65 protein-coding genes are annotated in these 108,787 nt (G+C 34.1%); 32 read left to right on the forward strand and 33 right to left on the reverse strand.

The annotated features are described in order from the left end of the window. Positions 1 to 428: 428 nt before the first annotated feature. The 5 genes from RB618_RS18910 to RB618_RS18930 all read right to left on the reverse strand — a co-directional run bounded on the left by RB618_RS18910 (position 429) and on the right by RB618_RS18930 (position 9,083). Entirely contained in the window at positions 429 to 2,246 is a 1,818-nt protein-coding gene (locus tag RB618_RS18910; protein WP_308070188.1) for an alkaline phosphatase, read from the reverse strand. Positions 2,247 to 2,497: 251 nt separating this feature from the next. After that, positions 2,498 to 4,033, reverse strand: coding sequence for a RagB/SusD family nutrient uptake outer membrane protein (locus RB618_RS18915; RefSeq protein ID WP_308070189.1), 1,536 nt, complete (start codon positions 4,031 to 4,033; stop codon positions 2,498 to 2,500). 19 nt (positions 4,034 to 4,052) lie between these two features. Continuing rightward, entirely contained in the window at positions 4,053 to 7,421 is a 3,369-nt protein-coding gene (locus RB618_RS18920) for a SusC/RagA family TonB-linked outer membrane protein (protein ID WP_308070190.1), read from the reverse strand. A gap of 70 nt (positions 7,422 to 7,491) precedes the next feature. Beyond that, positions 7,492 to 8,412 carry a FecR domain-containing protein gene (locus RB618_RS18925; RefSeq protein WP_308070191.1) on the reverse strand — a complete coding sequence of 307 codons (921 nt, stop codon included), beginning with the start codon at positions 8,410 to 8,412 and terminating at the stop codon, positions 7,492 to 7,494. 113 nt (positions 8,413 to 8,525) lie between these two features. After that, positions 8,526 to 9,083 carry an RNA polymerase sigma-70 factor gene (locus RB618_RS18930; protein ID WP_308070192.1) on the reverse strand — a complete coding sequence of 186 codons (558 nt, stop codon included), beginning with the start codon at positions 9,081 to 9,083 and terminating at the stop codon, positions 8,526 to 8,528. A 460-nt stretch (positions 9,084 to 9,543) separates the two neighbouring features. Between RB618_RS18930 and RB618_RS18935 the strand changes: the two genes are divergently transcribed. Then, positions 9,544 to 10,467: a bifunctional helix-turn-helix transcriptional regulator/GNAT family N-acetyltransferase gene (locus tag RB618_RS18935; protein ID WP_308070193.1), complete on the forward strand. Its 924-nt coding sequence runs from the start codon at positions 9,544 to 9,546 to the stop codon at positions 10,465 to 10,467. Positions 10,468 to 10,609: 142 nt separating this feature from the next. Here RB618_RS18935 and RB618_RS18940 read toward each other — a convergent pair whose 3' ends face one another. Beyond that, entirely contained in the window at positions 10,610 to 11,293 is a 684-nt protein-coding gene (locus tag RB618_RS18940; protein ID WP_308070194.1) for a S24 family peptidase, read from the reverse strand. Positions 11,294 to 11,602: 309 nt separating this feature from the next. Between RB618_RS18940 and RB618_RS18945 the strand changes: the two genes are divergently transcribed. The 27 genes from RB618_RS18945 to RB618_RS19075 all read left to right on the forward strand — a co-directional run bounded on the left by RB618_RS18945 (position 11,603) and on the right by RB618_RS19075 (position 57,007). Then, entirely contained in the window at positions 11,603 to 11,740 is a 138-nt protein-coding gene (locus RB618_RS18945; protein WP_308070195.1) for a hypothetical protein, read from the forward strand. Further along, positions 11,733 to 12,011, forward strand: a complete 279-nt coding sequence (locus tag RB618_RS18950) for a hypothetical protein (RefSeq protein WP_308070196.1) — start codon at positions 11,733 to 11,735, stop codon at positions 12,009 to 12,011. The genes RB618_RS18945 and RB618_RS18950 overlap by 8 nt, the downstream gene beginning before the upstream one ends. 21 nt (positions 12,012 to 12,032) lie before the next feature. Then, positions 12,033 to 12,743, forward strand: coding sequence for a DUF3164 family protein (locus RB618_RS18955; RefSeq protein ID WP_308070197.1), 711 nt, complete (start codon positions 12,033 to 12,035; stop codon positions 12,741 to 12,743). A gap of 239 nt (positions 12,744 to 12,982) precedes the next feature. Then, on the forward strand, positions 12,983 to 13,222 hold the full coding sequence (locus RB618_RS18960) for a hypothetical protein (protein ID WP_308070198.1): 240 nt from the start codon (positions 12,983 to 12,985) through the stop codon (positions 13,220 to 13,222). Between the two features lie 656 nt (positions 13,223 to 13,878). Beyond that, entirely contained in the window at positions 13,879 to 14,151 is a 273-nt protein-coding gene (locus RB618_RS18965) for a hypothetical protein (RefSeq protein ID WP_308070199.1), read from the forward strand. 690 nt (positions 14,152 to 14,841) lie between these two features. After that, positions 14,842 to 15,087, forward strand: coding sequence for a hypothetical protein (locus RB618_RS18970; protein WP_308070248.1), 246 nt, complete (start codon positions 14,842 to 14,844; stop codon positions 15,085 to 15,087). Positions 15,088 to 15,396: 309 nt separating this feature from the next. After that, positions 15,397 to 15,684 (forward strand): methyl-accepting chemotaxis protein, encoded by a 288-nt coding sequence (locus RB618_RS18975; RefSeq protein WP_083219804.1) that lies wholly within the window; start codon positions 15,397 to 15,399, stop codon positions 15,682 to 15,684. Continuing rightward, on the forward strand, positions 15,681 to 16,133 hold the full coding sequence (locus RB618_RS18980) for a CHAP domain-containing protein (protein WP_308070200.1): 453 nt from the start codon (positions 15,681 to 15,683) through the stop codon (positions 16,131 to 16,133). The genes RB618_RS18975 and RB618_RS18980 overlap by 4 nt, the downstream gene beginning before the upstream one ends. Before the next feature lie 33 nt (positions 16,134 to 16,166). Then, positions 16,167 to 16,655, forward strand: coding sequence for a hypothetical protein (locus RB618_RS18985; protein WP_308070201.1), 489 nt, complete (start codon positions 16,167 to 16,169; stop codon positions 16,653 to 16,655). Between the two features lie 131 nt (positions 16,656 to 16,786). Further along, positions 16,787 to 17,932, forward strand: coding sequence for a hypothetical protein (locus tag RB618_RS18990; RefSeq protein WP_308070202.1), 1,146 nt, complete (start codon positions 16,787 to 16,789; stop codon positions 17,930 to 17,932). Beyond that, entirely contained in the window at positions 17,929 to 20,856 is a 2,928-nt protein-coding gene (locus RB618_RS18995; RefSeq protein WP_308070203.1) for a S8 family serine peptidase, read from the forward strand. The genes RB618_RS18990 and RB618_RS18995 overlap by 4 nt, the downstream gene beginning before the upstream one ends. Before the next feature lie 4 nt (positions 20,857 to 20,860). Then, a complete protein-coding gene (locus RB618_RS19000) occupies positions 20,861 to 24,316 on the forward strand; it encodes a hypothetical protein (protein ID WP_308070204.1) in 3,456 nt (1,151 codons plus the stop codon). Further along, positions 24,313 to 24,972, forward strand: coding sequence for a hypothetical protein (locus RB618_RS19005; RefSeq protein WP_308070205.1), 660 nt, complete (start codon positions 24,313 to 24,315; stop codon positions 24,970 to 24,972). Before RB618_RS19000 ends, RB618_RS19005 begins: the two co-directional genes overlap by 4 nt. Positions 24,973 to 25,481: 509 nt before the next feature. Then, positions 25,482 to 26,021: a hypothetical protein gene (locus tag RB618_RS19010; RefSeq protein ID WP_308070206.1), complete on the forward strand. Its 540-nt coding sequence runs from the start codon at positions 25,482 to 25,484 to the stop codon at positions 26,019 to 26,021. A 710-nt stretch (positions 26,022 to 26,731) separates the two neighbouring features. Further along, positions 26,732 to 34,039, forward strand: a complete 7,308-nt coding sequence (locus RB618_RS19015; RefSeq protein WP_308070207.1) for a hypothetical protein — start codon at positions 26,732 to 26,734, stop codon at positions 34,037 to 34,039. A gap of 12 nt (positions 34,040 to 34,051) precedes the next feature. Further along, positions 34,052 to 39,904, forward strand: coding sequence for a VWA domain-containing protein (locus RB618_RS19020; RefSeq protein WP_308070208.1), 5,853 nt, complete (start codon positions 34,052 to 34,054; stop codon positions 39,902 to 39,904). Between the two features lie 96 nt (positions 39,905 to 40,000). Then, complete coding sequence (locus RB618_RS19025; protein WP_308070209.1) at positions 40,001 to 42,991, forward strand: hypothetical protein; 2,991 nt, start codon at positions 40,001 to 40,003, stop codon at positions 42,989 to 42,991. Positions 42,992 to 42,994: 3 nt separating this feature from the next. After that, the gene (locus RB618_RS19030) at positions 42,995 to 44,650 is read left to right on the forward strand and encodes a BspA family leucine-rich repeat surface protein (RefSeq protein WP_308070210.1); all 1,656 of its coding nucleotides are present in this window, start codon (positions 42,995 to 42,997) and stop codon (positions 44,648 to 44,650) included. A 50-nt stretch (positions 44,651 to 44,700) separates the two neighbouring features. Continuing rightward, positions 44,701 to 44,973, forward strand: a complete 273-nt coding sequence (locus RB618_RS19035) for a hypothetical protein (RefSeq protein ID WP_308070211.1) — start codon at positions 44,701 to 44,703, stop codon at positions 44,971 to 44,973. A gap of 307 nt (positions 44,974 to 45,280) precedes the next feature. Then, complete coding sequence (locus RB618_RS19040; protein ID WP_308070212.1) at positions 45,281 to 46,078, forward strand: DUF5977 domain-containing protein; 798 nt, start codon at positions 45,281 to 45,283, stop codon at positions 46,076 to 46,078. A 12-nt stretch (positions 46,079 to 46,090) separates the two neighbouring features. After that, positions 46,091 to 46,966 (forward strand): DUF5977 domain-containing protein, encoded by an 876-nt coding sequence (locus RB618_RS19045; protein WP_308070213.1) that lies wholly within the window; start codon positions 46,091 to 46,093, stop codon positions 46,964 to 46,966. 205 nt (positions 46,967 to 47,171) lie between these two features. Then, entirely contained in the window at positions 47,172 to 50,273 is a 3,102-nt protein-coding gene (locus RB618_RS19050; RefSeq protein WP_308070214.1) for a tail fiber domain-containing protein, read from the forward strand. A gap of 144 nt (positions 50,274 to 50,417) precedes the next feature. Then, positions 50,418 to 53,957 (forward strand): tail fiber domain-containing protein, encoded by a 3,540-nt coding sequence (locus tag RB618_RS19055; protein ID WP_308070215.1) that lies wholly within the window; start codon positions 50,418 to 50,420, stop codon positions 53,955 to 53,957. Then, the gene (locus RB618_RS19060; RefSeq protein ID WP_308070216.1) at positions 53,957 to 55,189 is read left to right on the forward strand and encodes a hypothetical protein; all 1,233 of its coding nucleotides are present in this window, start codon (positions 53,957 to 53,959) and stop codon (positions 55,187 to 55,189) included. Before RB618_RS19055 ends, RB618_RS19060 begins: the two co-directional genes overlap by 1 nt. Then, the gene (locus tag RB618_RS19065) at positions 55,190 to 55,528 is read left to right on the forward strand and encodes an SET domain-containing protein (protein WP_308070217.1); all 339 of its coding nucleotides are present in this window, start codon (positions 55,190 to 55,192) and stop codon (positions 55,526 to 55,528) included. Positions 55,529 to 55,547: 19 nt separating this feature from the next. Beyond that, on the forward strand, positions 55,548 to 56,120 hold the full coding sequence (locus RB618_RS19070) for a hypothetical protein (protein WP_308070218.1): 573 nt from the start codon (positions 55,548 to 55,550) through the stop codon (positions 56,118 to 56,120). Continuing rightward, entirely contained in the window at positions 56,120 to 57,007 is an 888-nt protein-coding gene (locus tag RB618_RS19075) for a DUF6734 family protein (protein ID WP_308070219.1), read from the forward strand. Before RB618_RS19070 ends, RB618_RS19075 begins: the two co-directional genes overlap by 1 nt. 52 nt (positions 57,008 to 57,059) lie before the next feature. On the opposite strand, the gene RB618_RS19080 is transcribed toward RB618_RS19075, so the two are convergent. The 7 genes from RB618_RS19080 to RB618_RS19110 all read right to left on the reverse strand — a co-directional run bounded on the left by RB618_RS19080 (position 57,060) and on the right by RB618_RS19110 (position 71,172). Next, the gene (locus RB618_RS19080; RefSeq protein ID WP_308070220.1) at positions 57,060 to 59,072 is read right to left on the reverse strand and encodes a cytochrome c biogenesis protein CcdA; all 2,013 of its coding nucleotides are present in this window, start codon (positions 59,070 to 59,072) and stop codon (positions 57,060 to 57,062) included. A 323-nt stretch (positions 59,073 to 59,395) separates the two neighbouring features. Then, complete coding sequence (locus tag RB618_RS19085; RefSeq protein WP_308070221.1) at positions 59,396 to 62,167, reverse strand: pitrilysin family protein; 2,772 nt, start codon at positions 62,165 to 62,167, stop codon at positions 59,396 to 59,398. A 103-nt stretch (positions 62,168 to 62,270) separates the two neighbouring features. After that, a complete protein-coding gene (locus RB618_RS19090) occupies positions 62,271 to 63,410 on the reverse strand; it encodes a TlpA disulfide reductase family protein (protein WP_308070222.1) in 1,140 nt (379 codons plus the stop codon). Positions 63,411 to 63,510: 100 nt separating this feature from the next. Continuing rightward, positions 63,511 to 64,716, reverse strand: coding sequence for a TlpA disulfide reductase family protein (locus RB618_RS19095; protein WP_308070223.1), 1,206 nt, complete (start codon positions 64,714 to 64,716; stop codon positions 63,511 to 63,513). A gap of 64 nt (positions 64,717 to 64,780) precedes the next feature. Next, a complete protein-coding gene (locus tag RB618_RS19100) occupies positions 64,781 to 66,187 on the reverse strand; it encodes a RagB/SusD family nutrient uptake outer membrane protein (RefSeq protein WP_308070224.1) in 1,407 nt (468 codons plus the stop codon). Positions 66,188 to 66,205: 18 nt separating this feature from the next. Further along, positions 66,206 to 69,778 (reverse strand): SusC/RagA family TonB-linked outer membrane protein, encoded by a 3,573-nt coding sequence (locus RB618_RS19105; protein ID WP_308070225.1) that lies wholly within the window; start codon positions 69,776 to 69,778, stop codon positions 66,206 to 66,208. 245 nt (positions 69,779 to 70,023) lie between these two features. After that, positions 70,024 to 71,172: a FecR family protein gene (locus tag RB618_RS19110; protein ID WP_308070226.1), complete on the reverse strand. Its 1,149-nt coding sequence runs from the start codon at positions 71,170 to 71,172 to the stop codon at positions 70,024 to 70,026. 279 nt (positions 71,173 to 71,451) lie between these two features. Between RB618_RS19110 and RB618_RS19115 the strand changes: the two genes are divergently transcribed. Then, positions 71,452 to 72,063, forward strand: a complete 612-nt coding sequence (locus RB618_RS19115; RefSeq protein WP_274255678.1) for an RNA polymerase sigma factor — start codon at positions 71,452 to 71,454, stop codon at positions 72,061 to 72,063. A 48-nt stretch (positions 72,064 to 72,111) separates the two neighbouring features. Here the strand turns inward: RB618_RS19115 and RB618_RS19120 are convergent, their stop codons facing one another. Continuing rightward, positions 72,112 to 72,861, reverse strand: a complete 750-nt coding sequence (locus RB618_RS19120; protein WP_308070227.1) for an MBL fold metallo-hydrolase — start codon at positions 72,859 to 72,861, stop codon at positions 72,112 to 72,114. Positions 72,862 to 72,964: 103 nt separating this feature from the next. Here RB618_RS19120 and RB618_RS19125 point away from each other — a divergent pair, with 103 nt between their 5' ends. After that, complete coding sequence (locus RB618_RS19125; RefSeq protein WP_308070228.1) at positions 72,965 to 73,840, forward strand: LysR substrate-binding domain-containing protein; 876 nt, start codon at positions 72,965 to 72,967, stop codon at positions 73,838 to 73,840. 253 nt (positions 73,841 to 74,093) lie between these two features. On the opposite strand, the gene RB618_RS19130 is transcribed toward RB618_RS19125, so the two are convergent. The 19 genes from RB618_RS19130 to RB618_RS19220 all read right to left on the reverse strand — a co-directional run bounded on the left by RB618_RS19130 (position 74,094) and on the right by RB618_RS19220 (position 105,257). Next, positions 74,094 to 76,007, reverse strand: coding sequence for a sialate O-acetylesterase (locus RB618_RS19130; RefSeq protein ID WP_308070229.1), 1,914 nt, complete (start codon positions 76,005 to 76,007; stop codon positions 74,094 to 74,096). Positions 76,008 to 76,225: 218 nt separating this feature from the next. After that, positions 76,226 to 77,875 (reverse strand): DUF5597 domain-containing protein, encoded by a 1,650-nt coding sequence (locus tag RB618_RS19135; protein ID WP_308070230.1) that lies wholly within the window; start codon positions 77,873 to 77,875, stop codon positions 76,226 to 76,228. 114 nt (positions 77,876 to 77,989) lie between these two features. Then, positions 77,990 to 80,203 (reverse strand): endo-1,4-beta-xylanase, encoded by a 2,214-nt coding sequence (locus RB618_RS19140; protein WP_308070231.1) that lies wholly within the window; start codon positions 80,201 to 80,203, stop codon positions 77,990 to 77,992. Positions 80,204 to 80,215: 12 nt separating this feature from the next. Then, on the reverse strand, positions 80,216 to 81,589 hold the full coding sequence (locus tag RB618_RS19145) for a glycan-binding surface protein (protein WP_308070232.1): 1,374 nt from the start codon (positions 81,587 to 81,589) through the stop codon (positions 80,216 to 80,218). Positions 81,590 to 81,620: 31 nt separating this feature from the next. Then, positions 81,621 to 83,252 carry a RagB/SusD family nutrient uptake outer membrane protein gene (locus RB618_RS19150; protein WP_308070233.1) on the reverse strand — a complete coding sequence of 544 codons (1,632 nt, stop codon included), beginning with the start codon at positions 83,250 to 83,252 and terminating at the stop codon, positions 81,621 to 81,623. Between the two features lie 10 nt (positions 83,253 to 83,262). Beyond that, entirely contained in the window at positions 83,263 to 86,430 is a 3,168-nt protein-coding gene (locus tag RB618_RS19155) for a TonB-dependent receptor (RefSeq protein WP_308070234.1), read from the reverse strand. Between the two features lie 576 nt (positions 86,431 to 87,006). Further along, positions 87,007 to 87,663: a fructose-6-phosphate aldolase gene (fsa, locus tag RB618_RS19160; protein WP_308070235.1), complete on the reverse strand. Its 657-nt coding sequence runs from the start codon at positions 87,661 to 87,663 to the stop codon at positions 87,007 to 87,009. Positions 87,664 to 88,195: 532 nt separating this feature from the next. Then, positions 88,196 to 89,521, reverse strand: coding sequence for a xylose isomerase (gene xylA, locus RB618_RS19165; protein ID WP_308070236.1), 1,326 nt, complete (start codon positions 89,519 to 89,521; stop codon positions 88,196 to 88,198). A gap of 9 nt (positions 89,522 to 89,530) precedes the next feature. Then, positions 89,531 to 91,012, reverse strand: a complete 1,482-nt coding sequence (locus RB618_RS19170) for an FGGY family carbohydrate kinase (protein WP_308070237.1) — start codon at positions 91,010 to 91,012, stop codon at positions 89,531 to 89,533. Position 91,013: 1 nt separating this feature from the next. Beyond that, entirely contained in the window at positions 91,014 to 92,021 is a 1,008-nt protein-coding gene (locus RB618_RS19175; RefSeq protein WP_308070238.1) for a GntR family transcriptional regulator, read from the reverse strand. 363 nt (positions 92,022 to 92,384) lie between these two features. Next, a complete protein-coding gene (locus RB618_RS19180; protein ID WP_308070239.1) occupies positions 92,385 to 93,419 on the reverse strand; it encodes a glycoside hydrolase family 43 protein in 1,035 nt (344 codons plus the stop codon). Positions 93,420 to 93,440: 21 nt separating this feature from the next. After that, positions 93,441 to 94,874: an MFS transporter gene (locus RB618_RS19185; RefSeq protein WP_308070249.1), complete on the reverse strand. Its 1,434-nt coding sequence runs from the start codon at positions 94,872 to 94,874 to the stop codon at positions 93,441 to 93,443. Between the two features lie 268 nt (positions 94,875 to 95,142). Beyond that, complete coding sequence (locus tag RB618_RS19190; RefSeq protein WP_308070240.1) at positions 95,143 to 96,252, reverse strand: endo-1,4-beta-xylanase; 1,110 nt, start codon at positions 96,250 to 96,252, stop codon at positions 95,143 to 95,145. A 90-nt stretch (positions 96,253 to 96,342) separates the two neighbouring features. After that, on the reverse strand, positions 96,343 to 98,943 hold the full coding sequence (locus tag RB618_RS19195; protein WP_308070241.1) for a glycosyl hydrolase 115 family protein: 2,601 nt from the start codon (positions 98,941 to 98,943) through the stop codon (positions 96,343 to 96,345). 139 nt (positions 98,944 to 99,082) lie between these two features. After that, complete coding sequence (uxuA, locus tag RB618_RS19200; protein WP_308070250.1) at positions 99,083 to 100,246, reverse strand: mannonate dehydratase; 1,164 nt, start codon at positions 100,244 to 100,246, stop codon at positions 99,083 to 99,085. A 119-nt stretch (positions 100,247 to 100,365) separates the two neighbouring features. Next, on the reverse strand, positions 100,366 to 101,103 hold the full coding sequence (locus tag RB618_RS19205) for an SDR family oxidoreductase (protein WP_308070242.1): 738 nt from the start codon (positions 101,101 to 101,103) through the stop codon (positions 100,366 to 100,368). A 165-nt stretch (positions 101,104 to 101,268) separates the two neighbouring features. Beyond that, positions 101,269 to 103,422, reverse strand: coding sequence for an alpha-glucuronidase family glycosyl hydrolase (locus RB618_RS19210; protein ID WP_308070243.1), 2,154 nt, complete (start codon positions 103,420 to 103,422; stop codon positions 101,269 to 101,271). Positions 103,423 to 103,706: 284 nt separating this feature from the next. Beyond that, positions 103,707 to 104,738 (reverse strand): LacI family DNA-binding transcriptional regulator, encoded by a 1,032-nt coding sequence (locus RB618_RS19215; RefSeq protein ID WP_308070244.1) that lies wholly within the window; start codon positions 104,736 to 104,738, stop codon positions 103,707 to 103,709. A gap of 81 nt (positions 104,739 to 104,819) precedes the next feature. Further along, positions 104,820 to 105,257, reverse strand: a complete 438-nt coding sequence (locus RB618_RS19220) for a PepSY-like domain-containing protein (protein ID WP_308070245.1) — start codon at positions 105,255 to 105,257, stop codon at positions 104,820 to 104,822. A gap of 294 nt (positions 105,258 to 105,551) precedes the next feature. Here RB618_RS19220 and RB618_RS19225 point away from each other — a divergent pair, with 294 nt between their 5' ends. Then, complete coding sequence (locus tag RB618_RS19225; RefSeq protein ID WP_308070246.1) at positions 105,552 to 107,741, forward strand: sensor histidine kinase; 2,190 nt, start codon at positions 105,552 to 105,554, stop codon at positions 107,739 to 107,741. A 12-nt stretch (positions 107,742 to 107,753) separates the two neighbouring features. Beyond that, positions 107,754 to 108,395: a response regulator transcription factor gene (locus RB618_RS19230; RefSeq protein WP_308070247.1), complete on the forward strand. Its 642-nt coding sequence runs from the start codon at positions 107,754 to 107,756 to the stop codon at positions 108,393 to 108,395. Positions 108,396 to 108,787 lie beyond the last annotated feature (392 nt).

The following is a 108,787-nucleotide window of genomic DNA, read 5'->3' on the forward strand; positions in this document are numbered from 1 at the left end:
TAAATATTTCGTCCCTCTGGGACTTTTTTAAGACACAATTTAAAACTAATATATTGTTTCATTGGGATTTGAAAAACGTTTTCAAGCTCTGGAAGAGCGAAATATTTATAGAAAAAATTCAAAGACAACGATTAAAAAGCTCCAGCGGAGCGATATATTTCACCCCGCTGGGGCTCTTTCTTAAACCGCAATTCTATTTCTATAAATATTTCGTCCCTCTGGGACTTTTTTAAGACACAATTTAAAACTAATATATTGTTTCATTGGGATTTGAAAAACGTTTTCAAGCTCTGGAAGAGCAAAATATTTATAGCTAAAATTTTAACACACAAAGTAAAAAGCTCCAGCGGAGCGATATATTTCTGAAATCAAAAAGGAGCTGTCTTTTCAGACGCTCCTTTTTGATTTTTATATCAATTGAAAACAAATCATTTTCCTCCAATCAACTCCATAATCTTGTCATAAATTGCTGTATTCTGGTAAACTCCCATGAATTTTTCAGATCCTGGACCGTAAGCAAAAACAGGAACAGGAATCGCCGTATGATCGTTAGTGCTGAAACTTCCGTGAACATATCCTTTTTCAATACTTCCGTCAATTAGAGATAATCCTCCAGTTTCGTGATCTGCTGTTACGATTAACAAAGTTTCTGGATTTTTATCTACAAATTCCATTGCCTGACCAACCAATTTGTCAAAATCCAACATTTCTCTCACCACATATTCTACATTATTCTGGTGTCCGCCGTAATCAATTTGAGCGCCTTCAGCCATAATAAAAAACGGATTTTTTGTTTTTGCAAAAGTGTTTGTTGCTTTCGCTAAAGATTTTGTTAGAAAATCTCCTCTTCCATTTTTGATAGAAACCACGGCTGCATCTTCTAAAACTACAAATTTGCTATTTTTGATCGTATCCAGACTCGAGAATTTATCCGAGAATGTATATCCTTTTTCAGTTAAAGTTTTAGACAAATCTTTGCCATCTTTTCTAGAAATAAATTCTTTCTGTCCTCCCCCAATTAAAATATCTGACGGATTCGAAAGAAAATCATTTGCAATTGGCTGGCTTAAACTTCTTTCTGGCTGATGCGCATAAAATGCAGCCGGAGTTGCATCCGTAATATTTCCAGCAGAAATAATGGCTGTTTTATAGTTTTTCTTTGCCAATTGTTCTGCAATGGTCTGAAGCGGTTTCCCCTGTTCATCAACACTTATAAAACGATTATTAGTTTTATGTCCCGTAGCCATTGCCGTCGCTCCTGCTGCAGAATCTGTAATATAACTATCGGAAGCTTTTGTGATTGAAAATCCTTGAGTCGGAATATTAAATAAACTCAATTGCCCTTTGTTTGCTGTATAACCAGAATAGATTTGCGTTAATCCCATTCCGTCTCCAATTAAGAGAATAACATTTTTTGGGCGTTTATTCTTGAAACCATTTTTAGGAATATAAGCTTGGTGAAATTCTGTATTCTGGTAAAATGTCGTTTTAATATTATTTATGAATTGAGTCAGTTCGGATACTTTATCCGTTCCGATAAAATCAACTTTTAAATTCATTAAAGTCATATACGTATTCACGTTGTCTTGCGTAGCCCAGAATCTTATTTTTTTGTTTTGATCGTGGACTTTTTTAATAATTGCCTGAATTTTTTCAGCATCTGGCTGCGTCAAAACACCTTTTCCGTTCCAAACCGTAATTTCATGCAAATCTTCACTGATCATCTCAACTCTTGCCAATTGATCTGAAGTATAATTTTCATTTAGCCTTCCATCAAAATAAATAAAATCTGGATATTCCTTCCATAATGATGGTAAAGGTCTGTTTCCAGAAATAACCACTTTTATGTTTTTATTAGAAATAATATCTGGAAAAGTCTTTAACTGTTGTGTAATTGCTTTTAGAGTCGAATCGGCATCAGACTTAATATCAATCATCAAAATCAATGGTTTATTGCTCGGATACGCTTTCCCCTCCAACGTTTTTAATTTATTAGAAAGTGGCTCCAAATACAGACTTTTTAGTGTATTGTGAGAAGCAATTTCCTTAGAAGCGTGAGCCACAAACAACTCATTATTTACTAAAAAAACATCGGCTTCAATAACTCCTGTTTCGTTAGAATAGGCACCATAAAATGGTAGTTTGCTTTCGTAATCGTTATGCGAATGAATATTAGAAGAAGTGTACTCTTGCGCTTGAGCAAACAAGCAAAATTGAAGGCAAAAAAGGGTGATTATTTTTTTCATCGAAAATGATTTTTATTCTTTTAAAGCTGTAGGTAACTTTATTAGAAATGGGTTTCTGCAATTTATTTTTAACACATAGAAACATAGCTTTTCTTTATGCATAAAGGCGTTTCACTTGTTTAAATACACATAGTAAAAAGTAATCTTGTCATTTCTTGGAATGACAAACTTTACTCTGTTTTTTTTACAACTGCAGTCTCCTGACCAAGACTGCAGCGTAAAAAACTAAAAAAACACAACGAATTTTTTTATTACCAGCCTTGGTTTTGAGTCAAAGCGCCTTTACTCACTGCAATTTCGTCTGGCGGTATTGGCCAAACATGATGAATTGCAGGATTGAAATTACGAGCAGGATAAATGACACTTCCATTATAATGGTGCAATGGTTTTGCATAAGTTTCTTTTGCATCTCCCCAACGCACTAAATCGAAATGACGGTCTGTCCACTCTCCTGCCAACTCGCATCTTCTCTCTCTTTTCAAATCGACCATTGTAGCGCCAGAAATATCGGCAAGACCTGCACGGTGACGAATCATATTAATTTCTGTGTCTGCATTTTGGCCTTTCATTAATTTCGCTTCCGCTAACATCAAAATCACATCAGCATAACGCAAAAGAGGAACATTCAAAGCTGTTGAAGGTTTGTCTCCATTCGCATTTACATAACGAATGTCTACTCCGCCCGACGTTGTTTTTGGATAACTGAACGGCTCCATATATTTTTTAAACTGATAACCTGTTCTGTTACTAGAACTTACTACATGATTTCCTTCATTAAAAGTTACGGTTTCCCCGAAATAAACAAATTTGTCTCCTTTTTGTAAAATTGTCGCACTACGTCTTTTATCGTTTGCAGCGTAAGTATCGAATAATTCTTTTGTCGGATAAAAATTTCCCCATCCGTTGTAAACTCCCCAACCTTTATCTTCTAAACAAACTCCAGGAAAAATAGAGCCTAAAGAAGTATTTTCAGCACTTGAAGTTACAGACCAAATATATTCTGAAGACCAGTTGTTACTGATTTTAAATACATCTTCAAAGTTGTCTAATAATTTGTGTTTTCCGCTAGCCACGATCATGTTTGCATATTTGATGGCATTGTCCCAATCTTTTGCATATAAATAAGTACGAACCAAATATGCCCAAGCCGCAGTTTTATGAGCACGTCCGCGATTGTCTGGTGTAAGCTGATCAAAATATGGCAATAAATCGGCTGCTTTGATTAAATCTGCTGCAATGTAAGCGTAATTTTCGGCTACATTTTTTGCTCGAGGCACATAAACATTTGTCGGGTTTTCTCTGTCTTGAATCGGAATTCCAGCACGATCGTCTCCATAATGATAAGCTAATTCTAAATGCATTACAGCATGGTTAAAATAAGCTTCTCCCAACATTCCGTTTTTTGCATTTTCGTCTAATGCAATCTTTGGAATATTGCGAATCACGTCGTTACAACGCTTCATAATTTCGTAGTGAATTCTCCAAATATCTTTAGTATCCGATTCTGATCCGTCTACGATAAAGTTTTTGATTCTTTCTGCATTTTGCCTTGGTTTTGTTCCGATATCATCGCTGGCATTATTTAGCCAAAAGAAACCGCGCCCGTACATATTATCATCAGAATACAAAGCATAGATTGCATTTACTCCCGCTTTTGCATCTGCTGGCGTTTTCCAGAAATTCCCGCTTGACGGCGCTCCTTGCGGCACAACATCAAGTTCGCTTTCACAAGCCGAAGTGCTTACCAAAAGCACGAAACTCAATAATAAAAGACTTATTTTTTTCATTTTAATTGTTTTTTATTTTTTAAAAAGTTGCGTTAACACCAGTCATGTAAATACGAGAAAGCGGATAACGTCCTAAATCCATTCCGAAGTTTTTAAGACCAACTTCAGGATCCATTCCAGAATAATTAGTAATCGTAAATAAGTTTTGTCCAGAGATAAAGAATCTCAATTTTGCTTTTCCTTTCAGCCAGCTTTCTTTAATTGTATAACCAATAGAAACGTTTTTCAATCTTAAGAAAGAAGCATCTTCAATGTACAAATCAGAAATACGTCCGAAGTTGTTATTGTTATCTGTAGACGAAAGAACTGGAACATTTGTATTGGTATTCGTTGGCGACCAAGCATCTTTTGAATCCGCCAATAAGTTGTAACCTGGAAAAGAAGCATTTAAACCTGTGTGTTTTACGGCATTGAAAACACTATTTCCTGCAGCACCTGTGAAGAAAATATTCATATCAAATCCTTTGTATCTGAAATTGGCATTCAAACTATACGTTGTTTTTGGGAACGGACTTCCTAAAACTACTCTGTCGCTGTTATTGATTACGCCGTCACCATTTTCATCTTTGAATTTAATATCTCCAGCAACCGCATTTGGCTGATACATTACACCATTTTTGTTTACATAAGCTTTCACCTCATCATTGCTTTGGAATAATCCGTCAGTAGCATATCCGTAGAAAGCTCCAACTGGGCTTCCAACTTGGTAAATATTCGCTAATGGCAAACTACGAACTCTGCTTAAACCAAGAGGTTCTAATGAATTTAAATCGTCTTTAATAGATACAATTCTATTGCTTAAGAAACCTGCGTTTGCCGTAACATCAAATTTAAATTCTCCACGAGTTTTTTGGTACGTTAAACTCACCTCGATTCCTTTATTTTCAACATCTCCTGAGTTTACAATTCTTCCTTGTGGAGTTCCAGAAACTCCTGGCAATTGGTCACGAACCAACATGTCCTTATTTTTCTTTACATAAGCATCAACAGATCCTACTAAAGTATTATTTAGCATGGTAAAGTCTAAACCAATATTGGTCTGCTCAGAACTTTCCCATTTTAAATTCGGATTTGATAATTCGCTTTCAGCGTAACCATAATTAATTGATGGCACTGCTCCAATTAAGGCCTGAGTCTGAACCAAAGGCACACTAAATTGATATGGCCCTAGATTTCCTAAATTTCCAATTTGTCCCCAGCTTGCACGAAGTTTTAAATTGCTGATGATTGGCTCGATGCCTTTCATGAAATTTTCTTCAGAAATTAACCAACCTGCAGAGACAGAAGGATACACTTTCCAACGGTTATTTTCTAATAATTTTGAAGTTCCGTCACGACGAACAATTCCTGAGATTAAATATTTCTGATTGAAATCGTAATTGATTCTTCCCACATAAGAAGAAATAATTTCATCTGATCTTCCTGCTGCTGTCTGCTGAATCAATTTTGCATTCAACAAATAACGCTGTGATGGATCTTCATTGTCAAAACCAGTTCCTTCAACTGTGTAGAAATCTCTTTTTGTCTCTTGATACGTATATCCAGCCAAAGCTTTCAAATTATGTTTCCCAAATGATTTCTCATAAGAAATAGTCTGCTCGCTTAATAAATCGGTAACTGTTAAGTTTTTCAACGTCAACCTATTGAAGTCGAATATTTTTCCTGGCTCAGTAACTTTTACAGTAAAATCAGTTGCGTTGTCCTGAATTCTGGTGTAACCCCAGTTCGATTTTACTTTTAACCCTTTTACAATTTCCCATTCTGCATACGGATTGATCAAAATGGTAGAAATAGGATTTTTATTGTCTAATCTTTTCAAATACGCTACCGGATTAATCACGTCTCCGTAAGAACCAATATATTTTTCTGGAACACCGCCAAATTGTCCTGAACCATCTTCTCTATAAATTGTTGCATTTGGCGGATACAAAATCGCTGCTTGAATTGCTCCTGTATATGAACTTGAAGTATTGGCTGTTTGTCCATTAGTCAACGAGTACGAGATATTTTCTCCAATTGTAAAATTATCTGCCAATTTAAAAGAAGAATTTGCTCTTACTGTATAACGTTCTCCGTAAGTATTTAGCAAAATACCCTCATTTTTTCTATAGCTTCCAGAAAGAAAGAAATTAGATTTTTCTGTTTTTCCGTTTACAGAAAGAGAAAGATCTTGAATTTCTCCTGTACGGAAAATTTCATCCATCCAGTTTGTTTTTGTTGTTCTTGCAGTTGGTTCAAACGCAGGATCGAAAGCAGGAATTCTAGGCAAACCTGCATTATCTCTCGCAAGATTCATTGCATCAGCATATTCTGCAGCGTTTAAAACCTCTAATTTTTTCGCTACATTCTGAAAACCTCCTTGGTAGTTTACATTCACATTAATTTTATCTGAAACTCCTTTTTTAGACGTAATTAAAATTACCCCACCAGAAGCTCTCGCACCGTAAATTGCCGCCGAAGCCGCATCTTTTAGAACGTTTATCGAAGCAATATCATTTGGATTTATAGTATTTAAAGATCCACTATAAATTATTCCGTCTAAAACGATTAAAGGCGTTTCGGCATTCAAAGATCCAATACCACGAATGTTAATTGTTGGCGATGCAGTAGGATCTCCACCATCGTTAATTACCGTAACTCCGGCAACTGTTCCTTGCAATAATTCGGCTGCATTGTTGTAAGTTCTGCTTGAAGTTTCTTTCATAGAAACAGAACCAACCGCTCCTAAAACTTCATTCTTTTTTACACTACCGTAACCCATAACTACAACTTCTTGAAGCTGTTTTACGTCAGCTGCCAATTTTACAGTAATATTTTGTGAGCTCGTTACTTTTACCTCTTGCGTTACATAACCCACATAAGAAAAAATAAGAGTCGCTTCAGAAGCGTTTACTTCTAATTTAAATGTTCCGTCAAAATCTGTTGCTGTTGCTGCGTCTGATCCTTTATCTTTAATTCCAACTCCTGGCAAAGGCATATTATCGTCTCCTCCGAAAACAGTTCCCGAAACAATAATTTTATTTTGATCGGCAGAAGCAACTTTCTGATTTTTCTTGATTACAATATTGTTGCTCACAATCTCATATCTAAGCACATTGCCGCAAATTTTATCCAACGCTTGTTCAAGCGTTACATTATTCAGTTTTAAACTTAATCTCTGATTGGCATTTACTTGGCTGCTTTCGTACATAAAATGTACATCAACCTGATTTTCAATTTTTTGAAATATATTTTTTATACTTTCATTGTCAACTTTTAAAGTCACTCTTTTGTTAATGTCAACATTCCCGGCTTGTACTGTAAGTGCTGCAAAAAACAAAGTCACAAACAAGAATAATTTTGTTCCTATTGTCCTTATGCTGGCATACCGCATTTGTTTTTCATTCATAGTTTTTAGATTTAGTGTAATTGTTTTGTTTATAGTTTGCTACGTAGTTTTATTTTTATTGTTTAATGAATTACTCGATTTTGTAAACCCCAGAATCCATTTTGTATTGAGCATTGATGATGTTGCACACCAATCCAATTACCTGATCAGCAGGCAGTTCTTTAAAATAGGCGCTAATCTTTAAAGCATTTAGATTTTTATTTTTGACTTCAATTGAAACATTGTAATTGCGATTAATTGTCGCCACAACTTCTGGTAGAGGCGTCTCTTCAAAAACCATAATATTTTTTCGCCAAAGTGAAATGGTATTTACTGGAACATCTTTAAAAGCTTGAAGTTTGTTATCCTGAGATTTAAAAACCACTTTCTGTCCTGGAGTTACATACACATTTTCTTCTGTAACAGTCGATTTCACGTTTACTCTTCCTGTTGCAACCGAAACTTCTTGTGTCGTTTGATCCGGATACGCTTGAACATTAAAACTGGTTCCGAGAACTTTGGTATCCATTTTATTGGTATGAATGATAAAAGGATGCCTTTTGTCTTTGGCTACATCAAAAAAAGCTTCTCCACTTAAATACACTTCTCTCGTATCTCCTTTAAATGCTGTAGGATATTTAAGAACACTTCCTGCATTTAGCCAGATTTTTGTTCCATCACTTAGTTTTATCTGAGCATGTTCGCCTAATTTCACTGCAAATTGCTTGTTTTCAATAGTATTGGATGTTGCATAAAAAAACACTGATAATCCGACAAGGAAAACCAAAGAAGCCGCAACAGCCCAGTTTTTATATGGAAGAGAAATAACTTTATTAGCATTCTTTATTTGTCTTAATTCCTTTCTAAGTTTTGAGCGGTCTGATTGAACCACTTCCATATTATCAAAAAAATCATCTGTACGATCGTACCATTTATTCCACATTTCTTGTCCTTTTGGGGAATACTTTCCTTCTAAAAAATTTTTGATTTCGTTATTTGAATTTTCAGGCATTATAATTTCTTTATGTCTTTAATAGTATGTCTTGGGAATTGTAATTTTAGGTAGGCGCAAAAGGTTACGCTTCTGTTAAGAAAAAAGCTGAGTTCTTAATCTGAAGTTTACTTTTAATTGAATTCGCCCAAATAAGTACGCATGAATTTCAGCGCATACGTAATATGGTATTTTACGGTTTCGATAGAAACATTCAATTCTTCGGCGATTTCTTTATTGGTGTAATGTTTTACACGACTAAGAATAAAAACCTCTTTTGATTTTTTAGGAAGTAATGATGCCGCTTCGTCAACTGCTTTTTGCAATTCATCATAATAAATAGAATCCTCTATTGCATTATAACTGGTTTGTGAAACGGTATTCTTTTCTAAGACTTCTTGAATATACTGATCGGTAACTTCGTGCGATTTTATATAATCTAAAGTCATGTAGCGAACCGAAGTATAGATATAGGCCGCAAAACTTTTCTGAATGACAATTGTTTTGCGTCTTTCCCATATAGAGGTAAAAACTTCCTGCACAATTTCTTCTGAAATGGCGATCGATTTCATTCGGAGATAGACGAATCGAACTAACAGATCTCGATATCTAAAATAAAGTTCATCAAAAGCTTTGTCCTTGCCCGATTTTAATAATTCGACAAGTTCTTCGTCTGTAAACTTCTTATACATGATTCATTATTTTATGATTAATCAAATCAAAAGTGTGAGTCAAAACACTTTTTCTGATTTTGTCTTGATAATGATCCTGTTGTTTTAAAATTGGCATATACAAAGTATTGGTTTCTTCTTATATGTCTCCAAAATTAAAGCTGAGGGTAGGTCGATTAGGTTACGTTTACATTAATAAAACCACTCTAAAGCGAAACATATTATTAACATTTGAAGTCGAAAGCCAAGTGAAAAATAAGGGTTTGTAGTATTTGGCGTAAAAAATGAAAAACTTTGTTTGGTATAACAATCTTTCTCTTATAAAAAGCAGAAAAAGTGCTTAACAAATAATTAATGGGAATGTATTAAAATGAGTTTATTCTTCTTCAAATTCCTTTCTCAAAAAAATAAAAAACTCAATTTAGTTGACAAAAGCAACTAAATTTATATATTTGTACCTCAACAATACAATATTTTAATCATGACTACTACAACTTCAAAAATTAGAAGTTTCAATAGATTTTATACAGCGCATTTAGATATTTTAAGTCAACATTATTTAGACAGCGAATATTCTTTGACAGAAATACGAATCCTTTACGAAATCAGCGAAAGCAAAACTATAACTGCTCAGAAAATTACCGAAATTTTAAATCTCGACAAAGGATATTTAAGCCGAATTTTGAAGCGTTTTTTAAAGGAAAATTTAATTGTGAAAGTCGCTTCCGCAGAAGATAAACGCGCTTTTAACATTAAACTAACCGATTCTGGAAATGAATTATTAAGTGTTTTAAATACTAAATCTGAAAATAAGATTGAAGGTAAAATCGAAAAACTAAATTCTTCAGAAAAAGAAATTTTAGTAGATTCGATGAATACAGTCAAAAATCTGCTGACAGAAAATAAAATAACTCGAGAAGATATTACCTATCGCCATAATATTACTCCTGGCGATATTGGCTACATCATTTATTTACACGGATTTATCTATGGAAACGAATCGGATTTTTCAACTGATTTTGAGAAATACGTGATCAAAACTTTTTACGATTTCTTAGAAAAATATTCTCCAGAAAAAGACCGAATCTGGATGGCAGAATACAATAACAAAATTGTGGGATGCGTTGCAATTGTACACCAGCCTAACGAAGAAGCGCAACTGAGATGGTTTCTTCTAGATCCCGCTTTTAGAGGTCTAGGAATTGGCAAAAAACTTTTAACCGATGCCGTTGATTTTTGCAGAGAAAAGAAATTTAAAAATATTTTTCTGCTTACCACAAGTTTACAAGACAAAGCGCTTAAAATGTATAAAATGATGGGATTTGAACTTACAAAATCTGAAGAAGTTCACGAATGGGGAAAAACGTTTTATGAGGAGCGATATGATTTGAATCTTTCCAAATAGAATTTCTTAGATGCAGTTTAGCGCATTCATACCGAATTTATAAAACATGAAAATGCTTTAGCCAAAACTTCAAAAGTTTAGCTAAAGCATTTTTATTTTCCTCTTTTTATTTAAAAATAAGTCTGAGATTTATTAAAACAATTTACATCATAGTATTAATACGAATACTAGCTTTTATAAGAGCCAATGCCGATATTTTTGACACGTGAATATCTTTTGGCTGATGATGCGAATTCTGACTTACCAATTTTACATATTCTTGCCCTTGATCAGATTTCTGAACGTATTTTACAGTGATGTATTCCTCCCAGTCATTCAGTTTAACACTTAGAAGATACATTTCTCCAAAAAAGATATTTTCAAATTCCGTTTCCTTATAAAGAATAATGTCTCCCGATTTCAATAAAGGATACATACTATCTCCTGTTACAGAAATTGCTCCATCGCATTTTGGAAGATTTGGAATTTTTATGGTATCCAAAATTCTTTGCGGTTCTCCACTGCTAAAGAGCTCTCTTAAACCCGCAACCGCCTCCAAATCATATAGAGGTATTTCTTGATTTGCATGAACCGAATCGACTGTTTTTCTATCACTATTCATAACCATAACGCTAGTATTTTCTTCTTTAATCATAGGTCCGTTTCCTGTTAACAGCCACTCTGAACTTAGGTCCGGATAATAGTGTAATATTTTACACGCCTTATCTGTTCCCATATTGCTACTATTATCTAAAAACTTATTAGAAAATCCTAAATCGTTACAAAACTTATACTTAGTAATCCCTTTATAATCAAGATATTCTCGCACTCTTTCCGTTGACCCCATAAAAAGATGTATTATTTTACGTTAAAAATTTTGTTTCATGTATTATTTTACATTATATTTGCAAAGTAAAGAAAAATAAAATTGAAAAACAAGGGGTTAAGGCAGAAAATATTGAGCAACCAAAAATTTATCGCTTCAAATATTCAATATAACAAATTGATTTACAACAACAAAAACAACTAAAAGCTAAAAAAGAAAAATATTACCCTAAAACCACAAAAAGATGTAAAATACTACTAGTTAAAAAATAAATATTTCTAGAAAATCTAAAAACAACAAATACCATCAAAACTTTAATCCGAATTAAAAATGGGAACAATTCAAATCAAAGAGAAAATTCAGGAACTGGAAAATTGGCTGATTGAAAATCCAAATAGTCCTGAAAGAAGTTTAATCGAATCTGACATTAAAAAATTAAAAAATCAATTAAAAGAAAATCATGAGTAACACACAAATTCAACAACGCATTGCACTACTTTATTTAGCACTACAATTTTGTTCTGAAAAAATAAAAACATTTACAGCTGGAGAAAGAATCTGCATTAATCAGGAACGTTTTCAGTGGATGCACATCTTAGAGAACGAAAACGCAACCCCAAGACCTGTTTCATCAGTTATAGAAAACAAAATTATAGAAGTTTCGAAACTGGCTCTGAAATACAATTTTAAGCCTTATCATGAAGATCCGCTTAAAGAAGAGATTAGTGCCACTTTTTAAAAACCTAAAAACCAACAAACTATGAACACTACAATTATTAACAACCAAACAATCGACTTATCTCAATTTTCAGCCAAACAGCTTAAAGAAGCCTTAATTAGAGTTGAAAGCAAAAAAAATCAAGAAAGAGATACGTACAAAAAATTAGTTGCAGAAACAATTCCGAAAGCTCTTTTAAAATTAAAAAAGACTTCTGAAATGATTCAAAATGTAAAAACAGAAACATTTCAGCTTTTTGAAACGATTTTAGATTTAAAAAACCAGGTTTACGGTTTTAAAGAAAAACAAATGTCGCATACCTTTTCTAATGAAAAAGAAGAAATTACAATTGGATACCGAATTAACGAAGGCTGGGACGACACTGTAACGATCGGAATTGAAAAAGTGCAAAATTACATTGCATCACTTTCTACAAGTAAAGAAACGGCATCTTTAGTGAAAATTGTTTTCAATCTTTTGAAAAAAGATGCCAAAGGAAATCTAAAAGGCTCTAGAGTTCTTGAACTGCAAAAGCTTACAAAAGAATTTAATGATGAAGAATTTACAGATGGCGTAGAAATTATAGCTTCAGCATTTAAGCCAATTCGTTCCAGCTGGTTTATTGAGGCAAGTACAATTAACGAAAACGGAACAAGAACAAATATTCCGCTTTCTATGTCTTCAGTTGATTTTATTCACGGATATGTTTTCAATTTTTTTAACCAACAAAACAGACACATAAATGCAGCCTAATAACGATATCTACGCATCAGCTCTTTTAGCGTTTTTATTAATTATAACCAATCTGAAACCTATTCTTAGGTTTCATGAATGGCTAAATTTTAAAATAAGCACAGCATACAAACAGTATAGAAACGAACTTAAAAACAAGGCTAAAAACAGATCGCAAAACTCTTTTTTAAGCAATTAATTTCAACCAAATACCACAAATTACTACACTTCATTATTTCATCACTTTAATCTTTTTTACCATGTCAATCTCAAGCCAAAGAAGCCTCGGAATTCAAAAAAACAAATTACTTAGATATAAACTTATCAAAGATTTATATCAAAAACATAAAACGGAAGATATCCCAACTACAGTTGTTTGGCGTAAATATATCTATCCTGTTTATCCTATTTCAAGAACTACACTTTACGAAATTCTGTGTACACCGATTACAAACGAATTAAAAAAAATCGAGGAATTGAGCCAAAAAATGGCTTCCTAATTACATCTCATAAATTGGCTATCAAAATTGCTTTCTGTACAAGTCTGTAAAAGCTTCGAACATTGGTGTTCACACACCTTGCATTGACTTTTTTTTAGCATTTAAAGCTCGCATCTTTGCTCTCTCAACTAGATTCATTTATAAAAAACTGAATCAAAAATCATCTAAATTGATTTAAAAATCATAGTATTGAAAATACGTTCTTTTGACATTTTAATCAAAGAAAAAGCCTGTAACAATTTATTTTACAGGCTTTTTCTTCTATACAAAACTCGATTATGATCTTAAAAAACGTTTTCTAAGCGTACTGCTTCCTTTTAGCTTTATTTATAAAAAAAGCTTCTAATTAACATCTTCCTGCGTGAATCAAAAAAGTCTCATTTTGTCTGATTTCACTTTTTTAAAAAATCTTCTCCATTTGTAAAAATTAAGACAATTCATTTACAAAAAAGCAAATTCCAATATGCTAAATCATAAACTCATTTATGCAAAAAAGTTTCTCCATCTTAAATCCTAAATTAAAATGACTATTTCTCAAATCATCGAAAAAATACAGGAATTAGAATCTTGGCTGATTAAAAATCCTAACAGTGCTGAAAGAAGCCTAATTGAATACGATCTGAAAAAATTACGAACTATTTTACAACTGCGAAAACATGAATAAAAACCAAATCAAAGAGCGTATTGCGCAGCTTTATATTGCGCTGCAGTTTTGCTCGGAGAAAATTAAAACGTTTACTGCTGGAGAACGAATTTGCATTAATCAAGAGCGTTTTCAATGGATGCACATTTTAGATAATCCAGAAGCTGAACCTCGCCCTGTTTCACCAGATCTCGAAAATAAAGTACAAAACGTTACAAGACTTGCCCAAAAATTTGATTTTACGCCTTACTACGAAGATCCTTTTATGGAAGAAAAGAAATCATAATCAAAAAAAAGACCAAATAAAACTTTCCAAAATAACCCAAAAAACACTATAAATCAATGTTACCAAACCATGACATTTACGCTTCTCTCCTTTTAGGAGCTCTTTTAATTGCAACAAATTTAAAACCGATATTGGATTTTCGTGAATGGATCAATTTTAAAATAAATTCAACTTTTAAGCAATACCAAAATGAGCTTAAGAAAAAGAACGATCACAAATTGTAAATTGAATTTCAGATAATCTACTATCAAATATTAAAAACTCATATCAAACCGAAACAATTTGATATGAGTCTTTTTCTTCTTAAAACCCGACTGTTTTTAAAACTGCCGCAAATAAAAAAGGTTCCTGTTTTCTTAACTTATTTTAAGAAAGTCAGGAACCGAAAAGCGGGCGCTTTCTGCCCTAATCAAATAACTCAAAACCATTCTTTTTCCCAGGATGTTCCAAGTTTATAACTCCGGAACAAAATTGTCGTGTGGACTCTGCTGACTTAAATTATTAAGTGCTTTTGCAAGAATGACTTCAGGACGAAGCTCCAGACGATTTTCGGCATTAGAAGAGCGGCCATTGATATATAAGGATCAAATGGTTTTGGTTATCTGTAATGCATTTATGTATTCATTTAAGCCACAAATGGCTCTATTTCTTTCTAAAACAATTCTTTTTAAATCATTTTATTCTTTCAATATGGCAATATCTACTAACAGAAGTCTGGGCATCCAAAAAAATAAACTCTTACGCTATAAGCTTATCAAAGAATTGTATCAAAAACATAAAACTGAAGATATTCCTACTACTGTAGTTTGGCGTAAATACATCTATCCGGTCTACCCTATTTCTCGTACTACTTTGTATGAGATTCTTTGTACTCCGATAACTTCTGAACTTAAAAAAATAGAAGAACTGATTTCGAATCAGACCAAAAATTTATAAAGCAGGAAAACTAAATTGGATACTGCTAATTTATCTGAATCGCTTTGCAAAGATGTGGTGTTTTTCTCAGTAAAAACAGCGCCTGTTCATTGACTGAACAACTTTGTAAAGCACCAGAATACAAGTGTTTAAGCGCCTTTCACTTGTTTTTTTTATCGCTTTTTTAGACCAATCTTTGTACCCACAAAAGGAAACAGCTACAGCAATTACTACAGAAAATTAAGGCCAGATTTCTTCCAAAAAAAAATACCACAAGCTGTTTCTCAAAAAACAAAATTTTAATCCTAACACCTATTTTTCAAAACATTAATGGAACAGTTTCTATACCCCACTCTTACTGCATTTTTTGCTGCATTTATTACTTGGTTTTTCTCGATGAGAAAATCATTAGCCGAAGACCGAGCAGCCGAACTTGACAATGCCGTGAGCGCCGTAAAATATTATCGTGACTTACTAGATGATCTTACCGCTCGATTGACCTCTGCAACCGAAACCATAAAAAAGATGGAAATACAGCACAAAGAGCTCATGCTCATAAACCAACAATTAGTAGATGAACTACAAAAATTTAAACAACTAAACGGAAAACAACAATGACATTATCCCTGAAAACCTTAGAAACTGCAATTGCTCAGGTTGGCGTTGAAGAGATGCCACGAAACAGCAATGCCGGACCTGAAGTCGAGATTTATTTAAGAAGTGTCGGACTCGCAAAAGGATATCCATGGTGCATGGCTTTTGTTTACTGGTGTACTCAAAAAGCGGCATTACAATTAGGAGTCAAAAATCCTTTAAAGAAAACCGGCAGCGTGTTAGACCAATACAACTCAAGTAAATCTCTAGTCAAAAAAGAACCTCAGCCTGGTGATGTCTTTATTCTAGATTTTAAAAACGGAACTGGCCATGCCGGAATTGTCGATAAAGTAGCCGGAACACTTATCTACACCATTGAAGGCAATACAAACGACATGGGAGGTCGCGAAGGCTATAAAGTAGCCAGAAGAAAAAGAGAAATTAAAAGCGTTAAAGGCTTTCTAAGGCTCTAAAACCCACAATTAACAAACAAATTATAATTTATCATGAATAATTTAAAACGTCTTGTTTTTTTGTTTTTTTCAGCCTTAGTTCTGGTTTCGTGCAAAAGCCCGAAACCGGTTCTAAGCGAAGAAAAGACCAAAACTATCACAATCAAAGAAACAGTGCATGATACTGTTTTTAAAATTCAGAAAGACAGCAGTTCTTTCAAAGCATTACTCGAATGCCAAAACGGAAAAGTAGTTGTTAAGAATGTTACTCAAGCCGAACCAGGGCGTACATTAAAAAGCCCAAAGGTTCGTCTTGATAACAATAAACTCAACGTAGACTGCCAACTCAAAGAGCAGGAGCTCTATGCCCGCTGGAAATCTCAACAGGTAAAAGAAACCGAAGTAAAAACAATCAACACTACAAAATTTGTAAACTATTTGACTTTTTGGCAAAAGGTTCAGATTTGGCTGGGGAGGATTTTTCTATTGGTGTTGGTTTATTACCTAGTAAGATTTGTTAGAAGATTTTATCACTTATTTTAACAAGCGTATAATGATATAAATTGGTTAGATTTTTGATTATTGTTTATAAATTAGCTTTGATAAGCTTCTATACTAAACTAGAAGGCTTTAACAGAATTCGCCTCAAATCAATTTAACAATATCGCACTACTATGAAACAGCTCTTTACACTCGTTTTCTCTTTCCTATCATTGTTCATCTATGCTCAGCAAAAAGAGACGCACCAAATAAAAATCTATCTTGAAGATGCTGAAACAGAAAAGAACATTGATGACGCAAAAGTAACTCTTGAAGGTTTTGAAATTCCTCCAATCATTGGTCTGTACGACAAGAAAAACAAGTTCTATTATTTTGATGAAATACCTGATGGGTATAATACAATAATGGCTTATCACAAAAAATATAATGAAAAAGGGTATCAAAACTTAGAGGGATTGCCTGGAGAGTTGAAGTTGAGGCTTTATAATCCTTTGAATGTTTCTTATAGCTTCGAATCATATATCTACAAAAATACTTATGTAGAAGATCCTTATAAGATCAGTATCTTGAAAGAAGGTATGTTAGACTATAACACCCAAAAAGATTTTATAAATCAAACAATCAAAGATTTACAACTAGCTGTAGAATTAGTAAATCCTTATTGGGAAATGAACAAAATTGAAAACAATCCATATGGCATTTCTCAAAAAGAAGGATATCCAGCTCTCAATCTTAAAGAAAATCAAAAAGTAGAAGGAGGCTATTTGTTTCCATTAGCGGGAGGAGTAAGCTCTTTTTTTTCTGACAGATCTTATTCAAATACATCCAGAGATATATGTTTCATTTTAAGAAAAACAGATGGTTCAAAATTTAAAAGATTTAACGATCCCATTATAAATAAGCTAAAGCAACAAAAAATTAAAATTTGTGCCATCTTATTAAATAAAAAAAATGGAAGTGACTTTACGAGTAAGTTCAAAATCAGAGACAAACAAAATAAAAAATTTAATCTAAAAAATAAAATAGATTCGTCTAAAGTCTTTTTTTATGATAATAATTTTCGAAATGAAAAGAAATCATTTGGGTTGTTTCGCTTATTTAAAAAACAGCATTATCTTTTTTTTGATGAACCAAATAAATACCTCCAATTACCATCTTTTATTTTAATATCAAATGAAAAGGATGAAACTTATAATCTTTTCCGCGAGATCGGAAAAGAAAACCCAGAAACGTATAGAATACCTACTCCAGACAACGCTCTGGGACTCGGTATATTAGACATATACGAATATTATTCAAAAGCACAACAAAAAACATGAGAAATTGGCACCACAAAGTAATTAAATTAGATCGAGCGAGAGATCTATTATTAAGTAAATACATAAATAAATATGGCTATTCTAATGTTTATATAGGAGTCATAGAAGGGCAAATTGAATTTCAAGCAACAAATAGCTCTAACCCATTAACAATTAACGATTACACACCTGCACATGGCAGTTTTTCCGATATTTCTGGAAATCGAAAAGTTTTTACCCGAAGTTCTGTTATCTCGACAGATCCAAAGTATAACAAGCAATTTACTCAAAATATTAGCACGCTTTCCCCTAGTATGCATACAACATGCGTGACAGGAATAATTTCAGGAAATGAGGATTCATCAACTCTAATTGATGGTATTTCTCCAAACATTCGAGTTATTAATTCTAATAATTTTGAAGATGGATTATTTTTAGCTTTAATAAACCCGTTCTCAAATAATAACATTCTATCACCTTTTTTTGCATCGGCTAAAGATAATGACTTTATAAATGGAGGAGCTAGCAATACGAGCGATTCTTATTCTAATAATTTTACAAGTGTAATTAATTGCAGTTTTAATATTCCATTGACATCCACAAAAGTCGACTTTATACTTAAAGAATTATTCGCATATGGACGAAATGGAAGAGGAACTTTAGTTGTTGTATCTGCAGGAAATGGAGACGATTCTACAGGTCGAGGGCTTGAAATTAGTGAAACTGTGACAGATTCTGGATATAGGACAACGGCTTTTAGTAACAAATCATTAATTGTTGCCGCTTCTAAAGTGATTCTAGACTCTAATGATTTACCATCATATATAAACAATCCTGTTTTTGATGAGAGCAAAGCTGATTATTCTAATTATGGGAAAAGAGTAGATCTTTGTGCTCCAAGTGGGCCAGATAGTAATCCTTCTAAAGATGATATAAATATCTATAGTCCTACGATGTTAAATTGTGGAAATATTGGAACGGATAAACAATCATTTTTTACTAAAATAAATCAAGTAGTCAGTAACACTAAACTAATTTTAGAAAATGTAAAAGGAATCTTTAAAGGTCAATCAATTGAATTAGGAGATTCAAACAGCTATTTCCATGAATTAAGATATATTAATAAAGTAGATAAAATTACGGGCACAAACAATGTTGAAGTTACTCTTGATACTCCAATTAAATTTACTAAAGATTTTAACAAAAATGGGGTGCAATTTAGCTTAGTTGGAACTAATGCAAGAATAGTAGCTTTAAAAAAAAATGCAACAAAACATACAGGTTCAAATTATCAGCTTACACTAAAAGATCTAAGAGGAATCAACCTTAGAACAGGATCCCAAAAGGTTTACATCTACCCTAAAAACTCAGAATTAACTGGAATTGATACTGAAATCACTACTATTGTTGATGAAAACACCTATAGAATAGAAGTTCGAGATAATTTAAGTGCCCTCCCTAACGATCCGATAAATAATCCATTGATTTTAGTTCCGGATCAAATTAAAGCTTCAATAAAATGTATAAATTATTACAAAAACACTAAACCAACATCTCCATATTATTCCGTAACAAGTGTAAATGATATAGCTGGTTTTTTCGTAGGTCAAGAAGTTTTACTTTCAGGAGGCACAAACAGGATTGCATTTATTACAAAAATTGACGGTACTACTATAACAATGTCTCATTCTCCAAGTCCGATAGACGATAAACTTACTATGACATCATTAGCCTATGGAGACTTTACTTCTAGATTTACAGGAACATCTGCTGCAACTCCAATTGTTTCAGGTTTAGCAGGGCTTATTCTCTCAGCAAATAATGATTTAAATGCTGCAGAAATAAAACACATCTTAAAAGAAACAACAGACAAAATCACTGGTGCTTCTAACTACAGTTTGGTCAATAATGATACCAAATACAACTACAGTTATACAACTAATGATCGTTTCGGTACAGGCAGAATAAATGCTGAAGCTGCTGTTCAATTGGCAATAGATTGGCACACAAGCACAACTGTCCAGAAACCCAAAATGGAAATAGCTGACCGATTAAATGGCCTTATTTTAGAAAGTGTTTTAGAAACTGAGCCAGTAGATAGTCCCGATATATGGATAAAATCATTAGCAGACAATACCACTCAAGAACCTTCACCAACACAACTTTTCAACAACCCTAATACTTCTGTGGATCAAAAGATTTACATAAAAGTACGTAATAGTGGTAACAAAGCTAGTTTTAAGGAATGTGATTTAAGAGTTTATATTGCATTTACTGATGATGAAAATCCTGCTTTCCCATTTCCTTCTAAATGGTATGATCAAGCAGACGTAAAGTTGTTAGCCGTAAAAGAAATACCAATTATTCAAGGTGGAAGTTCTACAACTATAGGCATTGAATGGAAAGATATAGCATCAAAATGGAATATGTGGAATAATTTGGATACAGCTACCACTAAAAGAAAAAATGCATATCTACTAGCACATATTGCTCCTTTTGATGGTAATTCTAATGAAGTAAGAAATACTAATATTCGATTCAATAAACAACTTAGTTGCAAACCAATTATAGTCAGTCATAATAGTGTTACTGACGGATCTGCATTTCTACCTGGTAAAAAACTTGATCTAACAGTTGGCGCACAATCAGTTCAGAAGAAATTTCATCTGTTAATGGAAAATGTATTAACTACCAATTTAAGTAGTTTTAAAATAAGAGCTCGTACAACAAAAAATAATAGTAATAAAACTGTTGAAGAAGTTTTTTACGAAAAAACAGGAAATACATGGTCTCTACAACCTTCTCCAACTGATAATTGGATCGCTTTTGACCAGCCTATTGAAACTCCAGGAAATCATCCTGAATATACAAATATCAAATTTCCACACACTATTAATGTGGACAATACAAAACTAGAAGTCAAATTAGAAATCGTAAATATTTAATACCATGCCAATCGAACCATTTGATTTTACATATACCCTAACTTCTCAATCAGAAGAAAATGAAGTTTTGAACACTTTAGGAAAAGGCCGAATAAAAGAATTTGAACCCAAATCTTACTTTTTTACAGAATCTACTATCACGGCACAATCTATAGCTGAAGGTGCATACGGACCAGATTTTGTAGACACAAACACTAAATTCAACATTACAACCCAATTTGAACTTACTAATAAAAAAGCATATGCCGTTACAAGCGGGCAAGTATTAATTGTACCTCAATCTGGTGATGGAAACGAATCAAAAGTAAACGTTTTCATAAAGCCTCTAAAAAATGTTGATGTTGGAGTTCAAATTAAATATTACGTTTATAGAGGGTTAAAAAAAGAATTATTTATTAATTCTAGCAATAACATTTTACCAAAAAGCAGTGACAATACACCTTTTATGGCAAAAGTTTGGACTGATCTTATTACTTTCAACAAACTAACAGAGCAGCCACTACCTGAAATTCCTGCAAGCCTATTTGGATATACTACAACTGAAACAGGTACAAATAGTTTAGATGCCAAATTTTTCAATACTTATGATGTCACAAGTACAGATGAAAATAAAGCATACAATCTTCCAATAATTGAAGCAGGACAATATTTTGGTGAGTTCCAGGATAACAAAGGCGGATTCGAAATTGTTTTAAATGACGGATTCTATTATCAGGAAAAGTCAGATACTGGTTTTCAATTTGACCTCAACTATGCTAAAGCTGAAAAAGCAGTTTTAGATCTTGCTGATATTGCAAACAATCCAAATATTTCTGAAAAAATTTATAGAGAAAATGTTCAAAAATTTTTGGATCCTGCTGCTTTTTATGGAGCTCATATTACTGAAAAAGAAAAAGGCGAAATAAAAATTGTAGATAATAATGCCAAATACAATACCAAAACTGATATCTACAATAATATCATAAGTAAATTCATTAATAAGAATAAATGTTACATTTATCTCAAAGACAATAGAGGTAGATCATTTAATTTTGATGAAACTTTAGGAGCAGATCCTTTAAAAATTGGCACGTCTGAAACTTTAACGGCCAGCCCATATAAAACGAATGACTGGCCAATTATTATAAGTGAATTTGAGCAAACACATACGGAAGAGGAAAATAGCAAAAGAAAAAGTGTTAATGACTTAGCTTTTCAGCTAAAATTTAAGACAATAAATAAAAATGCAACCTTATACAATGCGCATGGTAATTGTGCAAATGAAAAAATTGAAGGAAACTTTTTAATTAATACAGCACTCTACGATGAAAATAACATTGCTACTCAAGATTATACAAATAAAGTAAATTATAGCTTAATAAATAACTATAATTTAAATGGAGGTTCTTTAATAACCAAAAGTATAACAACTTTTATTTATATCAACTATGACGAAAAAGAAGTTGAATATTTTAATAACTTTTTCGGTCCTATAAACATTCAACCAATCATTAGATCACATTACCCAATATCAAATTCTATAATTCAAAAAGCAGATAACAAAAATTTAAAATTGAAATTTAGAGATGGATATGCTTCTATTTATACTCAAGGAATAGTAACTGTTGGAAATTATACGATTATTCCTCCAACTCTACCTGACGATAATAGAACCAGGTTGTATGTATTAAAAAAACTAGATTCAACAGAGAATGAAAATAGAAATTTCAAACAATACTTATCCTCAGATTCAGGGTATGGCTTTGCTTCTAATAAATCTGAATACAGTGCATACATCTATGGTGACAAAAGTTATGAAATTTGGAAAGGCAAAATTATAGATGGTACAGATACAATTGACACACTACAATTGATTAATTTTGAAGAAGATACTAATCCAACCAATTTTATGCAATTAGGATTAACAGAAGTTGATTTTAATAAATTAATATATAATAGCGAGGAAATTGAAAATTCTAATCATATTCCTGTAGATGCTACTAATCTGTTTTTTCATTTAGATGATTCAGGAATTACCCAAAATTCAGTTTTTAAAAAGTACAAATTAGGGATAAAATATCAAGTAAGTAATTTAATTGGCTACATTGAAAGTGTAAAATACCCAACGATAAATGATGTGTTTATATATACCATTGATGGATACTATTTTTTCACTAAAAATTTCTCTGAAAAATTTGAATTTGCGGAAGAATTCGAAAATGCTACTATTAACTTTAGAACAAAAAGCAATTATGATGGAGAATTTGGTTTTGATTGGCTTAGAATTGGAGATACTAGTGAACCTAGCTATGAAACCTCCATTGTAAGTGGGTACGAAGAAAGAAATTGGACCGGATTTGATTTTGATACTGAATTTGATACCCCTACTGAGGCATTCCAAGCTTTAAAAAAAGAATATATTGCTATCAAAACTCAAAAACCAGATGAATTATATTATGTTCCTTACTTAAATATCTATCCTCAGAATGCAATTGGCACACCTTTACCCCCTTCTACAATAAATTTAAGAGGATTAGTTAATATAAGCAAAAATTTACAGCAAATTAGTTTTAAATATGACTCTAGTTTATTCTCAATTGCTTCTACTCCAGACCCTACGATTATGCCCTTAACGTCTGGTCCTGTTTATGATGTTGATATTCTAATAACTTGCTTAAAAGAATTTGATAAAGATAAAGTTATTAAAGTTGTGGCAACAAACACGAGTGTTAATGAGAAAGAAAAAGTAATTGGCATTATCAAAGTATGCAAAAATAGTAGACAATCAAATAGACAAAACTTAAAAATAGTATTAGTTAAAGCCACAACTAACATCGCAAATATACCTGGAGCCAGCATTACTGGCTCATATACTGCTGATGAAAAAAGATATCTTAGTAATGGATTATATCAATCATTTGTTTATGGTGACATTGAAGAAGTAATATTACCTTTAGATAATGATCCGAAATTCATTACTGGAGGGACATATATTAATAATAATGGAATAAAATGGGATGAAGATGGCATTCACCAATATTTAAGAGACTCATTACTTAACTCTAGTTTTGGTTCCAAATTTAAAAACTATTTTATGTGCTTTTCATTTGATGTAAATTCAGCTCCAAACTCAAGTGGAAGCTCTGTCAATGGCCACGCCCAAGATATTGGTAAACAGGTTGTAATTGTTTATAAAAGTAAAGGAAAGACAACTGTGCCCCATGAAATATTACATGGTCTGGGATTAAATCATACCCACCGCGAAGAAGACTCTTCAGGACAACCAACAAGTTCAGTTACCTCTCCTAATGCTAAATTTGTTTATCGTCATGCCGACCATTTACTGAACTTAACACCGCCTGAAAATATACTTAAGGCCACTGATAATTTTATGAGTTATAACCGAAATAATCGAAAAATCACATGGCATTGGCAATGGAAAATTATTAGAGATAATATTAAAAAATATACTTATTTATGAAGATTCAGTTTTGCAAAAAATTACATATTCTTGCTTTTCTTCTTTTTTTAATTATGAATAGTTGTGGACAAGCAAATGAAAAGGGCAACAATAAACCTATTAACAATGTAATGGAAAAGAATAAGATTTCAAATACAAAAAAAAACATGAAAAAATTAGATCAAAAAATATTAGAAAAATATAAAAAAAATAATCAGCTTACGTTTACAGAAAATGATTCAATATTTAAACTAGACGATCAGTTTAAAACCTATCGAGAAACTAAATCTAAAAAAGGTGAACATTTAAAAACTGTTAGCTTTTATGATAAAAATAAAAGACATCTACTTGCTGAGGGCAACTATTTATTTGATTTTCCAATTGGAATTCATACCTCATATGATTTAGAGGGAAGTATTATCAAAGAACAAAATTTTGACAAGGATTTCCCTTTTAGTTTTCAGGAGCTAAAACAAAAACTCTTACATGATTTTAATATTAACACTGAAAATATCAACCTAGATTTAAGAATTGACAGAGGATTGGATACATCTGATATGAAATTTAAATATACTATTTTTTTATATAGTAATGATAGATTAACTTATAGATTTATTGTAATTGATGGAACTACTGGAGACACAATTAAAGACTTGAATGTGAAATCATTAGACTAATTCCATCCTAAACATTAGCAACTAAAAGAAAATAATTATCTTTTAGTTGTGTATCTTAATAAGATGATCTAAAAAATAATATTTTTTAGATCATCTACATAAATTATCTAGATCACATCATTTTCTGAAATATGATTAGATATTAATAACATCCTATAGAAAAATCCTTTAAACAAATCGAAAGATAAATTTCATTCATTTCATTTTTTTATTATTTCTACATATGGACAGTTTTCTTTTATAGCAATTGCTTTTCCTAATATAACAAATTACGCAGCCCCTCCTGGTATAGTTGCAAATAAGATTAAGGCAAGACAAGGTTCTGGAGGAGATTATCTTTCGAATGAAATATTCTATAGAGTATCCTTTTTAAGAGAAACACTCAAGCCAAATAAATTAACTGGACATATTCACGTTGGATTTTTACAAGATGATGCTAGTCCAGATAGAAATTTAATGCTTGATACTATAAAAAATGCAATTAAAAATGCGCTAACTAACTTCTAATTATGAAAAATTATATCTATTTACTTCTATTTATCCCATCCTTTTTTTGTTTTGCGCAAGAACCACCAGCCATTTTCAAACTAAAATATAGCTTATTAGAAACAGATTCGATAAATGTGTCAAACCAATATAAAATACATTCTCCATCTTTAAAATATTATAAAAATTCAAAAAATACTTACTTAACAGATGAATACTGGAATAACTATAAAAATTACATGAGGACAGATGAAGAATTTATCTATGTATTTATGGGTAATCCATATCCCAGAAAAAATGATATTATTATATTAAATATTTTCAAGGCAGAACAATCCATGACACTTTTTTTTAAAATAGACTTCGATTTGGATTATGGTGAGAAATTGTACTTAAAGGAATTGAAGTTTGTTGATGGGTACTATTTTATTGATTTAACTGATTTAAAAACAAAAGATCACATATATTCTGATACTTTCAGAAAAAAAGAAGTTGATTTGAGTAATATTAAAATGCATAAAATTAGTTCCAAAAAATTGAATCAAAAAATTCAATTCCTATGATATGTTTAGACTATAATATTAGATATTTTCGTATTCATAATCTTCTTATAACCCCATTGTAAAAATGGGGTTATAAATCCAAATCATAGTTCGTGAAACTTAATTTACCACTAGTAAAAACATCAAGTTTAAAACTATGCTAGTTTTTTAATTGTACATTCTATTTTATACTTCTTTATTTTATACTTCTTTATTTTTTACATCCCAATACAATTAAAGATTTGAAAAAAGAATTAATCGTAAAATAAAAGACGTTTTCAGATTCAAAACAATCTAAAATTTCAAAATTTTCTTCTTTTTATTTCAAACTCTTAAAAAGCTTTAAATTCTTACAAAAAAAATACCAAGATTCTCTAAGGCTGAATAAAGAATAATTGCAATCCGATTTTCCAATTCCCTCCGAACGCTTTACACACCTGTAAAGCAAACGAACACCTATTTTTTTTCCGCTCAAAAATCACGCAAATTTGCTGAAACAAATCAATATTTCAGCAGATAAGTGAGCTTCTTTACAACTAAAAGTTCGGCTTTTTGAGGTTTTAAAAACCTTGTTTTTTTCACAATTACATAAAATAGTTCAGTTATAAAAACTGACAAATTCATTTCAAAATCAATACTGTTTATCAGTTTTTGATCAAGCATTTTTTTGCCTAATGCTTTCCAAATTACAAACAAGAATTAAATAAATAATTTAATTAAACAATAAAAAAATGCCAACACCGACCACGCAAAAGTATTACCCTTCCTTGTCGACTGTAGTAAGTCTGGATGATTTTCCAGATGCTTTAGGCTTCATTAAAGATGGGATTCAACAAATATTTGACAAAGTATATATTAAAGATTTCCAGGCTAGCATTAGCCCAAGAGGAGAATCTGGTTTCTACGGCTTGTCTATTGTTTCAAAAGAACGATTACAGTTTCAAATACCAGGAACAGAAATGTTCTTAATTCTTAATCCGGACAATACCGATTCATCTATTTCATCTTTTCCCGTTACTGTAGAATATCAGTGGCTAATTTTATCTTATTTGAGAAGTTTCAATCTTCAAAATTTCTCTTATTCTCCGAGAGAATTCTTCGAACTTGGATTGCAAATTTTAAACACGTCTGAAGAAGAAGTTGTAACCTTAATCATTAACAATTTTGTTTCTCCAAAAAGTGACAATCTAACAAAAGTTGAACAGTTTGTAAATGATATGAATTCCAAATTTGGATTAAATATTCCTGTTCCTACTTCAGATAACAAACCTAGAGAATTGGTTTTAGCTATTAAAAATCAATTCACTGATGAGGCTTCAATTGCAGCATTTTTGCTGTATCTTTTAGATGAATCAAGTGTTTCAAATTCTATTTCGAATGTAAAAAACTTCTTTAAGAGTTTGATTCCTGATGATATTGACAGCTATATCAAAAATATCATTACTCCAAAAGCCCGAGTAACATTAGAATTAAGTGCCGCTATCGAGTTTCCAAATTCTTATTTGAAACCTGTAACCAAAGAAGGCAATCCTTACACTGACCCTTCAAATCCTAATCCTAAATCACAATTTAGATTTGCACAAGCTTTATTACAAGCTGATACTCAAGAAGGAATTGGCTATCAGTTTGAACTAGGAGGATCTCTAGGCCCTTCTAAATATGCAATGATTGGTAACACCGGAATGATTCTGGAGTTAGACACTTTAAAACTCGATTTAAGCAAAAAAACAAATATTCCGGAAGCTACTGCAGATGGCAGACCCAATGACTTTGTGGGAGTTTATGCCCGTGCTGTATCTGTAACTTTACCTTCAAAATGGTTTCATGATTACACGAAAGAAGGACAAGGAAGCACAAGCACAACATTAAGAATTGGCGCATCTGATCTATTGATTGGAACAGGGGGAATTTCTGGAGATATTTACTTGGAAACAGTTCCTGTATCTACTGGTATTTTTAGTTATTTCGGTGATAAATTCGATTTTCAGTACCCTCTTTCCATGTTACAAAGAAACGAAGAAACGGATGTTGTTGAAATCACACAAATTGCCGATTACAATGAATTGCTTGATTATTTGCAAGAATTTAGTGCTACGAGCAGCCTGCCATATCCTTTCAGTTATCCTTTAACATTAACCACTAAGTCTACATTAGTATCTTCAGAAGTTAGCCCTTCTACTATTTATACTTTTAAGAATGCTAAAGAATATCAAGCATTTTTATCAAAACTTGTAACAGATAATACACTTTGGAAGAGAATTGGTAATCCTAATCGTGGGTTTGAAATTGGTTTCAACAAATTTGATATTTCTTTCAAACAAAACAAGGTTATTGGGTCTAACATCAAAGGACAATTAATTATCAATAAATTAAAAAATCCTGACGGAAGTTCTTTTCATGCAACATTGGAAGGACACTTATATGACGACGGTGACTTCAATCTAACTGCATCTTTTGACAAAGCAAGTGAACCTAAGGCCAATCTATTTGGTTTGGTAAACTTTGATTTTCACAGTTTTGAACTTGGAAAACAAGATGACGATTATTATGTAGGAACGTCTTGTTATGTGTCTTTCCCACAAGGAACATTAATGAACAAATTGGCTAAAGGCCAAGGTTTTGATGTTGAAAAACTTCGTATTTACAGTGATGGAAACATTGAAGTTGAAGGTGGTTCTATTCCAATTCCGATTAATTTATCAGTGAATCTTGGACCGGTTCAAATGGCGGTAAGCAACATCAACTTTGGTTCAACTCAAATTAATGGACATAAATACAACTTCTGGGGATTTGATGGTGCCATCAGTGTCAATCCGCTTGGATTAGATGCTCGTGGTGAGGGTATTAAATACTATTACAGCACCGAAGAAGGATTCAAAGATTCTTTCATCAGAATCCAGACTATCGAAGTCGATTTGATGATTCCCGGAACAGCTTCAGAAGAGTCTGCTATGGCTATCATTCATGGTATGATTTCGTTACCTCAGCCAGGAGAATCACAAGAATTCATGGGAGAGGTTTCATTAAAGTTACCAAAAGCAAAAATTACAGGAAGCGTAGGAATGCGTTTTGCGCCTAAATACCCTGCATTCTTAGTTGATGCAGGCATTGAATTGCCTACAGGTATTCCGCTTGGGTTTCTTTCAATCACAGGTTTCAGAGGTTTATTAGGATTTAGATATGTGGCTACCAAAAAAGCGGCTGGATTAACAACCGAAAATTCTTGGTACGAATTCTATAAACATCCAAAAGCCGGAATCAATATTAGAAAATTCAGCGGACCACCAGATTCTATGCAATATGACTCGCCTTTTTCTATTGGAGCTGGTGCAACGTTTGAATCAACAGGCGGAACTATTTTAAACATGCGAGCCATGTTATTGCTTTCTCTACCTACTCTATTTTATATTGAGGCAGGATTAAATGTTCTTGGCGATAAATTAGGTCCTATTGAAAAAGATCAAAGTACTCCCCCATTCTTTGCAATGGTTGCCTTTGGAGATAATTCGTTGGAACTAGCTGCCGGAGCAGATTTTCAAATGCCAAAAGATGGCGGACAGATTATTCAGTTGCATGCTTTATTAGAAGCTGGATTTTTCTTTAAAAATCAGAAGCCTTGGTACATTAATCTTGGTTCTAAAAAAGATCCTATTACAGCTAGAATCCTGACTTTATTTACAGCTAAAGCATTTCTGATGCTTTCGGCTCAAGGAATTGAAGCCGGAGCACGATTAGACTTTAAACTCGAGAAAAGCTTTGGACCGGCAAAAGTCAAATTATGGGCTTACTTAGAAATGGGCGGTAAAATTTCGTTCAAACGTCCACAAATGGGTGGTTACATTAGTGCTGGTGGAGGAATTCAGATTAAAATCTGGATCATTAATGTTGAAATTGTTTTAGACACCATATTCTCTGTAGAATCGTTTAAACCATTCTTGATTTATGCAAAATTAGAATTAAGTGTACGTGTTAAGCTTGGCTTCGTTAGAGTGCGTAAAAATTTCAAAATAGAACTGCAATGGGATATCAACAGAATTGTAGATCGTACGCCTTACAGTCCGCTCCCTAAAGGTACATACGGAGATGCTAATGACAACAGAACTGCCGATTCTGTCAAAGGAGTCCACATGCTTACAAATGAAGCTTTCTTGCTTGATTATTTTGATCAAATGCCTAGTACAACTGCCATTAATAAAGTGATTCCGCTAGATACTTTTATCGATATTAAGATGACTAAAGGAGTTTTACCAAACAATAGTCTTTCTAAAATAATTGGTGGATACACAGCTGATGCAAAAAATTACACTGATTTAATGCCTCCTGAAGCAACATCAAAAGCAGGTAGAAAACTTCGTCAAGTGAAACATCAATATTCAATTGAATCGATTGAATTACTTTCTGCGAATGGAGATTCTTGGGAGACTTATCATCCTTTTAAAGCAGTTGTAAATTTAGCATCCAGAGATCTTGTAAAAGATTTGCCTTGGGCACAATGGCAAAAAGTAATTGATCAATACGATAGCATTCGTGTATTGGCAACTAATCCATTTTCATACTTAAGTGCGGGAGAACCTGGCTGGCATGTTCCGGAACAATTCGGAATCACACCTTCTAAGTTATTCTGTGTCTCTGATAGCATTGAAGCAGAATATGTCAACTTTAAAAATAAAAAAATAGGAAAACGTTATTATGTACCTACTCAATATGAAGCAGATAGAATCAATGGTCTCTTCTTTAAACTCGTTGGTGAAACTCCTGAAATCGTGGATGGCAAGCTTTCTGGCGGAGATTTTATGAGCATTTCTGGAGAAAGCAACCCTTTTGGTTTTAGAAGATCACTATCCTTCAAAAATTATGATAAACTGGAAATTATTTTCCCTGAATCTGCTATCGAACCAACTTTAAAACTTACAACTCAAGCAAAAACAGTAAACATTACTGCCTTTACTTCAGTTTTAGATGAGGGTGCTAAATTACCTCGATATGAAAAAGTTAAAATCTGCAAAGCTAAAAATTCGCCAGCTTTATATGAGATCCCTTATACTAAAGCTGAGCTGAGATCACCAATAACTTTATTTGACGAAAATGGCGATGTTTTATTGAAAAAGAAAATTGATAAGATTGTTATCAGCCCTGTGGCTGCAAATGCTGACGCTATTTTAGATGTTAGAAATCAAATTGCGGCATTATTTAATGATATGTACGCTTCTGCTGATGGAGAATTTATTGTATCAGAACCAAGCAATATAACTGAATACAATCGTTTAATGACGTTATTGGCTGAATTAAAAGCTGAAGCAGGTAACGATAATCCAACTGGAACTTCTGAGCCATTGACATTTACTCGTTTTTATGGATATAACGGAAGATCTCTTTTTGCCTTTGATAAAGTTTTCAAATACAATGACACTTATTTGGTTTCATTTCATCCAACGCCAAAAACTACTGTAATCGCACAAATTGATGCGAAAGGAAATCTATTGAGAGAGCGTTTATTGAATGGTTTGGTAACGTCGATGCAAGTCGTAAATAATAATTTATTACTTACTCAAGCTCTAGATGCAACGCAATGCAAAGGAATTGGAGAAGCTGTTGTTGATGACACTTTTATAGTAGGCTGCGTAGCTCCTGCTGCGACAACTGCCATTATCGAACTAGATTCTGAATTAAACAGAAACTCCGGAATGCAGTATATGAATACGTATTCTGAAGGTTTCAACAAGCTTATTTCATTGCCAAATAATGAATTACTTTGGATTAATGCTTTAGAAGACGGAACTCAAATTAACTGGGTTAACGGCACAGATCGTTCTCTTTTACGCCGAATAAAAATAGACGAAGTGGCCATCAAAGTTCTTCAGCACAATAGTACTGATTTCAGTTTGATTGTTAAAAACAAAAAAGTCATTCGTTTCAGCATCAATGCAAGTACAAGAACAATTACAATAACAGATACAAAACTAGTTTCAGAATCCTCAATTTCTGAAATCACAGATGCAGTAATTGCAAACGACAAAGTCTTGCTTACGGTTAAATTGACAAACGGAAAATTCGGATTGGCTCAAATTAATGGAACTGCTATTACAGTTGTCAAAAACGATGTCATTTTTGATTCTGTGGTTTATTTATCTAATAATACTTTGACTGACAATTCTGTTATTGCCTACAATGAGAAATATTTGTTTGTATTTAATACTTCTTTAAACCTTACAAGATTAATTGAAAGAGGAAGTGCAAATGATAAGGCCTCTATTATTAATATTCAAAATGAGCCTTCGACGAATGAGATTCTAATGCTTTCTTCGAAACAAAATGAAAAAGGAATTTATTTCTCTTTATTTAATGATCAATTTGACAACTGTTCTTTATATCCAAAAGAAACTGTTTCTGTTGTTTCGTCTGCAGCTGCTTTAACAGATTCGACTGCAACTCACACAGACTTAGGCAGCACTGATAAAGCGGTTTATATAAGAGGAACAAAATCTTCAAATTTATTGACGATCAATGCTCTTATCTGTTCTGCTGGAGGAGATTCGGATGATGATAATGAAGTAAACTACTCTACTTCTATTCAAGAAATTGGATGGCTAACTAGGGAAAGCGCAATGCACAATCTAACTATTCCAGGTTCTGATGCTGTAATTGCAGATAATAAAGCAATGGAAGCTGCGATTCAAAATACCGTTCAACCAATTTGGAGACCGAATTCAACTTATTGCTTAAAATTTACTCTTGCTGATAGAGTGGATGATAAAGACACAACTAAGTTCGATTACTATTATGGTTTCAAAACATTAGGACCTGTAGGACACTACCCTGTTCCAGATCCTGTAGTTCCTCCGGGACAAACAGTTGTAAAAAATGAATTAACCGATTTATCTAAATCGCCATTGACTTCATTGAGACAGTATTTAGATTACAACCGTTCTTATCCAAATGCCGATGGAAGTTTATTATTATCAAAACCTTCATTCTACGGAAATGAGCAATGTAAGATAACAATGTTCTTCAAGAATCCTTATGTGTATCATATGCTTAAAGAATGGAATGCTTACGACAGCAGAGCAAAAATTGATGGCGCTTTAAACCTTATTATTAAAGATCCTTTAAACGATGTTCTTATTAAGTACCCATTGCCAACAGAAACAACGCCATATCCTAAACCGGAGGTTAATATTGATCCATGGGTTAATGACAACGATCCTAGAATTCCTTTAAATATTCAAATGTTACAAAACATGATTAAAGGAAGTACTGACAAAATAAAATGTAAAATTACAATTGGAGATGCTTTAAAACCGAAATCGTACGGATATGAGGTCAAATTAACCGACTTAAAACCTTCTAAATTATATACTGTTTTAGCGAAAAACTATTTCGATAAAAGTCAAAACAATCAAATCGAAGATTCAGAAAATATATTGGTGCATCAATTTGGTTTCCAAACCTCTCGATACAGAGATTTTGCTGAGCAAGTAAACAGTTATGAACTTGACCAAACCGAATCAAGAAAAGCTTTATTTAATGTCCCATTAAGTTTAAACCAAGATCAGATTATATCTTTAAACAATGTTGTTTTTGGACTTAACGATACTCTAAGTAATTCTTTAGCATTAAAATATCAGCATTTATTTGATCGTGCTATCGAAGGAATTTTAAAAATGTCTCCTCTGGATCCAGCTCAATCTACAGAAGTTAATAAAATTATCAATACAAATACTGGTGACATTGTTGCGCTTTTGGTTCGTAATCCAGAGCCATTCAATATTCCTAAAATTCCATTAGAAGAAATTAAAAATACAATTTCAGTAGTTGATAATGCTGGTGTAGCGAAAGCAAACTATCAAGTATTGCATTCTAAAGATTATGCCCAGGTATTAATTATGAATGACAGTAAAAAAATTACTGATCAAAATTTAAATATCAAGTTCGAATACAGAATGTGGAATAATAACGGATCTGTTGAAGCGCATTCAACGCCATTAACCGTTCGCGCTGCTGAGCCGGTAACTTTAACTATTGAAAATATAAATCTTTAAAAAACAATAAAAATGAGTTCTATAAATCTTCAAGAAAGCCAATCCACAGGTTGCGAAACGTACATCGCTATCGTTGTCGATGAGTCGGGTTCGATAAATGGTAATGAAGCGCAGCAAATACGAGATGGGCTAACTTCATTTATCAATTCTCAAGCTCAAAGCAAAATTACGCTTTCATTAATCGGAATGTCTAATAGCGACAGCAACTCAAGATCAGAACATGTTATTCAAAAAAGAATTTCGGGAAATACTTCCAGTTTTTTAAGTTGGATTAATGGTTTTGGTTCAAGATCGGCCGATCCTCAATCTGATCACTGGGCTTCTGGTTTAGAAGTTGTAAACAGTTTGACTGTAATTCCAGATGTTGTCGTTGTTGTTACAGATGGTTTACAGGTCAATGATACCAATTTGCTGAAAAATTTATATCAAAATCTGGATGATAAGTCACATATTTTTGTTTACGGTGTTACAAGCACCGTAAACAATGCTGCTGAATTGGTTACTCCTATTACTACCTTTTTAGGAAAAACTCCTGTACTAAAAAACAGTGGTCTTTCTATTCTAAATACAGACTATATCAGAGTTCCTGATTTTAGCACTTTAGGAGCTGAATTAAATCAGTTAAGCAGTGATCTATCTGGTGCACAAATTGGATGTTTACCTAATGTGAGTATTATTCAAAATAAATTAGTTTATCCTGTTTTAAAGAAAGGTCTAGCTGTACACGAAAGCGCCGGAACTTTCGTTCTAAGAAATAAAAGCCGTGTTCCTCTTACTCTGCCTGCAGGAATAAGAATCCACAATGCAAGCAGTCTTGGTGGATTGATTTTCAGACTTCAAGAAAATGTCGTTATACCTGGTTTAGCGAGCGTAGAAGCAAAAATCCGAATTGACGGAACACCTTCTGCAATGGAAAGCCACAATGCTTTAATTGTTCTACCGGGCGTTTACAATCCAAGCAATTTTAAAATCAGTTTTACTGTAACCAAAGAGGTTTATATTGTTGATATTAATTCAGGCAAAACTGCTTTGCAATCTACAAGTTTGCAGATCGCGGCAGCAGGTTCTAAAGGTATCGATAGCACAAAAGGAATCCATCTTCGTTGGCTTTTGGCTGGAGAATTGGGAGCAAACCACCTTCCGAAAGGGGATTTATATACTGGCGCTACTAATAATTTTAATAAACCTAATGATTTCGTAAAATTATACCGAGCACCTTACGCTAAAGTTGTCCATAAATTGGATTTAACGAAAAAACCTCAAACTGTTGATCGCAATAAAGCATTATGGGTTTATAAAACTCCTGCTCTGCAAAGATCAATCTATGTTTATTTCAAAAACAAAGCAAAGTATCTTTTAACATATGCTAGCATTAATCCGATGACAGATCCATCTGGTTTTATTGAAGCTTATGGAAATGAGATTATTGAGATTGAAAATAAAAGCGAATTATTTTTTGCAGCCGAACTTAAATTTAGTTCTGCGGATAGCTCTAGTACTGTTAAATTAGAAACGTTATCTGTAGCTGAAAATAGCATTGTTGCACCTAAAAGAGTTACAAATCGTAAAACTTATCCTTCAGCACAGGTTAATGCAATTCGCGTGATTACCGAAAATGGAAAAAGCATTCGTTTTAAAGCGAATAAATGTCTGTTAAGAGAAATCAATTTTGAATTTTATGGAGATTTTATCCAAAATGCAAATACAAATGGCAATTGGGATTTAAAAGGAAAATATGCTTTAACGACTACTGACAGTAAGGCATTTGAACAATTAGAACCAAAACTAAATGCTGTTCACGGAAAATGGTTAAAATTTAATGACGGAGAATATGTAAACGTAAAAAACTATAAAGACAAATGGAATCTTCCTAAAGGTGAAGATGATAAAAACATTAAACAGGTTGTTGAAAGTTACATCGATCTAAGTCTTGACGGTACAAATCCTACTGCAGTAGAAACGGTTAAATTTCAAAACAATATTCCTGCCAACGAACCTGCACCGGGCGAAGAAGCAAAATTTGAAGAAAATACAACTGAAATATCTAATCTGGATTTATTGAACATTGCTGCAAATGATTTTCATATTGCCAGAATGTTAGGTTTAGGATGCATCGATATTGATGAAACAGTTCTTTCTGGTGAATATATCTATCTAACAGAGTATGTTACTTTTAAGAATTTAGAAGGTGGTACAACTCCAAAAGAAGTACAGCATCTTTCTATGAGTATTCCAACTTCTGTAAACACAGAACGTTTGCCTCTTCCTGTACAATTAAGCAAATATTTGCCAGGCCTTAATGCAGGTTCTGATGAAGATGATCAATCGGCAAAAATTACAGATCCTAATGGATATAGTTTTGATGGAAAGAAAAGATATGTGAGTTTGTTTATGAATGACATCGCTGATTACAGTGTAAATACAGCTTTCTTTGATTCTACTGACGAATTTGACGGAAGTTCTTTTACATTCCCAATCTATGCAGGAGTCGATTATAAGTTTAAAGGTGAGTTGAATTGGCAAAAACCCGAATTAGCTTGTGACACAGCCTATTCTAACGTCACTAAAGACTTAGGAACTGGTTCTTTTGAGCCTTCTCCTATCATTATTCCTGAATCTGGAAAATCATTTTTGAATGTTCGCCAAGAAAAAACAGGCTTACAAACGTATGTATATCAAGGTTATGGCATTAATATTTTCTCGAGAGCAACATCTGGAAGACAATTAGAAATTACTTCTGAAATTAAGCCAAACAATACGCTATTGCCTCCATCTGGAATTAATTCTTTACTGATTACAGAAGAAAATCCGTTGATGTTTACTTCGATGAGTGAGCAGATTAAACTGAAAGCACTTTTAGATAATGAGTCAATAACTGATAAGACTTACATCCGACTTCTTTTTGAATATTACTCTGCTCAGGAATTATTAAGTTACAGCATTCCAGATGGAATGACTAAAGAAGACGCTTTACTTTCTGATAAAATTTATCCAGATAATGAAGAGCTGTTTGCTGATTATTTTAAACTTTATTTTAGAGATAGTCTTCCTCAAATTGAACATGCAAAAATTGCAAACATTACCGATAGTTCGTCAAATGAACTTACATCAATTATTAGAATTACCGAATACAAAATTCTAAGTAGCGGCGAAGACATTAAAATTAACTTAACCGATGCCAATAAGGATAGATTTATTGGTGGTGTTTTAACCGTTGGCGATCAAAACTATATCATTCAGAATATTAATGTTGTCATTACAGCAGGAAAATTTGAATATGCAGATGTCGAAGTACTTAAAAAAGAAGTAAGCGAAAGCCTGCTTTCAGACGGAGACGCAACAATCGATTCTGAACAGATTAAGCAAATCAAAAAACCAGTTAACGAATTATGTTCATTGGTTGAGAATATGCTAACACCTGAAAACTGGCGTCAGCCAAGTCCAATTGGTCTGCAAGTTCAATTGCCACAAGTTTTAAAAACGGTACATAGAGAGATTGTTTTACAAAAAGACAGCCAAGGAAATGATACTTTACAGGTCGAAAAAACGCGTGGAATTTGGAATGATAAAGTAGAAATTAAAAAAGTTCTGGAGAAAGCTTTTCAAGTCGACGAAAAAGGAGAATATATACTAGATGATGATGAAAATCCAATTCCGCTTCCAGAAGAAGAGAAAAAACATTTTGGTTTATATGAACTTACTTTCAAAGGATTAAAATTAGCGCAACACCCGCAATACAACGCCAACAATGAACATTCAGTTGAATGGGCAAATGGAACTGTGCGCTTGTTTACTAAAAGCTGTTTTGATGGCTCCAATCCTATTCCTGTAAAATCTAGAAAAGAATTTAAAGTTGTACGTGCAGACAATATCGGAACAGACCAGGATTTAGTGTTAATTATCAATGATCCTAATTTTAAAATTAAAAAAGACGGAACCCAAGAAATGGATCCGACTTATGATCATATTATTCTTGAAGCGGATGAGCACAACAGCCCAAAAGAGCAAAAAGTAAATTATTACCCAAGTTACAAAGTATATCTTTTTGCTGATCCTTCAAACGGAATTACAGCAGCAAACATTCAGCCACGAGAAGGAGAAAGTACACACTATTCAATTTTCGGAATTAGAAGCTATTCTAATGCTTATGATTATGATTCTAAAATTAGTGTTCCAACTCCAATGTATGCAGTTAGAATTGAAAAACCTGTAAAACCTGAGGATGTAAAAGGAGCTTTATATGCCACAAGACCCGATTTTTTCAACAGATCAACATATACATTTACAACTAGATATACGCACAAACCTTACGGAATGTTGCATTACAGAGCAAATGATCAGGCTTTGTTAGATGCTTTGTATAAAACGGAAACAATTGCCAGAATTAGGGAAGAATTGAGTAAACTAGGTGGTAATAATGAAAAGTTTTTCGCTAATAGATGGGAAAATTTCTTAGATCTTGAAGGATTAATAAAAACGAATAATGTTCTGAATCCGACTGATTTACTTGGACCTGAAGATCAGCCAGATATACTGCCTCCAAGACAACCATTGCATTATACAGAATTTCCTCTTGATGGTGATCCACTGCTTAGATATCGTTTCCCTGCTCCAGATAGCGAACTTTTTATTGCTTCCATTAATGAATTTATTGAATGGCACAATACGTCACACCCTACAACAAAGGCTCCAAAAATTACTGTTCTTAATACTTTAAATGATATTATAATTTCTACAAAACATGGAATTGAAAGAAATCTATTAGCAATACATTTTATAGAACAAGTTATTCACGCCACTTTTGTGCCACTTACTGAAGTTCCTGTTATTTACGAATATATTAAGGATAACGATTATGTACCCGTTAATAAAAAGCAAACCATTAAGGATAAGAATGGAAATATTTTAAAATATCCGCATCCTGATTTAGATATTGCGCCAATGATGAAAATCACAGATGCAGCGCTATTCAAAACGCAGTTTACAGATTTTAATCTAGACGGAAATTCTCAAAACATTTATTTCTACGGTGTTCGCGAAATGGATATTAAAATGAATTTCAGCGAGTTCAGTACTTTCTTAGGGCCGGTAAAACTAGTTCCTTCCAGCCCACCGCAAACACCAGAGATTAAGAGAATTATGCCTGTTTTAGAAAATCAGGTTTTAGGAATCAAGCCTTCTATTCAAATCGAATTAAATACTTACAAACCGGAATACAACATCAGAAAAATAAATATCTATCGTGCAAAAAATATGTTGGATGCACAATCTATTAGAACGATGACTCCTGTCAAAGAAATCTTGATTGATGAAAATACTTTATCTACTGATTTTGATAGTGTTTGGACGGTTTATGATGAATTTGAAGATTTAGAAACCGTTCCTTTTGGAGATGGCCTTTTTTACAGAATTACGGTTTCAAGAGAAATTGAATATGCTGATCCGAGTTCGACTGATCTTAACCCTATTATTAATATTGATTATACGCCATCTCAACCATCAAAAATTACTGCCACAGTGATTGCCGACACTATCGCTCCAGAATCTCCTGTATTAACAGCTTCTGGGGAATTAACAGGAGCAAATGAATCAGTCTTGAAACCTATTGTTTTCAGTTGGGAGAAAACGGTTCATAATGGTAAGTATCATTTATATAAAATGAATAATCAAGGGAACTGGGATAAAATTCAAGAGAAAATTTCTAATGAAAACATCGTGACATTGGCTTTACTGGAAACCAAATTAGAAACCGACGAATTAACTATTAAAAATGGTGATGATGAAAGAATCTACCATCATTTCAAAGTACTTGCCGAAAACTCTTCGGGCATGTACAGTAGTGAAGAAAAAATTCTAACCCTATAAATTCAAAAAATGAATCCCAACGAAATTATTTGTTGGGATTCAAAATCAAGCTAATCAAAAATAATATTTACAGAAAGAAAATAAATTTCAAACAACATGGCAACAGACAGAACTAACATTGGGTACAAATTCGAAAAAGGGGATATTCCGTCGCAGGAAGACTTCCAAGAGGTATTTAAAAGTTTCGTTCATATTGACGAAGACAAAGCCGATTTTCAAATGGTCGAAGCAGGAACCGATAATCAGCATTATGTAACTCCTGCCCTTTTGTATACAGGTTTAAAGAATATTGGCATCATTACAGGAAATAACTATATGCCACGTAAAGAGCATTTTGACTCATTTGTTGGCGATACCATTACTTTGCAATATGCACCAGTTAATTACAGTGTTAAAGTATTTAAAAACGGACAATTATTACTAGAGAAAGAAAGTCAAGGAAATGATGGTGATTATATTATCAATTACGAGATGGCCAAAATCACTTTTTCAGGGAATATTGACAATAGGAACATTGAAGTCGATTATTGGTATAAAAATTTAGCTCCAAATTCAAATCCGGGAGGCGGTGCTGGTCAACAAATTGACTTTACAAGCTTTCTACATACTTCAGGAAATGAAACTAAAAACGGAATCTTAACTTTCAACAACACTACGCCTACCTCAACCAGCGGAATTGTACTAACAAACAGTGGTACTGACACCGGCGCAAAAGTACTGGACGTAACAGTTAGTGGTGCTGGAAGCGGTATTGCGGTTCAAAATACAGCAACAGGAACTGGTATTAAAGTATCTAACACTGGAGCAGGAGCAGGTTTACAAGTCAACTCTTCTTCAGCAACAACGGGAGATCCTTTTCAAGTGACAAAAGATAATGTTGTAAAAGCTAAAATTGATGCTGAGGGAATTGTAACAGCAAAAAGATTTGTTAGCGAAGGCGGAACAGAAGATAAATTTGTCAAAGGAGATGGTTCTTTTGATGATAAAATTTATGCTGAAGACACCAAAGTAATTCATACTTCTGGTAATGAAACTAAAGACGGAGCTTTAAAGTTAACACACAATACTTCAGCAGATGATGTTTTAACAATTGAGAAAAACAATAGTGCAAACTGTTTAAAATTAGTTCAAAACTCTAGTTCTAGCGCTACTACTTCAACTTTTGACACCAACACTGATAATGTTAACAGAAAAGCAATCAGCGTTCAAAAAATCCAAGTCGAAAAAGCCTTTATCACACACGATGGAAATGTATCAGGAACTTCATTTACAACCTTAAACGAAAAAGCAGATATTACCGATGGCTTTTTAACATTAGCAGCTTCAACTTCTGCAACTGCAATGGCTGGTCACGCAAAATTATACGCCAAAACTGACGGCACTACTGATTTGTATGTTATGGGTAGTGATGGGGTTGAGAAGAAGATTGGTGCAAGTGGGGGTGATTTAGATAATGTTTTACATAAAACAGGCTATGCTACCGAAACCAAAACTGGAGAGTTAATCATTGATAGTGGGACAGCTGACATAAGTGGATTAAAATTATTAAAATTATCTACTATACCTACAAAAATAGAAACTGTACACTCCTCACCTATTTACTCTAGTGTTAGGAATCTTACCAAAGATAATAATGGAAATATTTATATAACTACATTGGATAATGGTTTATACAAAATGCTTCCAGATGAATCTGTATCACTATTATCTTCTACAGCACGAGGAATGGCAAGTTGTGTCGATAGTTCAGGTAACATTTATACTATTCCTTACGCTTCAAAAGGATATGTCGATACTCCTTTGTTTAAAACAACTCCATCGGGAGTGACGAGTACTTTAACTACCAATGTTTTATTATCTGCTTCCTTTTCTATCTGTATTGGAAATGACGGAGCATTATACATTCCTTCTGGTTATGGATTAATTAGATTAACTACGGACGGATTAAATATTTCTATATATAATAGCATTATCACAAATAGAGGCATCACAAAAGACACCTCTGGAAACTTTTACTTACCTAAAGCAACTGATGGTAGTATAATTAAGCTAGCTCCAAATGGGGTTGCTACATTCTTTGCATCTGGAATAAGGGTTCCTGAAGGAATTAGTACAAGAATGGATGGCAGCTTTTTAGCAACTGATTACTTTAATACTGACAGTAAGCTATTTTCAATTACGACTTCAGGATCAGTATCAGAACTATTTTCAGGTTCACCTCTGTTGTATCCAAATGGAGTTGTAGAAACCCCTTCTGGAATCTATATAAGTCAGCTCAACGGACCAATACTTAAGATTTCTATCGGATCAAATAAAGTACTTAAAACCGATTCCTCTGGTTTATTAGTAAAAACAACTTATTTAGAAGACGTTCCATATTTAAGACCACATCATGTTACTAATTTTGTAGATAAGACAACTAATCAAACTATAACAAGCACTAAAACGTTTTATAGTAGCAATACAGATTTAGGCTTAATTTCAATGACAAGCACAAGAGCTAGCGTTGGATTATTTACATTATCTAATTCAGGAGTAGGAAGTACTTGTATTAATTCAACCCAAAATGATACGACAGGAAAAAATCTGGTGTTGAACGCAGGAACAGCCTCAAATGGATTTGCAATTGAATCTAATAATAATGGTGTTACAACATTTTCATTGAATAAAATAGGGAATGTTACCGCTAATTCATTTATCAAATCTGGAGGTACAAGTTCTCAATATTTAATGGCCGACGGATCTGTAACTACTTCTGCAAGTGCATCACTTGAACCTTCACAAATTACAATTACCACAACGACAAGTATTACAACTGATACACTAGATGCCAATGGCAAAAAACAAATTGGTAAAAACGTTATTATCAGTAACGGAACAAGCGCAATAAACATTATTGTAAATGGCGGTACAGACTTTAATGCATCATACTTAAAACATGGTACAGGAGCAATAACTTTTGTGCAAGGTACAGGTAGAACGTTAGTGCTAGTAGATGGCAATGCTTCTTTTAATGGGACTCCAGGCAGCACCGCTACTATTTCTAGCATCGGAACAATTGATTATTTAAGAATTTCAAATGCATAAATTATGAATCCTTTATTACATTATGAATACGGAAAGCAACGCAAAGCATTTGTTTCAACATGGAGAACTTCAAACATATCTAGTGGCTCAACTACTTCAAATCAGATAAAACTACCATTAACAAGTAATGGGAATTATAATTTTCGGGTTGATTGGGGGGATGGAAATGTCGATAAAATAACCAGTTGGAATCAATCTCAGGTGACACACACATATTCTGTAGAAGGAAATTATACCGTAAAAATTACAGGAATCTGTAACGGATGGTCTTTTACCAATACAGGAGATCGATTAAAAATTCTATCTATAGTTTCTTGGGGAGGATTAAAATTAGGTACTTATCAAGGGTCTTTCTTTGCTGGATGCGCCAATTTAAATTTATCAACTGTGTCTGATGCATTAGATTTAACAGGAATAGTAACTTTTAACAGTTTCTTTTATGGTTGCACTTCATTAACATCTGTTAGTAAAATAAATGAATGGAACACTTCGAACATTTATAATATGGGAGCAATGTTTTTGGGTGCAGAAAACTTCAATCAAAATATTGGAGCATGGAATGTCAACAATGTTAGAGATTTTTCAAACATGTTTGCAAATGCAAAATTATTCAACAATGGAGAAAGTCCTGATATAAATAATTGGAAACTAAAATCGGACGAAGAAGTATTGGTTTATGGAATGTTTAGTCAAGCTTTAAACTTTAATCAGCCTATTGGAAATTGGAATGTATCATCTGTAAAAAGCATGCAAACAATGTTTCAATCTGCTAAAAATTTTAATCAAAATATAGGTTCGTGGAATACTGCAAATGTTACCTCTATGAATTATATGTTTTCAGGTTCCGAAAGCTTTAATCAAAACATTGGCGCATGGAATACTGGAAAAGTTACTGATATGAATAACATGTTTACAGGAGCCTATAATTTTAATCAGAACATAGGCTCATGGAATGTTACAAATGTAATCAGTTTTAAACAAATGTTCGGTTCTGCAAATTCATTCAATAACGGAGGAAGTCCTGATATAAATAATTGGACGTTGAAACCAAGCGGGGCAATAGATATGAGTCAGATGTTTTCAGGTGCAACAGGTTTTAATCAACCCATTGGAAATTGGAACACGTCTGCAGTAACAAATATGGTTAATATGTTTGCATATGCCTCCAATTTTGATCAAAATATTAATACATGGGATATTTCTAAAATCTCTAGTTTAAATGGAATGTTTTTAGGAGCAGCGAAATTTAACCAAAATATAGGAGCATGGAATGTCAGTAATGTTACAGATTTTTCAATCATGTTTCAATATGCTTATGCATTCAATAATGGTGGAAGTCCTGATATAAATAATTGGACACTGAAGTCAAATGGAAATATAGATATGAGTAGAATGTTCTTTTTAACTACAAACTTTGATCAACCTATTGGAAATTGGAATATTTCAAATGTTACAAAAATTTCCGATTTCATGGCATCGAACTTATCGCCCTCAAATCTAGATGCCATTTACAACGGCTGGAGTTCAAGAGTCGTAAAACCATCTTTAAGTATTTCTTTTAACTCCTCAAAATATACATCAGCTAGTACAGTCGCCAGAGCAATTCTTACTGGAGCGCCAAATAATTGGACAATTTATGATGGTGGAGTAACAACCTAACAATCTTTATAAAAACTAAAATATAAAAACACATTAAAACAAATAAAAAAATGGAAAACGTAACAATCAACAAAGAAGAAGCAAAAACAATCAACGCAGAACAATTAAAGAAATTACAAGACTTTAATGTCTTTATGGATAAGGCTAGATTATCGTTAGGAGAATTGTCTATTCAGTATGAGTTTCAAAAAGCAGATATTTTAAGTCAGATTGCCGTTCAGCAGCAAAACTTCAATGAGTTGGAAAAAGCAATTAAGGATGAGCACGGAGATATTCGTGTGAACATTGAAACCGGCGAAATTGTAAAACAAGAACAAGAATAATTCTTGACCATAATCTTTAGATAGTTATTTAGGAACCACAAATTTACGAGCCTTCTGGCGTGGTTCCTATTGGCTATAATACTCTCCTATCGCATTTTTCGTCTACTTACTTCTAGACAACCTGCTTTTTTTAACTCATTGCTTTTTTAAAATTCAATTTTACAGCAATAAAAATAAATTAATAGCACTTAAAAAAAGGTGAAGTCAAAAAGCGTAAAAAATTGCTTTTCACCTCATCAAACTTAGTTTTTGCTTAACGCAATCCTTCTCTAAGTTGAGACAAATCATAATCAATTATAAACAAAGTATGGAATATTACAATATAGCCAAGTCATTGACTGTGGCAAAAAATGATTGCGCTGCCGGAGTCATGGGAACTTCCGTTACTCTAACTGCAAACGCAAACCAATTCGTGTCTACAGTAAGTGTTGAAGACGCCAATTCAAAAGCTGATGCATGGTTAGCTGCGAATGTTCAGGCCTATGCCAATAATGTAGGTTCGTGCAGAATTACAGCCTGGAGAGGAGTAAATCCGTCTTGTGTTGTTGAACCTGATGTAAACTTAGCACCTTTTAACTACATGGTTATTAGATATAAATGGGCATTAGGAGCAGGACAAGATTTCGACACATATACCGGAATTATTAATTCAGGAACCTCTTTAGATAATAAATGGATGGGATGGGGGCATGGATTTAATAACGAAATCCCAATAAATGCCCAAGCTGAAGATTCGTACATCATGTGGGCTGGCGATAATACACAAGCAAATGGTGTTGAAAGCTGTCTTGTGAATTTCAGTAAAATTACAAGAGACTACCCTACTTTAAATACCGTTCAGATAAGAATGGCCGGCTCATGGTATAGAACTGTCGAAACAGGAAATATAGATGTAGAAATAGTTACGTATCTCGGTGGAACAATGCAAAAATCAGGTTACGACATCATTAATGTTGGCGGAACTCTGATCGATAAAAAGAACTTTTCTAAAAAAGTACCAATTCAAGGAACCAATTTGGCTAAAAACATTGAAGCTGTCACAAACCTCGGATACGTTACCTACATTAAAGACTCGTCTACAGGAAAAATCGTAATTAAATATTAAAAAAACAAACGTATGGGAAATACAGGATACAAATCTTTTGGGGCGCTCGAATTATATTATATTGATGACGGAAGCCCAACAGGACAGCCAACGAAACCAAATGTAGTTACAGATCCTGATTATATTGCACCCGTTTTAGATACTACCACATGTGCTCCTAGCATAAGATACTATAGCGTAGAAAAAAAATTAAGCGCAAAAAAAAACAATTGCGGAACAGGATACAGCGGAAGCACCGTCACACTTACTGCTCTTCCAAATCAATTTGTCTCTACCGTAAGTCTTGCAGATGCCAATGCTCAAGCAGATGCGTGGTTAGCAGCAAACGTACAGGCTCATGCAAATATGGCAGGAACATGCGAAGTCACTCCAGCCTCTGGCGGTGGAGGTGGCGGAAGTGGATGTTTTGTTGAAGGCACTCTAATCACGTTACCTGACGGAACAAGAAAAGCAATTGAAAAACTTATTCTTGACGAATTATTGCTTTCTACGGAAATTGAAACGCTTAACGATACCAATATTCCTAATGAATTGTATAAATGGTCATGCAAACATTTATCTGAAAACAGAATCATATCGCCTATTACAAAAATTGCAAAACAAGTTACCGACAAAACAATTATTGTCAATGAAGGATTATTGGAGGCCACTCCTACTCACCTACAGTTAATTCAACGCAATGGATTTTGGAGATTTATTCCTTTGGGAGATATAGTGGTTGGAGATAATTTATACGCGATAGATAGCGAAATTATTCCTGTTACTTCTGTAACTGTGAATTTAGAAAAACGAAACATCTATCCAATGACTTTGAATCCATTTCACACCTATTTTGCAAATGGAATTTTAACTCACAACTATAAAGAAGCGATGCATAATGATAATTAAAGCAGAACGTCATCTTAATGAATAAAAATCGTTTCTTCTTTTACAAACTCTACAAAGTATTTAATCCAAATTCTACAAAAAATTCTTTTTTGAAATTGACCTTAAAATAATCTTTAGTCAAAAAAAAGAATGTAGAATTTGGATTTACGTGTATATCATTTCAAAAGAAGGTTTTAAATACACAGCAATTATCAATAAACAAAAAATGGATACAAATCATAACAGAATAAAAGTCTCCGACTTAGAAACAAGCGACCCCGATAAAATTTTAATAACCAATACCGATGGTGAGTTAGAATTTACTGACATAAACGATATCAGTTACAACTCCCTTGATTATATTGTTCCAGGCAAAGCTTTGGATGCCAGACAAGGAAAAATCTTAAAAGATTTAATTGATGATGCAAACGAATTGCTTGCTTCTGATAATATCGATTTAAATACGCTTCAAAAATTAGGAGATGCTATTGAAGCAGTCCGCAGTTCTTTAAGCACAATAGTAGTAAATGATTTAAGTACTGGAGGCTCTACAAAAGCTCTATCGGCTGAAATGGGAAAAACTCTGCAAACCAATAAAGTCGATAAAGTTGCTGGAAAAAGCTTAATTTCTGACAGTGAGATTACTCGTCTGGCGACACTATCAAATTATGTGCATCCTACTACTCATACTCCAAACATTATTGCACAAGATTCAGAAAACCGATTTGTTTCTGATACTGAAAAAGCAAATTGGAACGCAAAACAAGGTTCTTTGGGATTTACTCCTGAAAATGCTTCGAATAAAAATATTGCCAATGGTTATGCTGGTTTAGGAGCAGATGGAAAATTAATCTCTTCTCAACTTCCCACCATTACAGTAAATGATACTTTCGTTGTAGCTTCAGAAGCTGCAATGTTAGCATTAATTGCAGAAACAGGAGATATTGCAGTAAGAACCGATTTAAGTAAATCGTTTATTTTAAAAGGCTCAAATTCAGCTATTTTAAATGATTGGCAGGAATTATTATCTCCTACTAGTGAAGTAACAAAAGTTTTTGGAAGAAATGGCGCGGTTACGGCTCAAGCTGGTGATTACAATGCAGATCAAATTACTGAAACAGCATCAAGAAAATTTCAGTCTGCAACTCAACAAGCATTTAATGATGCGACAAGCTCGATTCAGACACAATTAAATTCCAAAGCTTCTACAACTGGTTCAGGAGCTTCAGGCACTTGGAGTATTAATGTAACAGGAAATGCAAATACTGCAGGCGGATTAGCTGTTCATTCGTCAACAAACAATGAACCGAATAAAATTGTAAGAACAGATGCCAACGGTTATATCCAGGCAGGATGGATTAATACTGTTTCTGGAGACAGCGGAGCAACTCCAATCAATAGAATTTATGCATCTGATGATCAATACTTGAGATACTATACACCTGCAAATTTTATAAATTCTTTAGGATTAGCTACTACTGCAACAAATAGGTGGTATGATGGTTGGGTTAATGCTCCTGGCTATGATGCGAACACTATTGGAGAGAATAAATCTGGATTCTCATATGCAAATAATTGTCCTTTAAGTGGTCAATTAATACACTTTGGTTCCGGAGGATATAGCTTACAATTAAATTCAAATTATGGATCAGGAATAGCAGACGTTAGATTTAGAACACATAACGGAGATGCAAATACTTGGGGAGATTGGGGAAGATTTTTATCCGATGCCAATTATGCCACATATTCAGCATTTTCTGGCATAGTATCTTCTGGTCTTGGTTTTCAAACTGCCAGTTATGCAACCAATACCAGAAATAGAATTTGGTCTTTTGGCAATGCTGACGGATATGGATTAAGTTATTTTCAGGGATCAGCTGGTCAAAATGGAGCAGATTCAATTGGAATCCATTTTGGAAATGCAACAAATGCGGGTTCAAAATTTATTTTTGCTACTAATGGTGATTTCTTAACATCTGGTCTAACTACAAGTTCTGCTTTGGGCGTCAATCAAACTAATGGTTCTGGTCAAGGTCTTTCTTTATATGGTGGCGCGACAAATAGTATGCCTTCTTATGGCTTAATGTTTGCTACAACATCAAACTATGGTGGCCATGGATCTGTCGGTGGAGATTGGGCAACCTATTTTACCATGGCAGGCGCTACTAATCGAGGATGGATATTTCGTTCTGAAAGTTCAAACATTGCAAGCATTAGCGCAACAGGAGTATTTACTGGATCAAACTTTGCAGGACCATTATCAGGAAATGCCAGTACTGCTACAATAGCCAATCAGATGAATTGGAATAATTATGGTGCTGGCCATACTATTTTTGACGCTTCAGCATCAGTATCTCCTTCAGGCACTTCAGTAAATAATGCCAATGCCCAAATTGCTTGGACTACAACTTACCCTTCTCTTATGGGATGGAATGGTGCCAATACTTATGGCCTTAGAGTTGACTCTTCGAGAATTTCTGATCGATCGTCTCGTTCGAATGGTAATTTTTACATTGATGATGATTATGGATGCGGGATTGTTGGACGCTATTCTGATGTTAGATATCAAGGTATTTTTTCGATGGGGGATGCTTACAAATTAGCATCAGATGGTACAGCATCTGGTAACTGTTACGGATTAGCTTGGACACATTCTAATATTGGAGGTCAGTCAATAGCTGGGCTTAGTCATCAATTATTAGTAATGGAAGCAGGAACTACTAAAACAGCTATTGGTTCAGGAATTTGGACTTCTGGAGCTGTTACAGGATCAAGATTTGCTGCCGGATATGATGCTGGAGTTGCAAATTCATTTTCTTGCGATGGATGGTTTAGATCTGGTGGACCATCAGGCTGGTACAGCTCTACTTATGGTGGAGGAATTTGGATGCAAAACTCTACTAACGTTGAAATTTATGGCAATAAACAACTTTTGGTAAATAACGGTATTGTTGCAACTGGAGATATAACAGCCTACTATTCTGATGAACGATTAAAAACGAGAAAAGGCAATATTACCAATGCTATTGATAAAGTTAAAACCTTAAATGGTTTTTATTATAAGAACAATCGCTTAGCAAAAAGCTTTGGCTATAAATCTACTGATTTGCAAATCGGACTTTCTGCACAAGAAGTACAAGCCATTTTACCAGAAGTTGTTACTACTGCTCCATTTGATAGAAAAGTTACAGAAGAAGGAGAGGAAGTTTCTAAATCTGGTGAAAACTATTTAACTGTTAACTACGCTAAACTAGTTCCTCTTTTAGTTGAAGCAATAAAAGAACAGCAAGCTCAGATAGATTATTTATTAGCTAAAATTGGCGAATAGAACCTTAAATTCTCCTTATCCTTTACTGTCTATAATTAATTAGAAAACCTATCTAGAACTCTCTATTTTGCTTTAAATGCAAAAGCTTCAGCTTATTTCTATTCTTTCTAAAACCAGTAAAACTAAATAATTTAATCAATTCATATGAATACAAATCATAATAGGATAAAAGTATCCGACCTAGAAACAAACAGTTCTGATCAAATTTTAATTACAAACTCCAATGGCGAATTAGAGTTTAGCAATATTAAGAATATCAGTTACAATGCATTGGATTATGCCCTTGAAGGCAAAGCTCTTGATGCTAGACAAGGTAAAATCTTAAAGGGTTTTATTGACAATATTAATGCTTTACTTGCTTCTGATAATGCAAACTTAAATACTGTTCAGGAATTAGTCGATGCTATCGAAGCAATTCAAGCGTCGCTAAATACTATTTTGGTAAATGACCTTACAACTGGAGGAGCTGCAAAAGCATTATCTGCAGAAATGGGAAAAGTGTTGCAAAACAATAAAGTTGATAAAGTAGCAGGAAAAAGTCTTCTTTCAGATTCAGAAATTACGCGTCTGGGGACACTTGTAAACTACACACATCCAACAACTCATGCTCCAAGTATTATAGCACAAGATGCAAGTAATCGTTTTGTTTCTGATGCTGAAAAAGCCACTTGGAATGCAAAACAATCTGCTCTCGGATTTACTCCTGAAAATATTTCAAACAAAAATGCAGTTAATGGTTATGCAGGATTAGGAGCAGACGGAAAACTTATCGCTGCTCAATTGCCTTCAATTGCAATTAAAAATACTTTCGTAACCGCTTCACAAACTGCCATGTTAGCTTTAATTGCAGAAACAGGAGATATGGCTATTAGAAGTGATGTGAATAAGTCTTATGTCTTAAAAGGAACCAATCCAGCATTAATAAACGATTGGCAAGAATTGTTGACTCCGCCTGATGCTGTCACTACTGTTTTTGGCCGTAACGGAGCTGTTGTCTCTCAAACAGGAGATTATACAGCCGATCAGATTAGTGAAACTGCATCGAGAAAATTTCAAACGGCCAATCAAAATACTTTTAATGATGCAACATCTAGTATTCAGACACAGTTAAACTCAAAACAAGCAAACATCGCCGCAGGTACTACAAGTCAGTATTTTAGAGGTGATAAAAGCTGGCAGACGCTAGACAAAACTGCTGTTGGTTTGGCTAACGCAGATAATACTTCTGATGCCGCTAAAAATGTTTTATCTGCAACTAAACTGACAACCGCCAGAACGATCAATGGGGTTGCTTTTGACGGTTCTGCAAATATTACAATCAATGCTGTAGATTCAACCGCAAGAATTGCTTCTAGCGAAAAAGGCGCCGCTAATGGAGTAGCAACACTTGATGCCAGCGGTATTATTTTAACATCACAGCTGCCAAGCTATGTGGATGATGTTTTGGAATTTACAAATCTAGCTGGTTTTCCGGCAACTGGAGAAACTGGAAAAATTTATATTGCTAAAGACACTAACAAAACTTATCGTTGGGGAGGATCTGCCTATGTCTACATTACAAGCGGTGCAGTAGACAGCGTTGCAGGGAAAACTGGCGTTGTAACATTGGCTAAAACCGATGTTGGTCTTGGAAGTGTAGATAATACTGCCGATGCTGCTAAAAATGTTTTGTCAGCTACGAAATTAACAACTCCTAGAACAATCAATGGGGTTTCTTTTGATGGTTCTGCAAACATTACCATTACTGATCCAACAAAAGAAAATAGTGTAACTGCAGGTACAGCTTCTCAATACTGGAGAGGGGATAAAACTTGGCAAGCTCTAACTACAGCTAATGTTCCTGAATCTGGCAACTTATATTTTTCAAACGCAAGATCAATTGCCTCAATATTGACAGGATATAGTTCTACACCGGGCACAATTGCGGCGACCGATTCAATTTTAACAGCGATTAATAAATTAAATGGAAATGATGTTTTAAAGGCTCCCCTAGCCTCTCCTTCATTTACAGGAACAGTTACTGCACCAACTTTTTCTGGAGCTTTAACGGGAAATGCTTCAACAGCAACTATTCTACAGACTCCTAGAACAATCAATGGAGTTTCTTTTGATGGTTCTGCAAACATTACCATTACTGATCCAACAAAAGAAAATAGTATTACCGCAGGTACAGCTTCTCAATATTGGAGAGGAGATAAAACTTGGCAAGCTCTAACTACAGCTAATGTTCCTGAATCTGGCAACTTATATTTTTCAAACGCAAGATCAATTGCCTCAATATTGACAGGATATAGTTCTACACCGGGCACAATTGCTGCGACCGATTCAATTTTAACAGCTATTAATAAATTAAATGGAAATGATGCTTTAAAGGCTCCCCTAGCCTCTCCAACATTTACAGGAACAGTTACCGCACCAACTTTTTCTGGAGCTTTAACGGGGAATGCTTCAACAGCAACTATTCTACAGACTCCTAGAACAATTAATGGAGTATCGTTTAATGGTTCTGCAAACATTACCATTGCCGATTCAACAAAATTACCACTAATTGGTGGAACAATGAGCGGAGATATTATATTTCCCGGTACTGATCGTTCAGAAGGCATTTTTGGAACTTATGATTCAACAAAAACGCAATCAATTTGGTCTATGGGAACTGCTTATAGAAACTCTATTGATGGTTCAAATTTTGGCACTCTCTATGGTCTTGCATATAAACATACCAATAATCCATCAGGAGGAACTATGGCTGGTGGACATCAAATGGTATGGTGTAGCAATGGTTCTCCTAAATCTGCCATTGGAGATGGAATCTGGACATCAGGAACAATTACCGGAGACGGTTCAGGGTTAACAGGTATCTCGCAAACGTTCAGCATTGGAGGAAATGCTGCGACAGCAACTAGATTACAAACACCGAGAACAATTAATGGCGTTTTATTTGATGGTTCTGCAAATATTACTATTGTTGATTCTTCAAAAGCACCACTGGCTTCTCCAACATTTACAGGAACTGTAACTGCTCCTACTTTTGTTGGAAATTTAAATGGAAATTCTACCGGATTTCCATTCCAATCGGGTGTGCAATTAGATAATCTATCTGGCAGTATTTCAACTATTGCAAGAGAAGAAGCTCCTTCTTCAGGTTATTACTATACTTCAACATTGCATATGGCTTCAGGTGATGGTAGACAGCAATTGACTATTTCAAGAGATGGTAGTGGTATGAAATTTAGAGGAAATACTACAGCAAGTGGAACTACTGGGTGGACATCTTGGAAAACCGTTTTAACAGATTCTAACTACGCTGCTTATTCCGCGTTTTCAGGTGCAATTACTGGTGCTTCTTTAACTGTATCCGGAGATGTTACTGCTTTTTCTGATGCAAGAGTTAAAGAAAATATCAGGCCTATTTCAAATGTAATTGAAAGAATTCAAGCTTCAAGAGGAGTTGTTTATGATCGAATTGATAACGATCAAAAGAACAATATCGGGTTTATTGCTCAAGAACTTGAAGAAAATTTCCCTGAATTGGTACTTACTCGAGAAGATGGAACAAAAGCTGTAAAATATCAAAATGCTGTTGCTGTATTATTTGAAGCAGTAAAAAAACAGCAGGCACAGATTGAAGAACAGGATAAAAAAATGAAACTTATTCTTGAACATTTAAACCTAAAATTATAATGGCACTTTCAGCAACTGGTCCCCTTTCTTTAGGAGATATAAATGTAGAATTGGGCAGAACAAGAACAGCATCCATATCTTTGGATGCTGCTGAAAATGGATCTTATGCCGCAATCAACCAAAATAGTTCCTCCAGACCTTCTAGCTCAAATCCTGCTACAATAGGCGAATGGCATGGTTATAATCATGCCGCAGTTGCACCTTCAATAACCATCACAAGCTACAGTTCAGGAAATCTATGTTTTACGATTGCTGGTACTGCTTATTCACCTTCGACGCTAACGGTAAAATCTAGTACTACTTCTGCAACGGGGCCTTGGTCTAACAGTACTGCTGGATCCAATTCGCCTAGAGGTGTTTCTATCCCAACTGTAACTACTTGGTATATGATTGAAGACGCACTTAACACTTCCATATTTTCAAATGTATATCAATTTGTGGTTGCCAATGATACTACGCCTCCGAGTGTTCCAACTGGTTTATATTGTAACGACGGAGACGGAGAATATACAACATCCATCTTTATTGGATGGAATGCTTCAACAGATAACAAAGGTGTCGCAGGTTATAACTTACAGCGAAAAGCAGGTGCTAATGGAACGTGGGTTACTAGATATTCAGGTCCAAACACTCTATATTATGATACTGGAAGTTACAATACCTTGTATTATTTTCAAGTTAGAGCTTATGATGCCGCAGGAAATTACTCCAATTTTTCTTCGTCAGCAAGCTGGAGAACAGGTGAAATTGTATGCTTTGTTGAAGGCACCTTAATTACCTTACCAGATGGTTCACAAAAAACTATAGAAGCATTAGAAATTAATGATTTGTTGCTTTCTTCAGAAATTGATACTTTGAATGATACAAATGATGTAACGGAATTATATAAATGGTCTTGTAACTATTTATCAGAAAACAGAATTACAGCACCAATAACCAACATTGAGCCAAAAATTGCCTACAAAACAATCATTTTAAACAACGGACTGCTTGAAGCCACTCCTTTTCACTCGCAATTAATCCAGAGAGAAGGTACTTGGAAATTTATTCCAATTGGTGAAGTTGTTATTGGAGATAATTTATACAGTTTATCTAAAGAGATCATTCCGGTAACCTCAGTATCTGTCAATCTAAAAGAAAGAAAAGTATATCCTTTAACCCTAAGCCCTTCTCATACTTATTTTGCAAATGGTGTATTAACACATAATATTAAGCCACCAGATCCAATCTAAATGAAATATAAAATCAATAGAGAAGATTTAACCAATATTAAAATAACTGCTATTCAAGATATTCTTCCTAATGAATCGATTGGTATTTGGGTAATCGACAAACCTATGAGCGAGAACTCCCGATGCTTATTTCAAAACCAGATGCAAAAAAAATGGTGGGAAACTGATGATTTAGGAAGATATTGTAATCATTCCTTAACACCTAATACTATTGTATGTCTTCACAATGATAAAGTAGAATTAACCGCAAAAACACTTATTCAAAGCGGCACAGAAATACTGGTAGATTATCAAACTATAACAGAATGCATTGGTTATATTCCAGATTTAAATTTTTAAAAACACAAACACAACTATAATGGCACTTTCAACAACTGGTCCCCTTTCAATGGGAGATATAAATGTAGAATTAGGCAGAACCAGGACAACATCTATATCTTTGGATGCTGCTGAAAATGGCTCTTATGCTACAATTAACCAAAATAGCCCTTCTAGACCATCTAGTTCAAATCCAGCTTCAATAAGCGAATGGAGAGGTTATAATCATACGGCAGCTTCTTCTGGTGGAGGATCTAGTGGAGGAGGTACAGTAAATACTGGAGTAATCTGGAACGATACTGGACATACTATTAGCGCAACCTATATGACAATTAAAGCAAACGGAACAACAGTTGCCAATATTACCTTACCCACTCTTGCTAGTGGAGCTAGTTTTAATTTTAGTACTTCATATACTAATCTTATATTCTCTAATGGAACGTTTATTTTAGATTTATATACGCCAACTACCGGTTTAACGTCATCAAATTACTTTTATATGACTGCAGGATATCTTAGTACGAACGGATATTTTTCAAGTACTGGAAGCAGTTTGAGAGCAACCGTTACATCAAGTGGACCACAGTATAGTATAATTATTCATATAAAATAATGAAAATAGTCTATAGTTATTGGGATACAGGCAACGGATTAAAAAAACCTAGCAATTGGTTTAATGCTCAATTCATGCTCTCTTCTATGGTAATGTCTGTTCTTAATAGTTATAAACACTATGGGAGAGTAGAAATGGTAACTGATAGCACAAGCAAGGTGTGGATTGAGAAATTAGGTTTGCCATTCGAATCGATTAAGACAGATCTTGACGAATTAAAAAAATATGACAAAGGTTCATGGGCTTTGGGCAAAATAAAAGCTTATAGTATTCAAGAAGAACCTTTTTTGCATGTTGATTTAGATGTAGTTCTGTTTGAGCCTCTTTCTCAAAAACTACTCAACAATGATTTATATGTTCAAAATTTCGAACCTTTCACTATAAATGCTTATCATAAAACTTATATGCCATATATTGAGCTATTAGAAAATTATGGAACAGATTTGCCTATTGGGTTCTCTAACAAAAAACACGCAGTAAATCTTGGAATTTACGGTTGCAACAATCTTGAATTTAACAAGTTATTCTGTGATTCTGTATTTGCTTTCATGGATAAAAACGAAAAAAAGTTCAAGTCTCTTGTTCCACTTCACAAATTATGTGTTGTTTGGGAGCAATACTTTTGGGCTGTGATTGCTGATAAACTAAAGATGTCTATCGGCACAATTATAGATCCAAATTACAAACTAGCATCTGAGACAGGGTATTTTCATTTGCTAATTGATAAATACAAAGAAGAAATAGCAATTAATTTTAATGAGCATATAAAAACTATTTACCCAGATTATTACAAATCAATAGATGAATTATTAAGTTTCGAAAAAAATAATAAACCGATTAATTCAAATCAGAAAAACATATCTTATTTCCGTAATTTTTCTCTATAAAAAATTAAAACCTCAATAAAATATTATTGAGGTTTTTTTATATCAAAAAAACTTACTTCTTAAACTTCCCAACCCCACTCTGTAACCAACCATAATACTCCTCAATATTCGGATTATAAGCAGACGGTTCTGTTAAATTCGCACTTTTATGATCCACAATTACATAAAATGGCTGTGCATTTGCTTTGTAAGTTTTAATCTGTAAATCGCTCCATTTGTTTCCGATTGTTTTAATCTTTTTTCCTGTTGTTTCAGAAACGTATTGTTCGTTTTCAGGAAGCTCTTTTTTGTCGTCTACATAAAGCGAAATCAGAACCACATCGTTATTTAAAACGCCCAAAACTTTAGGATCTGACCAAACCAATTCTTCCATTTTTCTACAGTTTACACAAGCATATCCTGTAAAATCCAATAGAACTGGTTTCCCCTCTTTTTTCGCATATTCCATTCCTTTGTCATAATCATGAAAAGTTATGATGTTTTGTGGCCCATGCTCTGCTCCTTCTGGCAGTGAACCTGTTATTTTTAACTCGGAATTGCTTGAAACTCCCAATCCGTTTGGAGATTCGCTGTATTGCATTGGAGGTGGGAATCCGCTTATTAGTTTAAGAGGTGCTCCCCAAAGTCCTGGAATCAGATAAATTGTAAAACTTAAAACCAGCAATCCGAAACCTAATCTTCCGACAGAAATATGATTTAACGGCGAATCGTGCGGAAGCGTAATTTTTCCAAATAAATAAAAAGCCAACATTCCGAAAACCGCAATCCAAATCGCTAAGAAAACTTCTCTTTCCAGCCAATGCAATTGCAGAACTAAATCGGCATTCGATAAAAATTTAAAGGCCAAAGCCAGTTCCAGAAATCCTAAAACCACTTTTACCGTATTCAGCCATCCGCCCGATTTTGGCAAAGCATTCAGCCAGCCAGGGAAAGCTGCAAATAACGAAAATGGCAATGCGATTGCAATAGAGAAACCTAACATTCCAACAATTGGCGCGATTCCGCCTTTTGATGCCGCTTCAACCAATAAAGTTCCTACTATTGGTCCTGTGCACGAAAATGAAACAATCGCTAAAGCCAGAGCCATAAAGAAAATCCCAATTAATCCTCCTTTATCTGCCTGCGAATCTACTTTATTAGCTAATGCATTTGGCAGCATAATCTCGAAAGCGCCTAAAAACGAACAGGCAAAAACAATCAATAAAATAAAGAAAATCAAATTGAACCAAACGTTGGTTGAAAGTGCATTTAAAGAATCTGCACCAAAAATCACCGTTACAATCGAACCTAGTAAAACATAAATAATTACGATTGAAAAACCATAAATCATCGCATTTCTAATTCCGGCCGCTTTAGTTTTACTTTGTTTGGTAAAATAACTTACCGTCATCGGAATCATTGGAAAAACGCAAGGAGTCAACAAAGCCGCAAATCCTGATAAAAAAGCTAAAATAAAAATTGTTAGCAATCCTCTAGATTCTGTTTTTTTTTGTGAAGAAACAACTGGTTTTATTGCTTTTTCTTCTGTCTGAACAACTGCTTTTTCTTCTGTTTTAGCTGTAGTAGAATCTTCTTTTACGATTGCTGTTTCTTCAGTAGCAGCTAGTTTCTTTTCAGTCGGAATTTTAAATGCTAATTCTTCCGAAGTTGGTGGCAAACAATTGCTATCATCGCAAACCATAAATTCGACTTCGCCTTCAATATTTGAAATGTTATCTGAAGTAAATTTGATCTTTTGCGTGAAAAGTGCTTTATCTTCAAAATATTTAATTTTCATATCAAATATTTTATCAACTACTTCATGCCCTTTTTCTTCGGTTGTTTTGCCGATTAATTCGAAATTTTTATTCGGATTTTTGAAAGTAAAAGCTGTTCTGGAAGGCCCTCCTTCTTCAATGTATTGTCCGTATAAATGCCAGCCGGATTGTATAATTGCTTTAGCTTTTAAAATATATTCTTTATCTGATACTTTCTCTACCGATGTTGACCATTTTACCGGATTGTACATTTGGGCAAACATACTTGCCGAAAAAAGCAGCAGTACTATTATTATGATTTTTTTCATTGTTTTTTGGTTTGATGTTTAAAAAAAGAGCTGTCGGCAAAACAGCTCTTTTTGTCTTTCACAGAAAATGGCTTACTAATTCAGATTCTAAAATGAAAAATAATGAAAGACGACTATTAAAAATTGTTGATTTTAGATTGCAGATTTTAGAGTTAGTCACAGTCGCAGTCGCAGTCGCAGTCGCAGTCGCAGTCGCAGTCGCAGTCGCAATCGCAATCGCAATCGCAATCGCAATCGCAATCGCAAACTTTGTCAAAGTTTAAAACTTTGACAAAGTTGAATTCTCAAGACTGAAAACTGAGACTGAAAACTGAGACTGAAAACTATTTCTCCAGAGAACCCGATTTGATGACAATCATTTTATCCAATTGAATGTATTTTTTAATCGCATCGTTTACCTGCTGTAAAGTTGCTTTTTCGATATCTTTTGGATACTGTTCGATATAGTTTGGCTCTAAACCTCTTTCAATAAAACTTAAAATCGTTCTCGCCATTCCGTTTGTAGTTGACATTCCTACTTTAAAACTTCCGATTAAGTTGGTTTTCTTGTTTGCTAATTCTTCGGCTGTGATTCCATTCTTCACCCATTTATCCACCTGAACCATTGTCGCATCAAGTCCTTTTTGAAATAAATTCGGATTGAAAGAAGCGTTGACAAACCAGTAGCCCCCAGTTTCGATGTTTCCGCCTAAACCAGAAGAAATGTTGTATGTTAAACCATCATTATCACGAACAGTCTGCATTAATCGTCCAGCAAAACCTGCTCCTAAAGTGTAATTTCCAATAAAAAACGGAATATAATCGGCGTCGGCTCTTTTTAAACCTGTAAACTGTCCGATGAATAATTCTGCACTTGGTTTTTCTGGAATGGTTACCACTTCTGTTTTTGATGCTGCTTTTGTAGCTTCTTCAAATTTTAGTTTTTCTGCAACGCCCCCATTCCAGTTTTTGAATGATTTTTTTAGAGAAGCATTTAAATTTGCTCCATCGGTGTCTCCCACAATTACAAGCCTCATTGAAGCTGTTCCGAAATATTTTTTGTGGAAAGCTTTTACTTCATCCAAAGTTGCGTTTTTAATATTCGCAATATTATCTTCAACACTTAAACTATAATTTGGATTTCCTTTTGGATAAATCGCCTGAGATAAAGCAATGCTTCCTCTTTCTCCTGGATCATTCAAATCCTGTTGTGTGTTTCCAATAAACTGCTGTTTAAGATTCTCAAATTCTTTGGCATCAAACAACGGATTTCTTAATTCTTCTGCCAATAAAGCAATTACCTGATCTAAGTCTTTTTTCAAACATTTAAATCCGATATTGATTTTGAAAGTCGAAGCATTTACGTTTAATGAAACTCCTAGTTTTTGCAGTTTTTCTGAAAATTTAAATTTGTCATTTAGCGTAGTTCCTTTTGATAACATTGAAGCCGTTAATGCTGGAATAATATCATTTTTAGTTTCACTGGCATAATTTCCTAACGAAATACTTGCTGCAACGGTTACAAAATCTTTTGCCGAAGTTTTTACTGAAACCACATCAATTCCAGATACTTTTTCTCTTTTAAAAGCTGAAGCCGATTTTTCGATTAAACTTGATTCAGAAATTAATTCTTCTGCTGTACTTTTTACTAAAGCTGGAGCAGATGAAGACTCTTCATGAATATGTCCTTCGTCTGAATGTCTGTAATAAAACGGACCGTTCTCAGGCATAAAATTATTTGCTTTTGCCATATCCTGATTTTGTGCACCAGCCTGTTTCGGAATAAAATATCCTGTTGTGCTTTGGTCTTCAACCAAATATTTTTGAGCCACACGCAAAATATCTGCTGGAGTTACTTTTTTCAATCTGTCAACTCCTGTAATATAATCTGTCCAATCGCCAGATGCAATTGCTTCATTTAATGCCGATGCAATCACTCCAGAACCATCGCGAGCTAAAATAGTCTGCGCACTTACTTTTGCTACAACACGATTAACCTCATCTTGAGTAACACCTTCTTTTTGAATTTTAGCCACAACCTCGCTGATTTTAGCATCGATATCTTCGTGTTTTGAAGTTGCAGGAAAACCAACGATAACTGTAAAAAGTCCGACTTCTTTAAAATTTGTAGCTTCAGCGTACGAGTAAATTCCTAATCGAGTATCTACAAAAGTTTTGTTTAAAATTGCTGATGGCCCAACACCAATAATCTGAGCCAAAATATTCAATGCTGGAAGGTCTTCATGCAAAGCTCCCGGAATTTTATACGCTTTACTTACTACACCTAATTCTCCAGGTTTTTTTACCGTAATTTTACGCGCGCCATATTGCTGAGGTTCTTGTGTATAAGGCTGAGGCATTGCATTTGGCGCTTTTGTAATTTTGCCAAAATACTTTTCGATCAATTCAAAAACATTTTCTTTTTTGAAATCTCCAATAATGGTTAAAGTTGCATTATCTGGCCAATAATAAGTATTATAGAAATTTCTTAATACTTCAATTGGAGCATTTTCAATATCCGATTTCCAACCAATTGTCGAATGATGATAAGGATGTGCAATATATGCCGATGCCCAAATTTCTTTATCTAACAAACTATTCGGATTGTTTTCTCCACGTTCAAATTCGTTACGAACCACTGTCATTTCTGCTTCTTTATCTTCTTTTAATAGTAAAGAATTACGCATTCTGTCAGCTTCAATTTGAAGTGCTAACTCGATTTTATCACTTGGCAATGTTTCAAAATAATTGGTTCGATCATACCAAGTTGTAGCATTCAATTGTGCTCCTGTATTTTGAAGCACATCAGTAATTGTATTTCCGTTTTTTTTATTGAAAGTTGACGTTCCCTTAAACATTAAATGTTCTAAAAGGTGCGTTGATCCTGTATTTCCTAAAACTTCATGTTTAGAGCCAACACGATATACAATCTGAACCGTTGCAACTGGCGAAGCATTGTCTTGCAAAAGCAAAACATTCATTCCGTTTGGCTGGTATAAATATTCTTCAATTCCGTCTAATTGTTTCATTTTCTTGAAGTTAACCGATTTACTTTGCGCTGAAATAAGCGCGCAGAAAGCTAATGAGCAATAGCCCAGAAAGATGTATTTTTTCATTTTTTGTTGATATTTTTCTTAGTTTTCAGTTTTGTCGCTGTTTACAGTTTTCACTGAGACTGAGACTGAGAGTGAGACTGTAAACTGCGACTGAAAACTAACTTTATGATTTACTGAAAATTTCTTTTAGTTTAGATTGCAATTCAGCTTCTCTAAGGTTCTTAGCCAAGATTTTTCCATCAGGTCCAATTAAGTAGTTGGTTGGAACCATTTTTACACCGTATAAAACAGCCGCTTCATTTTTCCAACCTTTTAAGTCTGAAACATGTGTCCAGGTTAAACCGTCTTTTTCGATTGCTTTTTCCCAAAGTTTCTTTTTGTCGTCTAGAGAAACTCCCAAAACATCAAATCCTTTTTCATGATACGTTTTGTAGGCTAAAACTACATTTGGATTTTCTTTTCGACAAGGACCGCACCAAGAAGCCCAAAAATCAACCAAAACATATTTTCCCTTATAATCTGATAATTTTACTGTTTTTCCATTTACGTCAGTTTGCGAGAAATCTAATGCTGGCGCACCAATAGCCGTTTTGTCGTTAAGATCGATTGTAGCTTTTAATTGTTTTCCGTAAACCGATTTCTGTATTTCTGGAGTTAAAACTCCGTAATACATTTTTACCTGCTCTGGTGTTCCGTACGAAACAATTCGATCATTAATTACCAAAGCACCAGCAATTTTATCTTTATTCTTTCTGATAAATTTATCGGTTAAATCATCGGCAAAAGATTGAAGATCTTTCCATTTTTTATCCATTGCCGTTTGCTGTTCCGGAGTTAATTTTACTTTTCCTCCTTGTGTCAGCGAATCAGATAATTTGTAAATTGGACCTGCAATGTTTTGTATTTTTTTGAACTCATTATCATAAAATGATTTATAGAAATCATTTTGAGTTGCTCCCGTAACTTTAGCTTTAAAAATAGAATCCTTTTTAGCCTCCACTTTTATTTCTTCATTCGATAAAAGAAAATAAGCACCGTATTCTTCCCCTTTCAATTTAATGGTATGCAATAACGGTTCTGAAACTTTTCCTGCAAGAGTAAAAGTTCCGTCTTTTTGTATTTGCGCTGAATCTGCAATTTTTTTATTTCCTTTTTCATCTGTATTTTCCAGATAAACCATTCCTTTATCCAGTCCAGCGATTGTGCCATTGATTGTAAATCCTTCTTCTTTTTTAGAACAAGAATTCAGCACGGTCAACAATACCATTGCCGATAAACCTGATTTTAAGATTGTACTTTTCATGTTATATTTTTTTGTTTGTTATTTTTTTTGTTTTCAGTCGCAGTCTCAGTCGACAGTTTTCATTGAGACTGAAAACTGAGACTGAAAGCTGTGATTTAATTTAAGATTTTAAAAGCTCTTTTAATTTCGCTTCCAATTCTGCACCTCTTAAATTGTCGCCGATAATTACACCTTTACTATCGACTAAATAAGTTGCCGGAATTGCTTTTACGTTGAATGACTTACTTACTTTATCGTCGTCCAGAAGATTGTGCCATTGCATGTTTTCTTGTCCAAGCGCTTTCTGCCAAGCTTTTTCGTCCTTATCAATCGACACGCTTAAAATTTCAAATCCTTTTGGGGCATATTCAGCATAAGCCGTTTTTAAGTTCGGAATTTCTTTTCGGCATGGACCGCACCAAGATGCCCAAAAATCTACCAAAATATATTTTTTTCCTGCTACAATATCTTTTGCACTATATGCTTTTCCGTCTTTATCTTTTAAACTGAAATTGGCGATACTTGTTCCTATTAAAGATTTAGGATTCAAATCTTTATCTAAAATTTGTCCGTAATAACTTTTCTTTGCCACATCAGAAAACTGATCGTACAAAGGTTTTTGCTCTGCTGTGAAATAGCTAAAATTGGTCATCATAAAGAATGGCCCCCACCAAGTTGCTTTATGTTTTGCAATAAGAGCTAATGTTGTTTTTTCGACATTTGTAAAAAATGCTTTTTCATCTGCTTCAAATTTTTTCCAAACTGGAAGATTCTGAAGTGAGTCTACCGCTTTTGTATTTTTATCACGTCTTGCCGCACCGATTAATTTACTCAATTCGTCGGACTCTTTTGTGTGATACGCTTTGTAATCTTTATCAAGCTGATCTTTATAAGCAATTTCTTTTGCATAATAATCATTTGATTTAGAGCCCGTAATTACTACATCTTTAAATTTAATAAATTGACCTTCTTCAGTTGAAACACTTCCAACAGCGGTAATCTTTATTTTTGAATTTTCAACCATTACCGGAATGATTCCTTTGTTTTTTCCAAAGACAACATAGAAAAAACGAGGCTCATTTAATTTTCCTGTGAAAGTAAATTTACCGTCTTTTAATGCTGTTTCAGCAACTGGCAATTCAGAAGTATGTGTAGCTCCGGGAATTAATTTTACTGCCATTCCTTCTTCAAGACCTGCAATAGTTCCATCAATAGAATATGAAGTTGCTGCTGGAGTTACTGCTTTTTTCTTTTGTGCCTGACCGCTGTTTGAAATCATAAACAAGCAAATGCACAGTCCTAATATTTTATATTTAATCGTATTCATTTTTGATTGATATTTTAAGAAAAGCTTCCTTTTCGGAGTTCCTAATCAGGAAGCTTTACAGTTATTATTTATCTACGTTTTGTGTTATTGTTCCGTTTCCTGGATTATTTATTGCTCCTTGCGGGAACGGAGATGTCCATAAATGAGAATCAGAAGAAAGCGTGTATGTTTTACCACCAACTACTTTTGTGAAACTAACTTTGTAAATTCCTTCAGCATTTAAACGGCGCGCGTCTGCATATGGGATAAGTGTCATAATCAGTTCATTGTTTTTTGTTCTATAAATGGCATTCAAAGCTGTTGTTTTATCAGCAGTTGAAATGTCTTGATAAGAAGCTGGAAGAATACGTGTTTTACGAACAGTATTTAAAACTCCCAACGCTTCACTAATTTTATTATCGCGAGCAAGACATTCTGCTTTAATTAAATAAACCTCTACGGTTGTGATTCCACCAAAATTGAAAGCTCCAGTCAAAGTTCTTCTGTATGAAGTCTCAGCACCTACTGTTCTGATTTTCCATCGAGAAATAAATCTTGCATCGCCTGTTTCAAAACGCTGTGCACGTTCTACCGGAATGTCAAATTCTGCTCCTAAATTTGAAGAACTTCCGTGACGAAACGTATAATTTTCGACATAATTGAATCCCATTGGAGATGGAGTTGTAGTATACGAATTTGGAACATCGATTACCGCTTTATTAGCATTGTAATATCCAATCCAGTCGTATAGTTTATTATTTTCTGCTAATGCTAAATCGGCATTTTTTAGAGCTTCTGCATAATTATTCATCTGCAGATTAACTCTTGCATTGAAAGCATAACCAGCGCCTAAATTTGGATGCAGCGCCGTCTGAGAAACTTTTGGCAGATAAGGCAGCGCATCTTTTATATCATTTAAAATAAAATCATATAATTCCTGAATAGTTACCTGTTTGCTTGGCGCATTAATATTAGCGCTTGTAATTAACGGAACAGATAATTTTGTAGATGCTGTTGAGGCCACATAAGTATCTGCATAAAAATTTACCACATTAAAATAGTTCATGGCACGCAATAATTTTGCCTGAGCCCAAACTACTCTTTGCTCCTGTTCGGTTGCTTTTGTCGTTGTTAAAGCATTTTCGATTATTAAATTAAAAGTCGAAATTCCTTGATAACCTCCATAGTAAGTTCCTTCATCTGATGGTTTCAATTCGATACGGTTTGCACTTTCGTCCCACATATAATTTGCATTATACAATCTATTGCTTGATAAAGTTGCAGCGTTTACAAACTGATCGTTTAATACGTGCAAAGCTGGCAAAACGTCTACTCTCTGGTTGGTGTATTCATCTCTTAAAAAAGCTTCAAAATCGGCTAATGTAGTTGGTGATTTTGATCCTTTTGGCACATCATCCAAGTAGTTTTCGCAAGATGCAAAAGTCAATCCTAAAGCTAAAATGCACACTACATTTCTATATATTTTTTTCATCGTCTAGTCTTTAAAAAATTAAAAATTAACATTCACACCAAAAACAAAACTTGGAGATTGGAAACCATTCAATAGGAATTTGGCATCTCTGCTTTTTGCTGCAGTAAACACATTTTCGGCATTTAGATTAAAACGAACTCCATCTAATTTTACTCTCTTCATCAATTCTTTTGGCATTTGATAAGCCAATGAAACGTTGCTTAATCTAATATTTGAAGCATCTAGGATGTTAATATCTGCGTATGAATAAATAGTACGTGAATCTGAACTAAAATCGGATTCATATTCATAAACTACTCTCGGAACATTTGTAAAAGCCTCATCTCCTGGCTGCTGCCAACGATCTCTAATATGATTGTTTACAACTGTAATATCTGTTACATAACCACCCATTGCGCTATTATAATTATTGTTTAACATTGGCAAGTAGCTATTTCTAATTTTATGTCCTAACTCGTAAATGAAAAGTGCTGAGAGCGAGAAATTTTTGTAATTAGCTGAAGTATGGAATGATCCGCTGTGAGTTGGTACTGTTGAACCATAATCTTTAATAGCATCAAGTTGCCCCGGATTGTATTTTACTGCTGTTCCGTTTGCATCATAAACCTGTGGCAATCCTGCGTTGTTCAGCCCTGCCCATTGGTAACCGTAAATAGAGTTAAAACTTGTTCCTACTCGCGGAAAAGATTGTGCTTGATCTAACTGTAAATAATAAACTGGTGCTTTTACATTTATAAAATCTACTTTATTTTTATTATTAGCATACAAAATAGCAGCATCCCATGAGAATGAAGGTGTTTTTACGATTGTTCCTCTCAAAGTTACCTCGATTCCTTTATTTGTCATTCCTCCATTGTTGATGGTATAAGTAGAATAGCCCCATCCTTCTGTTGGAATTCCTTGGCTGCTTGCTAATAAATCTTCTCCTTTTTTGTTATAAAAGTCAAAGCTTCCGCTTAGTCTGCTTTTGAATAATGAAAAATCCAAACCAATATTGGTCGTAGTTGTTTTTTCCCAAGATAATTCTGGATTTGGTCTTGATCTTACGGTTCCCTGAGTTCCTCCAACATTCGAATTTGAATTGTAATAAGCTGTTAAATAAGGAGCTGTATCTTTTGCAATATTTCCTAAAATACCATAAGAAGCACGTACTTTAAGCGCGTCTACCCATGAAACTTTAAAGAAAGATTCTTTATCAATATTCCATCCTGCTCCAGCAGACCAAGTTGGTTTATTTTGATATTTACTGTCTGTTCCCCAAAGATTAGAACGATCCATACGTATACTTCCAGAAACGGTATATCTTCCGTCATACGTATATCCGCCTGTTGAGTAGAGAGATACAAAACGGTTTAGCATTTCTTTTTCTAATGAAAAATCGTCCTGAACCATATAACCTCCAAAAACTCCTCCGTATACTTTAAGTAAATCTGCCTGATTTATTGGAGTAAAACCTAAAGTCTGAGCATCATAACCGTAACGGGTATTATTGCTGAATTCTAATTTTGTATGGCGGATTTCCATACCGGCAATAGCAGAAAAATCGTGTTTTTCATTAAAAGTCTGATTGAAATTTAACTGCTGACGGAAATTGTAAGCGTTTGTAAACTGATTGGTTTCTTTTATAATATCGCCATAAGGAAGATTGTAAACCGCTTTATTGTTTACAATAGTAACCAATTCGTTTACTCTCTTTCTTGTGTAATAAGAATCTTTGCCAAAAAGCTGTTCTGCACGATCTGAACCATATTCGTATTGGAACATTGCATTGTATGTAAAGGCTTTGCTGAATTTCACATTAAACTTTGCGTAAGTTCTGTTTAGGAAGTTTTTGTTTTCAATAAGATTTCTTCCAAATTCATCCATTGGCGTAATGTCCATATTGTACAGTCCATAATTCTGCATAGACTGAAGCGTAAAATTATTGTAGCGAGACGCAGCTGTCGAAACAAAATTTGTCCCATCATTATTTACCAATTGGTTATATGGCTGAAATTTAAATCCAGGGGCTGATGCCAAATAACTTTGTGTATCTCCTGTTCCGTAGTTTAAATAAGCTCCTAAATCTAATGACAGCCAGCTGTTAATTTGAGTAGAATTCTTCAGATTAATTCCCACAGACTGATTTTCAGAGTACATATCTTCTAACTGATTGTCTTTGTAAGTGATCGATGCATTAAAAGTATTGTTTTCACTTGCTTTACCTAAACTAAGATTGTGCTGCATAAAATACTGATCGCGTTTTGCATATTTTGCAATATCATCATAATACTTATATCCTTGTGCGCCAAGTGTGTTCAATCGATTATTCATTTCTGCCATAGAAATTTTGCCTGCATAACCATTCAATAAAGTATTCATTCCTAAACTTGTAAATGCAGCATTATTCAATAATGATTGCGCATAAGTCCCAGCATTTGCGCCTTGCAAATTCTGGTTTCCTGCTGCCCAACCTTTTTCTAAACCAATAATATCAGCTGAATCCGTTAGGTTTCCGGTATAATTTCTATAAGGCGTAACGGTTAAATTGCTTGAAAAAGAAATATTTGTTTTTCCAGCTTTTGCTTTTTTGGTTGTAATAACTACCACCCCATTTGCTGCACGAGAACCATAAATAGAAGCCGCTGCCGCATCTTTTAAAACTGTAATTGTTTCGATATCTTCTAAATTCAGATTCGGTACATTTTCTTCTATAGTGGCATAAGGCGTTAGTTTTGTACTTTCTACAGGAAATCCGTCAATAACGTATAGAGGATAAACTACACCTCTCATAGTTGTAGTACCACGAATTTTACCATCCTGATATCCAACAATACGTCCTTCCAAAATTTTATCCATACTGCTCAAACGCTGTTCCTGAAACTCTTTTGCTTTCAGATTGGAGAAAGAACCTGTTATTTTCTCAGCAGTAATATTTTGGTAACCAGTTGTTAAAACCAAACCTTCCAATTGCTGTACATCTTCTTTTAAAACAACATTGATAACACTTCTTCCTTCAACTTTTATTTCCTGTCTCACATATCCTAAATAAGAATAAGCCAAAGTAGTTTCGCTGCTTACCGCAATAATCTGATATTCTCCATTAAAATCGGTATTTACACCTCTTCCAGAGCCATTATCCGCAACTGCTGCACCAACTAAAGGCATTCCTTTTTCATCTGTAACCCTACCTTTTACGATAAAATCAGCCACTTCCTTTTTTGCTTCAATCGGTTTTTCGGTAGCTATTTTTTTAGGCGTCAGAATAATATGGTTTCCTGATACTTTAAAATCGGTACTGGTATTATTAAAAATTTTGTTTAAAATAACTTCGATTGAAGTTTCGTATGCATTTACGTCGATTACTCTGTTTAAATCTACAGATCTTACATTGTAAACAAATCTGTAATCTGTAGTATATTCAAGCCTTTCAATCACTTTAGCAACAGTCATATTGCTGGCATTAAAAGAAATCTTGTTTTTTTGAGAATAAGTGGTTCCGGCGTGCATTACTGTTAAGGCAGTCAGTAGAAATAATGTGGTCAATTTCATTTTCAAATCAAATTTCAAAAAAGGCTTATCAAACCTGATTCTGTTCAAGAGTTTTTTCATACTTTTAAAATGTTTTTTTAATGTTGGTTGGTTAATTAACTGACCGCATATATTCTACCGGGAAATGTTGGCGCATTTTCCGGTTTTTTTATAACGATCCTTTTCATTTTGGATTTTTGTTACATAGGCCTATTTATTTTAGATTTTAGATTTTAGATTTCTGATTGTTGATTTTAGATTTCTCAATCTTGCTTTTTATCTCTTTTTTTATTTTTGTCTTACTTCTTTTCTCTTTATTCTATTTTCTATTTAATAGTAATTCTGTCTCGGTCAATATCATAATCAATCTTATAGCTGTCGCTGAAATATTTTAGAACAACTTCGATTGGTTCATTGTCAAAACGGGCATTGAAAATTTCTTTTCCGAGGGTTTTATTTCTGTTAATGAACGTAACGTTGTATTGGCGTTCCAGTTTTTTAATAATATCATCAAAAGAAGCATTTTTAAAAACCAGACTTCCTTTTACCCAAGCCGTATAATATTCTGTATTAACTTGTTCTATGGCAATTTTTGATTGCCCTTTTAGATTCGAACCTTTGTCTCCCGGTTTCAAATACACCTGATCTTCTTTTGTTTTCTGATCTTTATAAAGCGCAACTTTTCCTTCAACCAAAACAACATCGGTACTTACATTTTCGCTATACGTGTCTACATTGAATTTTGTTCCCAAAACCTCAACATTTATATTCTGTGTATTCACATTAAATGGATGTGCTTTGTCTTTCTCCACTTCAAAAAAAGCTTCTCCTAAAAGGTACACTTGACGATTCTGATTTTTACCAAACTGCACAGGATATCTCAATGAGGTTCCCGCATTTAAATGCACAAGCGTTCCGTCAGACAATTGCACTTCAAACTTTTTTCCGTACGGAATCCTGATGGTATTGTAAACCAGCGCTCCATCAGAATACGCTTTTGTATAAACCAATTTGCCTTTTTCCTGTCTTCCAATTACATTTCCGTATTTATCGGTTATGTTTCTGGCATCGTTTGCATTAAGATTCTGCGATTCGTTTCCTAGCTGCAATACAATTTCATCTTCTCTCGGAATAATAATATTTGGTTTTGAATGAGAATTGCTTGAATTTTTATAGAAATAAAAACCTCCCAAAGCCACAATCAAAATCGCTGCATATTTGTAATAAGATGAAAATCTCCGTTTATAAAAAACATTATTTTCATTCTTGATTCGCTCCGAAAGTTTTTTTCTAACCTCAGTAGAATCAAAAGTGTTCAAAGCAGCATCAATTGCATAATTGGTTTTTACAAAATCCTTAAATGCAATTTGATTCTCTTCTTCTTTTAACCACTCCGTAAGCTCCTCAATCTCTTCTTGAGAAGCCTGATTTGTGATAAATTTAACAATTAGTCGCTCTGACTTTTTTACTGTCATTTTAGTTGTTTTTAATATTATTACGAAGCCAAAAAACAAAACCCTAACAATTTGATAAAGTTTTTTTCATTTTGGTGCATTTTTTATTTTTCACAAGTCTTTTCTTTCAATAAAACTCGACTAATTTGGTAGAAATTATAAAACAAAAGATTTATATTTGCATTTTATTCCTTTTTTATTTGTAATAAATTTCGAATAGAAAAGAAAAAAAGAAGTCGTTTTGAGCAATTTCAGTTCACTTTTTACCCTAAAAAACTATTAATTTATATATTTGTTTTTATGAAGATTGATGATTACAGCGATAATACCATTCTAATTGAATCTCTCAGAAATGGAGATGAAAGCGCTTACACGTATCTTATTGATACCTATCATCATAAACTTTGTGTGTATGCCAACAGCTTGGTAAAAAATGTTTACAGCGCCGAAGATATTGTGCAGAACGTTTTTATAAAAGTGTGGGAGCAACGCACAAGATTAAAAGCGGATCATTCTCTAAAAAGCTTTCTTTATAAATTGACTTATAATGAGTTTATCGATTTATATCGAAAAAACCAGTCTTTGTTTTCTTTGGAAAAGTCCTATTATGATGCCTTAAACGGAATTGTTCAGGAAGAAGATTCTGAGGATTTTAAAAGAGTTTTGAATGCTGTAAATAAAGAAATTCAGAACCTTCCTCCAAAATGTAAAGAGGTTTTTATTCTAAGTAAAAAAGAAGGTTTAACCAATATCGAAATTGCAGAACATCTTGACGTTTCAATAAAAACCGTTGAAGCTCAGATTACAAAAGCATTTTCTATTCTAAGGACTTCACTTGAAGAAAAAGTGAGAAGTGTTTTATTTCTTCTGTTTTCTGCTAAAAAAAAATTCAGACTAAATAATTTAATCTGAATTTTCTTTTTATTGTTTTAAAGTTGAAATTGATTGCAAATCTTTTATTTATGATACGTATTTCATTTCTTCTTCAAAAAACGCTACAACAGGCGTTTTCATATCGTGATAAAAAAGCACTTTCCAGTTTTCATCTTTAGCCTGCTGTTCCCATTTTTTACGCGATTGCATGGCTCGTTTTCCGTCAAAATCAGTTTTGTAGGCAACGTGCATGGACCAATATATTTTTTGAGGCAAATCGTCGGCTCCATAAAAAACAATCTCATCATCGGCTTTAATCCAAAAAACTTGATGAAATTGGGTATGCCCTGCCGAAACTTCATAGAAAATTTCATCGGTTATATTTCCACTATCAGAATTCAGCAATTCTACATTAGGAAGTTTTTTTAGCTCGTTTAGTATTTCAAATACATAAGAAGGATTGTTAATTTGTTCAAGAGCAAAATCAATTTCTCTTTCTTGAATATAAATTGTCGCGTTTGGAAAATTTTGAACCAGATTTCCGTTTTCAAAATAACCGATTCCTTCAATATGATCTTTATGCAAATGTGAAACCAAAACTTTTGTTATTTGTTGAGGCTCTATATTGTTTTTTCTCAGAATTTCATAAATAAACGGAACGCCATTATTAACAAATCCCAAACCGAAGTCTAATAAAATAACATCATTGTCGGTGATAACAACAAAGGGCTGGATTGCCATTTTTAAACCTGGAGTCGTTGATTCAGCTGTTAAAAGTTGAAATTCTTTTTGAGAATTGGCAACATAATTTCCTTCTTGTAAAGCTATAATTTCCATTTTGTTTTTGCTTTAATTTTGCAACACGACAAAGTTCTAAAGAATTTCTATATTTGTAAAACCTTATTTTTCGATAAAATCAATCGATAAAACCGATTTAGAAATGGAACTTCGACAGCTAAAATATTTTCTAAAAGCAAAAGAATTACTGAATTTTACCGAAGCTGCTTCGGCGCTTTACATCAGTCAAAGTACATTATCGCAGCAAATTAAACAGCTGGAAGATGAACTACAGGTTCCTCTTTTTAACCGAATTGGAAAAAGAATTACGCTTACTGAAGCTGGAGATTTGTTTGCCGTTTACGCCCAACAATCTGTCAACAAAGCTTCTGATGGATTGGAATTATTAAAAGATTTAAATAATCTGGAAACAGGAAAAGTAGCAATTGGCGTAACGTATGCCTTACGTCATGTGGTCACAAAAGCATTGATTTTGTTTAGTTCTCAATACCCTAAAATTCAATTCGAAATTGTGTTTGGAACTTCGCAGGAATTAATTCATAAACTAAATCATTTTGAACTTGATGTAATCCTGACTTTTGAAGAAATAGCCTCAGAAGCACATTTTAAATATTTGGAATTATTTACTTCGCCCATGGCTTTGGTTACGGCATCAGAAACGCCTTTAACGCATAAAAAAAGCATTTCTTTAGATGAGGTAAGTTCGTTGCCTCTTGCACTTCCTTCGAGTGGTTTCAGTACAACTCAGTTTATCAATAAAGCTTTTGAAAAAAGCAATTTACATCCAAATGTTACGATTGAAATAAACGATATTCCAACTCTACTCGAACTGATTAAAACTGGAAAGTGGCATACCATTTTGACCAAAACTACTATTGAAAACGAGAAAGATTTGTACGCCATTCCGATTCAAGGCAAAAATATGACGCGAACAGCGATGCTTATTTCTTTGAAGGAAGTATATGAGAAAAAAGCAGTTAAGGTATTTTTGAAAATGTTGGTAGAAAATTTGAAATAGTTTTTAAATATCGAATTTTTAAAACAAGTCCCAGCGGGACGAAATATTTATAGAAACAATTATTCCCATTTCAAAAGAGCCCCAGCGGGGTGAAATATTAATTATAGGATTATGTCGCTCCTCTGGAGCTTTTGCTAACCATGTATAAAAATAATCTATAAATATTTCATTCCTCCGGAATTTTGTCTAAAAATTGTTTGCAGCAAACTTTGTCAAAGTTTTAAACTTTGACAAAGTTCTCATTACTAAAAATCTACTTCAACTCTGCTTCAAAAGGCGAAGCGGGCAAATTTTCTTTATTGTATAAATTGGCTTCTACTGGATTATCTGCCCAAGCATAACGAACTTTTAAGGGATTTAAAACGGCATCATTCCAAACTACGATTTTATCGCCTTCAATAATTGCTTTTGCCCAAACAAACTTTCCGTCTGTTCCAGCAATGGCAAATTCTTTTAATTCGTTTCCTTTTTTAATCATGAAACCTGTTCCAACATCTGAGAAGCTTAAAATCAATTTATCTCCGTTTTGCTTCATAGATTGAAAAAGCGGACCTGAGGCGGTTAAATTTTTCTCTCCATAAACCAATTTTCTAGCTTGCAACGATAATCTTTTTCCAACATCATATTTGTTCAATGGGTGAATATCATTCCATTCGCCCAAGTCTATTGTTATGGCCAATCCTGTATTTGCAACTTTCAGCGTATTTAACTGCTGCTGTCTCAAAGCTGCCCAATTGCTTTCGGCTGGTTCTGGTTTTGGCTCCATAAAATTTGGAAGTTGCACTAGTAAAAAAGGCAAAGTTTCTTGTTTCCACTGTGCTCGCCAATTAGCAATTAAGGTTTCCATTAAAGCTCCATATTCCAAAGGCTTTTTGGTATTGGCTTCCCCTTGATACCACAAAATACCTTTTATTGGATAATTTTTCAAAGGTGCAATCATTGCATTGTACAGTCCGACTGGTTTCCAGCGTACAAAAGTCTGCCCTGGAAGCGGTTCCATTTTTGAACCTAATTTGTATTTCCAAGCTCCTTTCAAATCGATGGTTTTGTCGCCAATAATCAGTTCATAAGGTTTATCGGTTACAAAACCTCCTCTTCCTGAATTATTAATAACGCGAACTGTAATCTCGTTTTTTCCTTCTTTTAAAACATTGGCATTAAAAGAATAAATTCTTGGCGGATATTGGTACGAAGTTGTTCCAACGAAATGTCCGTTTACAAAAACCGAATCGGCATCTACAATTCTTCCTAAAATTAATTTTGCCTGATTTTCTTTTACTTTTTCCAGAATAAAATCTTTTTTAAACCAAACTGAACCGTTTGTTTTTCCGAGTTCACCATCAGCCCAATAACCTGGAATATTCATTTCGTTCCAATCTGAAATTTCAACAGAATTTCTCCATTTATCTTTCAATCCAAGATCGGTTTCATTCAGTTTTTTATACCAATTTGAACTAACTTTTCGGTCGTTTTCTTCAATTTGTTTTTCGAGTTTTCCGTCTTTGAATTTTAAATATTCCTCATAATACTCGGGAAATTTTTTAATGCTCTCTTCGCTAATCCAAGATTCTGCCGGAGAACCACCCAAAGCGCTGTTGATTAATCCTATTGGAATTTTATACTTTTCGTATATTTCTGAAGCGAAAAAATAACCAACGCCTGTAAATTGCAAAACGTTTAAAGGATTTGCTTCAACCCAAGAACCAGACGAAAAATCGTTTCTTTCTTTTGCGAAATAATATTCATCGGGAACTAAAAATTGTCGGATTTGCGGATTAGCAGATTTTGCAATAACGTCTTTGTATTTGTCCTTTAAGCGATCCATCGACAATTCCATATTCGATTGACCAGAACACAGCCAAACATCACCGAAAAGAATGTTTTTTAATACAATTGTGTTTGACGCTTTTAAAGTCATTTCGTAAGGCCCGCCTGCTTTTTGCGATGGAAGCCGAATGGACCATTTTCCATCTCCTGCTGTGATGGTTTTATATTTTTTTCCTTTGAAATCGAGTTCTATATTTTCATTTGGCGATGCCCAACCCCAGATATTGACTTTTGTATCACGCTGTAAAATCATTCCATCGCTTATAAGTTTTGGAAGTTTTATTTGGGCATTAATTGCAAAGCTTAAAAGGACAGCCAGTAATGTTATTTTGCTTTTCATTTGATATATTTTTTTTGCCACAGATTAAAAAGATTAACACAGATTATAAAAAATCCTTTTAATCCTTTTAATCTGTGGCTAAAATTTTTTCTGCCACGAATTTCACAAATTGACACTAATTATTTTGTAATTGTCTTCAATTTCACAAATTAAAAAATTCGTGCGATTTCAATTTTATAGACAAAGTAATGATTAGTGAAATTCGTGGCAAAAAAAAACTATTCATAACTATATAATTTTATTTTTTGAATTTCGTAATCTCCAACTGAGATTCTTAAATGTCTGCCTTGATGGGTTTGATCTCCGTTAAAATGTCTTATGGTTTTCCATTTTTCATTTTCAAATTTGCCTTGATCGGTTTTTAGAATTCCTGCATTTACATTTTCTTTTAATGGTTTAAAAGTAACCACAATTCCTGAACCTGAAATGTAAAATTCATCTTTAGCAATTTCAATAATAATGGCGCTTGACATTGGCCAAACCTCAGCTTTTGCTCCATCAGACCAATTTAAGGTATAATCGTGTTTGAAAGTGAATTCGTAATCACCCATTTTGATGATTTGCGTATTATTTTCTTTGTCTAGCAAAACACCATCAATTTTTCCTTGTCCTTTATTGGCTTCAATTGTTGGAGTTAACTGCTCTACTAAATCGTATATTTTCCCTAAAGGTTCTTTTTTGGCATCGGCAACAGATTCTATAGAAAATGGTGAAAAACCAATCGCTTCATAATGTCCGATAGCATATAAACCTTTGAAAGGAGCTGTTTCATCAAATTTATGTTCTGGAATAAACAACGGATCGCCTTGACGGGTAAATAAATCGTTCCATTGTTTGAAAGACGGATTGTAAAAATCGGGCGCTAAAAAGTCGATTGTGTTTCCTGCCGCTTTCCAAACGTCCATAATATGAGGCAACGGTCCTGCACTTGGATATTGTCCCGGTTTTTTTTCTGGAGCATTTAAAGCCGCATTAACAAACATCGGAATCGGATAAACATCTTTTCCTGCTTTTGCAACAACATTGGTGAATTTTGAGAAATACCAAGCCATGAAGATTTCGTCGGTATGAAGTCCTTTACCAAAAACATCTTCCCAATTTCCTTTGGTTTTAAATCCGTTTTTCTTCCAGATTTCTAAAAATTCGGGAACTAGTTTTTGTTTGTTTTTTTCTAAATATTTAATCAATTCATCTGGAACTGATTTCTGAAATGCAACATTCGCTAAAGCGTGATAATCTCTGGCAGTTGGCAGCATTCCGATTTCGTTTTCAACCTGAATCATGATTACAGTCTGCTCTTTTTGGTCGAAATCTTTGATATGCGCCATTAGTTTTTTGAAGGCATTCAAATCGGCCTGAAGATTATTTTCGCTAAAAGGCGTTAAAATTTCATGACTTTTATTTTTATCGTCTTTAACTCTCGGATATTTTTTCTGGTTCAGTTTTACCCATTCTGGCGCATGACTCGACATACTATTTTTCCAAGATCCGAACCATAGAAAAACGAGTTTTAAGTTTTCTTTTCGTGCACGAAGAATCAAATCGTCTACTAACTGAAAATCAAACTTGCCTTCTTGCGGCTCTATCAACTCCCAATAAATTGGAGTTAAAACTGTGTTGAGGTTCATATCTACAAGTTTTGGCCAGATGGTTTCCATGCTTTCCATACTGGTTGCAGAAGAATTTCCTAATTCTCCGCCTCGTATTAAGAAAGGCTTTTGGTTTACAATTAGTTGTGTTTTGTTACCTATCTTTTGAAGATGAGGCATGTTTTGACTAAAACCAAATTGTATTGCCAAGAATGCAATGAGAAACAATTTGCCTTTTGTAAAAACTCTTATTCGGTTTGTTTTAAGATTGAAAGCCATTTTGATTTGTTTTTTGCTCTAATAAATCTTGAGCATAAAAGTTAAGAAAATAAACAATCCATAGCGCAGAACCTTTTATAGACTTGCACTATGGATATATTACTAATTAAATATTTAAGGTTTTTGTAATTCTCCTGAGAAACCTAAACTCACATCTTTTCCTGCAAGTCCGTCTGCTGCACCTTTATAAGCATGTTTGCGAACATAGTTTGCATCCCAAAGATTTGGAGATTCGTTTGGAAGCCAGTATTCATGCTCTTTAGAATTATCAGATACTCCCCAAATTGTGATTCCGTATTGTTGAGGTGCAGGAATGTATTTTTTGTACATATCAATAACATACTGATACATTTCTGCTTGAGAAGCTTGCTGTTCCACTGTTGGCGTCGCCGTTCCTAATCTGATGTCCAATTCAGAAATTTTAATCAATTTTCCTGTCGCTGCCAATTTTTGAAACATCTGAGCAATTTTATCTTTATCAGTTGTTAGACCAATGTGCATCTGCGTTCCGATTCCGTCAATTCTAGCACCTTTACCTTCTATATATTTCACATATTCGATCAATCCATCACATTTATCTAATCTCGATTCTAAATTATAATCATTAATGAAAAGCTTATCTGTTTCATTTCCGTACTGGCGCGCTAGTTTAAAAGCAGTTACAGCATAATCTTTTCCTAGATATTTTACCCATGAGAAATAGTCTGTAGCAGTATCTCCTTCTGTTCCGTTTCTTAAAGTTCCATCTTCTTTCATTGGTTCATTGACAACATCCCAAGAGAAAACACTTGTTTTGTAGTGCGTCATCATTTTAGAAATCCAATCTGTCATGGCATCGCCAATAATTTTGGTTTTCTCAACTTCTGTTTTTTCAACTGTAATCGGTGCTGTTGGTACATTACCGGCAGATGATGATCCATCAGATACTAGAACATTGTCGATATAATACGTTCCAGCAGCTCCTCCTAAATCAAAACCAAAACCTGTCTCACCGCCTTTTGCTGTGATTTTCCATTCTATCTGTTTCCATGTCGTTGTTGTTGCTTGATCTGCCTGATAACTTGCATTTGATGATGGTGTAGTGGAGCATCTTACAGAACCATTTGCTTCAGAACGAATCATATAAGAAATCGTATAGTTTTTTCCTGCTACCAATGCAGAGGTAAAAGTAGTTTGGATTTGAGTTTTCCATTGGTTTCCAGCATCAGATGTTGCATTTACTACTTTCATTGATCCGCTTCCTTCATAAACATTTGAAGCTCCTGTTCCTGCACTTAGAGCATCTGCTGCTCCATTGGCTTTATTCCATCCAGTAATACCAGAATTAAAAGTTCCGTTAGCAATTAAATTAACTGGTCCTGTTGTGGCATCTAGATCTACAACTGCTAAAGTATTTACATCTATCAAGTAGGCAACATTTGGAAGATAGCCTAAATCTAAATTAAACTGAAAAGTGGTGCTTCCTGCTTTAAAATCGCCAGGCGCTACTTTTATTTTAACTTGCTGCCAAGAAGACGTAGTTGCAAAAGCTTCTGTCCAAGTTCCTCCTGTTGCAAACCAATCTTTATATGGCCACTGATTGGTCAAAGAGGTATTAAATGAAACACGTCCTTTACCAGCAACATCTGATTTTACATAGAACGATATTTCATAATTATGACCGCTCACAATTGGAATATTTGGCGATGTTAATTGCAAATGATGTGCAGCAGAAGATGTTGCACTTGCTTCCATTTTAATGGCTTGCGTGTTGGTTGCCAAACCTGAATTGGCTACAATCGAGATTCCTTTTCCTGGATTATTTCTCAGCCAATTTGTAAATGTTCCGCTTTTTAAACCTGCTACATCAAGAATATTAGTTCCGCTTGAACCTGGAATTACTGTTGGGGCAATAATACCGTTTAAATAACTGGCATTTTGATTGGAATGCCAAATTAAAGTGTGTCCAAAAACTTTTAATCCTGCGCTCTTTGTTGCCGCGATAAAGGCATCAACATTAGTAAAATTAATTTCTCCTTTAGAGTTTACCATTGCACCGTGCTTCATTTCGTAACCTGGCGTTACCTCATCAAAATTTTCGTTTACGATTTTTCTATAAGCAGGATCACTCATATACAAACTGATTCCGATTCCGTTTCCTAAAGGAAAATCTGAATAGTTTTTTAATGGTTCGTAACGGCCTATTTTTTCTACTAAAGCCAACGGAAGCTCAGCTCCTGTTACTTCTCCATGCTCTGGGTCTTTTCCCCACTCCATCAAGTTGTCATCGCAAGATGCGAATAACAACAATGATGAAGCAATTACAGGTAATATTTTTATATATTTCATTTTGGTCATTTTTTAGTTAGGGAAATCATTATAAACTGGTGTATCTAATGGTACAATTCTCCAATTATCAGTGTACACTTTTACAGAAGTTGCTTTTGATGCAAATTCTTCTTCGCTTGTGTTTCCTAGTACATCTTTCATTTTTACATCCAAATTTTCGAACCAAATACCAAAGTTCTGATACGTTGCAGCTTCGCGATAAGCTAAAACGGTTTCAAATGTTGCAGCTTCTTTAGACCATTGATAAAATTTGTTTAAAGGAATAGTAACAGTTACCCATCCTGAAGTTTGGAAAGCGACAGATTTTCCATCGACTAACCAAGGAATATAATTATAAACTCCTCCGGACCATGCTCCTGCGTTGAAATTATTAATTGTACATATTTTTAAATAGCCCGAATCTTTCCATGCATCTGGTACATAAATATCAAATTGAAATGCGACTTTATCCAACGGTGTGGTTGCTGGAATAAAAGGGGTAAATTGAGCTCTCCAGTTATCAACACCTGTTCCTCCTGTCCAAACTTCTGTCGCTCTTCCTGTAGCGGCTGCTATCGAAGTAAGACGAGATGGACGATGCGGTACATACTTACCATGAGAGAGATTTCCGGCACCAATTGAAGCCGATTCCAAATCGGTTCCTAGAATCATACCTGTGGCTGGCGGTGTTCCCCAGAAACTGTGCTGTCCTCTTCCGTCAAAATCTAAAATAATAGCTCTTTTACAGTTAAAATATGCTGGAGAATATACGCCTCCATTTGATCCTTGAACGTATAATGAGCCTCCATTATCCGACACGCCACTTGGAACTACAACTGTAAATGATTCTCCATCTTCATCTGAAACAATTCCTGATGTAACCTCAACATTGCCCGGGAAAACTACTTTGGTTACTTCTGTTAAACCACTTCCATAAACTGTAATTGTTTCTCCTGCATTAGGCATTGTATTCGAAATTCGCGTAATTTCTGGTTTCCCAGCTCTAATTTCAAAAGGAAAAGTGAATTCGTTATTGTCATTTACAAATCTAATTGTATTTCTTACTGATGGATCTGCTTCTAAAATTGGCGTATCTCCAGAAACGCTTACCAGCATTGAATTATTAGAAACAAAAACCACATTAAAATAGGTTGAATATCCGTTAATGTAAACTTTCTTTAGTCCTTCAAAACCTGAACCTTCTATGCGTAATAGCTGTCCTAAACGGGCAAAAGTTACTTCTCTATCTGGCACTGTTGAATTTACATCTTCTAAAAACACTTTTGTAATTGTAATTGCGCCTCCTTCTGAATCGTTGTTGTCGCAAGAAGTAAATAGCATACCGAAAACCATCATGCTTAACAATGCAATAGGCGCCCAATACTTTTTAGTTAAAATATATTTCATATTTATGTCTTTTAGTTTTTTATTTCTGAAACTAGAATAAGTCTTTTATTTTCTCTTCTGTAAACTGATACGGAACAGGATTTTCTCTCAATAACGGATTCTGAACTAATTCAGATTCTGGATAAGGAAGCGTGAAAATGGTTGCATCAATTACTCCAATTGCTCTCGGACTTGTCGCTTTTGAAGCATCAACCGTAACTGTATTTGTCGCTGTGTCGTACAAAATTGGAGTGATTGTTCCTCTATTTTGTGCTGTTATATAGTTAATTACTTCTTGCTGTTTGTAGTAAGCTCTACGAACTAAATCATACCAGTATTGTCCTTCCATACATAACTCTACTCTTCTTTCGTGTGCAAGATCTGCATAAGTCAAAGTTGTTTTTGGATCTAAACCTGCACGGGTGCGAAGTCTATTTACCACTGAGATAGCTGTTGCATCTGCCGTTGAGGCATTGTTTCCTAAAGCTGCTTCTGCGTAATTTAAATAAACTTCTCCCAGACGCAACATATAGGTATTCAAAACAGAATTCATACGAGTAATTTTAGAATTGTCTTTTGTAGAACCTACAACTCCTTTTTTAACCGTAAGGAAATCAGCTCCATGATCTACAGTATAACCTCCATTTGCTTTATTAATTTCAGCATAATGATCATTATCTCCCATCCAAGTTGCTTTACGGCGAAGATCTTTTGATTCATATTCTTGTAAAACATTATAAGAAGCTCTTGTCCAATATCCCCAAGCAGCATCATCTCCCGTAATATCAGAACCTAATGCAAAGTAAGCCTGTTGTGTATTGTTTACTCCAAAATCTCCGTTTGGAACCCATTGCAATGCAAACATCGATTCGGTATTGTTGTTATTATCAATCATGAATAAATCTTCATAATTTGTCATTAAGCTGTAAGACCCTGAACTCATTACTTTTTCTGCCGCTTTTTTAGCCAAATCAAGATATTCTTGATTGCGAGTTCCGCTATTTGGATTGTCGCCAACTCCTGAAAAAGACAAATAAACGCGAGAAAGCATTCCGAATGCGCTATACCTCGTTAAACGTCCAGCCTGACCAGCAGTTTCTGGAAGATATTTAGCGGCAAACTCTAAATCACGTATAGAAAATTCATAAACATCTTTCATTGGGTTTTTATTCACAACTGGATTTTTTACCAATTCTCTCGGATCTGTAGAAATAATCACATCTCCCCACAATGAAGCTAAATACCAATAAGCAGTTCCTCTCATGAAACGAGCTTCGGCAATGTATTTGTTTTTAACGGCATCGCTTAACGGACTTTCTGAAATTCCGATAATTACATTATTAGACTGCTGCACTACATTATACAATGATGCCCAAGCCGAAACTAGAGGTCCTGTTAATCCAGTTTCTGTTAAATCTGTAAAAGGATAAATATAATCTGAGAAAGGCGCATACATGTTTGCGGCACGTCCGTCTCCTAATCCATAATAAAATTTATCATTAAAATCAAACCATACTTTGTTGTATAATGGTCCCGTTGCAGCCTGAAAATCAGACTCTGATTTATAAAAATTTTCTTTTGTAATGACATCGTTTGGCTCAACGTCTAAAATATCGCTGCAACTCGTCCAAACAAATGGCAATGCAATAATTAAAGCCGTGTAAAATATTTTCTTTGTTTTCATTGTGCGCTTTTTAGAAATTAACTGTTAATCCAAGTGTAGTGATTGTTGGCGAAGGATAACGTCCGTTATCGATACCATTTAAAAGCTGGTTTTGGTTTATCGCTCCAACTTCTGGATCGTACCCTTTATACTTCGTAAAGGTTAAAACATTCTGCATGTTTGACGTCACTTTTACATTTGAAATTCCGTACTTAGAGTATAAGTCTTTAGGAAGATTATACGATAATGAAATGTTTCTAAGTCTTATGTAAGAACCATCCTCAACAAATCTGTTGCTCAAGCGATAGTTTGAAGCCGAAGCCGCTGATGAAGCCGCGATTCTAGGCATATAAGGATCTCCGCCTACAATCTGAACGTTACGATAATCGTTTGGTCCATTCGGATCGATTAATTCTAATTGCGCGTATCCTAAAGATGTTTTCAATAAATTGGTGTTCTCGCGAGGGTTTTCTAACCATCTTCTTTGGTAATTTAAAACTTCATTTCCATACGAACCTGTAAATAAAATACTCACATCAAATCCTAAGAAAGAGAAACTATTATTAAAGCCAAATGTAAAATCTGGATTAGGATTACCAATGTACCCTGCATCTTTCTCATTGATTACACCATCTTTATTTACATCTTCAAACATATAGTCTCCAATCCAAACTCCATTTTCACCAATTGCCATTCCTTCTGGCAAAGCTGTTGGTTTTACTGTTCCTGTGGCATCTTTATAATAGAAATCTGTTGCTTTTTCAAAACGCCCGATTACTTTATACCCATAAAATTGTCCTAACGGCTGACCTACAGCAGTACGTGTAACTACTGTTACATCTGAACCTTGCTGTAAAGTCTGATCGTAAACTCCTGATTCTGAATTTAACTTCAAGACTTTAGATCTGTTCATTGAAATATTGAAATTTGATTTCCATACAAAATCTTTTCTCTGCATGTTAATTGTGTTGATTGTAAACTCAAAACCTTTATTTTCAAGCGATCCAATATTAGCAAAAGGCGGTGCCGTAGCTCCCTGACCCGTTGTTCCTACATAAGCTGGAAGTGATAATCTTAATAATAAATCGTCTGTTTTCTTGTAGTAAGCATCTGCTGTAATTTCAATTCTATTATCAAGAAGTCCAATATCTAAACCAATATTAGTCTGGTTTGATTTTTCCCATTTTAAATCTGGATTTGCTGTATTGGTTGCAATTTGTCCGCTTCCCCAATTGGTTGCTGAAGTACCGTAAATAGACGTATACGCATTATTTGGTACACTTGAGTTACCTGTAACTCCCCATCCTGCACGTAGCTTTAGATTACTAACAGTTTGATTTTCTTTTAAAAATGATTCGTTTGAAACTTTCCAAGCTAAAGAGGCAGATGGAAACCAATCCCATTTGTTGCCTTCTGCAAATTGAGAAGATCCATCTCTTCTAATTGTTCCTGTTAAAATATACCTATCATCAAATGTATAATTTGCTCTTGCAAAATAAGAACTAAGCGATTTTGTAGAACTTGCATTTGAGTTTCTTGCTGTAGTAGGATCACCTGCATTTAAATCTGTTGCTCCGTTTGTTAAATAACCTGAACGGTATCCATAAAGATTTTCCCAGTTTTGCTCTTGAAGCTCTTGAGCCAACATAGCGTTAACATTATGTTTTCCGAACATTTTATTATAAGTTAGAGTATTAAGCCAAATCCAGTTTTCGCTGGTTGATTTTGTTCTTGATCCTTCTCTTACCTCATTTGATAATGCTCCAAAAGTATAAGACGGATTAAAAGTATAGCGGTTTCCAAAACCATAATCAATAGAATAGGTTGTTTTAAATTTTAAATCTTTTGTAAAACCAATTTCTGCATAAACATTCCCTCTAATTCCGTAGTCTTTTCCGTGATTATCTTTAAGCATCGCAATTCCCAGCGGATTAGTCTGAACGAATTCTGTTGTATCTGGTCCGTCAAAAGTACCGTCAGCATTTCTAGCTGCTACGTTTGGAGTCTGTTTTAAAGCGGTTAAGATTACCGAATCATCATTTACCGTAGTTACTTGATTGTTTTTGTATGCATTTAAGTTTACTCCAACTTTCATCCATTTTTTTACTTGAGAATCAACTACAGCGCGAATCGTCATACGATCGAAAGAAGATCCTATGATAGTTCCTTCTTGATCAAAATAAGACATTCCTAAGGCATACGTAGTAGTATCAGATCCGCCAGAAGCAGATAAATTATAACTTTGAATTAAACCTGTTTGAAATAATTCATCTTGCCAATTGGTTCCTTCTCCCAATAAATCAGGACGAATAAAATAAGGATCTCTTTGAACGATTCCTAAATCTGCACGCGTGTTTTTTAGCGTCCCATATTCTCTCAAATTTAGCACTTGCAATTCTTTAGGCATTTGCTGCCATCCTACATAACTATCAAAATTTAAAGTCAAATCTCCTTTTCTACCTGTTTTAGTTGTAACTATAATTACCCCATTTGCAGCTCTAGATCCATAAATCGCAGTTGCTGAAGCATCTTTTAAAATATCGACAGAAGCAATATCATTAGGGTTAATTCCCGAAAGCGGATTTGCATTTAATGAACCTGAATTACCATCTATAATAACACCATCAATTACATAAATCGGCTCATTAGAACCTGTAATCGAGCTTATACCACGAATACGTACCGAAGAGCTTCCTCCAGGCGTACCACTATTCTGCTGAATTTGTACTCCCGCTGCTCTACCTTGTAAAACCTGATCTATAGTTGTAGAGACAGATTGGGTTACTGCGCTACTAGAAATAGAAGAAATCGCTCCTGTTAAATCTGCTCTTTTTGCTGTTCCGTATCCAATAACAACCACCTCTTTTAAGTCATTTAAATTCTCTTCTAGTACAGCATCAATTTTAGTTTTATTATTTACTGCCACTTCATACGGTTTATATCCAATAAAGCTAAAAACCAAAGTACTATTAGTAGGAATGGCTTGAAGCGTATAAGTTCCGTCAAAATTAGATACAGTACTTGTTTTGGTTCCTTTTACAATGATATTGACACCTGGTATTGGTCCGGTACCATCAGATACAGTACCTGTAACAGTAATTTGTGCATTTACTGCAGCAGAAAATACCAGCATCAGGATTAAGAGTCCCCAATTCTTAAAGTATTTAGATCTGCCTTTAGTAATTAAAAAGTTAGTCATAAATAATTGGTTTAATGAGTTAATAGTTGGTTTAGTTAGTTTTCGTTTTTGAGTGACTTCGTTATCCATTTTTATTTTAACATTTCGAACAAATAACGACTTATAGTCAAAACAAATATATGCAAAAAACAACAACACACAATCGGTTGCGTTAATTTTATTTCTCAATTTCAAAAAAATACCTCTTAAAAAAAGAATTATTTGCATTTATATTTGTAAAATTTTAAAAAATCATCAAAAACAATGTTTAATACAACGAAAACGTTAGAGATAATAAATCGTTTACTTAAAAATCTTAAAAAAAATATAAAATGTTAAAAAATGAGATTTTTTGAAAATGCACTAAAACGTTGTAGTAAGTGTATAAAAATTCTTCTTAAATTATTTTTTTTCTCATCCCTTATGTAATGAGACTTCGAAGTCCTTAAAAACTGTAAACCAACACACTAACCTACAAAGAATATATTTCTTACAAAATCTAAAACAGAAACAATCGGTTGCTTATATTTTACAAAAAAACTCCCTTCCAACTAACTGGAAGAGAGTTTTAAAACTATAAAAATGGAAATAAAAATACTAGAGATTCATCTTTTTGGCATCTTCTACGAACTGTTTCAGACCAATATCCGTTAACGGATGTTTCAATAATCCTTTTATCGCAGAAAGTGGTCCTGTCATTACATCTGATCCTACTTTGGCACAATTAACAATATGCATAGTATGTCTTACAGAAGCCGAAAGGATTTGGGTCTGATAATTATAGTTATCGTAGATTTCTCTGATTTCAGCAATTAAATGCATTCCGTCTGTCGAAACATCATCTAATCTCCCTAAAAATGGAGAAACATAAGTGGCTCCTGCTTTAGCGGCAAGCAAAGCCTGACCCGCCGAAAATACCAGAGTTACATTGGTGCGAATTCCTTTTGAAGAAAAATATTTGCAGGCTTTTATACCATCGCCAATCATAGGCAATTTCACTACGATCTGAGGATGTAAAGCAGCCAATTCCTCGCCTTCTCTTATCATTCCTTCGAAGTCGGTTGAGATTACCTCAGCCGAAACATCTCCATCTACAATATTGCAAATATCAAGATAATGTTTCAGGATATTTTCTTTTCCTGTAATGCCTTCTTTTGCCATTAAAGACGGATTGGTGGTTACGCCGTCTAAAACGCCTAAAGCCTGCGCCTCTTCGATGTCTTGAAGATTGGCAGTGTCAATAAAAAATTTCATAAGTTTTTTGGTTTGTGGTTATGTTCCGTTAGTTTTTGTCATTCCGAGGAACGAGGAATCACACTAGTAATTCCGCATGCAAAATCGCCAATCTTTGTCGAGTTTCTTGCGAAGATTTCTCCTTCGTCGAAATGACAAGATTGAGTAAAAAAAACTTTGACAAAGTTCTCAGCTTGTTCTAGTGAGTGAAAAATGTGCATTTCGATTGATTTTGCTCTTCAAAAAACCTTCAATAAAAAATACTCACTTAATTATTTTATCAAACTGACTTTTTATTTGTTTCGATTTTCAAAAAACAGTAACTAAACCTTCAATCTGTTTTTCTTAAATCTCCATTTAAAAAAGCCATAATCTTAATACACATTTTCGAAGTTTTTATCTAAAAGAATAGTTTTAAAGAAAATAACGTTTTATAGCTATCATATTAAAAATTAAAACTCTTTTTAGATTTTCTGTCTCACTAAAAATATTTTTTGTAGAAACCTAACAGGTTTTCAAAACCTGCTAGGTTTGATATAAAAGTCTAAACCAATTAAATATATTGGTTGATGATATTTTCAAACAATTCTTGTTTACCGCTTTGAAGATTTAATTCTCCATTTTCGTGAGCGATAGTATAAAGATCTTTAAGATTTAATTTTCCTTCAGCAAAATCTTTTCCTTTTCCAGAATCGAATGAGCTGTATCTTTCTTTTCTTAATTTCTCATACGGAGAAGAAGTGATAATTTTATCTGCAGTCAATAAAGCTCTTGCAAAAGTATCAGCTCCACCAATGTGCGCTAAGAAAACATCTTCTAAATCTGTAGAATTTCTTCTGATTTTAGCATCAAAGTTAACTCCACCGCCTTGCAATCCGCCAGCTTTTAAGAAAACCAACATTGCTTCAGTAGTTTCTTGAATATTATTTGGGAACTGATCTGTATCCCATCCGTTTTGGTAATCTCCTCTGTTGGCATCGATACTTCCTAACATTCCCGCTTTTGCAGCCACTTCTAATTCGTGTTGGAAAGTGTGTTGTGCCAATGTAGCGTGGTTTACCTCGATATTGATTTTGAAATCTTTATCTAAACCATAATTTTTCAAGAATCCGATTGCTGTAGCCGAGTCAAAATCGTATTGGTGTTTAGATGGCTCCATTGGTTTTGGTTCGATAAAGAAAGTTCCTTTAAAACCTTGTGCTCTAGCGTAGTCTCTAGACATTGTTAAGAATTGCGCCATGTGGTCTAATTCTCTTCCCATATCTGTGTTTAGCAAAGACATATAACCTTCTCTACCACCCCAGAAAACGTAGTTTTCTCCGCCTAAAGCGATTGTAGCGTCCAAAGCTAATTTTACTTGTCCTCCAGCTCTTGCTACTACATTAAAATCTGGATTTGTAGCTGCTCCGTTCATGAATCTTGGGTTTGAGAAACAGTTTGAAGTTCCCCAAAGCAATTTAATTCCAGATTCTGCTTTTTTCTGTTTTAAGTAATCTGTAATAAAAGCCAAACGTTTTTCTGATTCTGCGAAAGTTGCTCCTTCAGCAATCAAATCGTAATCGTGGAAACAGAAATAATCGAATCCCATTTTGCTGATGAATTCAAAAGCAGCGTCTGCTTTATCTTTTGCCGCTTGATATGGATCTGATGAAGCATCCCAAGCAAATTGCTGCGTTCCTGGCCCGAATGGATCGCTACCTTGTCCGCAGAAAGTATGCCAGTAAGCGATAGCAAATTTAAAGTGCTCGCGCATTGTTTTTCCAGCTACAACTTGATCTGGATTGTAATATTTAAAAGCCAACGGATTATCAGATTCTTTTCCTTCAAATTTAATTTGGCCGATACCTTTGTAGTATTCTTTATCTCCTAAAACTATCATTTGATTTTTTTATTTAGTTGTTAATATTAATTCTAATTCTTGTTTCCATTTTTTATAAGCCGTTTCGTATTCCTCTTTATTTTTTAGAGGCAAAAAGGTCATTACGTGATCGTTTGTTGTAATTCCTGAACCAAATTTTTCAAAGTCACCATCTGTCAAGCCAACTGCTCTTGCCGCGCCTACTGCTCCAGTTGTATTGTAAATTTCTATTTCATGTCCGATTAATGTAGCCACTGTATTAGAGAAAATTTCGGAACGGAATAAATTATCATTTCCGGCTCTAATTACATTAATAGTTGCATTATCGTCTTTCAGACATTCCATTCCGTACACAAAAGAAAATGCAATTGCTTCCAAAGAGGCTCTAAATAAATGTGCGTTGGTATGAATATTAAAATTCAGGTTTAAAATATGAGATCCAATGTTTTTATTATTGAACATTCTTTCAGCGCCATTTCCAAACGGAATGACAACCAATCCTTGCGAACCTACATTTATCTGAGATGCTTTTTCATTCATTTCTTCGTAGGATTCATTTCCGATATTGTTTCGCATCCATCGGTATTGGATTCCTGCTCCGTTTATATTCAGCAATTTTCCAACTCTCGGATTTGATTCTGTATAATTTACATGAACAAAGTTGTTTACACGAGTACTTTTTCCTGAATTTGTTTCTGTAACAGCATAGAAAACGCCTGACGTACCGCCTGTTGCCGCAACTTCTCCCGAACGAAGCACGTTTAATGACAAAGCATTATTTGGCTGATCTCCTGCTCTATACACAATCGGAATTCCTGCTGGAAGACCTGATTCTGCAGCAGCTTTTTCTGTAACTACACCTTGATTTGTAAAATTCTCTACAATTTTTGGCGTCAATGCTGTATCAATTCCGTAATATTCCAAAAGCCAATCAGCTACTTTATTTTCTTTATAATCCCAAAGCATTCCTTCAGACAAACCGTTTTTAGTAGTCGTTACTTCGCCTGTTAATTTCAAAGCGATGTAATCTCCCGGAAGCATGTATTTTGAGATTTTATTGTAAACAGCTGGTTCGTTTTCTTTAACCCATTTCAGTTTCGAAGCGGTAAAATTTCCTGGAGAATTCAATAAATGCGACATGCATTTTTCTTCTCCAATTTCGGCGAAAGCGGTATTTCCAATTTCAACCGCACGGCTGTCACACCAGATAATTGAATTTCTAAGTGCATTTCCTTCTGCATCGACAATCACCAATCCGTGCATTTGGTACGAAATGCCAATTCCTTGAATTTTCGATGCATCAATATTAGCTTCTTTAATCGCTCTTTTAGTCGCCGTACAAATGTACTGCCACCACATTTCGGGATCTTGCTCTGCCCAGTCTGGGTGAATCGAAAGGATTTCCATTTCGTTCTGCGGTTCATTCAAAACGATTACTTTTTTGCCCGTTTCTGCTTCTACCAAGGCCGCCTTGACAGAAGAACTTCCAATATCATATCCGATATAATACATACTACAATGATTCTCTTATTATTAATTTTGTCGGCACATAACACTGCGTTTCTTCGTCGTGCGTAATAAATGCCGCTGCTTTGGTTCCTAGTTCTTTAAAATCAGTTGAAACAACCGAAATTCCTTTATATATAAACTTTTTCATTGGGGTTTCGTTGTACGATAAAAATCCAACATCTTTCCCTGGCTCATAATCTTTCTCTTTGCACTGTTCTAAAAAGTGCCCTAAAATTCGGTCACTTACACTGATATAAGCAATTCCTTTCTCGATATTGAATTTTTTCGGATCTATAATCACTTCATATTCAAAACCAAAATCGGCACAGAATTTCTTAAAATATTCTACCGTCTCCCACGGATGATTCGTAAAATCTGGATAAACAAACTGTATCTTTTTATACTTTTTAAACAAATCAGCTGCTTCTGTCAATGACTCGTAAAACGCTTTTCCAAAATCTTGAAAAACATAATTATTCGTTTTTTTCGTCTGAATATTCCAGTCAATCAAAAGCAATTTATCACTCGAAATTGCCGACAACGCCGGAGCAATATCTTTGTGATCAAAATTCATTACTACATATTTATAATACTTCCCAATTCCGTTATTAATAATCGTTTTAAAAACATCAATATTATAATGATGAAACTGCACATCTGTAATCACATTATCTGGCAGATTATTCACAAACGAATGATATAAAACCTCTTTATACGCCTTAAACGTATCTAACACCAAAAGCACTTTTCTCGTTTCACCAGCCACATAATAGCCTTTATTGGGTACAGAATCGATTGTATTCTGGTCTTTTAAAATCGTATAAGCCTTAAAAACCGTGTCTCTCGAAAGCTGATATGTTTTGCAAATCACATTTACCGACGGAAGCAAATCTCCCTTCTGCAAAATGTTCTCCGCAATAGCATTCGTAATTCCGTCAACCAACTGCTGATACTTCGGAATATCACTATCGTGATTAATTATAAACTCAAATTTTTCTTCTTCTTTTAGCATACCGTTCTGTTCCGTTCTGTTATGCTAAAGTAGCTAAAAAACTTTTATAAAAAATTATTTTTTACCTGAATTATGTTATTTTTTTTAGCTCTGGAAGAGCGTAATATTTACAGCAAATTGAATACCCACAGATTAAAAGCTCCAGCGGAGCAACACATTTGTCATAAATAATATATCGCCTCGTTGGGGCTTTTGCAAATCTGCGAAATAAATCTTCTATAAATATTTCGTCCCTCTGGGACTTTTCCTTGCAAACTTTTAATGCGCTTCGTTATTTCCTCTGCAATCACACCAATAAAAAGAAGCGTAATGAGAACACACAACCGATTGTAATTTTTGTGAAATTTTTTTAGACAAAAAAACTTAATCAATTAATCTTCTTATACCATAAGGATCAATCGTAATAATCGAACCGTCTTCTAAATAATCGATTTTGGTTACTTTCATGCTTCGCAAATGCGTTACCCCTTTTGACAAACTCGAATCATGGTAAAACAAATACCATTCACCTTCCACTTCGCAAATCGAATGATGCGATGTCCAGCCTACCACAGGATTCAGAATTCTTCCCTGATAAGTAAATGGCCCATAAGGATTGTCGCCAATGGCATAACAGATAAAATGCGTATCGCCTGTTGAATATGAGAAATAATATTTTCCGTTGTATTTATGAACCCAAGAAGCTTCAAAAAAACGACGAGCATTATCGCCAGCAAGAATCTCATTTCCGTTTTCATCCAATATTTTAATCTCTTTCGGATCTTCGGCAAATTCCAACATATCGTCTCTTAACAAAGCTACAATTGGCCCTAAAGCTTTTTCTTCTGCCAAAGGTTCTTCGTTATTTTGATCATACTGATTATTACGGTATTTCTGAAGCTGTCCGCCCCAAATTCCTCCAAAATAAATATAATGCTTGCCATCTTCATCTTCAAAAACGGCTGGATCAATACTGTAACTTCCTTTTATGGCATCTTTTTCAGGAACAAAAGGTCCTACTGGAGAATCTGAAATGGCAACACCAATCTGGAAAATTCCGTTAGCACGTTTGGCAGGAAAATACAAATAATACTTTCCGTTTTTATGAGCAGCATCGGGCGCCCACATTTGTTTTTCGGCCCAAGCCACATCATCTACGTGTAATGCAACGCCATTATCAACTACTTCTGATGAAATATCTTCCATAGAAAAAACATGATAATCTTCCATTCCGAAATGATCTCCATTATCATTAAACGGAATTCCGGCATCAATATCATGAGAGGGGTAAATGTAAATTTTTCCGTTGAATACATGCGCCGAAGGATCGGCTGTGTACATATGGGATACTAAAGGCTTTGAAATCGCCAGGTCATTAATTTCCTCAAAATTAATGTGTTCAATGCTATCTTCAGGCATACTACTATTTTGTTTAAATAATTAAGTTCTTCTTTGTTTAAGTTCTGTTTCGATCTGCACTTCCATTTCTTTATTGATTTTATAGAAAAACAGCAATCCAGCTCCAATTAAAAAAGGGATTGCAGGGAAAATACTCACTAGTAATTTGATTCCGTTTATGGCTGTTTGGGACTGTTCTGACGCATTTGGAACGTAATGGAAATAACCTAAAAACAAAGTGGTCAACGCACCTCCAACACTTAATCCTGTTTTTAGTCCAACCATCATTGCCGAAAATATAATCGCTGTTGCACGACGGTTATTCAACCATTCTGAATAATCGGCAACATCGGCAATCATTGCCCAAAGAATCGGGATTGTGATTCCGTAGAAAAATCCATGCAGAATCTGAGAGAAAAATATCAATCCAATTGACGTTGGCGGATAGAAATAAAAAGCGATAATAAATAAGGTCGATATGAATAAAAACACTCCAAAAACATTTCTTTTTCCGTATTTGTCTGCCAGATTTTTAGAAAGTGTGATCCCAACAATCATAAAAATAATGCCGCCTGCATTGAATAAACCAAAACCTGCTGAAACAGGATCATTTCCAAAATGATTCAATCCGATATTGGATAAAGTATCTAGAATTGGCTGAATAAAAATTGCCAATTGTTCTTTATCAACGTAATTTTCAAAATAATACACATACGAACCGCCTTTCATTGCTAAAGTCACAAAAACCAAAGTCGTAAGTGAAAGCATAATTACCCAAGGTCTGTTTTTGATTAAATCGCTCAGATCTTCTTTTACACTTGACTTTTGTTCCGGTTTCGGAATGATTCTTTCTTTTGTAGTTAAAAAGGTAATTAAAAGCATGATTGTACCAATAATCGCCAACGCAGTCATTACTTTCTCAATTCCGATAGCTTTATCTCCGTTTCCGGCACTTTTGATGATGCCAAGCATAAAAACCTGAACAAAAAACTGGGCAAACATAACCGCCACAAAACGATAAGACGACATACTGTTTCGTTCTTTCATATCGCCTGTAATAACACCGCTTAAAGCAGAATATGGCAGATTATTTCCCGCATAAAAAAGAAGCAATAAAGTATAGGTAATAACAGCATAAATTACTTTTCCTTTATAAGAGAAATCAGGAGTTGAAAATGCCAATAGCGCCACCACTCCAAGCGGAATTGCAGTCAACAAAATCCAAGGTCTGAATTTTCCCCATTTGGTACTGGTTCGGTCTGCCAAAACCCCGATGATCGGATTAAAAATAAAAGCTGCGATTAAGCCAACAATCAGCATGATAATCGAAGAATCGGTTGGAGACAAGCCGTAAATATCGGTGTAGAAATACGCCAGATAAGTCATCAAAGTTTGAAAAACGAGATTAGCAGCAAGATCTCCTAAGCTGTATCCAATTTTTTCTTTGATGGATAGTTTTTGTGAAATGTTAGTCATTCGTGGGTTTGTGGTCATTTTTTTTAGTTAGTTTTATTCCTGCAAGGTTTTTCACACCTTGTAGGTTTCAATTGTTTTTTACAGCTCTAAAATCAGACCTACAAGGTTTTGGAAACCTTGCAGGAAAGCGGATCATAATTAAAACAATCGGTTGTGTAAAATTAGACAAAAAAACATATTATGCAAATTTAGTTTACTTTATTTAAGTTATTTTTCAAACCACAACCGATTGCTAATTGTTTTATCAAAACTTAGCCTTTTTAAGTGTTTATTCTATGGTTTCTTTCAACTTTAAGATACTGTCATAAGCTGGCTTATGCTTTAAAGCGGCATCAAATGGCAATGGATAATTTGTCCTTCCTTTTATTGGCCAATCGTTGAGCCAAGATTGTCCATCATGAACGCCCCAAAAAGTGACACGGCTGATTTTGTCTTTATGCTTTAAAAATAGTTTAAAAATCGATTCGTAACGCTCTGCGAGTTTGTTTTGGATAGAATCTGGCAATTTTTCTGGGTATGGATTCATTTTCGGATTTCCTTCAAACTTCTGATTTACATCTGCCCCTTTTAAATCCCACGGATTTGGTAAAACCGTAATATCCAATTCTGTAAAAGCAACTTTGATTCCTAAAGCTGAATATTCCAAAATGCTTTTTTCAATTTCTTCTAATGACGGACTATTTAATCTCCAGTGCCCTTGAATTCCCACTCCATCAACCTTTCCTCCTTCTGCTTTTATTTTTTTGATTAAAGCAATCGCTCCTGCTCTTTTTGCCGGTTCTTCGATATTATAATCATTATAGTATAAATCCACTTTTGGATCGGCTTTTTCTGCAAGTTTGAAAGCGTCAACCAGATATTTTTCGCCTAATGTTTTCAAGAAAACAGATTGTCTTAAAGTTCCATCCTCATTCAAAGCTTCATTTACAACGTCCCAAGAATTAATTCTGCCTTTATATTTGGAAACTATGGTCGTAATATGATCTTTCATAAACGCTTTCATTTCTGTACTGTCGGCAATTTTTTCCATCCATGGCGCTAACTGGCTGTGCCAAATCAAAGTATGTCCGTGAATAAACATTTTATTCTTTTCCCCATACTCTACAAATTTATCCGATAAAGCAAAATCGTATTTGTCTTTTTGCGGATGTATATGCATGGATTTCATAATATTCTCAGCCGTAATTGCATTAAATTCTTTTCGAATCAACGAATCTTCTTTGGCATTTTTGACTTCAATTTGATCAGCGCTTAACGCGGTTCCGATATAGAAATCGTCTTTGTAAGCATCTTTTAATGAGGCAGTTTCTTTTTGCGATGTACAGCTGACAGCCAGCAAAGTTGTGACGGCAACTAAATAAGGTTTAATACATTTCATATCTTTTGGTTTAAATAGTTAATAGTTTTTTAATCCCTCAACGGAGACCTGACAGGTTTTTAAAACCTGTCAGGTCTAAATCCGTGATAATCATTCCTTCCTAAAACTCTCTGGCGGTCCCAAATACGACTCCAAAACTTTTCCTTCTTCGGTTTCAATTACAATTTTTTGAAGTACCAAAGTTGGATCAATCGCATAAATTTTCAAAACATGATTTCCTCCTTTTTCAATTTCATGTGTTGAGGTAATGATTTTAATATTATTGGCAACAGATTCTGCCCAAGCTTTTTCTGAAGAATCTGCGTTGAGGTTCATGATTTGCGGTTTTTCATCATCAAGGCCTATTCCGTACTTAAGTCCGTTACTCTTTTTAAAATTAATTGTTGGCGAAAAGTAAGCGTTTACCTTTATTTTTCCTTTATTGAAAAAATAAACATTATATTCTAATCTTGGCGATTGTTCCGAGATTTCAATTGGCTGAATATTCGAAGGTTTTATGGTTATTCCAGAATCTGTTTTACCAAGATTTGGAATTATAGTCCATTTTACTGCATTCGAATTTATTGCTTTTGAATAGTTTTTACTTTCTATTGAAATGTAACCGTCGCTCTCAATAAAACCTTGAACATGATCTAAATCTCTAATTTTATTACTTGGTGTTTCAGCTTTTGAAAAATCCTTAGCAGAAATTCCCGCTTTAGTTTTACTTGAAACTTCAATTGTTTTTGGAATAACATTTTTCTCTGGCTGCTGCCAATTATCATACCCAATATGCGTTTGCGACATCATATGATTCCATTTGCCATTTGCCAATTGCTTATGATAAAAATTTGTGAGCTCAGCATCTTTTTCAAATAACTCTTTTACTTTTTCAGCATACACATTTGCAACAGGATTTCCTTGTTCTGCATACAAATGATTTTTAGCCTGTGCCACATACATTTCATTTAAATTAGCACTTGCCAAAACCGGAAACAAAATCAGTTGGTAAAAAGCATCTTTGTATTCTGGCTTCAATTTTTCATTTATCAAATTAGCTTTTTCAACCAATTTTTGGTAATCTGCAACAACTTTATCTGCTTCGTTATAATTGGTTACGCTGTACGTTTTAGCATCCAGCAATTCTGGTTTTCTTCGTGAATTATATTTGGTGTATAATTTTAAAATTTCAGCAATATCTTCTGTAAACTGATTGCCAAAATTTTCTTTTGCCCAATTCAAATAATATTCATTTAAATTCCCGGCATTAAACTTTTCAGGATTCCATGCCATATCCAAGAAAAAGGCAATCGGAAACTCCATTGGCTTGATATCGCCAACATTTACAATCCAGATTTTATCGACACCGTATTGATACGCCAAATCCATTTGCTCCCAAGTTCGCTCAATTTGATTCGTATTAATCCATTTGTAATTTCTTGGCCCACCAACATAATCATAATGATAATAAATACCATAACCGCCATTTCTTGGTTTCGCATCCAGTTCAGGAAGTTTACGAATATTGCCCCAGTTATCATCGCATAATAAAAGTGTCACATCATCTGGAACAGTCATGCCTTTGTCGTAATAATCCTGAACTTCTTTATAAAGCGCCCATATTTGTGGCGTTTCTTCAGCAGGTTTTTTCGTAACTTCTGCAATGATATTTCTTTGCGTTTTTACAATATTTTCCAACAATTCAATCGCAGTTCCTTCGGTCATAGGTTCGTCGCCATCGCCACGCATTCCAATCGTTACGATGGTTTCTTTCTTTCCCATTCGTTTAATTCCGTCCTTCCAAAATTGAATCAAAGCTTCAGAATTGGAATTAAAATCCCATTTCCCATTTGATTTTCCCCATTCGGCATGCGCTCTCGTTAACGGCTCGTGGTGCGAAGTTCCCATTACAACTCCATATTCATCAGCCAAAACAGCATTCTGAGAATCTTCGACATAAAACATTCTGCCCCACATCGCCGGCCATAAATAATTGCCTTTCATTCGCAGAATCAATTCAAAAACTTTATCGTAGAATTTCGAATTGAATCCGCCAAATTTCTCGAATGCCCAGCCAGTTAAAGCAGGCGCTTCATCATTTATAAAAATTCCACGATATTTTACTTTTGGTTCTCCTTGCGAATGAATTCCAGGCAAAACATGCAATTCCGTTTGTTTTTTAACTGGAACATCTGCCCAATAATACCAAGGCGAAATTCCTATTTGGTTGGATAAATCGTAAATTCCGTAAATCGTCCCTCGTTTATCTGAACCTGCAATTACCAACGCTTTTTTGATTCCTTTAAACGGATTTTCGATAATCTGCGTCGTAAATTTTTCCCATTTCCCTTGAAGTTCTTTGGCATCAATTTTTCCTTGTTTTGCTAATTGATCAATAATTTTACTTTTTCCTAAAGTCCCAATGATGACAACAAAATCTTCTACTTCAGAAATCTTTTTAATTCTTTTCGAATGTAAATCGGAAACCTGAAAAATGTCATTTTCTAAATGTCCTGTTACTTTTAAAACTCCAGAATAATCTTTATCATCAACTAAAATCGAAGCCGTTTTTCCTTTACTGACTAAAGGAAAGTTTCCAACAGAAGCCTGATTGACTACATATTTCTCTGGATTTATAGCATACGATTTTGTGCTTAACCCGATTAGGAAAAGTAATAGAATTAGACATGAAGTTTTAATTTTTAAAAACATAGTGTCACAAACTTTTTTATTTAATCTCGCAAAGTGGCAGAGTCGCAAAGCAATTCTTTTTAAGCTTTTTCAAAACAAAACTTTGCGACTCTGCGACTTTGCGAGAAATTCTCAGCACATTAGATATGGAAAACTTTTATTACAAATTCAATTTATGCGCAATTCCCATTTCCAAACCTCGTAACTCCGCCAAACCTTTTAACCTTCCCGTTAATGAATAACCAGGATAAGTTTCTGTTTCTTCATCAACTCGATGAAGAAAACCATGATCTGGACGCATTGGGAGACTTGTTTTGGTTTTATTCATCAACAACAATAATTTCTCAACAATCACTTCCATTTTAACATCGCCGTTTAAATGTTCCGATTCTCTAAAAATGGTTTCGCTTTCGCGGATAGTATTTCTCAAATGCAAAAAATGAATTCTATCTCCAAAATCATCGATAATTTTCTCAAGATTATTTTTAGGATCAGCACTTAAAGAACCTGTACAATAACATAATCCGTTTGCTGTTGACGAAACGGCGCTGAAAATAGCTCTTAAATCAGCTTCTGTTGAAACAATTCTCGAAAGCCCTAAAACCGAAAACGGCGGATCATCCGGATGAATCGCTAACTTTTGCCCATTTTTCTCCGCAATCGGAATTACTTCAGACAAAAAATAAATCAGGTTTTCTCGTAACTTTTGATTATCGATTTCGGCATAATTTTCTAAAAGAGACAAAATCTGTTCTGCCGTAAAATTGATTTTGCTCCCCGGCAATCCCAATAAAACATTCTTAAACAATAATGCTTTTTCCTCTTCAGATAATTGATTTCCAAACTGTAAAGCTTTATCTCTTTCAGCATCTGAATAATCTTTTTCTGAGTTTGACCTTTTTAAAAGAAAAACATCGAAATAAGTAAACGCATCCTGATTGTAAAGTAAAGCTCTGCTTCCGTCTTCGTTAATAAAATTATGATTGGTTCTCACCCAATCCAAAATCGGCATAAAGTTGTAGGTTATGATTCTGATACCGCAATATGCCAGATTCTGCAAACTGATTTTATAATTTTCAATGTATTGCAAATAATTTCCCGAAGCTCGTTTGATTTCTTCATGAACAGGAAGACTTTCAACCACAGTCCACTCCAAACCATAATTGCTAATGATTTCCTGTCTCTCTTTTATTGCTTCAATTGTCCAAACATCGCCAACAGGAATTTGATGTAAAGCAGTTACAATTCCCGTTGCGCCAGCTTGTCGAATGTCAATCAGCTTGACATTGTCGTTTGGACCGAACCATCTCATGGTTTGCTGCATTTTTATCATACTTCTCTTTTTATGCCACGAAGGTGCTAAGTCACAAAGTTTTATTTAAAAAAAACTTAAAAGAAAAATACTTTGCGGCTTCGCGCCTTTGCGAGCTATTTCATCTAGACTTAAAATCCTATACTATTTCCACCATCCACAGGCAACACTGTACCTGTAGTATATTTTGATTCGCTTAAAGCGAAATAATAAACCGCATCTGCAATATCTGCAGGCTCACCTAAATACCCCATTGGCGTTCTTCCCAACACTTTATTTTTTCTTTCTGGATCGTTGTCTAAAGCTGTTGATGACATTTTAGTTTTAATAAATCCTGGAGCAATACAGTTGGCACGAATACCAAACTGAGCCAATTCTGTTGCCATTGCACGTGTCATTGCTTCAATTGCGCCTTTACTTGACGAATAGGCGATTACTTTTGGAATTCCGTATTGCGATGCCATCGAACTAATATTGATAATGCTTCCGCCTCCATTCTCTTTCATGTTTTTTACCACTTCTCTACTTACTGCAAAAACGCTTAAAAGGTTGGTATGAATAATTGAAAGAAAGTCTTCGTCGGTTACATCTGTAAATTCTTTTTTCATATTGATTCCAGCGTTGTTCACCAAAATATCTATTGAATTTTCTTTTGTAATGCTTTCAATCATCTTTGGAATTCCAGCTAGATTATTTAAGTCAAAGATTACTGGAATAGCATTTTCTCCAATTTCCTTGCAGGCATCTTCTGTTTTTTCTTTTGATCTTCCAATGATGTAGGTTTTGATACCGTTATCACATAATTTCTTTGCTGTTGCAAAACCTAAACCCGAATTCCCTCCGGTTACAATTGCTGTTTTCTTGCTCATAATTTTTTTTAAATATATTTTTTTGTGCACCGATGAAAAGGATTCGCTATCTCGAAATCGCTTATTTACAAGGTTTTTTACTCAAATTCATTAAAAAAAATCCGTCTTTTTCCGTGTCTTTGCGATAGCAAATCTGTTTCATCCGCGTTACAATTACTCAATTTATTAGCCATTTCCAGGGGCAAATGGGAATTTTAATGATTTGAAATACTCTAAAGTTTGTGTTGGTTTTTCAACTCCTTCAGGAAGTTCTTTTCCCGAAAACTGCTGAAAATATAGCAAACAAGCATCGCGCCACCATTTTGCTTCTTTATACTGAATTTCCAATAACATTTTTACTTCATTAAAACGTTCGCTGTCAACATATTTCCCTGCCTTATTCCAAACATTCTGCATTGCTGCAGCCTGATTTACACCTTCTTGATATTTCAATGCCAAACCATTCCAAAGCGTTTGTCCATTTTTCAGTTTATAATCCCATGAAACATGATGAAACCATAAAAGATCTTTTTCCGGACAAGTTTCTAAATTATCGAAAAGATCTGCCACTTCTGGCACATATTGCGAAACGGCATTTGTTCCAGATTTTGATCGGTCAAAACCAATTCCATTTTGATCCGCTTTATGATAATACGTCGGATTCCATTCTGGTCTTGACAAGTTAGAAACCCAAGGTCCTGGACCGTAATGATGCCCTGTATCCATAATATGATGCAAACCAAGCGGTGTCATATAATTGACAACGGCTTCACGAGATTCAATCATTATACTTTTAACAGGTTTTATAAAGTTTTCATCATTAGAAAAAGTGCTTCTTAGCCATTCATCGGCAATAGTCTCTGAATCTAAATACGGATTCCACGCCAATCGACCGAAACCGTACCAATTTGCCTGTGCAAATGGATGCCCCGTCCAATTTAAATCATTTCCAATATTGGCAACGCCAGCAATTCCTGTTAATTTATTTTGATATAAAGTGCCATCAACCACTTTAGCGACTGTTGAACCCTTTCCTTTTTGATACGTATCTGACTCTAAAACTTCCTGAAATAATTTTGGTAGGAAAACCAAATGTGTGCTGAAACCTAAATATTCCTGAGTGATTTGAAATTCCATCATTAAAGGGGTTTTCGGCATCGCTCCAAATAGCGGATGAAAAGGTTCTCTAGGCTGAAAATCAATAGCTCCATTTTTGACCTGAACAATTACATTTTCTTTAAATTTTCCATCATACGGCTGAAATTCAGCGTAAGCTTGTTTGGCGCGATCATTTGCATCATGTTCTGAATAGACAAACGCTCTCCACATAATTATGCCACCAAAAGGTGCCACAGCATCCGCTAGCATATTGGCTCCGTCAACATGATCTCTTCCATAATTTTGCGGGCCAGGCTGGCCTTCTGAATTGGCTTTCACCAAAAATCCACCAAAATCTGGGATTCGCTTATAAATTTCAGCCGATTTATTCTTCCACCAATTGATGACTTCAGGGTCTTTTGGATCGGCAGTTTTTAAGCCTCCAATTTCGATTGGTGCCGAAAATCTTGCAGTTAAATAGACTTTTATTCCATAAGGCCTGAAAACATTTGCTAAGGCTTCGACTTTTTCTAAATATTGCGGAGTCAAGATTAAAGCATTGGCATTTACGTTGGTCAAAACAGTTCCATTAATTCCGATTGAAGCATTCGCTCTAGCGTAATCAATATAACGCTGATCTATAAAATCAGGAAGTTTTTGCCAGTTCCAAAGGGAAAATCCAGCATAACCTCTTTCAACTGTTCTATCAAGATTATCCCAATGATTCAGGATTCTGATGCTGGTTTTAGGAGAATCAGCGATATTTAAGTTTTTAATTGATTTATTAGTCTGTAATATTCTCAGAAAATTAAAAACTCCGTATAAAACCGCAACATCATTTTTTCCTGTAATAATAATTTGCTTTTTATTTTTAAAAGAAACCGTTTTGACAATAAAACCTTCATCATTTATTTTAGCAAAATCAGATTGCAGTTCGTTCTTGATTTCGGCATTTAAATTCGATTCTGAACCAACAATAAGATTATTCTCTCCTTTTATATCTGATTTGATTTCAGAAATATTTCCTAACATATCTGAAAATCCAGTCTTAAGTTCTTTCTCAGCGATTTTAATAGTTTCTGAATTCCCTAAAACAACAATTCCTTTAAGATTGCTTTTGTATTCTGAAATCATTACAGAATTACTCGTCTCATTATACTGAAGCCATAATTTATAATCCTTTTGTGCTAAAGCCGAAAAGGAAAGCAAAAGAAACAGAAAAGCAAATCTCAGTGAAGTCATTTTAGTTTTATTTTATTCTTACAATCTCTATTTTGAAAGAATCAATATTTTATTTGTGTTTAAAAGTATTTGGCAAAAAATTAATTTAAAAAATACATTATTCTAAATAAAACAACAATTGCAATCGGTTGCGTAAAAATATAAGATTGTTGTTTAAGAAAAAAATTTTAGCTGTCTTTTTTTCAAAAAAAATAATTTATATAACAAATAAAAGCAGGATAATTATAAAAACTATCCTGCTTTAACTGGGTGGATTTACTATTTAAATCCTTTATTTTTTGACTTTATTTCTGCGAAGATTCTCGTGCGAGCACTTCGGTATTTAAGAATGTAATTTCTTTGGCATCATCATCATTTTTAGATGATTTCAAATTTTTTATAATTATATCTGCTGCAGCTTTTCCCATCTTTTCCGCAGGATGCGTAATAGTCGATAAATTCGGATCTATAATTTGTGAAATCGGGTCGTTGTTAAAACCAATTACTTTAAATTCTTCTGGAACTTTAATTCCGCGTTTTTTTGCAGTTTGAACAGCACTTACAGCCAAGATATCCCCTGGTGCAAATAAGCCATCAGGAATTGGGTCTAGATCAAATAAAGCATTGCTGGCTTTTACACCATCTTCGTAAGTAACAGAATTTAGGTTAATAATCAAGTTTTCATCTATATCGACATTATGATCTTTTAAGGCTTCTATGTAGCCTCTTTTTCTTTCATTATATAAATTTCCTAATTCTGATCCTGCTGTAATGTGTGCAATACGAATACAGCCTTGTTCAATAAGATGCTTAGTTGCTTTATAGCCAGCCGAATAATTATCAATTACAACCCTAAAGGTATTATAATCTTTCGGAACCCTATCGACAAAAACTAACGGAATATTATTGTTTGAAAATTGATGAAAATGTGATGTATCGCGTGTTTCCATAGCCAGCGAGCAAATCACGCCACTAACACGGTTACTGTAAAGGGATTTAGCCATATTAACTTCCTCGTCATACGAGTCGTGCGACTGCATGATGATTACCGTATAATCGGACTTTTGAGCTGTAATTTCGATCCCGCTGATTAATGATGATAAAAAAGGTTGTGTAACGGTAGGAATCAAAACCCCAATGGTTCTTGTTTTATTGCCACGCAAACCAGCTGCTAAAGTATTGGGAACAAATCCCATTTCTTCAGCGGTTTTTTTCACTTTCTTTATCGTTTTATCACTAATCGTGTGATGATCTTTTAAAGCTCGTGAAATGGTTGATGTCGCCAAATTAAGTCTTTCAGCAATATCGTAAATCGTTACATGTTTATTCTCTTCCATAAAACAACAAATAGAAGATGTAAATATAAACTATTTTCTTTCACGTTTGTATTTTCAAAAATCACTTAAAAATTAAAGCCGTTAGTCATTCTTTTTGTCTTTGAGAATTTTACCATCTTTACTAAATTCCAAATCGATATTATTAGTCAAATCTACATCAACATCTTTATGTCCATAGTCAATATGCGTTATTTTTTCGTTTGGATGATTTTTTGACACATACGCTTTAATAGTATCCGGAATAAAATCAGTTGGAATTGGCTTGTCTCCACCATCAACTTCACGATACGATCCGTCTTTCCAAAATTCAACTTCCGTTCCATCTTTCAGTTTTACTTCATACCCCTTTTCTCCATGTTCAGCATCTTTGTGAGCACTTGCCACATTCTCATTAGCAAAATGTTTCTTCAAAAAATCTTGAGCTGGTTTTGGCAATTCTGTTACCTCTATCTTCTTCTGTGCATTGGCCGAAATTGCAATTAGCAATAAAACAACGGCTAAAAATATTCGCTTTTTCATAATTCAATCATTTAAGTATAGCCTCACTAATTTACTGTAAGAAAATTTACATTCAAATTATTTTAAGAAACTTTTAGCCTTTTACAGAAACATAACACACTGACAAACAACCAAATTAAAATATTTCCTACTATTTATTATATCTCAACTTCATTTAAAAATTTTATTTTTCAGAAGATTTTTTAAATTGTTTTGTAGTACTTTTACTTCTCAGTCAAAATAAATTGATTCTTTAAACCCCAAGTTTACAAAACTTTTATTCTAGTTTTTCTTGAGAATACAAACCAAAAACATATGGCAATCTGGTTAGGAAGGTCTTATTTAATCATCATCATCTTTTTATCATTCAGTCTACAAGCACAGATTGAAAATAAAAAGAAGTCTTTTGCTGCCAAAAAAACATCAGTTCTTAAACCCAATTCCAAAATTCTAGCTCTTTATGATTTATATAATTCTGGAGAGGAGAAAAAGGCATATAAAAAAGCGCATTTACTATTAAAGTCAAAAATAGACAACCGATCCCTTGCAAGCACCAACCTTCTTCTTGCTTATTATTTCAACAAAAGAGCAATAATTGACTCTTCTATATATTACACAAATCAGGCTTTTAAATACAATACAACCGCTAACGACTCAATAAAAAACCGTCTTTTCTCATTAGGATATAATCTTCTCGCTATTAACAACAATAAACGAGGCTTGTTTAATGAAAGTAAAAAATGGCACCTAAAAGGAATTGAAACCTCTCAAAAATACAATGAAACAAATCTTTTCTACACACATGTACACGGTTTAGCGCAGACCTATACAGAATTAGGCGATTATCAAAATGCTCTAAAATTATTTAAACAATGTCTTGAATACAAAGATGATTCTGAAATAATTCTAGGGAGCTACATCAATATTGCTGATATTTATTCGAGACTGAAAGATTATGACAATGCCAATCTTTACTATAAAAAAGGAAAGGCAATTTGCGAAAAAACAAATAATTTTCAAGGAAAAGCCATTATACTACTTGGTTTAGGCGAAAATTACCAGCTACAGGGCAAATATCCAGAAGCATTAAAAATGTTTCAAGAAGCGCTTCATATTGCAGATGAAAACGAAATGAATCAATTGGCAATTATTTCAAGAAGCACTATTGGCGACTACTATACTTCACAGAAAAAATATAATGATGCAAAATTGATTTTCTCCGAAGCGCTTCAAAAATCAATTCATTTTGGATTACTTCAAAACCAGATAGACATCTATGATGAACTGCGAGAAATTGCCATAAAACAAGAAGACTATAAAAATGCTTATTTATTTTTTGATAAATCAACTCATTTAAAAGATTCAATCTCCAAAATGGAAAGAATTAAAGAAATAAATGAATTAGAAATCAAATATAAAACAGCTCAGAAACAAAAAGAAATTGAATCTTTGAAATTCGAAAACGAAGCAAAAAAACTAACTTTAGCTAGCCAAGAAGAAGCTATTAAAAATATGATACTTCAGGATGAAATTTCAAAAAAAAATAATGAAAACACAATTCTGTCCTATCAAAATTCATCCAACAAAAAGCGAAATGAGATCTCACTTCTCAAAAAAGAGCAGCAATTAAAAACATTAGAAATCAGTCAGCAAAAGAAAATTAAACTGTTTACAATTAGTGCTTTTCTCATTTTATTGCTTCCTATAATTGCCTTATTATTTCAATTTTATAAAAGATTCAAAATACAGCATTTATTAAACATTAAACAAACCGAGATTAGTTCGCAAAAAATAAACAGCATCTTAAAAGAGCAAGAATTAGAATTAATCAAAGCTTCAATCACTGGACAGGATAAAGAAAGGCAGCGTATTTCTCAAGAACTTCATGACAGCATTGGTGGTAATCTCGCAGCGATCAAACTACAAGTCAATCATTTAAACTCTTCGAATTTTTCTAACATACAAAAAATAAGCCTTCAGCTCGACGAAACGTACCAACAGGTTCGAAATTTATCTCACACTCTACTTCCAAAGAAATTCAGCCAAAATAAATTTCTAGAAGTATTAGAATCTTATTTAAACAATATCAGCGAAGCAAGCAAAATTAAGATTTCATATATTCCCTATCCAAAGAAAGAGATTAATGAACTGGATGAAACTATTCAGTTTGAAATTTTTAAAATCATACAGGAGCTCTTGACTAATACAATCAAACATGCAAAAGCTTCTGAAATCGAAATTCAGCTGAATTACATTGAAAACATATTCAATCTTTTATTTGAAGATAATGGAATAGGTTTTCAAACTGAAAACATTTCAAAAGGAATTGGCCTCGTAAATCTGGAAAACCGAATCAATAAACTAAACGGTTCGCTTGTAATCGATTCAAAACAAAAACGCGGTACTATTTTTAATATTGAGATTCCCGTTTTTCAATCAAAAGCAAAAATCCAAATTAAAGGGATAGATCTAAAAAATCAGCTTGACGAATTAAAAAGCACCTAACATAACTATTTAATGGATAAAATTAATTTACTTATTGTTGATGACCATACCATGTTCCTTGAGGGAATTATTTCCTTATTAGAACGTGAATCTAATATTACTATTATTGACAAAGCTACAAATGGAACTGATGCGTTGAAGATTATTCAAAAAGCAACTATTGATTTTATAATTCTCGATATTAGCATGCCTGAAATGGATGGGATAGAATTGAGTAAAATTCTTAAAAAGCAATATCCTCACATCAAAATCTTAATCTTAAGTACACATAGCAATGTAATGATTGTTTCGAGATTAATCAGAATTGGCGTAAATGGCTATTTATTGAAAAATGCTGAAAAAGAAGAGCTTTTAAAAGCTATAAATACAATTGCTTTGGGAGAGAATTACTTTACTGAAGAACTACAAGAAAAATATTGCAGCAATAATACGAGAATTGAAAAACAAATCTCTAACCTAACCGAACTAAGTTCAAGGGAAAAAGAAATTTTAGTACTGATTGTTCAAGAATATAATACTGCCGAAATCGCTGAAAAAACTTTTATAAGTTTAAATACGGTAAATACACACCGTCGCAATTTATTATCAAAATTAAACGCTAAAAATACAGCAGGGCTGGTAAAATACGCCGTCGAAAATGGCTTAGTAGATTAATCTTTAGAGAAATAATTTATTACTAAGCCCGAATAATATAGTAAAGCTCCCCAATGCAAATACTATTCATTCGAGCAAGTAATAAGATTTTCAATTAAAATTGCATGATTATATCAATTTAATTCTCCAAAATAGTTTGACACACCTCGTTTACATTGCAACTTTTACACAAATCTAGCATTCTTCCCTATTTTTCACATCACTATAAATAGTGATTTTTACTTTTAAATTTTATTTTTCTAGTTTAATCTATACAATTTTCAAAAACTGTCAAAAAACAAAAAACCCCGTTTCGTTAGAAACGGGGTTTTCAAAAGAAAGGCGACGACATACTCTCCCACAATAATGCAGTACCATCTGCGCAGGCGGGCTTAACTTCTCTGTTCGGGATG

This window comes from Flavobacterium sp. LHD-85 (assembly GCF_030929595.1).
In the GTDB taxonomy this organism is placed as follows: Bacteria; Bacteroidota; Bacteroidia; order Flavobacteriales; family Flavobacteriaceae; genus Flavobacterium.

Excerpts from the sequence above, each read along its gene's own strand:
- RB618_RS18910 (WP_308070188.1), bottom strand. The coding sequence starts at position 2,246 with ATGAAAAAAATAATCACCCTTTTTTGCCTTCAATTTTGCTTGTTTGCT.
- RB618_RS18915 (WP_308070189.1), bottom strand. The coding sequence starts at position 4,033 with ATGAAAAAAATAAGTCTTTTATTATTGAGTTTCGTGCTTTTGGTAAGC.
- RB618_RS18920 (WP_308070190.1), bottom strand. The coding sequence starts at position 7,421 with ATGAATGAAAAACAAATGCGGTATGCCAGCATAAGGACAATAGGAACA.
- RB618_RS18925 (WP_308070191.1), bottom strand. The coding sequence starts at position 8,412 with ATGCCTGAAAATTCAAATAACGAAATCAAAAATTTTTTAGAAGGAAAG.
- RB618_RS18930 (WP_308070192.1), bottom strand. The coding sequence starts at position 9,083 with ATGTATAAGAAGTTTACAGACGAAGAACTTGTCGAATTATTAAAATCG.
- RB618_RS18935 (WP_308070193.1), top strand. The coding sequence starts at position 9,544 with ATGACTACTACAACTTCAAAAATTAGAAGTTTCAATAGATTTTATACA.
- RB618_RS18940 (WP_308070194.1), bottom strand. The coding sequence starts at position 11,293 with ATGGGGTCAACGGAAAGAGTGCGAGAATATCTTGATTATAAAGGGATT.
- RB618_RS18945 (WP_308070195.1), top strand. The coding sequence starts at position 11,603 with ATGGGAACAATTCAAATCAAAGAGAAAATTCAGGAACTGGAAAATTGG.
- RB618_RS18950 (WP_308070196.1), top strand. The coding sequence starts at position 11,733 with ATGAGTAACACACAAATTCAACAACGCATTGCACTACTTTATTTAGCA.
- RB618_RS18955 (WP_308070197.1), top strand. The coding sequence starts at position 12,033 with ATGAACACTACAATTATTAACAACCAAACAATCGACTTATCTCAATTT.
- RB618_RS18960 (WP_308070198.1), top strand. The coding sequence starts at position 12,983 with ATGTCAATCTCAAGCCAAAGAAGCCTCGGAATTCAAAAAAACAAATTA.
- RB618_RS18965 (WP_308070199.1), top strand. The coding sequence starts at position 13,879 with ATGAATAAAAACCAAATCAAAGAGCGTATTGCGCAGCTTTATATTGCG.
- RB618_RS18970 (WP_308070248.1), top strand. The coding sequence starts at position 14,842 with ATGGCAATATCTACTAACAGAAGTCTGGGCATCCAAAAAAATAAACTC.
- RB618_RS18975 (WP_083219804.1), top strand. The coding sequence starts at position 15,397 with ATGGAACAGTTTCTATACCCCACTCTTACTGCATTTTTTGCTGCATTT.
- RB618_RS18980 (WP_308070200.1), top strand. The coding sequence starts at position 15,681 with ATGACATTATCCCTGAAAACCTTAGAAACTGCAATTGCTCAGGTTGGC.
- RB618_RS18985 (WP_308070201.1), top strand. The coding sequence starts at position 16,167 with ATGAATAATTTAAAACGTCTTGTTTTTTTGTTTTTTTCAGCCTTAGTT.
- RB618_RS18990 (WP_308070202.1), top strand. The coding sequence starts at position 16,787 with ATGAAACAGCTCTTTACACTCGTTTTCTCTTTCCTATCATTGTTCATC.
- RB618_RS18995 (WP_308070203.1), top strand. The coding sequence starts at position 17,929 with ATGAGAAATTGGCACCACAAAGTAATTAAATTAGATCGAGCGAGAGAT.
- RB618_RS19000 (WP_308070204.1), top strand. The coding sequence starts at position 20,861 with ATGCCAATCGAACCATTTGATTTTACATATACCCTAACTTCTCAATCA.
- RB618_RS19005 (WP_308070205.1), top strand. The coding sequence starts at position 24,313 with ATGAAGATTCAGTTTTGCAAAAAATTACATATTCTTGCTTTTCTTCTT.
- RB618_RS19010 (WP_308070206.1), top strand. The coding sequence starts at position 25,482 with ATGAAAAATTATATCTATTTACTTCTATTTATCCCATCCTTTTTTTGT.
- RB618_RS19015 (WP_308070207.1), top strand. The coding sequence starts at position 26,732 with ATGCCAACACCGACCACGCAAAAGTATTACCCTTCCTTGTCGACTGTA.
- RB618_RS19020 (WP_308070208.1), top strand. The coding sequence starts at position 34,052 with ATGAGTTCTATAAATCTTCAAGAAAGCCAATCCACAGGTTGCGAAACG.
- RB618_RS19025 (WP_308070209.1), top strand. The coding sequence starts at position 40,001 with ATGGCAACAGACAGAACTAACATTGGGTACAAATTCGAAAAAGGGGAT.
- RB618_RS19030 (WP_308070210.1), top strand. The coding sequence starts at position 42,995 with ATGAATCCTTTATTACATTATGAATACGGAAAGCAACGCAAAGCATTT.
- RB618_RS19035 (WP_308070211.1), top strand. The coding sequence starts at position 44,701 with ATGGAAAACGTAACAATCAACAAAGAAGAAGCAAAAACAATCAACGCA.
- RB618_RS19040 (WP_308070212.1), top strand. The coding sequence starts at position 45,281 with ATGGAATATTACAATATAGCCAAGTCATTGACTGTGGCAAAAAATGAT.
- RB618_RS19045 (WP_308070213.1), top strand. The coding sequence starts at position 46,091 with ATGGGAAATACAGGATACAAATCTTTTGGGGCGCTCGAATTATATTAT.
- RB618_RS19050 (WP_308070214.1), top strand. The coding sequence starts at position 47,172 with ATGGATACAAATCATAACAGAATAAAAGTCTCCGACTTAGAAACAAGC.
- RB618_RS19055 (WP_308070215.1), top strand. The coding sequence starts at position 50,418 with ATGAATACAAATCATAATAGGATAAAAGTATCCGACCTAGAAACAAAC.
- RB618_RS19060 (WP_308070216.1), top strand. The coding sequence starts at position 53,957 with ATGGCACTTTCAGCAACTGGTCCCCTTTCTTTAGGAGATATAAATGTA.
- RB618_RS19065 (WP_308070217.1), top strand. The coding sequence starts at position 55,190 with ATGAAATATAAAATCAATAGAGAAGATTTAACCAATATTAAAATAACT.
- RB618_RS19070 (WP_308070218.1), top strand. The coding sequence starts at position 55,548 with ATGGCACTTTCAACAACTGGTCCCCTTTCAATGGGAGATATAAATGTA.
- RB618_RS19075 (WP_308070219.1), top strand. The coding sequence starts at position 56,120 with ATGAAAATAGTCTATAGTTATTGGGATACAGGCAACGGATTAAAAAAA.
- RB618_RS19080 (WP_308070220.1), bottom strand. The coding sequence starts at position 59,072 with ATGAAAAAAATCATAATAATAGTACTGCTGCTTTTTTCGGCAAGTATG.
- RB618_RS19085 (WP_308070221.1), bottom strand. The coding sequence starts at position 62,167 with ATGAAAAAATACATCTTTCTGGGCTATTGCTCATTAGCTTTCTGCGCG.
- RB618_RS19090 (WP_308070222.1), bottom strand. The coding sequence starts at position 63,410 with ATGAAAAGTACAATCTTAAAATCAGGTTTATCGGCAATGGTATTGTTG.
- RB618_RS19095 (WP_308070223.1), bottom strand. The coding sequence starts at position 64,716 with ATGAATACGATTAAATATAAAATATTAGGACTGTGCATTTGCTTGTTT.
- RB618_RS19100 (WP_308070224.1), bottom strand. The coding sequence starts at position 66,187 with ATGAAAAAAATATATAGAAATGTAGTGTGCATTTTAGCTTTAGGATTG.
- RB618_RS19105 (WP_308070225.1), bottom strand. The coding sequence starts at position 69,778 with ATGAAAAAACTCTTGAACAGAATCAGGTTTGATAAGCCTTTTTTGAAA.
- RB618_RS19110 (WP_308070226.1), bottom strand. The coding sequence starts at position 71,172 with ATGACAGTAAAAAAGTCAGAGCGACTAATTGTTAAATTTATCACAAAT.
- RB618_RS19115 (WP_274255678.1), top strand. The coding sequence starts at position 71,452 with ATGAAGATTGATGATTACAGCGATAATACCATTCTAATTGAATCTCTC.
- RB618_RS19120 (WP_308070227.1), bottom strand. The coding sequence starts at position 72,861 with ATGGAAATTATAGCTTTACAAGAAGGAAATTATGTTGCCAATTCTCAA.
- RB618_RS19125 (WP_308070228.1), top strand. The coding sequence starts at position 72,965 with ATGGAACTTCGACAGCTAAAATATTTTCTAAAAGCAAAAGAATTACTG.
- RB618_RS19130 (WP_308070229.1), bottom strand. The coding sequence starts at position 76,007 with ATGAAAAGCAAAATAACATTACTGGCTGTCCTTTTAAGCTTTGCAATT.
- RB618_RS19135 (WP_308070230.1), bottom strand. The coding sequence starts at position 77,875 with ATGGCTTTCAATCTTAAAACAAACCGAATAAGAGTTTTTACAAAAGGC.
- RB618_RS19140 (WP_308070231.1), bottom strand. The coding sequence starts at position 80,203 with ATGAAATATATAAAAATATTACCTGTAATTGCTTCATCATTGTTGTTA.
- RB618_RS19145 (WP_308070232.1), bottom strand. The coding sequence starts at position 81,589 with ATGAAATATATTTTAACTAAAAAGTATTGGGCGCCTATTGCATTGTTA.
- RB618_RS19150 (WP_308070233.1), bottom strand. The coding sequence starts at position 83,252 with ATGAAAACAAAGAAAATATTTTACACGGCTTTAATTATTGCATTGCCA.
- RB618_RS19155 (WP_308070234.1), bottom strand. The coding sequence starts at position 86,430 with ATGACTAACTTTTTAATTACTAAAGGCAGATCTAAATACTTTAAGAAT.
- fsa (WP_308070235.1), bottom strand. The coding sequence starts at position 87,663 with ATGAAATTTTTTATTGACACTGCCAATCTTCAAGACATCGAAGAGGCG.
- xylA (WP_308070236.1), bottom strand. The coding sequence starts at position 89,521 with ATGATAGTTTTAGGAGATAAAGAATACTACAAAGGTATCGGCCAAATT.
- RB618_RS19170 (WP_308070237.1), bottom strand. The coding sequence starts at position 91,012 with ATGTATTATATCGGATATGATATTGGAAGTTCTTCTGTCAAGGCGGCC.
- RB618_RS19175 (WP_308070238.1), bottom strand. The coding sequence starts at position 92,021 with ATGCTAAAAGAAGAAGAAAAATTTGAGTTTATAATTAATCACGATAGT.
- RB618_RS19180 (WP_308070239.1), bottom strand. The coding sequence starts at position 93,419 with ATGCCTGAAGATAGCATTGAACACATTAATTTTGAGGAAATTAATGAC.
- RB618_RS19185 (WP_308070249.1), bottom strand. The coding sequence starts at position 94,874 with ATGACTAACATTTCACAAAAACTATCCATCAAAGAAAAAATTGGATAC.
- RB618_RS19190 (WP_308070240.1), bottom strand. The coding sequence starts at position 96,252 with ATGAAATGTATTAAACCTTATTTAGTTGCCGTCACAACTTTGCTGGCT.
- RB618_RS19195 (WP_308070241.1), bottom strand. The coding sequence starts at position 98,943 with ATGTTTTTAAAAATTAAAACTTCATGTCTAATTCTATTACTTTTCCTA.
- uxuA (WP_308070250.1), bottom strand. The coding sequence starts at position 100,246 with ATGCAGCAAACCATGAGATGGTTCGGTCCAAACGACAATGTCAAGCTG.
- RB618_RS19205 (WP_308070242.1), bottom strand. The coding sequence starts at position 101,103 with ATGAGCAAGAAAACAGCAATTGTAACCGGAGGGAATTCGGGTTTAGGT.
- RB618_RS19210 (WP_308070243.1), bottom strand. The coding sequence starts at position 103,422 with ATGACTTCACTGAGATTTGCTTTTCTGTTTCTTTTGCTTTCCTTTTCG.
- RB618_RS19215 (WP_308070244.1), bottom strand. The coding sequence starts at position 104,738 with ATGGAAGAGAATAAACATGTAACGATTTACGATATTGCTGAAAGACTT.
- RB618_RS19220 (WP_308070245.1), bottom strand. The coding sequence starts at position 105,257 with ATGAAAAAGCGAATATTTTTAGCCGTTGTTTTATTGCTAATTGCAATT.
- RB618_RS19225 (WP_308070246.1), top strand. The coding sequence starts at position 105,552 with ATGGCAATCTGGTTAGGAAGGTCTTATTTAATCATCATCATCTTTTTA.
- RB618_RS19230 (WP_308070247.1), top strand. The coding sequence starts at position 107,754 with ATGGATAAAATTAATTTACTTATTGTTGATGACCATACCATGTTCCTT.